Origin of the sequence: Polaribacter pacificus, from assembly GCF_038024035.1 — a bacterium.
Taxonomy (GTDB): domain Bacteria; phylum Bacteroidota; class Bacteroidia; order Flavobacteriales; family Flavobacteriaceae; genus Polaribacter; species Polaribacter pacificus.
The window spans coordinates 1613591-1728933 of sequence record NZ_CP150664.1 but is presented as its reverse complement, the minus strand read 5'-3'; the positions used below and the strand labels follow the sequence as shown (position 1 = coordinate 1728933).

The following is a 115343-nucleotide window of genomic DNA, read 5'->3' as shown; positions in this document are numbered from 1 at the left end:
ACCCTTGGAGTTGTAGGGTGTGCTTGGCAAGTGAGTATAAAACCCTCTTCCAATTCACTATCTGTTAAGATGCTATTTTTACTCATTACAGCTTTCCCTTCCGTTACTTTTGCAATACAACTACTACAAACTCCACCTTGACATGAATAAGGTGCGTCTAGGTTGTTGCGCAAACTTGCAGCCAAAATATCATCGGTCATCTGCATAGTAAACGTTGTGGTTTCATCATCCAACAACACTGTTAGTTCTGTTTTGCCATCAGGAATCGCTATATTGTTTTCTTCTGTACTAGCAGTAAACAACTCAAAGAAGATGTTCTCCTTGTCAATATGAGCAGCCTGTAGCGTTTCAGAAACCAGGTTAATCATTTCTTCTGGACCACATAAAAAAGCGGCATCAAAACGAATATCTTTATAGGTGTTTTTTACAAAATAGTTGGTGTTTCCTTTGTCTATTCTTCCAAAGATTGCGTCGCCACTTAAAGCTTTGCTAAATACATAGTGAAGTTTAAACTGTGGGTGTGCTTCTGCAAGTGCTTCTAATTCATTTTTAAAAATAGTAGACTCTGCAGACTTGTTTCCATACACCAAGGTAAAACTAGCAGTAGGCTGGTTTTCTAAAACCACTTTAACCATAGAAAGAACCGGAGTTATTCCGCTTCCAGCAGCAAAGGCAATATAGTTTTTATTGGCTTCTGGTTTAAGAATAAACTTACCCTCAGGTTCTGCAACTTCTAATTGGTCTCCTTCTTTTAATTTTGTGGTAGCATAGACAGAAAACTGACCTTTCTCAACGGCTTTAACAGCCACTTTAAGCTGCTTGCTATTTGGAGAGCTACATATAGAATAAGCTCTTCGAATCTCTTTTCCGTTGATTGTTTTTTTTATGGTGATGTATTGACCCGCTAAAAAAGTAAAACTTTCTTTTAAAGAATCAGGAACTTCAAATATGATAGAAACCGCATCAGAAGTCTCTTTGATAATTTTTTGTACAGTTAATTTATGAAATGTTGACATGTAGTAATTTTAAAGTGCAAAAATAACAAACAAATTGCGAACCCCTTGTTAGAGATTTGATAAAAAAATACCAAAGATTTTTATGCATAAGAAAATTATGTATATATTTGAATGGTTTAAGTAGCTTATTTTAAAAGAAGAAAGGCTCCTTAATTAGAATAGAAGACTATGGCGAATCAAAAATTATACAAAGGCTCATTGCAAACAATCATTTTAAAATTATTGGATCAAAATGATAAAATGTATGGATATGAGATCACTCAGAAAGTAAAAGAGTTAACAAAGGGCGGCTTAAAAATCACAGAAGGAGCCTTGTACCCTGCCTTGCACAAACTAGAAGCAGATGGCATGTTAACCGTTGAGGTTGCTAAGGTTGGAAACCGTTTGCGTAAATATTATAAACTCACAGAACACGGAACCAAAGAAACCGCAAACAAACTGTTAGAAATGGAAACATTTTTAAAAACCATGCAACAGTTGGTAAACCCTAAAATGAGTTTGGAATAATTGAGCTATGCAGGATAAACATCAAATAACAGAAAAACAATTGGCCTTTTTGGACCGATATCTAAAAAAATACAGTTTCGGATCTGAAGATGATAAAGTTGAATTAAAAGACCATTTAATTTTAGATTTTGAAGCAAATGGTAATGGCAATCTTTCACAATACCTTTCTGATAAGATTGGCTTTATTAAAAAATTTATTGCAAGCAAGTTAAGCGCTATTCATAAAAGTTATCGAAGAAAAACAATTGATGAAGCCATTGGTTTTTTTACGTCAATCCAAAGACTGTCTCTTACAATTATCGTTTTTTTGTGCATGTATACGATGACACATTTTTTAAACGAAACGCTGCTCATTGTGTTGTTTATTAGTAGTGTGCTGGGGCTCTTTGTTTATAGTCAGTTTTTTTTAAAGATCAAAAAAGAGGATAAAAAAAAGTTAGACAGAATTGACTATTTAGGTCAAGAAATGTGGTTGCCTTATTTAATGCTAATGCTGCCTTTACCGTATTACGATGAACTTATCGTGTATAAAACTTTTTTTAGCCTGTATTGGTTTGTTGCAATAGGTTATTCTATAGCCGCAATACTTGTAATGAAAAAAGAGAAGAAATTAATTTATGAAAAGTACAAACATTTGTTAGATTGAAACCATGACATTAACAGAAGAACATATTGATCAGCTATACAAGTTTACACGTAAACACTTTGTTTATCATTACGATGTACAAACAGAGCTAGTAGATCATTTGGCAAATGATATTGAGCAAATTTGGATAGATCAACCTCAATTGTCTTTTGAAGAAGGCAGAGACCTTTCGTTTAAAAAATTCGGTGTTTTTGGATTTATGGACGTGGTAGAGCAAAAACAAAAAGTCATGTACAAACGCTATTGGAAAATTTTATGGCGCTTTGTTAAAGAATGGTTTACACTACCTAAAGCCATTACCACAAGTATGATTTTTATGTTGTATTTTATCCTGCTTCAGCAACTTTATTCATTTTATGTGCTTACTTCTATATTAGCGTGTTGGGCGGTTTATGATCTGATAAAACTTATAAAATACAAGAGAACAGCAAAAAAAAGACAGGTAGAAGAAAAACGTTGGTTATTAAAAGACATGATTGGAGATTCTAGAGGAGGTTTTTCTATAATAACGATTGTCAATCTTTACCAAATTATCAACATTTTTAAAATTGATATTAGTGTTTTATCACTTTATTGGCTTGCACTCATTGCTGCCTTGGCCACACTTTTAACAATTGTTTTTTATGTGAGTTCAATTATTTTGCCCCAAAAAGCGACAGAATTGTTAGCAGAAACCTACCCCGAATACAAAATGCAATAAATAATTTGTAACAAAAAGGGTTTTTTGGATACTTATTAATATCAACTAAACAAATACAACCAAATGATTTCACGTTTTTTACAGTTAGAATGGAAACAGTATTTTCGTTCATCGTATTGGCAAAAAGGATTGGCTATTAAGATTATCATGGGCTTTTTTGCCTTGTATCTTTTGGGTTCTTTTTTGTTATTAGGGCTTAGCGGTTTTTACCTTCTTAAAAAGGTTTATCCAGAATCAGATCCTTTGCAAATAGTCAATTCAGTTTTAATTTTTGCTTTTATTGGCGATATGATTTTTAGATACATGATGCAGAAGCTTCCTGTTATGAATATCAAACCGCTGCTTATTTTACCCATTAAGAAAAACTCGCTAGTTCATTATATTTTAGGAAAATCAGCCTTTTCTGCTTTTAATGTGTTTGGACTCTTTTTTTACATCCCTTTTTCCATTGTTTTGATTAAAGAAGGATATGATATAAGTGGAGTCTTAGGATGGCTTGCCTGTTTGGTATTGCTTATTTTAAGTACCAATTATTTAAACTTTTTGATTAATAAAAATAATATTGCTTTGGGTGCTCTTGCAACAATTTTAGCAGGAAGCCTTGCGCTGCAATATTTTGATATTTTTGATATAAGCGGATTTAGTCAAGCAGTTTTTGACGGAGTTGTTAGCAATTCATTTTATGCACTTATTCCTTTGGGGGCACTTTTGGCATTGTACTATCTTAATTTTAGACAATTAAAAAATCAGGTATATTTAGATGATGCTATCTCTACAGAAGTAAAAGAAGCAAATACAGCTGATTTATCTTGGGCCAACAGATTTGGTGATATGGCGCCATTTATAAAAAACGAAATCAGGTTAATTTGGAGAAATAAAAGAACAAAAACAGTTTTTTTAATGTCATTTGCCTTTGTTTTATACGGTTTAATCTTTTTTACCAATCCTATTTACAAAGAGAAAATGCCTGGCTTCTTAATTTTTGCAGCCATGTTTATTACAGGAGGATTTGCTTTAAACTACGGACAGTTTATTCCGGCCTGGGAAAGCTCGTATTACAAGATGCTAATGACTCAAAACTTATCGTACAGAAAATACATAGAATCTAAATGGTATTTAATGGTCACCATTACTGCTATCCTATTTGTACTAGCAACACCTTACTTGTATTTTGGCCTTGAAATTTATTTAATGATCGCCGCTGGAGCACTCTTTAATATTGGTTTTAACACCCTGGTTTTGCTGTATGCAGGTTCATTTAATAGAAAGCAAATTGACTTAAATAAGAGTGGGTTTGGAAACACACAAGGTACAAGTGCCACACAGTTTTTAATCGTCATTCCAATTATGGGCTTTCCTGTAGCTTTGTTTTATGCGTTTAGTTATCCCTTTGGAGTTAACGCGGGTTTAATTGCAATTGCAGTTACAGGATTATTAGGAATCGTATTTAAAAATTATTTTATCAATTTGATAACAAAAAAATACGTTAAAGATAAGTATGCAGCTATCCATGCATTCAATCAAAAAGCATAAGTACCAACAAATTTAGACACAAAACATCATGATACAATCAACAAATATTTCAAAAAAATACGGACAAGCAGAAGTACTAAACATAGAGTCTTTAGAGATTCCAAAAGGTCAAAGTTTTGGCTTGGTTGGAAATAACGGAGCTGGAAAAACCACTTATTTTAATGTATTGCTAGATTTAATTAGACCAAGCACAGGACAAATAATTAACCATAATGTGGTAGTGAACGAAAGTGAAGACTGGAAAACATTTACAGGTTCTTTTATTGATGAAACTTTTTTAATTGGCTACTTAACTCCTGAAGAATACTTTCAGTTTATCGGTGATTTAAGAGGAATGAATACTGCTGATGTCAATGCTTTTATAAAACAGTTTGAAGAGTTTTTTAATGGGGAAATTCTAGGAAAAAAGAAATACTTAAGAGATTTGAGTAAAGGAAATCAAAAAAAGGCAGGTATCGTAGCCGCTTTAATGGGAAATCCACAGGTTGTTATTTTAGATGAACCTTTTGCTAATTTAGATCCTACTACTCAAATTCGATTGAAAAAAATATTAAAAACGCTTACAGACAGTAAAGAAGTTACTGTGCTTGTTTCAAGCCATGATCTGAGCCATGTAACAGAAGTCTGTGAACGAATCGTTGTTTTAGACAAAGGAAAGGTTGTAAAGGATCTTGAAACATCAGCAGAAACTTTAAAAGAATTGGAAAGTTATTTCTCTGTATAGAAGCGGTTTTTTAATTATTCTTATTTTTACAGCTCTTAGCAACAATATTTTTTTTGAAAAATAGTTGTTACTAAGAGTTTTTCTATGAAAAAAGGTAAAGCAATTTTTGGCGATATGAGTGGATATAAACAACAGGTTTGTTTTTTGGGATTGGCGCTTATGTTGTTTTCATGCAGCCCAAAAAGAGATGGAATCATTAGCCGAACTTATAATGCTGTTACCGCCAAGTACAACATACTTTATAATGGGCACCTTGCCTTTGAAGAGGGCTTGGAAGAGCTCAATGCTTCTTACCAAGATAATTTTTGGGAGTTAATTGAGATAGAGCCCTTGGCTTTTGACACATCAATAAGTGTGCTTTCAGAAATTACAAGCACAAATAACCCTCAAGCGAAATCAGAAAATAAAAATGCAACTTCTTTTGAAAAGGCAGAAGAAAAAGCGGTAAAAGCCATTCAGTTACACTCTATCAATATTGATGGTACAGAACGAAATAGTCAAATGGATGATGCCTATTTGCTTTTGGGTAAGTCTCGCTATTATACCCAAAGATTTGCCCCTGCGATTGATGCGTTTAATTATATTCTTACTACAGATCCAAAGGCCAATTTAAGAGATGAAACCAAGATTTGGAGAGCAAAAGCCAATATCAGGCTAAACAATGAAAGCTTTGCGATAGAAACCTTAAGTCTACTTTTAAGAGACCCGAGTGCTTCGACAGAAATTAAAGAGCAAGCGCATACTGCACTTGCCATAGCCTATCAAAAAAAAGGGAATATACAAGAGACGATTCGGCAGTTAAATTTAGCGACAAGAACCCTTAAAAATGTTCAACAAGGTCAAAGAAACCTGTTTGTTTTAGGACAGCTTTATGCACTGCAAAACCAAAAAGACCTTGCCAAGAAAGTTTTTTTAAAGCTGGTAAATTTTAAAAAAGCATCCTATGGTTTTAAAATTCACGCACAAATAGAAATCGCTAAAAATGAATCAAATAACAAGGCAATTGCTCCGTTATTGTTAAAATTTAAAAAACTCTTAAGCGATGGAACCAATCAGCAATTTGAAGGTGAATTGTATTATCAGATGGCGCTTTTAGAAGCTAGTAGAGACAGCACAGAATTAGCCATCGACTATTTAAAAAAATCGCTACAATCAAAATCAATGACTGCGTATCACAAAACGTATTCTTATGAGAAACTAGGTGATATCGAGTTTAAAAAAGCGAATTATTTAATAGCGGGTAAGTATTATGATAGCATTCTTAAGATCAATAAAAATATCCAAGACCCACGCATAAGAACCATCAACAGAAAGCATAAAGGGCTTGCAAACCTACTTCAGTTGGAGGGTGTTTTGCAAAATAATGATAGTATTTTAAACATCGTTTCAATGCCCAAAACAGCACAGAGAAGCTTTTTTGAAAAACACATCGCTGCATTAAAAGCTGCCGATGAGCAACGAGTTCAACAGGCATTAAACTCCAGCTCTTTTGGAAATTCTTCTGGAGGGGTTAGTGCTGCACAACCCAACTCTAAAGGCAAGTGGTATTTTTATAATACTCAACTAGTGGCTTTTGGAAAAGCTGCTTTTGAAAAACAATGGGGAAATCGACCTTTAGAAGACAATTGGAGAATTTCTGACAAGGCACAGCTAAATACAGACAAAAGCACTAATGTTAAAGAAGAAATCAACAAAGCATCTTACAATCTTTCTACTTATATGTCTCGTATACCAACCAATAGAGCAGTTATAGATTCACTTCGTTTTTACAGAAATGAAGCACTGTATGAGACTGGTATTATCTATAAAGAACAGTTTAAAAACTTGAGTTTAGCAGCCCTCAGATTAGAGCGATTAATAAGTCTTAAGCCTGATAAAGATTTAATTTTACCTAGTTATTATCAGTTGTATCAGGTGTATAAGGAGCTCAATCATCCAAAAGCTGAAACCTATAAAAACGAGATTATTAAAAATTATCCGAGCTCTAGATATGCAGAGATTTTAACGGATAACAAAGGCTTTATTTCAGACAATAAAGACAATGACATTGAGTCGTTGTATAAGGATCTGTATCAATTATTTAAAGAAAATTATCACAGAGAAGTGGTTAGTCAAATAGATCAATTGAGCCCAATGCTTCAAGAATCAAAATTAATTGCTAAATTTGAGTTGTTAAAAGCTTTTGCAATTGGCAAATACCAGACAAAAGAAGCTTATAAAAAAGCCTTAGAATTTGTGTCAAAAAATTATGCTAATCTAGAAGAAGGAATTCGAGCGAAAGAACTTTTAAAACAATTAAAATAAATTTATTCTCATGTTTTCAAACGAAAAAAAATCAAGTAAACCCACGATTATGGAAAGAAATATTTTAGCTAAAAATACAACGATTGTTGGAGAGTTAAGCTCTGACGGTGATTTTAGAATTGACGGAATTTTAGAAGGAACTTTAAAGACTAAAGGTCGAGTGATTATTGGTGTAGAAGGTACTGTTAAAGGGACTGTTGAATGTGAAAATGCAGATATTGAAGGCAAATTTTCTGGGGATTTAAAAGTAAATACCATGCTTACCATCAAAGCAACGGCAAACATTACAGGAGAAGTTGTCATTGGCAAGCTTTCTGTTGAGCCAGGTGCTTCTGTAAACGCTACTTGCAGTATGAAAGGAGCCCTAAAGGATATCAATCAAAAAGATGCAAAAGGAGCCTCAGAAAAAACAGCTTAATAAATTTGTAAGACTTACCGGGATTGGTTTACAAATGGGAATTACCATTTATGTAGCAGCCTATGTTGGTAAGCGCATAGACGCACATTATAATTTTGAAAAGAATTATGTTACACTTGTGCTTATTCTTCTGGCTTTTGTAGGAACACTTGTGAGCCTAATGGCCCAACTAAAAAAAATCAATGAAAAAGATTCATAGGGCAAAAGATTTGGTGCTGCCCTTTATATTGGTGGTAACAATAGCCTTGAGTTTGGTGTTCGTTATTCATTTGTTTGTCCTAAACAAATTAGACCTTCCGCTGTTTTCGTATCAACTTATAGAAGCATATATTGCTAATGGTCTTTTAGCAATAGTCATTTTTACAACCTTATTTCTATTAAGAAAAAAATACCATGAACAACTGGGCTTTTTATTTATGGCGGGTAGTTTGTTAAAATTTGCTGTATTTTTTATTTTCTTTTACGCTGGTTATCAACTAGCGGGTTCAAGCTCTAAGGTAGCTTTTTTTGCTTTTTTTGTTCCCTATATAACTAGTTTACTTACAGAAACTTTGGGCTTGATCAAACTTCTAAACCTTCCAAAAAACGAGTAATATTTAGGTCGTCAGAAAACATCAAAAAAATAAACTTGTAAATAGTTTTTCAATTTAAGAGAAAAACCTACCTTTGCAGCGATTTTTAAGACACTATTATCAGAGTGATATGCGAAGAAAATTTTTATTAAAAAAGATTAGCTTTTTACTGTTTTTAGTTTCGTTTGCATCTGTTGCACAACAACATGATGAAACGACAGCTTCGGCACAGACCCAAGACAAGAGTTTAAAAGTATCCATTAAGGAGTACATTAGTCACCACTTGTTAGATTCGTATGACTTTGGTTTGTACTCGTACACTAGTGATGAAGGAGAAAAAGTACATGTTGGTTTTCCTTTGCCTGTTATCTTATGGGATGGAGGATTAAAAGTATTTTCATCATCTAAATTTCACTATGGGGAAACTGTAGCTGAGGTAGGTGGAGACTACTACAAGGTGTATCACAATAAAATCTACAAAACGGATGCTGCAGGAACGATCAGTTACGATGCAGAACATCATCCAACCAATGTAAAACCCTTAGATTTTTCAATTACTAAAAACGTTGTGTTTATCTTTTTAGTTTCATTGCTAATGTTCTTTATGTTTACAAGAATGGCTAAGAACTATAAAAAGAGTGCACTTCCAACAGGAATGGGGCGTTTGTTAGAGCCAATCATATTGTATATTAGAGATGATATTGCGATTCCTAATATTGGAGAAAAGCACTATAGAAAATACATGAGTTATTTATTAACTGTATTCTTCTTTGTATGGATTGTAAACTTATTAGGTTTAACACCATTAGGAGTAAATGTAACTAATAATATTGCCGTAACTTTTGTGTTAGCACTTATCACATTTGTATTGACAACTGTTACCGCTAATAAAAGTTATTGGGGGCATATTTTTTGGATGCCAGGAGTTCCTAAATTAATGAGAATTGTTTTAGCTCCGATAGAGTTATTAGGAATGGTGATTAAGCCATTTTCATTGATGATTCGTTTGTATGCAAACATTACAGCAGGTCACATTGTACTGATGAGTATTATCGGTTTAATGTTTATCTTTAAGAGCTGGATTGGAAGTCCATTATCATTTGGACTTGCCTTTGCGCTTTCGCTTCTTGAATTATTAGTAGCAGCGTTGCAAGCGTATATTTTCACTATGTTATCTGCCTTGTACTTCGGTTCAGCAGTAGAAGAACATAATGATCACTAAAAATTGAATGTTTAATAATTAAATATATATATAATGGAAGGATTAAATTTTATTGGAGCTGGATTGATCGTAATCGGTGCAGGTTTAGGTATCGGTAAGATTGGTGGTTCAGCAATGGACGCAATCGCACGTCAACCAGAAGCTTCTGGGAAAATCCAAACAGCAATGTTAATTGCTGCTGCCTTAATTGAAGGTATCGGATTTGCTGCATTATTTGCAGCTTAAAAAAGCTAACAAAAGCTATAACGGTTGGTTATAGCTTTTGTTTAACATTAAAGAGAGAGATTAAAATTATATAGGTAAATAATATGGATAAGTTAATAAACGATTTTTCTTTTGGTCTGTTTGTATGGATGGGCGTATTGTTTGTGTTGTTGGTTGTACTGCTAAAGAAATTTGCATGGAAACCAATTTTAGACGCTGTAAACGATAGAGAAGAAGGGATTAAGAATGCATTGGCATCTGCAGAAGAGGCTAAAAAAGAAATGCAAAACTTAACTGCTGACAATGCAAATCTTTTAAAGCAAGCAAGATCAGAAAGAGACGCGATGCTTAAAGAAGCTCGTGAGATCAAAGATCAAATGATTTCTGAAGCTAAAGATGAAGCTAAAGAAGAAGCAAACAGAATGATTGAATTGGCTAAAGAGTCTATCAATCAAGAAAAACAAGCTGCTTTAGCACATTTAAAGAAAGAAGTTGGAGAATTATCAATCGTAATTGCTGAAGCTGTTTTGAGAAAAGAATTAAACTCTCAAGAAGATCAGGTAAAATTGGTAGAGGGAATGCTTCAAGACGTTACCTTAAACTAGTATACTATGAAAGGAGCAAGACCAGCATTACGATATGCTAGAGCTGTATTAAACCTAGCAAAAGAAACAGGAATAGAAGAGGCTGTAAATTTAGACATGCAATTGATTGTAAGTACAATCAATGAAAATGAAGATTTGCAAACAATGCTAAAAAGCCCTGTAATTAAAGCGTCTGCAAAAAGAAAAGTTTTAAATAGTATTTTTACAGATAAAGTCAATGCTATTTCATTAGGCTTATTTCACTTGCTAGAAGATAATAAAAGAATGGTGATGTTGCAAACAATTGCTGCTCATTACTCTATTATCTATGATTATTTAAAAAGCAAAGATATTGCTAAAGTGACTACTGCTTTTCCAATGACTAAAGATCTTGAAGAAAAGATTTTAGAAAAGGTAATGGCACTTACAGGTAATAAAACCAGTATAGAAAACATTATTGATCCTTCTATTTTAGGAGGTTTTATATTACGCGTAGGAGATATGCAATACGATGCAAGTATCTCAAACAATTTTAACGAATTAAGAAAGGAATTTGACAACAGTCAGTACATTCCAAAAATTTAATTATACATCAAATTAGAACAGATGGCAACAATTAAACCGGCTGAAGTATCAGCAATTTTAAAGCAACAATTGACAAATTTCGAAGCAAAAGCTTCGTTAAATGAAGTAGGTACCGTATTACAAGTAGGTGATGGTATTGCTCGTGTGTATGGTTTATCAAACGTACAATACGGTGAGTTGGTAGAATTTGAAGGAGGATTAGAAGGAATCGTTTTGAACTTAGAAGAAGACAACGCAGGTGTTGTATTATTAGGAGCTTCAAACACGGTTAGAGAAGGTTCTATTGTAAAACGTACTGAGCGTATTGCTTCTTTAAGAGCTGGTGAAGGCGTTGTTGGACGTGTTGTTGACACCCTTGGTAACCCAATTGATGGTAAAGGACCTATTGAAGGAACTACTTACGAAATGCCTTTAGAGCGTAAAGCTCCAGGAGTAATTTTCCGTGAGCCAGTTACTGAGCCTTTACAAACAGGGATCAAATCAATTGATGCAATGATTCCAGTAGGTCGTGGTCAACGTGAGTTGATTATTGGTGACCGTCAAACTGGTAAATCTACCGTTGCACTTGATACCATTTTAAATCAAAAAGAATTTTATGATGCTGGTGAGCCAGTTTACTGTATTTATGTTGCTATCGGACAGAAAGCATCTACAGTTGCTGCTATTGCTAGTATGTTAGAAGATAAAGGAGCTTTAGCTTATACGACTATCGTTGCAGCAAATGCTTCTGATCCTGCTTCGATGCAAGTATATGCACCGTTTGCTGGAGCCGCTATTGGTGAGTATTTCCGTGATACAGGAAGACCTGCTTTAATTATCTATGATGATTTATCTAAGCAAGCAGTAGCATACCGTGAAATTTCATTATTATTAAGAAGACCTCCAGGACGTGAGGCATATCCAGGGGATGTATTTTACTTACACTCTAGATTGTTAGAACGTGCTGCAAAGGTGATCAATGATGATGCAATTGCAAAAGACATGAATGATTTACCAGATTCGTTAAAATCGATTGTAAAAGGTGGAGGTTCATTAACAGCATTGCCAATTATTGAAACACAAGCAGGAGATGTTTCTGCCTATATTCCAACCAACGTAATTTCGATTACTGATGGTCAGATTTTCTTAGAATCAGATTTGTTTAACTCTGGTGTACGTCCAGCAATTAACGTGGGTATTTCTGTATCTCGTGTTGGTGGTAACGCTCAGATTAAATCAATGAAGAAAGTATCTGGAACTTTAAAACTGGATCAAGCTGCTTACCGTGAGTTAGAAGCTTTTGCAAAGTTTGGTTCTGATTTGGATGCTGCTACCATGAGTGTAATTTCTAAAGGACAACGTAACGTTGAGATTTTGAAACAAGCACAAAATGATCCGTATGCTGTAGAAGATCAAATTGCTATCATTTATGCAGGTTCTAAAAACTTGTTAAAAGATGTTCCTGTAGAAAAGGTAAAAGAATTCGAAAAAGATTTCCTAGCGTTTTTAAATGCGAAGCATAGAGATGCTTTAGATACTTTAAAAGCTGGAAAATTAACTGACGAAGTAATTGCTACTATAGAGAACGCAGCAAAAGAAATATCAAGCAAATATAAAGCCTAAGTAAGAGCTAGATTATTACTGCATATCAATTAACCTGATATGCAGTACTTAATACCCAATACGAAACAGTATGGCAAACTTAAAAGAAATACGTAACAGAATTACCTCAATTGGTTCTACCATGCAGATTACCAGTGCTATGAAAATGGTATCTGCTGCAAAGTTGAAAAAGGCACAAGATGCAATTACTGCAATGCGTCCTTATTCTTCAAAATTAACAGAATTGTTACAAAGTTTAAGTGCTACTTTAGAAGGTGATGCAGGAGGAGCTTATTCTGAACAAAGAGAGGTTTCAAAAGTATTATTAGTTGTTGTAACATCAAACAGAGGTTTGTGTGGAGGGTTTAACTCTTCTGTAATTAAAGAAACTCTTTTAACAATAGAACAAAAATACAGTAACAGTACTGTAGAATTGTTAACCATTGGAAAAAAAGGAGACGCCATTTTATCGAAAGATTTTAAGGTTATCGATAATAATATTAGCATTTTTGATGAACTTAACTTTGATAATGTAGCAGTAATTGCAGAAAAATTGATGCAGTTGTTTGTTGACGGAAGCTATGATAAAATAGAATTGGTTTACAATCGTTTTAAAAATGCCGCTACTCAAATCCCAACTGTTGAGCAATTTTTACCAATTAAGCCGGTAGAAGGAGAAAATGTAAATACAAATTTAGATTATCTTTTTGAGCCATCTAAAGAAGAGATTGTATTAGAGTTGATTCCAAAATCGTTAAAAACTCAATTGTACAAATCAATTAGAGATAGTTTTGCTGCAGAACACGGAGCTCGTATGACTGCGATGCACAAAGCAACAGACAATGCAAAAGACTTACGTGATGATTTGTTGTTAAAATACAACAAAGCACGTCAGGCTGCTATTACCAATGAAATTTTAGAAATTGTTGGTGGAGCGGAAGCTCTAAATAATTAAGCGAAGAGTAACGGAGCTAAATTATTTAGAGAGCGAGGCACTTAATAATTAGGCGTAGCGTTAGCGAAGTTAAATTTTCAAAAAGGTGCGGAAGCGCTGAATAATTAAGCGAAACTAATTTATTTAGAAAGCGGCAGGCATTGAAGAATTAATAGAAGTCCCTAAATAGTTTTATTTAGCAAAATTTATAAATTAAAGAGCGTATCAAACACTGATACGCTCTTTTTTTGTAGATTGTACTCTCTATTTAAAAGATTTTAAATTTTTGCAAAATGAAAAAAGTACAAATATTCCTCTTAGTTTTAATTGCTTTTAGCCTAAGTCAATGTAAAACGACTCAATTTGAGAAGCAAGCTCCCTTTACAATTCAATCAGCTACCTATAATTACTGGAAAGGTGGCCAGCCCAATGTTGGAGGAACAAAAGTAAGTTTTGCTTATAAGGCAACTAAGCCTGTTGAATTTGATTCAATTTATTTTCAGCAAAAAAGTGTAAAAGTAGAACTACAAGAAATAGCAGGGACTACCTATGTTGTTGGTTTTTTTAACAACAGCAGAAATATACCCGTTGTTGGACAAGTAAAAGCAACTGAAAAAAAACAGTCCACCCCATTTCAACTAGGCCCTAATGAAGCTGTATTAAGCTATTTAAAGGATGGTAAAATAAAGTATTTTAAAGTATCAGATTTAGAAGAAGTTTCTTCGAATATGAATCAATAAATAACAATACTTTTTTGTATTGGTAAGCAAGCTATTTATGGCTTGCTTTTTTTTTGGCACGTATTTTGAAACCTCTATAGTAATGTTCTTAAATACTGAGCCTATGAAATCAATTAAACTAATTTTAGTAGCACTGTTTGCAGGAGTACTGTTTAGCTCGTGTACTCAGTTTGATGATGAGTTCGGAAACCAAATTAGTTTAGACGAATTGGTTTCTGGATACGATTTATGGTATGTAGATTATCATAGAACTACCGGAACAGGAGAAATTCCTTTTGTTTCAAGAGCTTTTACACTTTCATTTTTAAATGGGAGGATGTATGCTAATAATAATATTACTGATATAGGAGTAACGGGCAACGGCCTTGGAATTATAGTAGGGAACTATAATACTCGAAATGGATATTTAGAAACCAATCACAGCATTGATGGAACTGTTGATTTTGATGTGATCCAAATTTCTCCAAATGAGATTAAAATTCGTGACGATTTTAACAATGTCACCTATTATTTGGTAGGCTATCAAAGAAACAATTTTGACTATGATAAATTGTTTTATGAAAACATAGAATATTTTTTACAAGAGTATGTTGCTTGGGAAAAAGTAGCCACTATTGGAGGCGCTCATAATGCGTTTGATTCTGAAAACTATTTGCAGTTTACACCAGAGAATTTAACAACATTTTATAGCTCTAGAGATCCATTTGGCACAACTATTGAGAGTATTCAATGGAACTATGTTGGTAGTTATAGAGTGTTTGATATTGATGGATATAACAATTTAAAGATTTTAACACTTAATTATGATGGAGGCGATACTGAAGAGTTTGAATTAAGCGTTATTAATGATAGAAAGATAGAATTGTATCATATTAATTCTGGAACAGCTTATGAATTTATGGGTAGAGGTTTTGTACAGTATTTAAAAACTGACAATCCAAAACCAGCTGTAAGGAATAACAATAGAAAACGTACTAAAATACAAAGAGATATAAAAATTAGAAGAGATTTAAAATAAAGTTTGGTTAGTTGATTTTTAGTTGGTTGTTAAACCAATCAACTAAAGTAAACCGCTCTAGAGGTAGAGCGGTTTTTTCATGCCTAAAACTTTTTTCTTTTTTAAGAGAATCGACTATCTTTAACCAAAACATTTAAAATGAATCCAACAGCATTTATAACAGGCGCGACTTCTGGTATTGGTAAAGCAACTGCCAGCTTGTTTGCAAAGAACAACATCCGCTTGATTCTTTGTGGGAGAAGATCAGAGCGTTTAGCTGAGTTGCAAAAAGAATTGAGTCAATATACAGAGGTAACAACGCTTACTTTTGATGTAAGAAATCGCGAGGCAGTTATAGAAGCCATTAAACAATTGCCTAAAGAATTCCAGCAAATAGATGTTTTAATTAACAACGCGGGGAATGCTCACGGCTTAAGCAGCATCCAAGATGGAGATTTGGATGATTGGGATGCCATGATAGATATCAATGTAAAAGGCCTGTTGTATGTATCTAAGGCCATCATCCCAAAAATGATTCAACAAAATAGTGGTTTTATCGTTAATATAGGCTCTATAGCGGGAAAAGAAGTATATCCTAACGGAAATGTATACTGTGCCTCTAAGCACGCTGTAAATGCCTTAAACAAGGCCATGCGTATTGATTTAAATGAGTACAATATCAGAGTTTCTGCCATTCATCCTGGAGCAGTAGAAACTGAGTTTTCTGAAGTGCGTTTTAAAGGAGATACAGAAAAGGCTAAAAACGTATATGCCGGTTATCAAGCATTGCAAGCTATAGACATTGCAGAGATTATTCATTTTGTGGTCACCAGACCCGCTCATGTTAATATAGAAGACCTGGTTGTATATCCAACCGCACAAGCAAGCCCAACTTTATTGAAAAAAAACTGAGATGATTAACAAGCGCCTTTTAATTAAAAACTTATTGGCTCATAATGATGAGAACAGTTTTTATGATAAAAAGCAAAAATTATCACTTGATCACAAAGAAGGTAAAGCTAAATTTATTAAACATATTTGCGCATTATCCAACTCAAATCCTGAGAACAACTCTTATATCGTAGTTGGAGTAGATGATCCTGAGAATAATATTATTGGGGTTGATTTTTTTGATGATAGCAAAATCCAAAATTTAGTAAATGCCTATCTAATCAATCCACCAACCATTCAATATGAAAATGTCCCATTTCCAAGATTGCCAAGACATAAAGTAGTTGGCTTGGTGAGTATTGCCCCTAATAAAAAGACCACATCACTGTCTAAAAATAGTTGGAAGTATAAAAAGGGAGCTATCTTTTTTAGAAGAGGAAGCAATTCTATGCAGGCATCATCACCTATAGAAGTTCAAGTTCAAAATAAAGATATTGTCGAGGCAATTGAGAAAATTGCCAGTAACAATATAGAGTTGACTTTAAAAGGGGTTTTTGATTTTTTTAAAAATCACAAAAAAGAATACCATCCACAATACAAGGTGTTTAAAGAGCAATTTGTGCTGTGTTGGGCAGGTAAAAAGACTCAAATAGAAGGGCAAACATTTTTTTCTAGAGTAGATATAGAGCTTGTCAATGAGCAGGTTCGGTTGTTCTTTTCTTCTATGGATGAGGTTCAAATTAAGGTGAATAAAAATTCTTTTATTATCACCGAGTATATTTTATTAGGCATCGATGCAAAAGAAACCCATCATCCTTTAGAAAAAACAATTATTAATTTTAAAGACAACGGTACTTATGATATCGTTAAAGAACTGCTATTTGTCCCGCCACAATACGATGCCGAAATTATAGAACATATTTATGAAAACAATAATGCGATTGTCTATAAAATAGAACATGAACTTCCACTTTCTGTTTTAGAACATGAAGATGTTTACCGTTTGCCAACCAGTTATTTAATTTGTTACCTAAATGGATTTTTAGATGCGCCAGAGCAATTAGAAAAAACCAAAGATTATATCAAAAACATGCAGGACAAAACCACGTATATTAAGTACAAAGAAGCGATGAGGGTTTTGAGAAAGGTAAAGTATAATTAAAAGCCAAAAAAAAACATCCAACTCAATTGAGTTGGATGTTCTAAGTTTTACGATAAAAAGTGATTATTTACCACCTCTGTTGCCTCCTCTATTACCACCTCTTTGGCGTTGAGAATTTTCTTTTTTCCATTTTTCGTACAATGGCCATTGTGCTTCTGTAAAGATTTTTTTCAATTCTTTGTCAGTGTCTTCTTGCATTTTGGTAAAAGCAGCCATCATTTCTTCACGACCTCCTCCGTTTTCTCTAAGCTCTGCAAAAGCTTTAGTTCTTTTGTCATTAGAAGCTAAAATTACCTCATAGGCTTTTTTCTGTTGATCTTCTGTTAATTTAAACGCTTTGGTCCAAGCCTCAACATTGGCTTTTGCTTGTGCTTTAGGATCTGGTCTTTCTCCTCTTTGCGCCTGAATTGATAGTGTACCAATAAAAAATAAGATGGTAATTGCTAAGTGTTTTGCTTTCATTTTATACTTGTTTTTAGATTTTAAAATTTTTGACGACCAGTTTCAATAAATTATTTCAACATGGTAGTTCTACGCTTAGACTATTATTTTTTAATATGGTTTAATCAAGTAACAAATTTTTTTTACAAACCTTCAGGATAAATCTTCTTTAATTCAGTTGCTTTCATTTTAATCATATTTATATCTAGAGAAATATCTGCTAGTGGTTTATTGGTAGCATCACGTTCTATATTTGTAATGGTGTTTACAACATCCATCCCTTTTATGACTTTTCCAAAAATGGTGTATTTTCCATCTAGCCTACTTAAGCCATTTTTATTTTGAACGATATAAAATTGGCATCTAGCCGAAAGCATTTTGGGGTTGTCATCACGACCAGCACCAACAGCACCATAGACATGACGCAACTTTTCATCAAACTCTGGTTCTAATAAAAACTCTGGATCGTTAAAACCTTCTGGTGTATCTGGACAGCCACCTTGAGCAACAAAATTTGGGATTACCCGATTAAAGGTTTGGTCATCCCAATATCCATCATTTGCTAATTGCATAAAACTTGCCTTGTGTTTTGGTGTTTCCTTATGTAGCCAAATTAAAATTTCACCCTTTGGTGTACTAATTTGTCCGACATCGTAAGTCTTTTCTGAATTGCAAGAAATCATGCTAATAAGAATACAGAAGCAAATAATTTTTTTCATGAATCATTTTTTTTGGTTGCTATAAAAATAGACATTATAGTTTAATAAGGCTCTTTAAACAAAAAACCCACTCAATGGAGTGGGCTTTTATTTGATATTATTAAAAACTATAAATCAAATTTTATTCCTTGTGCCAAAGGCAACTCGTCTGAATAATTTACAGTATTTGTTTGTCTTCTCATATATACTTTCCAAGCATCAGATCCAGACTCACGTCCACCACCTGTTTCTTTTTCACCACCAAAAGCGCCTCCAATTTCTGCACCAGAAGTACCGATGTTTACATTGGCAATACCACAATCAGAACCTGCATACGATAAAAACTTTTCTGCCTCTTTCATTTCATTGGTCATGATAGCCGATGACAATCCTTGAGCAACGCCATTTTGTTTTTCGATTGCATTTTCTACCTCTCCTGTATATTTCATTAGATATAAAATTGGTGCGAAAGTTTCGTGTTGTACTATTTCAAAATGATTTTCAGCTTCGATAATGGCAGGCTTAACATAGCAGCCACTTTCATAGCCTTTGCCTTCTAAAACACCACCTTCTACAAGCACATTTCCTCCTTCAGCTTTTGCTTTTTCGATAGCAGCCAAATAGGTATTTACAGCATCTTTGTCAATTAATGGCCCAATATGATTCTTTTCATCTAGTGGATTTCCGATGGTTAGTTGTTTATAAGCACCCACAATAGCATCTCTTACTTTGTCATAAACAGACTCGTGTATGATTAGTCTTCTTGTTGATGTACAACGTTGTCCACAGGTACCAACAGCGCCAAAGACAGCTCCAGGAACCACCACTTTTAAATCGGCAGTTGGTGTAATAATAATTGCATTGTTTCCTCCTAGCTCTAATAAAGATTTTCCAAAACGTTGCGCAACAGTTGCTCCAACGATTCTTCCCATTCTTGTTGATCCAGTTGCAGATACTAAAGGAATTCGAGTATCTGTAGTCATCATCTCACCAACTTTATAATCTCCATTGATGATATTAGAAATACCCTCAGGTAACTTATTTTCTTTTAAAACTCCAGCAATAATATTTTGACATGCGATTGAACACAAAGGCGCTTTTTCTGAAGCTTTCCAAACACAAACATCTCCACAGATCCAGGCCAAAGCCGTATTCCAAGCCCAAACAGCTACTGGAAAATTAAAAGCAGAAATTATTCCAACTACACCAATAGGGTGCCATTGCTCTCTCATTACATGCCCAGGGCGCTCTGAAGGGATAGTTTGACCATTTAATTGTCTAGATAAACCAACGGCAAAGTCACAGATGTCAATCATCTCCTGAACCTCTCCATAACCTTCTTGCAACGATTTTCCCATTTCATAGGAAACCAATTTTCCTAAAGGCTCTTTTAATTCTCTTAATTTATTTCCAAATTGACGAACAATTTCACCTCTTTGTGGTGCAGGCACATCTCTAAATGATAAAAATGCTTTGCTGGCCGTTTTCATTACTTGTTCATAATCTTCTTGGGTAGTGCTTGACACTTTTCCAATAAGAGCTCCATCTGTAGGAGAGTATGAAGAAATAACTTCTCCACTTCCAAAACTGTTAGAACCTGTAGATGTTCCATTGTTTATTTCTTGTATGCCTAATTCTTTTAAGGCTTCTTTGATACCAAAATCCGTCATAAGTAATGTATTTAATTCTTTAAAGAGAATTCAAAGTTACAAATAATTTAAGACATAAAAATTTTAAACAATATGGCCTTTATTTGTTTTATTTTAAACATTTAAAAATTAGTGTCACCATAAGAAATTCTTTAGCAATCAGCTAAGCAGCTGGTAAAATACTCTTATTTTTGTACAGATATGCAAGAACAGATTTTTAACATACAAACAGCTAAAGATTTTCAGACCTGTGCGCTTCAAGTTTTTAAGCATCAATTTGCTCATAACAAAGTGTATCGTTCTTTTTGTGATTTGTTGTACATCCATCCAAGTGATGTTAAAGAGCTAGCACAAATTCCTTTTTTGCCTATTGAATTTTTTAAAAGCAAAAAAGTGCTTTCTTCTTTAGATGAAGTTGAAGAGGTTTTTACCAGTTCTGGAACTACCGGAGCCATAACAAGCAAGCACTACATTACAGATGTCGAGTATTATAAACAAAGTTACCTTCATGGCTTTCACCGTTTTTATAGCGATATCAAAGACTATGCGGTATTGGCTTTGTTGCCAAACTATTTAGAAAGAAAAGGCTCCTCGTTGGTGTATATGGTTCATGATTTGATTTTGAAATCAGAAAATGAGCACAGCGGTTTTTACCTAAACAATTTGGAAGAACTTGCTCAAAAACTGAAAGTATTAGACCAGGCAGGTACTAAAGTTTTGTTGATTGGGGTTTCCTTTGCATTGCTTGATCTGATAGAACAACAGCAGTTTCAGCTAAAGAATACCTTAGTTATGGAGACTGGTGGCATGAAAGGGAGAAGAAAAGAAATGATACGAAAAGAACTGCACCAAGTATTACAAGATGGCTTTGGAGTGAAGACCATACACTCTGAATATGGCATGACTGAGTTGCTTAGCCAAGCCTACTCAAAGGGCAATGGTATTTTTGCCTGTCCACCTTGGATGCATATTTTAATCCGAGATACAGAAGATCCTTTAAGCATTATGCCAACAGGAGTATCAGGAGGGATTAATATCATAGATTTGGCCAATTATAATTCCTGTTCTTTTATTGCCACGCAAGATTTAGGAAAAGTCTTTAAAGATGATACTTTTGAGGTGATAGGTCGTTTTGATAATTCAGATATTCGAGGCTGTAATTTAATGGTCTTGTAATTTCTCTTCATTTTCATCGACTACATTAGAAACCGTATCCGATGAAACACTTACTTCTTTTTTTATGTATTGGACTTTCAACAAGTCTTTTTGCCCAGCACGATTATAACACCAAAAAAGGATTTGTAGCAGAAGGCTATGATGTGGTATCGTATTTTAGTCAAAAGGCAGAAAAGGGAAACAAAAAGTTTAGCACCACCTATGAAGGCGCAAAATTTCAGTTTGTCAATAAAGAAAATTTAGAGAAATTTAAAAAAGCACCTAAAAAGTATGTTCCTCAATACGGTGGATATTGTGCTTATGCGATAGGGAAAAGCGCAGAGAAAGTGTCTATTAACCCTAAAACATTTGAGATTAGAGACGGAAAACTGTACTTGTTTTACAATTCATGGGGAACAAACACCCAAGAACTCTGGATTAAAGAAGGGGCAAAAGCACTTCAAGAAAGCGCAGATAAAAACTGGAAAAAACTAAGCAAAGAAAATTAAATGTCATTCCAATTCTTTTTATCCTGTTTTAAAAGTTCGCAGGATAAGAATTTGAAATGACATTTTTAACTATTAGTTTGCAAGCTGTAAGAAAAAGTAGCTTTTTTTACCACGTTGCAAAAGCACGTATTTTTGTGCGATTAAATCAGAAGTTCTGATCAGGTAATCCTCACCAACCTTTTCTTTATTGACAGAAATTGCATTTTCTTTTAATGCTCTTCTCGCGTCTCCATTTGAGTTTAAAAAGTTTGTTTTTGCAGCCAATGCAGCAATCATATCTAAACCAGAATCAATGTCTTCTTTAGAAATTACAGCTTGAGGAACTCCTTCAAAAACATCTAAAAAGGTTTGTTCATCTAAGCTTTTTAAATCATCAGCAGTGGATTTTCCAAACAAGATATTAGACGCTTTAAGGGCATTTTCATAAGCGTCTTTTCCATGGGTCATAATGGTAACTTCTTCACCAACTTTCTTTTGTAACAAACGAAGATGAGGCTGTTCTTTATGCTCTTCTATAAGGGCTTCAATGCTGTCTTTGTCTAAAAAAGTAAATATTTTAATATACTTTTCTGCATCTTCATCACTAGAGTTTAACCAATATTGGTAAAATTTATATGGAGAAGTTCTTTGAGCATCTAACCAAACATTTCCTCCTTCAGTTTTTCCAAATTTTGTACCATCAGCTTTGGTAACAAGCGGTACTGTAATGGCATAGGCTTTTCCTTGTGCTTTTCTTCTGATAAGTTCTGTACCTGTGGTAATATTTCCCCACTGATCAGAACCACCCATTTGCAATTTGCAATTCTTTTCTTTGTACAAGTGGTAAAAGTCATATCCTTGGAATAACTGATAGGTAAACTCAGTAAAGCTCATCCCTTCTGCATATTCACCATTAAGCCTTTTCTTTACAGAATCTTTAGCCATCATATAATTTACGGTGATATGTTTTCCAGTATCTCTAACAAATTCAATAAGAGAAATTTCTTTCATCCAATCATAATTGTTGACCAATTCTGCTGGGTTATCAATGGTACTTTTGTCAAAATTTAAAAAGCGTTCTAATTGCCCTTTTACACCAGCAATGTTTTTAGCTAGTGTTTCTTCGTTTAACAAGTTTCGCTCTGCAGATTTCCCAGAAGGATCTCCAACCATTCCTGTTGCACCACCTACCAATGCGATAGAATTGTGTCCGCATCGTTGAAAATGCATCAAAATAATAATTTGTACCAAACTACCAATATGTAGAGAATCTGCAGTGGGATCAAAGCCAATATATCCTGTGGTTTGATGTTTTAGCAAATACTCTTCGGTTTCTGGCATGATGTCGTGTAGCAATCCTCGCCAACGTAATTCTTCTACAAAATTTGTCATTCTTTGTTCATTTATGAGAAGGCAAAGATACATTATCCTCTAAAAAAAACTACCTTAGCTCTTAGTAAATTATTTGATAAAAAGCGATACCGAAATGATTTTAGTGACTGGAGGAACAGGATTGGTAGGGTCACACCTTTTGTATGAGTTGGTGACTAAAAATAAAAAAGTTAGAGCCATATACAGAACAAATAAGAGTAAAGAAACGGTCTTAAAAATCTTTTCTTATTATAGCCAGGATGCTTTAAAGTTGATGAATACGATTGATTGGGTAGAAGCAGACATCACAGACATTCCTTCTTTAGAAGCTGCCTTTAAAGAGGTAACGCATGTTTATCATTGTGCTGCTGTAGTTTCATTTGACCCAAAAAAATATCGAACATTGAGACAAGTCAATATAGAGGGAACTGCTAATATTGTCAATTGTTGTATTAAAAAAAATATCACCAAGCTTTGTTATATCAGTTCTATAGCTACTTTAGGAAATATGCCTAACAATCCGGTGCATACCGAAGAAAATGAATGGAATAAAGAAGATTATAATAGTGGATATGCCATTACCAAACACGGAGCCGAAATGGAAGTTTGGCGAGGGAGTCAAGAGGGTATAGATATGGTTATTGTCAATCCGGGTGTTATTTTAGGACCTGGTATTTGGGATGATAATACCGGTGAATTTTTTAGTAAAACAGCCAAAGGATTTAAGTTTTATACCGAAGGAACTACTGGTTTTGTCGGAGTTTATGATGTCGTAAGAGCTATGTGTATACTTATGGATAGTACTGTTATTAATGAGCGATTTGTATTGGTATCAGAAAACAAATCCTATCGAGAAATCGCCAACAGTATAGCAGGGCATTTAAAGGTAAAGCCGCCCAATTTAAAAGCATCAAAATTACTTACGGCAATTTTTTGGAGGCTCAATTACCTCTGGTCTAAACTTACAGGAGCACCACAGGTATTAACTAAAAACACAGCAGCTTCCTTACATAGTAAAACTGCGTATTCTTCAAAAAAAATAGTAGATACAGGACTTTTTAGCTTTACGCCAGTAGAAAAAGATATAGAACGCATTTGCAGCTACTACCAAGCAGATAATGAATAACTGATTGTTTATTTCTGATTTAACTTTTTAAGAGTACTGTTTGTCAGCGAATCTGTTAGGGCTTTTTGTGCCTCTTCAAGTGCTTTTTTTCTTGACATCAAATTGCTATTGACCAACTTAATCATTTCATCATACTCATCAATAATAGACACATAGTACAAGTTACTTGCTTTATAACGAGTGCTATCTATACCATACTTTTGATATAGTAAAGGCATGTAGTTTATGTTTTTTGCTAAGTCTAAATTTTTTTCATAATAGGCTGATGATGCTATATATAAGTCTGTCAGCAAAAGCGCCATGCTGTCTTTTGGAATTAAATCTTTCGGTTTTTTATAGATGGTGTTACTGGTGCAAGAAAGTAAAAAAACCAAACCAAAAAGTAAGAAAATCTTTTTCATATTATCGATTAAACAGGAGCCTTTGACCTTTGATAGATTCATCAAACAAGCCGTGATCAAAGATAAGGTTTCCATTTACAAAGGTGTGGGTAACACTTGATGTAAAGGTATGTCCTTCAAAAGGAGACCAGGCACATTTATACAAAATATTCTTTTTTGAAACGGTGTATGGATGGGTCGGATTGACCAAAACTAGATCGGCATAATAGCCTTTTTTAATAAAGCCTCTTTTTTCGATTTTAAACATCTTAGCTGGGTTGTGACACATTTTTTCAACCACTTTTTCTATGCTTATTACACCTTCTTTAACTTTTTCTAACATGGCGTTTAAAGCATGTTGAACCAAAGGACCACCACTTGGAGCTTTGGTATAAATTGCAGATTTTTCTTGCAAGGTATGAGGCGCATGATCTGTAGCAATCACATCAATTCTATCGTCTAATAAGGCCTTCCACAAACCCTCTCTATCTTTTTCTGTTTTTACAGCAGGATTCCATTTAATCAGTGTTCCTTTTTCATCATAATCGTTATCTGTAAACCACAAATGATGAATGCAGACTTCGGCAGTAATTTGTTTCTCTTCTAAAGGGATATCATTTCTAAACAAGTGTGTTTCCTTTTCTGTAGACAGATGAAAAACATGCAAACGTGCACCTGTTTTTTTTGCCAACTCAATGGCTTTAGAAGAAGAAAGGTAACAGGCTTCTTCACTGCGAATAAGCGGGTGGTATTTTATAGGGATATCTTCACCAAATTCTGCTAGATATTTTTCAGTATTTTTTTTAATCGTTGCTTCATCTTCACAATGCACAGCAATCAATAATTTTGTTGATGAAAAAATAGTTTCAAGAACTTCTTGGTTGTCAACTAACATGTTTCCTGTAGAGGAGCCTAAAAACAATTTTAATCCAGCCACATTTTTTGGGTTGGTTTTTAAAATTTCATCTAAGTTGTCATTGGTCCCACCAAACATAAAAGAGTAATTTGCATACGATGTTTTAGCCGCCGTTTCAAATTTTTCTTCAAGGAGTTCTTGGGTAGTTGCCTGAGGCACCGTATTGGGCATTTCTATAAAAGAAGTGATTCCACCAGCTACAGCCGCTTTACTCTCACTGGCAATAGTTGCTTTATGTGTTAGTCCAGGCTCTCTAAAATGGACCTGATCATCAATCAGCCCAGGCAAAAGAAAGGCTCCGTGAGCATCAATTATCTTTGCATCTTTTGGAGGCTCAATTTGAACCGCAATATCTTTAATAAGGTTATTTTCTATAAGTAAATCACCAAAAAAAATCTTGTTTTCGTTGACAATTTTTGCGTTTTTGATAAGGGTAGAACTCATAAGTTACTTGTTTTTTGGCAATCCGTTAAATCGCATTTTAATAACCCCAAAGAGGGCTTCGTAAACGATATTACCGCTCATTTTAGATTCTCCTAAAGTTCGGTCAGTAAATATGACTGAGACTTCTTTTATTTTAAATAAATGTTTCCAAGCTTTAAACTTCATTTCAATTTGAAAGGCATAACCAACAAATTTTATTTTGTCTAATTGGATGGTTTCTAGTACTTTTCTCTTGTAACAAACAAAACCAGCAGTAGTATCATGTATGGGCATTCTAGTAATAAAACGAACGTATTTAGAGGCAAAGTAAGACAATAAAACACGTTTCATAGGCCAGTTAACAACGTTGACACCTTTTGAGTATCTAGAGCCAATAGACAAATCAGCTCCTTCTATTTTACAGGCGTTGTATAAGCGAATTAAGTCTTCAGGATTGTGAGAAAAATCAGCATCCATCTCAATAATATAGTCGTATTTTTTTTCAATTGCCCATTTAAAACCATGAATATAAGCGGTACCTAATCCATTTTTTCCTTGACGTTCTTCTAAAAATAAACGATCGGCAAATTCACCTTGTAAGTTGCTGACAATTTGACCAGTTCCATCAGGGGAGTTGTCATCAACAACCAAAATATCAAAAGCCTTTTGCTGTTGAAAAACAGCCTTGATAATGGCTTCAATATTTTCTTTTTCGTTATAGGTTGGAATGATTACTAAAACGTCTGACATGCTTTTACTAGAATAAGTATAACAAAGATACGCTATTTTATCACTAATTTTGTGTTAATATTTTATCATAAAACCAAAATATGCAGATAGCAAATAGGGTCGTAGAGTCAAACAATTGGGTGTTATTAACCCTTCTTTTTGGGCTGTTCTTGCTTTTTTTGCTAAAAAAAATAAATGCTGAGCTTTTGTTAAATTACAGCAAGGCATTTTTTATAAAGGGTTTTGTAGAAAAGAAAGCACAAGAGAAAGTAAGTTTTTTCTCGTTAACTAGCCTTTTATTATTTCTATTTTCAGGAGTTGTACTTGCCTTGTTTTCCTGTCTTATTGCAGAAAACTTTATACGAGATCAGCAGGTAGATTTTCAGTTTTTCATCTATATTTTGATTGGAATTCTACTTTATATTCTTGCTAGTTATTTCATAGAATATCTAGTGATACGAATCTTTTCATTGAAAAACACCTTGGGGTATTTTATGATTTCAAAAAGAATTTACCTGTTTACGTTTTCTATTTGGCTTTTCCCTTTTTTGATTCTTAGTTTTTATAGTTTTAGTTCTGGATATGTAGCGCTAGCCGTTGCTGTTTTTATGTTTTTACTGAGCCTGATTTTAATCTTCTCTAACAACAAAAACTTGATTGTAAGCGAGTTGTTTTATTTTATTTTGTACCTTTGCATACTTAAAATAGCGCCATTATTATTTATTTATAAAATAGTGTTTTAATTAAAGGAGTTTGTATGAAAGTGAAAACAATATTGGTCTCTCAACCTGAGCCAAAAACCGATGCATCACCTTACTTTGAGTTATCAGAAAAACAAAAAGTAAAAATTGACTTTAGATCTTTTATTCATGTTGAAGGTGTTGAAGTTAAAGAAGTAAGAGCTCAAAAAATTGATTTAAGCAAGTTTACCGCTATTATCCTTACAAGTAGAAATGCCGTAGATAATTTTTTTAGAATTGCAGATGAAATGCGATTTAAGGTGCCTGATTCAATGAAATATTTTTGTCAATCAGAGGCCGTTGCTTATTATTTACAAAAATATGTTGTCTATAGAAAACGTAAAATCTATGTAGGGAACAGAACCTTCCCAGAATTGGGAAAACTAATAAAAAAACACAAGGATGAAAAGTTTTTACTTCCTTCATCAGATAAATTAAAACCTTTAATTCCAGAAGAGTTAAACAATTTAGGTGTTGACTGGAAACAAGCAATACTTTATAAAACCGTTGTTAGTGACTTGTCTGACTTAGAAGATGTGTTTTATGATATTTTAGTGTTTTTTAGTCCTTCAGGAATTGATTCATTATTTATCAATTTCCCAGATTTTAAACAAAATAACACTCGAATTGCTGCTTTTGGAAACACCACCATTAAAGCGGTTACAGATGCAGGCTTAAAATGTAATATTATGGCCCCTGCTCCAGAATCACCATCCATGACGATGGCCTTAGAAAGGTATATCAAAGAAGTGAACGGAAAAAAATAAGATTTTTTTATAAAGATATAAGCCGAGTAATTTTTTACTCGGTTTTTTTATGCAAATAAGGTCGCAAAAGCCTCTTCAATCTTACCTACTAAAACTAATTTAATATTGTGGTTTTTTGAGCTTATATTGTTGTATTTGGAAGCAACAAGTGTTTTATATCCTAATTTTTCTGCTTCAATAATTCGCTGATCAATTTTTGAGACAGGTCTAATTTCTCCTGCTAAACCTACTTCTGCAGCAAAACAAACATTTGGGTTGATGGCAATGTCTTCATTGGATGATAAAATAGCAGCGACCACAGCCAGATCAATTGCAGGGTCATCTACCTGAATCCCTCCTGTGATGTTTAAAAAGACATCTTTGGCACCTAACTTAAACCCAGCACGTTTTTCTAAAACAGCCAGAATCATGTTAAGCCTTTTAAGATTATAACCCGTTGTAGATCTTTGTGGGGTTCCATAGACAGCAGTACTTACAAGAGCTTGAACCTCGATCATTAATGGTCTAACTCCTTCTAAGGTTGATGCAATTGCCGAGCCGCTTAAATCTGAATCTTTTTTTGAAATTAAGATCTCTGATGGGTTGGAGATTTCTCTTAATCCGTCAGAAAGCATTTCATAAATTCCCAATTCTGACGTAGATCCAAACCTATTTTTTTGAGCTCTTAAAATTCGATAGGTGTGATTGCGATCTCCTTCAAATTGCAATACGACATCTACCATATGTTCCAAAATCTTTGGACCCGCAATATGACCCTCTTTGTTAATGTGCCCGATTAGTAAAACAGGGGTTGCAGTTTCTTTTGCAAATTGAATAAGTTCTGCAGTGGTTTCTCTTATCTGAGAGATACTTCCAGGGGTTGCTTCTACAGTGTTGGTTTGGAGCGTCTGGATAGAATCAATCACTAAAAAATCAGGCTGAATTTCTTCAATATTTTTAAAAATTTCTTGGGTATTTGTAGCCGTTAGAATAAAGCAATTTTCATTTTGATTTTGAATCCTTTCTGCTCTCATTTTGATTTGAGACTGACTTTCTTCACCCGATACATAAAGTACTTTTTGAGTAATTGATAAGGCAATTTGTAAAATAAGCGTGGATTTTCCAATCCCTGGTTCTCCTCCTAATAAAATCACAGATCCTTTAACTAGACCACCCCCTAAAACAGTGTCAAGCTCTTTGTTTTTTGTCTGAATGCGTTCTTCTGGATTGCTCTCAATTTGAGCAATAGTTAAGGGTTTTGAAGTTTTTTTAATGGATGAACTTTGTTTCCAAGACCGCTTTTCTTCTTTTTGTACAACCTCTTCTACAATGGTATTCCACTCTTTACAAGCACTACATTGTCCTACCCATTTAGCATGTTGGGTTCCGCAGTTTTGACAAAAAAAAGTTGTTTTGGTTTTGGCCATTTTAAAATAGTTTCAGAGTTGTAAAGTTACAAAGTTTCAACCTTATTTGAATTGTATAATTGTGCATCTTTTTTTGAGACTTTGTGCTCTTAAATAAAGAAAATACCTCAAAACTTTGCTAAAGGAAATAAACGCTTAGGCCGGTTAGCTTTTGTTCTTGTTGTAAATCGGAAGAAATAAGAAAGACAAGCCACCAAAAAGGATGACCATGGCAGTTTGTGCAGACCACATAATCCATCCAAAGGCAAATGCTTTGTCATTGTCTATATTAAAAAGGGCGAAAGCCAAGGCAACGGCTACTGGATAAGAACCCACACCTGCATTGGTAGCTGCAATTGCTGTTCCACCAGCAATAAAGCCGATTAAAACACCGCCAATAGGCACTTCTAACCCATCAATTGCTGGAATCGTTGCCCAAAACATTAGTACATACATCAACCAAATAAAGAGTGTATGAAATATAAAGGGCCATTTTTTCTTCATTTTAAAAATACTCATCACCCCTTCTACTAGACCTCCAACAAAAGTCTTTATTTTTAAAGCAAAACCTGATTTTGCTTTTTTGATAAATCGAATAAAAATAGCAACGATAAGTATCAAAACAATTCCAAGTAAAATAATTTTACTGGGGTCAAAGTTTTTAAGAAGTAAATCGTAAATAAAATCGAATTGAACAAACAAAGTGATGGCTACCATAAGCAGCATCATGATCAAATCGGCAATTCTTTCTGCAACGATAGTTCCAAAACCTTTTTCAAAAGGAATGCCTTCATAATTGGTCATTACAGCAGCTCTAGATACTTCTCCAGCTCTGGGAATGGTATAATTAACAAGATAAGCTACTAAAACGGCCATAACGCTATTGGCAAATTTTGGCTGATACCCTAAGGGCTCTAGCATAAATTTCCAACGATAGGCTCGAGACAAATGGCTTAAAATACCAAATAACAAACCAAAACAAACCCATAGATAATTTGCTTCTTTAAAATAAACGACAAGTTCATCAATGGAGACTTTAGAGAGCGAATACCAAACCAAGAAAACCCCTAACAATAAAGGGAAACTAACTTTTAGTATTTTTTTTGTAGAAATGCTCAAACTAATTTAAAATATTGGTTGCTTCATTAGGAAACACAAGTGATGGTTTAAAAACTTTTGCTTCTTCAAAATCCATTAAAGCATAGGCAATTAAGATCAAGACGTCACCCACAGCAACTTTTCTTGCAGCCGCACCATTTAGAGTGATTTCTCCACTACCTCTTTGTCCGGGAATTACGTAGGTTTCTAGGCGTTCACCATTGTTGTTATTAACAATTTGAACTTTCTCACCTTCAATAATATTTGCGGCTTCCATTAAATCCAAATCAATGGTAATGCTACCGATATAATTTAAATCAGCTCCTGTTACTTTAACACGGTGGATTTTAGATTTTACAACTTGTACTAACATGCAACAAAAATAAAGCTTTTTAAATTATTTATAGATTTTATTTTGTCTTTTTTAGGACAGCGAAATGTTGTCTATCAGGCGAATATTTCCGGCATGAACCGCTATAAATGCTCTGTTTTTTTTAGATAAATCAATTTCTTTAGGGCTAGCTAAACTGTCTTCTTCTGCGATGGCAAAGTACTCCAAATTTAAGAGTTCATTTGTTTCAAATTCCTTTTCAACTTGACGTGAAATTTCTTCAATCGTGTTTTTTTTTGCCTGTAAAACAACTTTTTTAAGCAATTTATAGATAAATGGTGCTGCTGCTCTTTGTTCTGGATTTAAACGAACATTTCTTGAACTCATAGCCAATCCATCTTTTTCTCTAAAGATAGGACAGCCAATAACATTTAGAGGTAAGTTCTTTTTTTCTGCTAGTTTTTTGACGATTTGTAGCTGTTGAAAATCTTTTTCGCCAAAATAAGCATTGGTTGGTTTTATAAGGTCAAAGAAGGCGTGAACGATGGTAGCAACCCCATCAAAATGACCAGATCGATACTTTCCTTCCATTTGATTCTCTAGCCCATCAAAAGAATAAGTCCCTGACACAATGTTGTCTGAATACATTTCTTTAGCATCAGGTATAAATACGATATCGCAGTTTGCTTTTTCAAGTAATGCCAAGTCTTCTTCTAAGGTTTTTGGATACTTCTCAAGATCTTCTGTATTGTCAAATTGGGTTGGATTAACAAAAATACTAACTACCGTAATATCATTGTTTTTTTTGGAATGGCTAATGAGAGATAGATGTCCCTCATGGAGTGCCCCCATGGTTGGTACAAAACCAACATGATAATTGTTTGCTTTAAATTCAGATAAACAGTCTTTTAAAGCGTTCTTTTTTTTGAAAACTTGCATAAACTCAAATAGTAAAATGTGTGCAAACTTAGTATTTTAACATGAATTTAGCATAAAAATATGTATTTTTGCACTTCTCATAAAAGGGATGATTTCATGAAAGACAAGAGAATTTTATACGTATCGTCTGAGGTAGTACCATATTTACCAGAAACGGAAATGGCCTCAACGGCGTTTAATGCAGCAAGAAAAGCACATTCTAAAGGAGTTCAAACCCGTATTTTTATGCCCAAATTTGGCGTAATAAATGAAAGAAGACACCAATTGCACGAAGTGATTAGGTTGTCCGGAATGAATCTGATTATCAATGATATGGATATGCCACTGATTATTAAAGTTGCTTCTATTCCAAAAGAACGGATGCAGGTTTACTTCATTGATAATGATGAATATTTTAAAAGGAAAGCTATTTTTACAGACGAGGATGACAAACTTTTTGAAGACAATGACGAACGCGCCATTTTCTTTGCCAAAGGGGTTATCGAAACTGTAAAAAAATTAAATTGGGCTCCGGATATTATTCATATCCACGGATGGATGGCCTCGTTATTGCCATTATATTTAAGAGAATATTACAAAGAAGAGGCTCTTTTTTCTCAAAGTAAGATTGTAACATCAATTTACAATAATGATTTTGGAGGGACTTTGAATACAGGTCTTATAGACAAGGTCAAATATGATAAAATTGATGATTCAAAGATAGAAGAACTTCAAACCCCTAGCTATATTAACATTCTTAAAAATGCCATAGCTAATTCTGATGCTCTTATTAAAGGGAGTGAAACGATTTCTGATGAGCTAACACAGTTTATCGAAGAAAAAGAAAAGCCCTTTTTAGACTACCAAACCGAAGAAACATTAACCGAAGCTTATTTAGATTTTTACGCCAATAAAGTATTGGCTCAACAATAGTTATTTATGTATAAAGACATTACAAAGAAAGGTATATATTTTGGAATTGTTATTTTTAGTTTGATTGGGGTTATTTCTTGTGAAAAGGACTTCCAAGACGTAAACTCTTCGGTCATTAACAATACCAAATACACGACTAAAGATACAGTTTTAGAAGTTGTAATTACAAACAAAGCAATACAAAGTGTTCGCGCTGATGGTTTGGAAATTGGAGGAGCATTGGGCCAATATTTATTGGGGATCTATGCAGATTCAAGATATGAAAAATTAGAGGCATCAATCGTTTCTCAACTTCAAATTATTTCAGATGAAGAAATACTTGTTGATAAAACATATGGAGCTGACACAACTGTTGTTACTACTATAGATACCGTATTTTTAAAATTACCTTATCAGGCGACTTTAAAAGATGCTAATTCAGGAACTGCTGATTTTGAGCTTGATTCAATTCTTGGTGATAAAACCAAAGCATTTACCTTAAATATTTATGAATCTGGAACTTATTTATCGCGATTAAATCCACAGAATCCCTCAAAGATTTATAGCTATCAATCTGATTATAATTACCAGAAAATACCAGGTGAGTTAAATGCCACACCTAATTATCAGTTTATACCAAAAGCGACTGACACAGCATTCTTTTTAAACAGACGCTTAAGTGATGGTAGTGTGTATAAAAAAGATACAATTACATTAACACAAAATAATCCTTTTGCTAGAATTCCTTTGTCTAAAACAAAAATCAAACAATTATTCTTAGACAAATTAAATTCTCCAGAGTTTGCTTCTCAAGATGCATTTAATAATTATTTTAAAGGAGTATACTTAGAAGCTACCGGAAATGAAGGAACCATGCTTTCATTAGGGTTTATAAATAGTGATCAAACACTTGTTCCTTCAATTGAGTTGTATTATACCAATACGGTTATAAAAGGAGGTACACAAGTTGTTGATACTATTGAAAGGAATCGATCTTTTCCACTAGCTGGTTTTACAAATAGTGCATATAAAATGGAGCAGAAAGTATATCCAGCAGATAAAAATATAATTATCCAGGGTACTGCGGGTAACATGGCTGAGCTTAAACTTTTTGGTGATGACAACAACAACAATGGAGTTTCTGATCAAATAGAGGACATGAGAGCAAAAAATTATTTGGTTAATGATGCAACTTTAACGTTGTATGTAAATCAAGACATTGTTCAACACGATACAATTACTACACCTTTTAGCATGTTTTTATATAAAGAGAATGGTGCAAAAAGTCCAAGTCAAATTAAGGATGTCTATTCTGAAGGTTTGTTTGTTTTTGGAGGAAACCTAGAGTTAGCCGATGACAAAAGACCAGACAAATATGTGTTTAAAATTACAGATTATGTTTCAGATTTGTTAAATGGAACTATAAACTACAATCCAACTCTTAATCTTAAAGTTTCTAATCCGACAGATTTTCCTGAAACAATTACAGATACGATCGTAAAAGTGTATAGTTGGAACCCGAAAGCTATCACCTTATTAAACCATGACAAAAATGCCAACGGTGATCGTAGAGCTCAATTAAAGATTTCTTATTCAATAAAAAAATAACAAAGTATTGCTATGTGCGGAATAACAGGTTATATAGGTTTCAGAGAAGCTTATCCCATAGTTGTAAAAGGCTTAGAACGTCTAGAATATAGAGGCTATGACAGTGCGGGAATCATGATGTTTGATGGTGAAAATATTCAAATTTCAAAAACCAAAGGAAAAGTAGCTGACCTTAAGAAAATTACAGATAGTGAGGAATCTCGAAAAAAGGGAACTATTGGTATAGGTCATACACGTTGGGCAACTCATGGAGTACCGAATGATATAAATTCACATCCACATTCTTCAATGTCTGGTGATTTGGTTATTGTTCATAATGGGATTATAGAAAATTACGATACGCTTAAAAAAGAGCTTATTACAAGAGGTTATGTTTTTCAGAGTGATACCGATACAGAAGTATTGGTCAACCTGATAGAAGAAGTTAAAAAGCAAGAAGGTTGCAAGTTAGGGAAAGCAGTTCAGATTGCTTTAAATCAAGTGATTGGTGCTTATGCAATTGCAGTTTTTGATAAAACGAAACCTAATGAAATTGTGGTTGCTAGACTTGGAAGCCCTATTGCAATCGGAATAGGTAAAGACAATAAAGAGTTTTTTGTTGCTTCTGATGCATCCCCTTTTATAGAATATACCAAAGAAGCCATTTATTTAGAAGATGAAGAAATGGCGATCATCAAGTTGGATAAAGGAATTCGCGTTCGAAAAATAAAAGATGACTCTTTAGTTGTAACCAACATTCAAAAACTTCAATTAAGTCTTGAACAGATTGAAAAAGGAGGATATGAGCATTTTATGCTTAAAGAAATTCACGAGCAGCCTAAAGCGATTATTGATACCTACAGAGGTAGAATGCTAGCTGATCAAGGCATTATTAAAATGGCCGGAGTTGATGATCATTTAGAAAAGTTTTTGAATGCAGATCGAATCATTATTGTAGCTTGTGGAACCTCATGGCATGCAGGATTGGTTGCAGAATATCTTTTTGAAGACATTGCAAGAATCCCTGTTGAGGTAGAATACGCATCAGAGTTTAGATATAGAAACCCTATTATAACAGATAAAGATATTGTTATAGCAATTTCTCAATCTGGAGAAACTGCAGATACTTTGGCAGCTATTAAATTAGCAAAATCGAAAGGAGCCTTTGTTTTTGGAGTTTGTAACGTTGTTGGATCATCTATCGCAAGAGAAACTCATGCAGGTGCCTATACGCACGCAGGACCAGAAATAGGAGTTGCTTCTACAAAAGCATTTACAACTCAAATTACAGTATTGTCTTTAATTGCATTAAAGCTAGGAAAAGCAAAAGGAAAGATATCTAATAGCTTATTTCATTCCCACCTACAGACTTTGCAATTGATTCCAAAAAAAATCGAAGAATTGTTAGCTATAGATGATCAAGTTAAACACATTGCATCTGTTTATAAAAATGCAACCAATTGTTTGTATTTAGGAAGAGGATTTAATTTTCCTGTGGCTCTGGAAGGTGCATTAAAATTAAAAGAAATTTCTTATATCCATGCAGAAGGATACCCTGCTGCCGAAATGAAACACGGACCGATTGCCTTAATTGATGAAAACATGCCAATTATTGTAATTGCTACGAGCAAAGGACATTATGAAAAGGTGGTGAGTAATATCCAAGAAATTAAATCAAGATCTGGAAAAATTATTGCAATTGTTACCCAAGGAGATACCACTGTAAAAGAGATTGCAGATCATACCATTGAAATACCAGAAACAGAAGAAGCATTTACACCATTATTAACAACCATACCGCTTCAATTGTTGTCTTATCATATTGCAGTTTTCTTAGGAAGAAATGTTGATCAGCCAAGAAATTTAGCAAAATCAGTTACTGTAGAATAATTGAGACAGAACTATATACAATAAAAAACCCAGCCTTTTGGCTGGGTTTTTTTTGTGTTTAAGAGTAATTTATGTATTAAAATAATTCTTTGATATTGGTTGCAAATAATTTAACCGCAATTGCTAATAGAATTACTCCGAATACTTTTCGGATAATATTGATTCCATTTTGACCAATCATACGTTCAATTTTTGCAGAAGTTTTTAAGACAATATAAATGACGATTACGTTTAATAATACACCAAGAATAATGTTTTCTATATAAAACTCTGATCGTAATGAAAGTAAGGTCGTTAAACTTCCTGGTCCAGCAATCAAAGGGAAAGCTAAAGGAAATACAGAAGCTGTTATTGGAGAAGAACTCCCATCGTCTTTGTATAAGGTGATTCCTAAGATCATTTCAAGGGCAATAAAAAAGAGTATAAATGAACCCGCTACTGCAAATGAGTTCACATCAACTCCAATTACATTTAGCAAACTCTTCCCTAAAAATAGAAAGACAATCATTAAGACTCCAGCGATAATAGAGGCTTTTTCCGACTGTATATGGCCTACTTTTTTTCGAAGGTCTATGATGATTGGAATATTTCCAATAATGTCTATAACAGCAAATAAAACCATAAAAGCTGTAATTATTTCTTTAATATCAAAATTCATTTCGTAATCTTTAATTTTTGCTGCAAAATTAAGTAACTTAAGTGAGTTCTAAGGGCATAAATTCTAAAATTACTGTATTTTTGCCAAATGTTTCAGTTAGGAAAAACCATAGTTTCGGAAGAAATCATAGAAAAGGATTTTGTATGCAATCTTTCTGCATGTAAAGGTGCCTGTTGTATTGATGGCGATGCAGGCGCACCATTAGAAAAAGAAGAAACCCAAATCTTAGAGGAGATTTACCCAAAAATTAAATCATTCTTGCGGAAAGAAGGTATTGCTGCTATTGAGGAGCAAGGTACTTGGATTACAAGTGACTTTGGAGAACTTGAAACGCCATTAATTAATGGGGCAGATTGTGCATATGTTATTTTTGATAAAAATAATACGGCACTTTGTGCGATAGAGGAAGCATATAATCAAGGAATTGTTGATTGGAAAAAACCTGTTTCTTGCCATTTATATCCAATACGAGTTAAAGATTATAATGAGTTTTCTGCTGTTAATTATAACAAGTGGGAAATTTGTGATGACGCCTGTTCATTAGGTAAAGAATTGCAAGTTCCTGTATACAAATTTGTCAAACAAGCATTGATTAGAAAGTTTGGTGAAGATTGGTATACAGAATTAGAAAAAGTTGCTGAAGCTAAAAAAAAGTAAGCTAAACAGGTTCAGATTTTTCAGGCTGTTGACTTGCTTCGCTGGCTTTTCGTTCTAACTCTGCTTGAAACTCTTCCATGACTGGTTTAACGGTACTATCTGGAATGTCGGATACTCGAATATACATGAGGCCATCGACAGCATTGTTAAACTTTGGGTCAACATTAAAAGCGACTAGTCGAGCGTTTTGTTTTACGTATTTTTTAATCAAGACAGGGATTCTTAGAGCTCCCGGTTCAATTTCATCAATTATTTTATCAAATTTTTGCATATCAGCCTTAGAGGCATCAAATACAAAATCTTTATCATCGTCCTTTAATTTTACCTTATACTCTTTTTTAGGGAAGATATATTGAGCAATATATGGATCGTAATAATGTGATTTCATAAACTCAATCATCAATGATTTTGAAAAGTCAGAAAATTGATTGCTAATACTTACTCCACCCATTAGATACTTATACTGTGGGTATCGCAAGGTTACATGTACGATTCCTTTCCACAATAAAAAGAGTGGCATCGGTTTTTGTTGGTATTCTTTAATGATAAAAGCACGACCCATTTCTATGGTGTTTTCCATCATTGAATAGAGTTCTGGCTCAAACCTAAATAAGGTGTGTATATAAAAACCAGAAATCCCATATTTTTTATAAATATCTTTACCTAGACCCATTCTATAGGCACCTGCTAAGGCATTTGCTTCGCGATCCCAAAGAAGCAAATGGTGATAGTACTTATCAAACTTATCTAAATCAATAGCCTTGTTTGTCCCTTCACCAACATCTCTAAAGGTAATTTCACGTAAGCGTCCAATTTCTTGTAGTAAATTAGGGATCTCTTTTGCAGAAGCAAAATATACTTCATAGTTTTTACTCTCTAACAAGCGCTTGTCATTGTTCCGTAAACCCTCTATTTCTTTGATAAAAGAATCAACACTTTTTTGAGATATAATTTGTTTTGGAGGCTTAGGGATTTTTAAGTTTTGTGTAGACAAAATATTGTTGGCTTTCTTTTCAAAAGGATTTGCCAGCATGTATGTTTTTTTTCTGATAAACTCATAAAAAGAATTAATGTCTTTTAGTTCATTTTGATCGTTTACAGAAATCGGTTTTCCAATTCGGACTTTAATCACTCTGTTTTTTTGTGAGAGCAATTCTGAAGGCAATTTTGCAGTTCTAAAAATATCACTGATTTTAGACAATATGTAAAACATATTGCTATTCTTTGCGTGAAAATAAATTGGTATGATCGGAACGTTTGCTTTTTTTATTAAACGAACAGCTCCTTCTTCCCAAGGTTTGTCTACCATTAATTTTCCATCTCTATAGGTCGATACTTCACCCGCAGGAAAAATGCCTAATGGATAACCTTCTTTAAGGTGTAAAAGTGCATTTTTTATTCCTGTAACACTAGATTTAGCATCCTTGTGATTTTCAAAAGGATTTACTGGCATTACATAGGGTTTTAGCGGCTCTATTCTATGGAGTAAAAAGTTTGCAATAATCTTAAAATCAGATCGTTGCTCTATTAATAGCTTTAAAAGTAGGATGCCATCAATCCCACCTAAAGGATGGTTTGAGATTGTAATAAAAGGACCGGTTTTAGGAATTCTTTTTAAATCTTCTTCTGGAATCTCAAATTCTATTTGGAATTCTTTTAAAATTCCGTCCAAGAATTCTAGATCTGTTTTGTGTTTATGATTGTTGTAGATTTTATTAATTTTTGAAATTCTTAAAATCCGTACCAACAACCACCCAATAAAGGTTCCAATAAAACCATATTTGGAAACCCCTAAAACATTTGCAACTTCTTTGGATGAAACTAGACTCATTCGATTAAAATAGACATAACTACAAACTTACTCTAAAAATGTTAGTTCTCATAATTTAATTTTTATTTAGATCACCAGTTGAGCGGTCTCTCGGCTAATTTGTTTTAAAAGAACCGTTCCCTTTTGTTCAATACTTTCTAGTGATTTTTGATCAAAATGACGTATAGTGTATAAGCTAACATTGTGATTGTATTTTATTTTAAATTTTGGCTGTAATTCTTTGTGAAAAGCAGTAAAATTATCAAAAGTATCCTCCAAGCAAACAGAAAAGCTAAGTGCTGAATTCTGTATCAGGTTTACCTTTAAACTGTATTTGTGAAAATAATTAAAAAGATCACTAATATTTTCTTCAACCATAAAAGAAAAATCATTGGCAGAAATAGAAACTAGGGTTTGATTGGTTTTTACAATATAACAAGGCGTTTTTGGGAGTATTGACACTCCTTTGCTAACTTTAGTACCTCTGGTTTCTAGTAGTTCAAAAGACCGAACCCACAAAGGAATTTTTTTATTTTCTAAAGGCTTTAAGGTTTTAGGATGAATGACAGAAGCTCCATAAAAGGCCATTTCTATCGCTTCTTGATACGATATCTCTTCTAATAAAATAGGATCTATAAACTGTCTAGGATCTGCATTTAAAACACCAACAACATCCTTCCAAATAGTTACACTTTCTGCGTCCAAACAATAGGCGAGAATCCCTGCTGTAAAATCAGAACCCTCTCTACCGAGTGTTGTGGTGGTGTTGTTTGTTTCATCAGCACTAATAAAACCTTGCGTTATGCAAAGTTGACTTGTGTCAATTTTAGAGCTGCAATTTTGTTTGGTTGCTTCCCAATTGACATTGGCATTCCGATAATCTTGGTCAGTTTTAATAATTGTTCTAATGTCTATCCATTGATTCTCTATACCATTTTTTGCTAAAAAAGCACTAATAATTTTTGTAGCAAGCAATTCTCCATAGCAAACAACCTGATCGTAAATAAAATTGTAATCAGTGCTGTTATTTGTTTCTAAAAAACTTTTTAATTGATCAAATAATCCCTCAATTTCAGAAAAAACAGCAGCTTCTTTTTCAAAAAGTTCTGAAACTATTTTTAGATGATAATCTAGAATAAAGGCATAGGCTGCATCAATTTCTTTTTCTGGTATTGTATAGGTAGCTACTAGTTTTTCGAATGCATTGGTCATTTTACCCATTGCTGAGACTACCACCAATGTGTTTTGTACACCTTCGTGTTTGAGAACACGCAGTGTATTTTGAACCCCTAGGGCATCTTTGACTGAAGCACCACCAAATTTAAAAACCCGCATCTAGTTGTTTTTTGTTAGGAATGCTGATAAATTGTCTTCTGTCATATGGACTACCTGCCAGTCTTCTAAAATATCTGCACCGGTACTTTTATAAAAATCTTTTGCTGGAGAATTCCAACTAAGCACATCCCACGATACCCGCTTTGCTTTGTGATCAAAAGCATGTTGTAAAACGGCCTTGTATAAAGCCATTCCAACACCGGTTCCTCTTTTTTCTTTAGTTACAATAAGATCTTCTAAATGAAATATTCTTCCTTTCCAGGTAGAATAGCGCTCATAGAATAAGGTTGCACCAATAATAGTGTCGTTTTCTACAGCAACAAAAGTTTTGAACTTAGGTTGGTCAGAAAACCCATCTCTAATTAAATCTTCTGCTGTTAATTCAACCTCGTTGGGCAGTTTTTCAAAAACGGCTAATTCGTGAATTAATTTCATAACCGATGGCATGTCGGCTATCTGGCCTTCTCTAATAATAAAACTCATAATATTCTTTCTATAAAACAAATTTAAACGATATTTGTACATCTTTTACAATTTTTTGTTATGAATACCAAACACATGACTCTTGGTGAGTTTATCATTGACAATCAACGTTTTTTTAAATATTCTTCTGGAGAGCTTTCTAGGCTGATTAATTCTATTCGATTGGCGGCAAAAGTGGTCAATCACGAGATTAGAAAGGCAGGTCTTGTTGATATTATTGGTGCTGCTGGCGATATCAATATTCAAGGAGAAGCTCAACAAAAACTAGATGTGTTAGCAAATGATTTGTTTAAACAAACCATTATCAACAGAGAGATTGTTTGTGGAATCGCAAGTGAAGAAGAAGATGATTTTGTTATTGTTGAAGGAAAAGACAAGTCAAATGAGAATAAATATGTTTTATTGATGGATCCCTTAGATGGTTCCTCTAATATCGATGTAAACATATCTGTAGGGACTATATTCTCTGTTTACAGAAGAGTTTCTCCTGAAGGAACACCTGTTACTAAAGAAGATTTTTTACAAAAAGGAAGCGAGCAGGTTGCAGCAGGTTATGTTGCCTATGGTACCTCAACCATGTTGGTTTTTACTACTGGAAACGGTGTTGATGGCTTTACTCTAAACCCAGCCATTGGTACTTTTTATTTATCACACCCTAATATTCAAATTCCTGAAGAAGGAAACATATATTCTGTTAACGAAGGAAATTATGTTCATTTTCCAAAAGGCGTTAAAAACTACATTAAGTACTGTCAAGCAGAAGAAGATAACAGACCCTATACCTCACGATATATCGGTTCTTTGGTTACAGATTTCCATAGAAATATGATTAAAGGTGGGATATATATCTATCCAACAAGTTCAATCGGTCCAAAAGGAAAGTTGCGTTTACTGTATGAGTGTAACCCAATGGCCTTTATTGCAGAACAAGCTGGAGGTAAAGCCTCTGATGGATACAAACGTATTTTAGATTTACAACCTACTGAGCTGCACCAAAGGGTGCCATTTTTCTGTGGAAGTACCAAAATGGTAGAAAAAGCAGAAGAATTTATGGCAGATCATCCTGCTGATGCAGATTATTAGCATATAAACTTTCTCAATAGCTATATAAATAATCACTAGGTCTTTAAGTTGTTTTACAAAAAGAAATCTAGTAAATTTGTTAGCATACAATAGTAATTAATTTAAAAAATAAATATTATGGCTTTTCAATTACCAGAATTAGGCTATGCTTATGATGCCTTAGAACCAAATATAGATGCTAGAACTATGGAGATTCACCATGGGAAACACCATCAAGGATATACCAATAATTTAAATGCTGCGATTTCAGGTACAGCATTAGACAATCAATCGATTGAAGAAATTTTGGGGAATTTAGACATGGACAACAAAGCGGTTAGAAATAACGGTGGAGGTTTTTATAACCATTCGTTGTTTTGGTCAGTTATGAACCCAGAAGGCAAAGGATACTTAAGCGGAGAGCTAAGAGATGCTATCGAAGCTGAGTTTGGCTCTGTTGATGCGTTTAAAGACGTATTTTCTAAAGCTGCAGCGACTCAATTTGGCTCAGGATGGGCATGGTTATGTGTTCACAAAGGAGGAAAAGTATCTGTGTGTTCTACACCAAACCAAGACAATCCATTAATGCCAGGTGTAGGTTGTGATGGAACACCAATTTTAGGATTGGATGTTTGGGAGCATGCCTATTATTTAAATTACCAGAACAGAAGACCAGATTATATCAATGCATTTTTTAATGTGATTAACTGGAACGAAGTTGAAAGACGCTACGCAGCTGCAAAATAATTGCAAGTTTGATAAAAAAAAAGCATCCCTAGTGGATGCTTTTTTTATATGAAAATACTTTTTTAATAAGCTCTCTTATCGTTTCCTTCATAAAAATTTATAAAGGCTTCATTAACTACACGATGCCCTCCGTCAGTTGGGTAATCTCCAGTAAAATACCAATCCCCTAAGTTGTCTGGACAAGCTTTATGAAGTCCTTCAACTGATTGAAAAATAACCTCTACATCAGCTACAATTTCTGAAGTTCTTAACATACTAGCGATTTTTTCTGAGACCTCTTCTGTACTAAAAGGGGCATAGATTTCTTTTACATGGTTGATAATTTCAGAATCAGGTTTTTCTCGTTGTGCGATGGCTTTTTGATATACCTGATCTACAATACTATATTGATCAGTATCCTTTAGCAATTCAATAGCTGCTTTAAAAGCAATAAAGTCATTGATTCTAGCCATGTCAATCCCGTAACAATCAGGGTATCTAATTTGTGGGGCCGAAGAAACCACTACAATTTTTTTAGGTTGTAAGCGATCTAATATTTTAATAATACTTTTCTTTAAGGTTGTTCCTCTAACAATACTATCGTCAATAATTACTAAATTATCCGTTGGTTTTACAACTCCATAAGTAATATCATAGACGTGCTCAACTAAATCATCCCTACTACTGTCGTCAGCAATAAAGGTTCTAAGTTTTGCATCTTTAATTGCGATTTTTTCAAAACGAGGACGTTCTGATAAAATTTCGGTAACTCTTTGAGCAGATAATTTTCCGCCACCGGCTAATATTTGTGCTGTTTTTTGTTGGTTTAAAACATCTTCAGCAGCTTCAGTCATCCCGTAAAATGAGGTTTCTGCAGTATTAGGGATATAAGAAAAAACAGTGTTAGAAATATCGTTGTCTATAGATTCTAAAACCTTTGGAAAAACAAATTTTCCAAGATTTTTACGTTCTTCATAGATGGCAGCATCACTTCCTCTAGAAAAGTAAATGCGCTCAAAAGAACAAGATTTTTTAGGTTTTTGATCCAATACAGGAACCACAGCAGTATCTCCACTTTTTTTGACAATTAAAGCATGGCCTCTTTCTAGTTCTTGAACCTTATCAAAATCAACATTAAACACGGTTTGAATTACAGGGCGCTCAGATGCAACCACCACTACTTCATCATCTTGATAAAAATAGGTTGGTCTAATCCCTGAAGGATCTCTTAAAACAAAGGCATCACCGTGACCTAACAAACCAGCCATGGCATAACCTCCATCCCAGTTTTTAGCAGAACGATACAAAACCTTTTGTAAATCTATATGTTCTTCAATAAATGGTGAAGCGTCTTTTTTGCTAAAGCCTTTTTCTTTAGCCCTCAAGTACAAATCTGCAACTTCAGCTTCTAAAAAATGACCGATTTTTTCCATTACAGTTACTGTATCTGTAAACTCTTTAGGATGCTGACCTAGTTCAATCAATTCTTCTAACAATTGATTTGAGTTGGTCATATTAAAGTTTCCAGCAACAATCAAGTTTTGATGTTTCCAATTACTTTGACGTAAAAAAGGGTGAACACTCTCGATGCTGTTTTTTCCGAAGGTACCATAACGAACATGACCTAAAAACAAATTGCCAACATAAGGCATGTTTTCTTCTTGCCAAGCAACATTGTCTTTTTGAGTAGGATTGTTTTCCAGAACACCATTTAAGCGTTCATTAATCTGAGCAAAAACATCTTGAATAGGCTGTGATTTGTTAGATCGGATTCTACTTATGTATCTTGTTCCAGGTTCAACGTTAAATTTTACACTTGCAAAACCTGCACCATCTTGACCTCTGTTGTGCTGTTTTTCCATTAACAAATACATTTTGTTAATTCCATAAAAAGCAGAACCGTATTTGTCTTTATAATATTGTAATGGTTTTAAAAGTCGAACCATTGCAATTCCACATTCATGTTTTAAAGCATCACTCATTTAGTATCAGTTATTTAGTGTCTATGTATGAATAAAAAAATCCGCAGCAAAAAGCGCGGATTTATATTAGTTGATTTCTATATCAAATTGAGTTAATTGTTTAAACGCATGCAAGCGTTTTTGAACTTCCTCTTTTGTGAGTTTTTCCATTCGTTCTGTTCCAAATTTTTCTACACAGAAGGAGGCTAAATTTGAGCCGTAGATAACAGCGTTTTTCATGTTTTCAAAAGAAATGTCTTCTGTCATTGCTAAGAACCCACAAAAACCACCTGCAAAAGTGTCTCCTGCTCCAGTTGGATCAAATACTTCTGCTAAAGGTAATGCTGGTGCAAAAAATATTTTTTCTTCATGAAATAACAAGGCTCCGTGTTCTCCTTTTTTGATTACGACGTATTTTGGACCCATTTCGTGAATTTTTTTAGCAGCATTCACTAAAGAATACTCGCCACTTAATTGTCGAGCTTCTTCATCGTTAATGGTAATAACATCGATTCTTTTTATGACATCGTGTAAATCATTTAAAGCGATGTCCATCCAAAATCCCATGGTATCTAAAACGACTAGCTTTGGTTTCTCAGTCATTTGATCTAAGACAGAAGCTTGGGTTAAAGGATGTAAATTACCTAGCATCACAACTGAGGCATCTTTAAAATCTTCAGGAACAACTGGTTTAAAGTGTTCTAGGACATTAAGCTCAGTGATTAAAGTGTCACGAGAGTTCATGTCGTTATGGTACTTACCACTCCAGAAAAAAGTTTTACCTTCTTTTATTATTTCTACTCCTTGGGTGTCAATCCCCTTAGCGTTCATCATATCTAAATAGGCTTGAGGAAAATCTCCTCCAACCACAGAAACAACACCTGTTTTTATTCCAAATTGTGAAGCGGCTAGGCTAACAAAAGTGCCTGAACCACCTAAAATTTTATCTGTTTTCCCAAAAGGGGTTTCGATGGCATCAAATGCTACTGTACCAACTGCTAATAATTTACTCATTTTAATTTATTTACTGTAATTTTGCACTTTACAAAATCAGTCTTTTAGACTGCAAAAATAAGTTTAAAAAATGACTATCAAAGAAATACAAGAAGAAATTATCGACGAGTTTTCAATGTTTGATGACTGGATGGGGCGATACGAGTATATAATCGACCTTGGAAAATCTTTGCCACTTATTGATTCGGCCTATAAACTGGATGAGAATCTGATAAAAGGCTGTCAATCAAAAGTTTGGTTGCATTCAGAAATGCAAGATGACCAATTAGTCTTTACTGCAGATAGTGATGCAATCTTAACAAAAGGAATTGTGGCCCTATTATTGCGGGTGTTTTCCAATCAAAAAGCTGCTGATATTTTAGCTGCTGATACAGCATTTATCGATGAAATTGGACTTAAAGAACATTTGTCTCCAACAAGAGCAAATGGCTTGGTTTCTATGGTGAAGCAAATAAAAATGTACGCCATCGCTTTTCAAGCAAAAAATCAGTAAAATTTAATTAGTATAATTAAGAAAAAATGACAGACGAAGAAATTCAAGAAATAGGAGATCAAATAGTTCGAGTAGTAAAAACCATTTACGATCCAGAAATTCCTGTTGATATTTATGAGTTAGGGTTGATTTATGACGTGTTTGTAAACGACGAGAAAGAGGCAAAAATATTGATGACATTAACCTCTCCAAATTGTCCAGTTGCAGAATCTTTGCCAAGAGAAGTAGAAGATAAAGTAAAATCATTGCCCAATATTATTGATTGTGAAGTAGAAATTACCTTTGATCCTACGTGGACTCAAGAAATGATGAGTGAAGAAGCCAAGTTAGAATTGGGAATGCTTTAGCTAATTAAACAGGGTTTTAAAAAGTAAATAATGTCAGAAGAAATAATCAATAGAGTAGCCAACAGTAAACTAGTAACTTTAGATCTAGAAGATTTTTATCCTTCTGGAGAGCGCGTTGTTTTTGATATCAAAAAATGGTTATTTGAAGATTTGATTTTAAAAGAATCAGAATTTAGGGACTACATCAATCAGCACGATTGGAAGCAGTATGATCAAAAATATCTTGCTTTAACCTGCAGCTCTGATGCGATTATTCCTTCTTGGGCATATTTGCTAATTAGTACAAAATTGGCAGGGATAGCAAAAAAAACAGTTGTTGGGGATTTAGAGATGTTAGAAACTGTAATTTTTCAAGAAATAATACTTTCTATGGATGTGAATACATTTGCCGGAAAGCCAGTTATTTTAAAGGGTTGCTCAGACAAACCAATCCCTTCTAGTGCATACACATTATTGATAGAGAGGCTGGTACCTGTAGTGGGTAGTTTGCTTTTTGGGGAAGCCTGTTCAACAGTTCCTTTATATAAATTTAAAAAATAAATTTTTTTTTCCTCTAAATCACGTTATTTTTGGGGTTTCATAATTATCACTTTGATGAGAATAATCTTTTTTATTGTATTTTTTTCGATTTGTACTTTAACTTTTTCTCAAGAGAAAAAAGACAGTATTAAAGCTCCGGTTCCAAGCCCATGGAAAGTGACAGGTGTTTTTACTTTTCTATTCAATCAGTCTTCTTTTACAAACTGGTCTTCTGGGGGTGATAATACCATTGCAGGAACCTTTCTTATTAATTATGATTTTAATTATAAAAAGGGAAGCTGGAACTGGGATAACAGGTTGATTACTTCGTATGGATTGAGTAATGTACAAGGGCAAGGAAATAGAAAAACAGGAGATCGATTTGAATACAACTCTTTGTTGGGTAAAAAATCTAATAATAATTGGTTTTTCTCATTTTTCATGAACTTTAAAACACAGTATAGTAGAGGTTTTGATTATAAAAAGACTCCAAAATTACCTATTTCTGATTTTATGGCACCTGGATACTTATCTTTTGGACCCGGGATGTTGTGGAAAAAATCAGATAAAATGACTATCAACATCGCTCCCGCTACTTCAAAATTTACCTTTGTTTCTGATGAGTTTTCTGGAAAATACGGTGTTGAAGAAGGAGAAAACACCAATGTTGGTTTGGGTTTTAACTTATCAGGATATTTTAAATTTTTATTGATTGAAAATGTAACCATGGAAAACATTTTATCCATGTATTCTGATTATTTAAACAAGCCAGGAAATGTTGATATTGATTACCAAATGAATTATTTAATCAATGTGAATAAATACATGAACATGCGAGTAGCGCTTCATATGCTAATAGATGACAATGCATCAAGTAAAGTCCAAATTAAAGAAATTTTTGGTTTGGGTGTTACCTATACCTTCCACAAAAAATAAACCGCAAACTCGGTTTACTATTTATTAATCAACAAAAAAGTTAAAAATGAGAAATACTATTTTAGCAGTACTATGTTTTGTAAGTATTGCAGTAACAGCACAAGAAACAAAGGATGACAATAAGGGGCCTTGGGAAAAATCAGGAACCTTTACCTTTTTACTAAGTCAATCTTCTTTTTCTAACTGGGTAGCCGGAGGAAATAATACAGTCTCTGGAAACGTAGGTTTGAATTATGATTTTAATTACCAAAAAAACGGCATTACTTGGGATAATAAATTAATGATGCAGTACGGAATCAACAGTGTCAAAGGAGAAGAATCTAAAAAAACGGATGATATGATCCAGTTTAATTCTTTGGTTGGGAAAAAAGCCAAAGGTTACTGGTCTTACTCATTCTTCTTAAATATCAAGACTCAATTTACTGATGGATTTGATTATTCTAAAACACCTAAATTAAAAACTTCAGGATTTTTTGCACCTGCATATTTTAGTTTTGGACCAGGTATGTTGTGGAAAAAATCAAACAATTTTAATTTCAACTTAGCTCCATTAACTTCTAAAATTACTGTTGTTTCTGATGAGTTTTCAGGACAATACGGTACTGATTTAGGAAGTACTACTCGTTATGAATTAGGTTTTAATGCTTCGTTGTTTCACAAAACAGCATTGATGGAAAATGTGGTTATGCAAAATATTGTAAATGTGTATTCAAACTATTTAGACAAGCCGGGTAATATTGACATACAATATCAATTAATGTTTGATATGCAAATTAATAAGTATTTGTCTACCAATTTAAACTTTCATACCATAGTTGATGATAATGCATCAAGTAAGGTTCAGTTTAAAGAAGTATTTGGCTTAGGAGTTAATTACAAGTTTTAAGACAAACAAAATTCAAATAAAAAAGGCAGCATTCGCTGTCTTTTTTATTTTTATTGATGGTTCCTAAATTTTAAAAGAATCTTTTTTTTTTGTACTTTAATCAACTAAATATTAGACATGACTCTTTTAATAGTATTTGCATTACTTTCTATTTTAATTTCCTTTTTTTGCTCAATTTTAGAAGCAGTTTTACTGAGTGTTACTCCGACATTTGTTCGAGTTAAAAAATCAGAAAACAAACCATTTGCTCACAAATTAGAGCGGTTAAAAAACGATGTCGACAAGCCGCTTATTGCAATCCTAACCTTAAATACTATTGCGCATACTGTAGGTGCAATTTTGGTTGGTGTTCAGGCAGAAAAACTACCTTATAAGTTTGAATTATTAGGATTCAATATAGTTGGAATCGTGTCTGCAATCATGACAGTGTTAATTTTGATTCTTTCAGAAATCATTCCCAAAACAATTGGTGCTACACATTGGAAAAAATTATCAAGTTTTAGCACCAATGTATTAGAGGCACTGCTATTTGTTTTTAAATGGACAGGAGTTTTGTGGTTTTTACAACTGTTTACAAAGCTTTTTGGCAAACCAGCGCATACATCTGTTTTAAGTAGAGAAACTTTTTCTGCAATGACAGATATAGCAGAGCAAGAAGGTGTTTTTGTAGCATCAGAAAGTAAGGTTATTAAAAACTTACTCAATTTTAAGGAGGTTTTGGTGAAGGATATTATGACACCGAGAACTGTTTTAAAATCAACAGATGAAACCCAAACCATTCAAGACTTTTTTGATAACAATCCCAATTTGCGCTTTTCAAGAGTTCCTTTGTATGAAGGCAACGCTGATCATATAACAGGCTATTTCTTAAAGAATCAATTGTTAGAATCAATTATAAATGGTAACGGTGACAAACAGTTAAAAGAAATAAGGAGAACCATTTTAGTGACCCAGCGAGATTTGCCTATTCCAGACCTCTTTGGACAACTGATAGAGCAAAGAGAGCACATTGCTTTGGTAGTTGATGAATATGGTTCTGTAAGTGGTTTGGTTACACAAGAAGATATGATTGAAACCTTACTTGGCTTAGAAATTATGGATGAAAGCGATACTATTGAAGACCTACAAGTACTTGCAAGAAAAAGCTGGGAAAGAAGAGCCAAGCGTTTGGGTATTATCGATGATTTTGATATAAAAAGCTAGTACCAAAAAGACTATTTAACCACAAGGGTCAAGCAGTTACTTAATAAGCTTGGTATTTTAGTTTTTTGTCAAGTACAATTGTAAATACCTTATTCTTCGGTGTACTCGTCGTACAAGAAATTATTATAAGGAAAGCGCTCGATGTGAATTTTGCGAACTTCCTCGTAAGTGATTTCTTTTAAAGTGTCTAAATTTTCTTTACTCAGTGCTGAGATAAAGACACTGATCACCTCTAGCTTTTTCATCCAAGTTTTTTCCCAATCCTCAAGTGTATAGTGTTCTTTGGTCTTTTCTGCAATCAAGTCATCCTCATCAATCCTTTTGTGAGTATAGCTGTCAATTTTATTAAAAACCATGATAGTAGGCTTGTCTGCACTGTCTATTTCATCTAAAATAGTATTTACAGAGGCAATATGATCTTCAAAATTTGGATGTGAAATATCTACAACGTGCAACAATAAATCAGCTTCTCTAACTTCATCTAGGGTTGATTTAAAAGATTCTACCAACTGAGTTGGAAGTTTTCTGATAAATCCTACGGTATCAGAGAGTAAAAAAGGAATGTTTTTTACCACCACTTTCCGAACAGTAGTATCTAAGGTTGCAAACAATTTGTTTTCTGCAAAAACATCACTTTTACTAATGGCATTCATTAAGGTAGATTTTCCAACATTGGTATATCCAACAAGCGCCACACGAACCATTTTCCCTCTGTTTTTTCGTTGAATAGCCATCTGTTTATCTATGGTAGTCAACTTCTTTTTTAGGATGTTTATTTTATCTCTAACAATTCTACGGTCTGTTTCTATTTCTGTTTCTCCAGGTCCACGCATCCCAATACCCCCTTTTTGCTTATCTAAGTGAGTCCAAAGTCTTGTTAAACGAGGTAATAAATATTCACATTGGGCTAACTCTACCTGAGTCTTTGCCGAACTTGTTTGTGCTCTTTGCGCAAAAATATCTAAGATTAAGTTGGTTCTATCTAAAATCTTACAATCCAATACCTTTTCTATATTACGCATCTGTGCAGGAGACAACTCATCATCAAAGATAGCAGTACCAATATCATGACTTTCAATATAAGCCTTAACTTCTTCTAATTTACCCGTTCCCAAAAATGTCTTTGGATGTGGTTTTTCTAATTTTTGAACAAAACGCTTTACAGGAACCCCTCCTGCAGTTTCGGTTAAAAATTGCAATTCATCCAAATATTCTTTGGATTGAATCTCATCTTGATATTGAGAAATGATTCCGATTAATACGGCTTTCTCAGAAGTAACTTTTTGTTCGTCGATCATAGACTGCAAAGATACGAAGATTTAAAAATTTTTGGCACAAAAAAAACTCCAATCCCCTTGGGTTGAAGTTTTAACTGCTAATTTTAAGAAAGCAATAAGACCTTTGGCTTACAACTTAGTTTTTTACAATTTTTAAAGGCATCTTAAATGTCTTCATGATACTCAATTCTTTGATACTTAATTTCTTGTAGTTTAATTGTTTTTTGATAAAACCAACGACAGTTTGGTTTTCTGAGTCTACAGATAAAATAACCAATTCACCTTGTCTATTGATTAAAAATGAAATTTCTGCTTTTACAAAGCTTTCAGAAATTTTTAATTGGTGTTGGCCCAGTAATTTTACAATTTCAGATCTCAACTGTTCTTTACCAGTTAGATTTGGTTGTTCATTGTTTGCAAATACGGTTGTTACGCTTAGTGTTAATACCAATACTACTGCAATTACTTTTTTCATTTTTTTACGAATTTAAAAACTGTTAATAGTTGTTTTATTATACAGTGTAAAAATAGTCTTCAACTCTACATCTTTTGGTAATTTATAGATTAACAAAACGTATTTTATGGGTTACAATACTCCTAAATCTAGAGAAATTAACAAGTAGTTCATATTGATGAATTATCAATAAACTGTAGTTTTTGTAGATTATTATTTAATAAAAAAGATAAGTAGATAGCATGTACTGAAAGAATCCCAATTTAATAAGCGATTTTTTTAGATTGCCGTGTTAAGATAAGGTATATACAGGGATAAAATTTAAAGAAGAATGTTAGTGTTTTGCAATAAAAAATTACTCTTTCCAGGCTTTTATTTTTTCATCATCCAATATGTATTTTTTATATTTTCCATCTTTATATCGATGATAAATAAAAACAGGCATTACTATAAAGGACAAATACAAGACACCCAATCCCATAACAATTTCTGCTTTTGGGTGTTCTGTTTTAATCAGGTAGGCGCCGGTAGACATCCATACAACAAAAACGATAAACATTATTTTTAACAGTAATTTCATGCGAATTAACTTTTGGGTAAAAAACAAAATTACAAAAAGTTAAGCCTTTTAATTGCTTAATTTTGAAAGAATGAAGTATGGAATTTTATCCCTATTTTTATAGGGGTCTGTTAGCCTTTAGAAACCTATGAAAAACAAACTTGTCATTGCCCACAGAGGCGCTTCGGGATATTTGCCAGAACACACGTTAGAAAGTAAAAAAATGGCTTTTAGCATGAATGCTGATTTTATTGAACAAGACATTGTGTTAAGCAAAGATGATGTTCCGGTAGTAATCCATGACATTTATTTAGATGATGTCACAGACGTAGCCCAAAAGTTTCCAGAAAGACAGCGAAAAGACGGTCGGTTTTATGTGATTGATTTTACTATGAAAGAACTAGAAACTCTTCAGGTTTCAGAGCGGTTTAATCCGAAAACGCATCAGCAGGTATATCCTGGGCGCTATCCAATGAGGCAAGGAAAGTTTAAACTGCATTCTTTGGATAAAGAAATAGCCTTGATCCAACAACTCAATAAAGAAACAGGAAAAAATATTGGCATCTATCCAGAAATTAAAGAGCCTGCATTTCATCAGAAAGAAGGAAAAGACTTAACCGCAATTGTATTAAAGGTTTTAAGTAATTATGGATATACTCAAAAATCAGATCGCTGTATTTTACAGTGCTTTGATGCCAAGGAGTTGCAACGTATAAAAACAGAACTTCATTCTAATTTATATTTGGTACAATTAATAGAACATCCAGAAGAGGCAAAACAGTTGGCCCATTTTGCCAGCTATGCTGATGCAATTGGACCTTGGTACAAACAAATTGTCACCGGAAAAAAAGACGGAAAATGGATTTTTAGCAACTTGGTTACAGAGGCACATGGCTTGGGACTTCAAGTACATGCATATACATTTAGAGCAGATGATTTAGGTGAGTTTTCTACTTTTAATGAAATGCTCCAAACTGTATTAATAGATGCAGATATTGATGGCGCTTTTACTGATTTTCCAGATAAAGTAGTGCAATTTTTAGAAGAAAGATCAAAAGAATCTTAACCAGTCACTTCTATTAACTTGTTGCGATAAGCTGTTAAAAGTTTAGATTTTGAAATAAATCCATAGTATTCCCCATCTTTAATGACTGGCAAATTCCAAGCTCCACTCTCTTGAAATTTTTTCATAATAGAGGTCATTTTATCCTTGCCAATTTCTATAATAGCTGGTGGTTTATGCATGACTTCTTTTGCTAAGACTGATTCGTATAGACTTTGATCAAACATGATGGAACGAATATCATCTAATAAAATGATACCCAATAGTTTTCCTTCATCTTTACTGACTACCGGAAAAATATTCCGATTTGATTTGACCACAGCATCTCGTACCAGCTCACCCAAATTCATTTCAGGATACACTTTTACAAAACGATCCTCTATAACCTTGTCAATATCCATTAAGGTTAATACAGCATGATCTTTATTATGTGTAATCAGTTCACCTTTTCTACCCAATTCCATTGCATAAACAGAATGAGGGTGCGCATATTTGGTAATAGAATATGAGATGGCTGCCGTAATCATTAGCGGAATAAACAATTCATAACCTCCGGTAACCTCAGCAATTAAAAAGATGGCTGTAAGTGGGGCGTGCAATACACCTGCCATTAAGCCTGCCATTCCTACAAGGGTAAAATTGCTTTCAGATACAGAATTTTGAAAGAGGCCAACATTGTTGATTATCTTGGCAATACAGTTTCCCATGAGGCTTCCCATAAAAAGCGTAGGTGCAAAAATTCCTCCAACACCACCAGCACCAAAAGTAAGTGCGCTGGCGATGATTTTAAAGAAAACCAAGCCCGCTAAGAGTGCAATTACAATCCAAACATTGCTTAAGTCTAAATTTAAAAAGTTGTTCTGCAAACTGGTTTCTGGATTACCAGCGATTAAATTATTAATGGTATCAAAACCCTCACCGTATAAAGGTGGAATAAAATACACCAAGATTCCTAAGCCAATCCCTCCAATTAACAATCGTTTTACTGGAGATTTAAATCGGTCAAAAAATTTCTGAACCCGATCATAAACTTCTGTAAAATAAATAGAGGTTAAACCAGCAACAACTCCTAGAACTATATAAAAAGGGACATCTTTAATACTAAAAACATCTTCTATTTTAAAAGGCAGTAACACGTCAGATCCAAAGAAAAAATACGAGGTAATAATTGCCGATAATGAGGCTAATAAAAGAGGAAGCATAGAAGCGATGGTTAGATCAAGACTAAATACTTCAATGGCAAAAATAATGGCAGCAATAGGCGCTTTAAAGATAGATGATAAGGCACCGGCAGCCGCACAACCAATCAAGAGCGTTCTTGTGGCTTGGTTTAAATGAAAAAACCGCGCTACATTAGAGCTGATTGCAGACCCTGTGGCAACCGTAGGTCCTTCTAATCCAACAGACCCTCCAAAACCGATGGTTATCGGAGCCGTTAAAATAGACCCAATCATTTGATAACGTTTCATAATTCCCTTGCGCTTGGAGATGGCGTATAGGGTAGATGGGATTCCATGACTGACCTTGTCTCTAATCACATATTTGATAATCAAATAGACAATCGCAAGCCCAATAATTGGAAAAACAAAATAAAAGGCTTGATGATAATACTGTACTAGTTTTCCCTCTAGTAGATGTTGAAAAAAATGAGTTAAATTCTTTAAAATAACTGCAGCAACACCAGATAAAAAACCAACAAGAATGCTCAATAAGTAAACAAACTGACGATCAGAAATATGCTTATATCTCCAAATATGTATTTTAGTAAGTATGTCTTTTGTTTTTGACATTAATTAGCTGCTTTCAAAATATCAGTACCCAAATGTTTCTCCTCTTTATTTGTAAACCAAGCTCTGTTTTTGGGTAATTTTAATCCGTTAATAGTTTCTTCTTTGCTGAGCAAAATATACTCTCCGTCATTTTTAGTCTCATCATGAAAAAACTGGTAGATTTCCATGGCAAAGGTTTTTGGGTCGAAATAAAAATACCAAGTATCTTTTCCAACCTCTTTTGTATAGGTCACTTTTAAGACTACATACTCTTTTCCTTTAAAGGTCTTCTTTATTGTTTTTTGATGAATAATTGTCCCCTTATCTTTGAGCTTCATTGGCAAGCCGTATAGATAGGTGTAGTAGTTTTTGTACATTTTTGCACGATCTTCACTCAGTCCGTATTTTTTTGAAATCTCTTCGGATGGATTTTTTTCACCGTTAAAAACAATGTCTATTCGGTCTTTTTTAAGGATGTATTCTGAGGTGTTTTTACCACTTTTTGCTTTTACCGAAAAAAATTGATCGGGCAAGTCAATATGTATTTCACTTTCTCTTTTTTGACTGTTTGGCGTTTCCATGGTTACCAATAAAGTACCTTTAAAGGTACTCCAACTTCCATTAGGGTCGTGATACTGGATTGCTTTCTCTAGTAATTGATTTCCAGTGAGTTCTTGAGAAAAAGAGCTTATTGTAAAAAAGAATGCCGCTAAAATTAGTAGATTTTTCATAATATTAAAAGTACTAAAAAATCCCGCAATTGCGGGATTTGATTTTTATGCTTTCATATCTAATTTGATATTCAATTCTTTTAATTGATCATCATCTATAAAGGATGGAGCATCAATCATAACATCTCTACCTGCATTGTTCTTAGGAAAGGCAATAAAATCTCTAATGGTTTCTTGACCACCTAGAATAGCAACCAATCTATCCAATCCAAAAGCCAATCCTCCATGTGGAGGTGCTCCGTATTCAAAAGCATCCATTAAAAAGCCAAATTGAGCCTTGGCATCTTCTTCAGAAAAACCAAGATGCTTTAACATGGTTGCTTGCATTTTTTTATCGTGAATTCTAATAGAACCTCCACCAATTTCATTTCCGTTTAAAACCAAATCATAGGCATTGGCTTTCACTGCTCCAGGGTCTGTATCTAACAATTCTAATTGTCCAGGTTTTGGAGAGGTAAACGGGTGGTGCATGGCGTGATAATGACCAGTTTCTTCATCCAACTCTAATAATGGAAAATCAATAACCCATAAAGGTGCAAATACTTTTGGATCTCTTAAGCCAAGACGCTCTGCCAGCTCCATACGTAGGGCAGACAATTGAGCTCTAACTTTAGAGGTATCACCTGATAAAATACAGATTAAATCACCAGGTTTTGCTCCTGTCGCTGCTGCCCATTTTGCCAAGTCTTCTTGGTCGTAAAACTTATCTACTGATGATTTGTAAGATCCATCTTCGTTTACACGGCAATAGACCATCCCCAAAGCACCTACTTGAGGTCTTCTTACCCAATCAATAAGTTTGTCAATTTCTTTTCTGGTGTATGAGTTCCCTCCTGGAACGGCAATTCCTACCACCAATTCAGCATCGTTAAATACCTTAAATTCTTTGTGTTGTGCAATTGCATTTAACTCACCAAACTCCATCCCAAAACGAATATCTGGTTTGTCGTTTCCATACAAACGCATGGCATCATCATACAGCATTCTAGGAAATTCTGCTACCTCAACACCGTTAATTTCTTTTAGCAAATGACGGGTTAAGCCTTCAAAAATATTTAAAATATCTTCTTGCTCTACAAAGGCCATTTCACAGTCAATCTGTGTAAATTCTGGCTGTCTGTCTGCACGTAAATCTTCATCTCTAAAACACTTTACAATCTGAAAGTATTTATCCATACCGCCAACCATTAACAACTGTTTAAAGGTTTGTGGCGATTGTGGCAACGCATAAAACTGTCCTTCATTCATTCGAGAAGGAACCACAAAATCTCTTGCGCCTTCTGGCGTAGACTTAATTAAATACGGAGTTTCTACCTCTATAAACTCTTGATCAGATAAGTATTTTCTAACTTCCATAGAAACCTTATGACGAAAGATCAAACTGTTTTTTACTGGATTTCTACGGATGTCTAAATAGCGATACTTCATTCTGATATCCTCGCCACCATCTGTGGTATCCTCTATAGTAAAAGGCGGAGTTACTGCTTCATTTAGTATCGTTAATTTAGAAACCAACACTTCAACATCTCCAGTTTTCATTTTAGGATTTTTAGAACTTCTTTCAATTACAGTTCCTGTAACTTGAATTACAAACTCTCTTCCTAAAGTTTTTGCTTTTTCTATAATCTCTTTTGGCGTACGATCTTCATCAAAAATCAATTGAGTAATCCCATAACGGTCACGTAAATCTACCCAAATCATAAATCCTTTATCACGCGATTTTTGTACCCAACCAGCTAAGGTTACTTCTGTATTGATGTGCGATGCTCTTAACTCACCACAAGAATGACTTCTATACATGTTGTTTCTTTAAATATCCTGCAAAATTAAACAATTTAAGCAGAATAACTACTTTTTCTGATTCGAGAATACTCCGATAAAATCTTTGTAAGTTTGTATTTATGAGTGTAATTAATATTCAAGAAAAACTAAAGCTGTTTTCTGAGCATTGGTCTCCTAAAAAAGTAGGAGAGCTCAACGGACAACAAATTTTATTAGCAAAACTAAAAGGTGAGTTTGTTTTTCACAAACACGATGATGAAGATGAGTTGTTTATGGTGATCAAAGGCTCTCTGGATATTGTTTTGCGAGACAAAACGATTCAATTAAACGAAGGTGAATTTTATATAGTACCGAAAGGAGTTGAGCATAAACCCATAGCCAAAGAAGAGGTTCATATATTGTTGTTTGAGCCTTTAAATATTAAGCATACAGGTAATGTGATTGCTGATATTACCCTAGAAACATATGAATCTATTTAACTTCTTGATACACAACTGAAAATTAAAAAATGAGTAAACTATATTTAGTTCCAACCCCAATAGGCAATCTAGAAGATATGACTTTTAGAGCCATCCGTGTTTTAAAGGAAGTTGATTTTATTTTGGCTGAGGACACTAGGACTAGCGGAAAACTATTAAAGCACTTTGAGATTGCTACACCCATGTACAGTCATCATATGCACAATGAGCACAAAGCCATTGAAGGGGTGCTAAATCGATTAAAAAATGGTGAAACCTGCGCTTTGATTTCTGATGCGGGTACACCAGCCATTTCTGATCCTGGTTTTTTGCTAACCAGAGCCTGTGTAGAAAATAAGATAGAAGTAGATTGCTTGCCAGGAGCCACTGCCTTTGTACCAGCCTTGGTCAACTCTGGATTGCCCAATGATAAATTTGTTTTTGAAGGGTTTTTACCTGTAAAAAAAGGAAGACAAACGCGCTTGTTAGTATTGGCAGAAGAAACAAGAACCATGATTTTTTATGAATCACCACACAAATTGGTAAAAACCTTAGGACATTTTGTAGCATATTTTGGAGCAGATAGACAGGTTTCTGTTTCTAGAGAATTGACTAAGATGTTTGAAGAAACCGTTAGAGGAACTGCAACCGAAGTGTTGGCGCATTATACCAACAAAGCTCCGAAAGGAGAAATTGTTGTTGTGGTTGAGGGAAAGAAATAACATAATTTAGAATTAATGTCATTTCGAAATGAGCTTTTTAGCGATTGAGAAATCTGTAAATTATTAGTTTCAGCTTATCTATTTTATGAAATTCCACCTCAATTGCTTCGCTAGATACTTTCAATCAATATATTTCAGTAGTGTTCGGAATGACAATTAATAGTATTTAATGCTTTACAAAGAACCCTTGGTTTGAAAAGGAGGTATTGCCTTACTTTAAAAAGACCGTTGCCAGCATTATTTCTTAAATTTTTGTACTATTACACTTTAAAATAATAATCAAACCACAGATCATGTTTAAAAAAGCACTTTTTTTTACCCTTGTAGCGGCTATAACATTCGCCTCTTGTAGCAAACAATTAAAAACCTCAGAATACTCAGCAGAAATTAACCGAGAATTTACGGGAGATTTGGCTTATGAAACCACTTCATTTGTAGAAAAATATTGGCGTGTGGTTGGAAACACTGGTTTTGATAAAAGCGTTTATTTTATCGCAGAGCACTTAGAAAAAGCCGGTTATGTGCTAGAAGAAAATGCTACCGATACAGATGTGCTAACCTATCGAATAGAAAAAAGACCTCTTAAAAGACCTACTTGGGAGTCTGTAGATGCCAAAGTAATGATACTTGGTGACGATAAACCCTTATTACAACACAGCAGTAATAGAAATATGATTGCCATGTATTCTTACAGCACACCTAAAGAAGGAGTTACAGCAGAGGTTGTTTATATTAAAGATCTTAAAAAACTTGCAAGTACCAATGTGAAAGGGAAAATCGTTTTTGCAGAAACGAGCCCAGGGCGTATTTATAGAACTGCTGTTCAGAATGGTGGTGCAGTTGGTGTCATGACCTATAACAATCCAGGGTATTTACAGCCAGAAAAAAACACCACCTCTATTCAGTTTAGATCTATCTCATTAGATACTGTAAATAAGGCTTGGGGTATTGCCATGTCTTATGCCGCAAAAGAGCGATTAAAATCAAAATTGAGTCAAGGAAAAGTTACGCTTACTGTAAATGTTGCTACCAAAATTTACAATTCTGAAGAGTTGACCATAGTTGCCGATATAAAAGGGCAAGAAAACCCAAAAGAGCGTTTGGTTTTTAGTTCTCACATTCAAGAACCAGGAGCCAATGATAATGCAACAGGTGTGGGGGTAGCTTTAGAGATGGCAAGCTTAACAGCAAAATTTATTCAAGAAGGCAAACTTGCTCCAAAGAGAACACTTAGCTTTTTATGGGGAGATGAAATTGTATCAACAGGAAGATATGTAAAAGAAGACAGCATTAGAGCCAAAGATATTAAGTGGGGTATTTCTTTAGACATGGTTGGAGAGGATACAGAAAAAACAGGAGGTACTTTTTTAATTGAAAAAATGCCAGACCCAAGTGCAATTTGGACACGTGGAAATGACAAGCATACAGAATGGGGTGGTAGTAAAATGAAGTTAGATCAGATGAAGCCTCATTATTTAAATGACTTTCTTATCAACAGATTTAAAGCTCAAGGAAAACTTGCCAATTGGGTAGTTGCTACCAATCCTTATGAAGGTGGTAGTGATCACGTACCGTTTTTAAGAGGGAACATTCCAAGTGTGTTATTTTGGCATTTTACAGATCAATTTTACCATACAGACAATGATCGTATAGACAAGGTTTCTCAAACCACACTTAAAAATGTAGGAACCACGGCATTGATAGCAGCATATACCTTGATAAATTCTGACAAAGGAACTGCTCAAGAGATCATCAAAGAAATTACGACAGCCGCAACAGAGCGTTTGCAAGAAGAATTAAAACAAGGAAAATTAGCCATGCAAAAAGGCGAAACCTTAGATCTGCAAATTACCATTATCAATACTTGGAAAGATTGGTATGTAAGTGCCATTAACAGTACTTCTGATATGGTATCAGATTCAAGTGTACTTAGTGCAGTACAGACTGCCGCAGTTGATCAACTACAAAAAACAGCAGAAGAAATGATTCGTGCTTTAAAGGAATAAAGTAAGCACTATATTAAATTGTATAAAAAAACCTCACTAGTTGGTGAGGTTTTTTTATCATGTTATTTTACAAGTGTTATCAATCTTGTTGGATTGGTATTTTGATCTTGAACTTTCCAACGAGATTGCCCGTTTTCCCAAAACTCCAATAAGCTAACGGGTGAATTCTTGTAAACTCGATACCTTGCTTCTAGGGTGTCATTATTTGCATTATTCCATTCTATAATGGTTGTGTTTTTAGGTTGCTGATTGGTAACCGTAGGATTTAAAAAAACACGCAATCTATACTTGTAAGAGTCATTTGCTTGCTTAACTCGATACTTATAAAATCCATTAGGATTATCTGACCCTGTATTTGCTGCTGTTTTAACACCGTCTATCAAATAATAAACACGTAAGGTCGTCAAATCAATTGCATTGGGGTTGCTTGAATCTAATAAATCTTCATTATTGGCATTTACTACAGCAAATGAAACAACGTTATCCATGTTTATTGCACTGAACTCTTCTTCTTGGTTTTTTGTACAACTTGCTAAAACAATTGCAAGGCATACATAAAGTAGTTTTTTCATAATTCTCATTTTTTGTTTCACTAAAGGCTAAGGTATTTTTTTTTTTTTGAAAAACAAGGTTTAAGATGTTTATAGTCAAAACTTTAAGAAAATTATTTAAAGAGTAGATAAAAAGAAATCTTTATAAAAGCAAAAAACCTCACCAGTTGGTGAGGTTTTTATTTTCTATAAAAATAAGATTAGTCTAAACCACCTTTTCTTTGTGGAGAACGTGGTGTTGGCCATACTCCAGGTTTCCCTGTTCTTGGGCTAACCGGTAATTGAATTTTTACCTTAGAAGCTCTTTCTGGATCTTCAGAAGCCATATAAGCTAAGATCGCAGTTAAGATTACATTGTTTTGTACATCATCAAAAACAACCTTATCATAGGTGTCTCTGTTTGTGTGCCATGTATAGTTCCAGTAAGACCAGTTTAATGCACTTAAGTTAAAAGTAGGAACTCCTGCTGCTAAGAAAGAAGCATTGTCAGATCCACCTCCACTTGGGCTACCAGGGAAAGAAGTTTTGATGTGTTTTCTTACGTCTCTAGGAACTGGAGCTAACCAGCTGTTTAAGTAGTCATAAGAATGTAAAAATCCAGAACCAGTAATAGAAACAACTCTACCAGTACCGTTATCTTGGTTAAATGCAGCTTGAATGTTTTTAACGATTTCAGGATTGTCCTCAACAAAGGCTCTTGATCCGTTTAATCCCTGCTCTTCTGATCCCCAGTGACCTACGATAATAGTTCTTTTTGGGTTAGGATACATTTTTTTAAGAACACGCATAGTTTCTAACATCACCAAAGTTCCGGTTCCGTTATCTGTTGCACCAGTTCCACCATCCCAAGAATCTAAATGTGCAGAAAGCAATACATACTCATCTGGTTTTTCAGTTCCTTTGATTTCACCTATCGTGTTAAAAACTGGAACTTTTCCTAATTCTTTAGATTGTGCATTTACATGAATTTCTGGTTTTGAACCGCTTTTTGCCAAACGGTATAACATTCCGTAGTCTTCTAATTCTAAATCAATAGTAGGAATCTTTTTTAAGCTAGAGCTAAAGATTTTTTGAACTCCAAATCCGTTAGACCAACGAGACTCAATCATACCAACAGCTCCTGCATTTTCAATTGCTGTTTTAAAATCACGAGAGTTGTATCCTGTTCTACCAATGTTTTTTCTAAACTCGCTAGCAATTGCAGAACGCTCTTTTCTCATTTTTTCAAATGATTCTGGCGTAGCAAATTCTTGCCAGTTGTAGTCTGGTCTTCCAGTTGGTTGGTACTCAGAACCTAATACAAATTTCCCTTTGATGGTTTTTAACCATTTTTCAAAATCTGCTTTTGAATTAAAAGTAGGCATCATTACTACCTCTCCTTTTACTCCACCTTTCTTTGTACTAGCACTCCAAGCTAATTGAGTTCCTTTTAAAGATTGTACTCTTGGAGAAAGCATGTCAATATGGGTAATTCCACGTTCCCATCCACGCCATTCACCCCATTTTTGGTTTCTGGCTTCGATACCCCAACTTTTATACATTTTAATTACCCAATCATTGGCTTTTTGCATGTTTGGAGTTCCTACCAAACGAGGACCAACAACATCAAACAATTCATGTGCTAAGTTTTTTAGCTGTGAATTGTTGGTTTCTTCTTTGATAATGTTTTCGATAACCGCGTCTCTGTTTTGCGCGACCAGTGCACTACTTGTTAGAACAAATAATACGAAGATTCTAAATAAGTTTTTCATTGTAATTAGTTAATAATTGTTTGTAAATTATTTTAAGTTTTTAAAACTTGTTTCCAAATATAGCAAATTTATTGATGTTTTCCTTTTTCCCATCCGTGTTTGCCCAAATACTGCTCTCCACTTTCAACAGCACCGTCTTCTATAGAGGTTCCCATAGAATCATTCCATCGATTTAAGTAACCAAATAAAGAAATTACACCAAGCATTTCTACGATTTCTCCCTCATCCCAATACTTGTACAACTCAGTCTTAATGGTATCGTCAACGGCATTTGGCACCATAGAGGCCGCAAGTGAAAAATCTAAGGCTGCACGTTCTGCATCAGAAAAAGCTGCATGGGTTTTATACTCCCAAATATTGTCTAATTGCTCTTGTTCTGCACCATAGCGCTCTGCTGCTCTAATGGCATGTGCTTGGCAATATCTACATCCAGTAGCATTACTTGAAACCCAAGCGATCATTCTTTTTAAAGCAGAGCTAACCCTGCCATCATTGGCCATTACAGCCTTATTTAAATTGATAAAAGCTTTTGAAATTGCAGGTCTTCTTTGCATGGTTAAAACAGAATTTGGACAAAATCCTAAAGTTTCGTTAAAAAATTCTGCCAACTCTTGAGTTTCTATATCGTGCTCTGCTGATAATGGGCTTACTAATGGCATAATGTAGTTTTTTATGTTAAATTTGTGTATTAATTAGCACACAAGAAACAAAAAAAAATCAAGATTATGACGACAAATACCATTACAACTGTTTGGAAAGAAAAAATGCAATTTGAATCAGACAATCCAAGCGGTCATAAATTAACACTCTATGATGCTTCTGCAGATAATGGTGATTTACAAGGCTATGGACCCAAAGCTCTGATGTTGTCGTCATTAGCTGGTTGTACTGGGCTTGATGTAGTTTCATTGTTAACAAAGATGAGAGCTGAGGTAGAAGATTTTAAAATGGTGGTGACTGGCGAGCTTACAGATGAGCATCCAAAGTTTTATCACAAAGTACATTTGGTATATCAATTTTATGGGTCAGACCTACAAGAAGACAAAATAAAAAAAGCCGTTAACTTATCTGTAGAACGCTATTGTGGTGTGATGGAGATGTTTCGTCAATTTGCAGAAGTAACGACAGAAATACAGATGCATGAAAATGAATAAATAGAATTATAAAAAAAACTGCTATGCGTTGGACCTTAAAATTGCTCCCTGAAAAAGAAAAAATTACCAGCTTAGCGAATGAATTATCAATTAGCCCAATTCTAGCACAGCTACTCATCCAAAGAGGTATTGAAAGCTATGACGAGGCAAAAAAATTCTTTCGCCCAACTTTAAAAGACATTCATGATCCCTTTTTAATGAAAGACATGGATGTGGCTGTACAACGCATCGAAAAGGCCATTGCACAAGAAGAAAATATTTTAATTTATGGCGATTATGATGTAGATGGCACCACGGCAGTTTCTTTAGTCTCATCCTATCTTAAAAGCTATTACCCACAGATTGCTACCTATATTCCTGATCGTTATCAAGAGGGGTACGGAATTTCATATCAAGGGATTGATTTTGCAGAAGACAATAATTTTTCACTAATCATTGCTTTAGATTGTGGAATCAAAGCTATAGATAAGGTTGCCTATGCCAGTAAAAAAGGAATAGACTTTATTATTTGTGATCACCACAAGCCAGGGCCAGAAATTCCAAAAGCGGTCGCTGTTTTAAATCCAAAAAGAGAGGACTGTACCTATCCGTTTGATGAGTTATGTGGTTGCGGGGTTGGCTTTAAATTAGTTCAGGCCTTAGGAGCTAGACGTCAGCAAAGCATTGAAGAACTTATTCCGTATTTAGATTTGGTAGCCATTGCCATTGCTGCTGACATTGTTCCGATGAATGGAGAAAATCGAGTGCTGGCTTCTTTGGGATTGAAGGTTTTAAATGAGCAACCCCGAACAGGAGTAAAGGCGCTAATACAAAATTTTAAAAAAAAGACCTTATCGATTACTGATGTGGTTTTTGTCATTGCCCCAAGAATCAATGCAGCAGGACGGATCAAACACGGTAATTACGCTGTAGAATTATTAACAGAGATGGATCTAGAAACGGCAGAGGTTTTGGCTGCTGCCATTGAAAAAAACAATACGGAACGCAAAGAGCTGGATCAAAAAATCACCCAAGAAGCACTTGCTCAACTTGTAGAAAACAAAGAAGAAGACAACTATACCTCTGTAGTGTATCAAGAAGATTGGCACAAAGGGGTAATCGGGATTGTCGCTTCTCGATTGATTGAAAAGTATTATAGACCAACCTTAGTCTTTACAAAAAGCGGAGATTATTTAGCCGCCTCAGCAAGATCAGTCAGTGGCTTTGATGTATATGAAGCCTTGGACAAATGTTCTCAATGGATAGAACAATTTGGTGGACACAAGTACGCTGCTGGTCTTACCTTACTTCCTGAGAATTACCAAGCTTTTAAGAAGGCATTTGAAACAGTAGTAAAAGAAACAATCACAGAAAAATCCCGCAGCCCAGAAATCCGTATTGATGCGGCATTAGACCTCTGTGATATTAGCCCAAAATTATACCGAATTATAGATCAGATGGCTCCATTTGGACCAATGAATCACAAGCCTGTTTTTTGTACAACCAGTGTTCGAGACAATGGTTATGGCAAACAGGTTGGAGCTGATAAAAGCCATTTAAAGCTCAATTTGATAGACGGATCAGACCCTAAAACCTACAACGCAATTGGCTTTGGTTTGGGGTCTAAAGTGTCATTGATTGAAAATTCTTTTGATATTGCTTATACCTTAGAACCCAATGAATGGAACGGTGTAACCTCTATACAATTGGTTTTAAAAGATCTTAAAAAGGAAGAAATTTAAAGAGGTGGATTATAATAAATTTAATCGCTTCATTAACTCAGACTTATTAGAACGACTTACCGGGATCACGTCTTTTTTAATAAGAACGCTATTGTCTTCAATATCAATTATTTTTTTAATATTTATCACAAAAGAACGATGCACTTTTAAAAACAATTGATCCGGTAATTTTTCTTCAATTTTTTTTAAAGTAGAGTGGACAGTATAGTTTTTGTCTTCTGTTTTGATGAGTATATAATCACCCTTTGCTTCAATTAGGTAGATGCTAGGAATATCTATTTTTATTAACCTCCTATCAATATTGACATATAAATCATGAACGGATGAAGCTTCTGTATTTTCTGAAGACGTAATTATCGTTTCTTGATTTAGAATTTTAGAATTTGCTTTTTGAACAGCTTTCAGAAAACGCTCTGCTGTTACGGGCTTTACTAAATAATCTACAATGCAGTCATATTCAAAAGCTTGAATGGCAAAGTTAGGGTCTGAGGTTGTTAAGATTATTTTTGGTAAACTTTTTAGAGTTTCAATAAAATCGAAGCCTGTAAAACCAGGCATATGTATGTCTAGAAAAATAAGATCGACAGGGTTTTGATTTAAATATTTAATAGCCTCAATCGCATTCGAAAATTCTGCTACCATATTTAGACTAGGTTCTTTTGAGCATAACTGTCCCATAATAGCCCTTGCCGTTGTTTCATCATCAATTATAATACAATCCATAAGCCTATTTTCAATTTGTATTTTCTAGATAATTAGTTATGAGATCTAAAATAGATTCAAATTCATCTTGAAGACTCGTATCTCCTTTTAATAAATTATTTTCGAATTCTACTGAAGTCTCAGAGCCCTTTAAAAGGCCTAAAATACTAATTTTATGTTTTAGTTTATGAACATTCGATGCTGCTAAATTGTAATTATTGTTACAAATATTGTCCAAATATTCTTTTCTCTCAATTGGAAACTCATGTTTAATTATATTTAGGAGCTTTTGTTCAAAATCAGTATCACCATCAGACAGATTCTTTATGTACAATAAATTAGGTGCTTCCATTTAATTTTTTTTGCGTGTAATATACAATGATGTACATTGTTTTAATTTCTCAAGGTAACAATATTTTATCTCTTTTTTTCTCTTATTAAGAAAACATATACCGGATAGTGATCACTATAGCCTCCAGTGTACCCACCATTAGAAAAACTCCGAAAAGGATAGCCTTTGTATTTGCCCTTTTGGCTTGTTAAAAAAGACTTGTTAAAAATAGTAGCTCTGTATAAAAAATAGTTTTTATGATCTTCTTTTTGCTGCGCGATTAAAGAAGCAGACAGAATAATTTGATCAAATAAATTAATTTGATCTCGATATCCCAAGGTGCTGTATCCTTTTTTAAAAAGTGCTTCGTAGGGGTTATAAAGAGCTTCATCAGCCAGGTTATTTTTTGAGGCTTGTGTATTTAAGACAGATTTAAAACTACTGTTAATAGGATCGTCGTTAAAATCACCCATGACAATAATTTTAGCCTCGGGCTCTTGCTCTTGTATGGGGCTTATGATGGTTTTGGTTAGATAGGCTGCTTTTTCACGCAGGTACCTGCTTTTGGCTTCTCCACCTCTTCTCGATGGCCAATGATTTACAACAAAATGCATTAATTCATCGTCTAAATACCCTGTTACCAGCAATTGATCTCTGGTATAAACTCGTTTGTTTTGATCAAAGAGCAACAGCGTAAAAGGCTTGTGATCAATGGGGTTAAAATGTTTTTTTTGATACAAGAAAGCCACATCAATCCCACGCGAATCTGGAGAATCATAATGGATGCTTTCATAGCCATACCTCTGTAAATAGTTACTCTGAATAAGGTCTGTTAAAACTTCTTGGTTTTCAACCTCTGCAAGTCCAATACAGCTGGGTGCAGTATTGGCTTTATCGGCCCCAATTTGAGCAATCACACTGGCTAGTTTGTTTATTTTGTCCCAGTATACTTTTGATTTATTTGCCTTTAAAGATAAGATAGGACTAGACTCATCATAGGTGTTGGGATCATTAATGGTATCAAATAAATTTTCTAAATTGTAGAAGGCCACAGTTCTAATACTGTAGTCTTTAGATCTGTCTTGGGCAGTTCCTTGAACAACAAGGAAGAGCCAGCAACTTGCTAGCAAAATCTTTTTCATAATAAATAGCTTTTCTTACAAATTTACAAAATATCATCGAAGTTTCAACAGTCGTTTTTAGGTAACTACCTGATAGTCATTCATATATTTTTTATATCTTTAAAACAAAAATTGCTATTTTATGAAAAGAAACATCGCAACGATGTTCTTTGCTGCGCTTTGCCTTACGCAAATTTCAGCTCAGAACATCGTTAGAGGCATTGTGGTTGACAATCAAACCAGCAAGCCCCTCCAAGGGGTAATGGTTAGCCTCCAGAATCAAACAACCAAAACAGACCCAAAAGGAGTCTTTATACTCCAAGAACTACCAACAGGAAATCAAGTACTGTATCTTCAGTACGATGGCTACCAAGCTCAGCAGTTTTCACTTCTTTTTACTGGATCGCCCATAGATCTTGGTACATTGAGACTGCAAAAAAAAATGGAAGAACAAACAAACTCAAACATCATTAGTTTGACTGATGATGAATTGGATGAAGATATTGGTTCTGCAGACAATATTGTGGGCTTATTACAGGCGTCCAAAGACCTTTTTTTACGGACAGCGGCTTTTGAGTTTAGCTCTTCTTTTTTTAGAATACGTGGGCTCGATTCAGAATATGGAACCGTTTTAATAAACGGGGTCCCCATGAACAAGGTTTCGCACGGAAGACCCGAGTGGAGCAATTGGGGAGGCCTAAATGAGGTTTTGAGAAATCAAGAGTTTTCTGCTGGCTTAAGTGCTTCAAATTCGGGTTTTGGCGGTTTTTTAGGCAGTACACAAATTAATGTTAGAGCCTCAGCACTAAGACCAGGAGGTGCTGTCTCTTATGCTTTGTCTAATAGAAGTTATGTACATAGAACAATGGCCACCTATGTTACAGGGCTTATTAAAAAGGGTTGGGCGTTTGCCTTTTCTGCTAGTAAGCGAATTGCAAAAGAAGGCTATTCAGATGGTACCATGTATGATGCCAATGCTGTTTTTATAGGTATAGAAAAACAAATCAATCCAAAACACAGCATCAATATAACAGGCATTTTTACACCTGTAAAAAGAGGAAAATCATCTCCAAATACAGAGGAGGTTTTTAATCTAAAAGGATTAAAATACAACGCCTACTGGGGGTTTCAAAAAGGGAAAATCAGAAATTCTCGTATCAAAGAAATTGCAGAACCCATTGTGATGCTTAATCATTATTGGAATTTATCGAGCAGCAGTACTTTACAAACAAATCTTAGCTATCAATTTGGAAAACAAACCAATAGTCGAATTGATTTTTCAGGGAGCCAGATAGAAGGTTCCTATCTTGTTAGTTTAGGAGGTTCAAATCCAGACCCAAGCTATTATCAAAAATTGCCAAGCTATGCTTTAAGACAAGGGCTCCCCAATGTTTATGACATTGAAAAAACATTTATAAAAGATGGTCAATTGGATTGGAGTCGACTGTATCTTGCCAATGCGAAGCCACAAAATAAAGGTCTTGCAGCCTATCTGTTGTATGATGATCGCAGCGATACCAATCAATGGACTTATAATAGCATCTATGAACTCGCATTAAATCCAAAAAGTAGCGTACAAGCAAACGTATTGTACACAAAAAGTACATCAGCGTATTATGCAAAGGTGCTTGATCTATTTGGAGCTACTGGTTTTTTAGATGTTGATTCATACGCAGCATACCCACTTCAGCAAAACAACCTTTTGGAACCTAACAGAATCGTAAGCGAAGGAGATGATTTTAAATATAAGTATCAGTTAAATACAAGCATATTAAGTGCTTTTGCCCAGTTTAAATACCATACTTTAAAAACAGATTTTTTTGCCACAAGTCAGTTTGGTCAAACCCAATATCAGCGAATAGGGCAGTATCAAAACGCTAAATTTCCAGACAGTTCTTTTGGTCCATCAAAGATCTCAAGTTTTAGTAGTTATGGTTTTAAGTTTGGAGCCTTACACAAACTTACTGGGAGACATCTTTTACAACTGAATTTTGGACATATGGGCAGAGCTCCAAAGCTAAATACGGTGTTTACAAATCCGAGGGTTCATCAAGAACTTGTGCCCAATCTTAGTTTAGAGACTATTACAAGTGCTGATCTGAGTTATAAGCTTAGGAATCCTAGAATTCAGGCTAGTATTACAGGTTTTTTTACTGCCATCAGAAATGCAACCGAAGTCTCCTTTTATTATGCCGATGGGATTTCTGGCTCTGGTCGTGGAGATGCTGCCTTTGTACAAGAACAGCTTACGGAAATTGATAAAAACCATAGCGGATTAGAGTTTGCTTTAGAAACACAATTAACATCCTCTTTAAGTCTTAAAGCTGTTGCCAGTCTTGCGCAATATATTTACAACAACAATCCAACACTGAGCTTGAAATCAGAAGATGCTGCGTTTGAGTTTAGCTCACGACCCGCTTTTTTAAAAAACTACCGATTGGCCTCAGGGCCTCAGCAAGCCTATTCTCTCGGATTTTCTTATAATGACCCAGCTTATTGGTGGATAGGAGCAACAGTCAATTATTTTGATAAGATTTTTATTGATGTTGCTCCGCTAACTCGAACGAATAATTTTGCAAATGATTCTGGGATACCTTTTAATGATTATGATCCAGAACTGGCTAAAATACTTCTAAACCAAGAGCAATTTGACCCATATCTAACTGTCAACTTAATTGGTGGAGCCTCATGGAAGTTAAAAAACAAGTACCTAAGCCTTTTTGTTTCTGTAAACAATCTTTTTAATACGATTTACAAAACAGGTGGTTTTGAACAGTCAAGATCGGCAAACTTTAGAAGTCTTCGCGATGACAAAGCACTCGATATACCTGTATTTGGTGCCAAATATTGGTATGGGAGAGGAGCCTCTTATTTTATCAATCTCAATTTTCGATTTTAATTTTAAACACATATTGCTATGAAAACATATATCCAATTTTTACGAACTTTTCTTATTTTAAACTTGATTTTATCTTGTTCACCATTTCATAAATTTGACCTTCCTGATTTGCTCATAGAAGAACCCAATATTGAGGCAAATACCAATATTAGTATGATAAAAAATGCCTTGAATCAGGCTTATGCATCTAATCAAGATCTTTTGTATACTTTTCCCATTTACGAGAGTCCACTTTATGCAGAAGCTTATGTGGTATCAACAGATGCAACAGGAAATTTTTATAAAAAATTAATTGTTCAAGACAAGGCTGCAAATCCAGAGGCAGGAATTGCTATTTTATTAAATGACCCATCGCTAAATGAGTTGTTTGAAATTGGGCGTAAGCTCTATATAAAACTAGACGGTCTATCTGTTTCTTATGATGATGGAGAAACCAGTCCAGATCCATCAAATTCATCTCCAGGTATTTATACCTTGGGTTTTGTAGAGCGATCAGACTTAGTAGCTATTCCGTCTAGCCTTATCAAAGAGCATTTGATTAAATCTACAGAGTGGCAGTCTTTAGAACCACAAATAGTAGATGTAAAAGCCATTACAGAAGCACAGCTCAACACCTTTGTTCGTTTTGAACAGCAACAATTTGAAAAAAATCAATTAGAAAAAAGTTTTGCAGGAGAGATCAATGATGAGTTTGATGGTTTTCGACTCCTTAGGGATTGTAAAACGGGTACCAATATCCGTCTGAAAACCAGTACGTTTGCAAGTTTTAAATCTGTGATGTTACCACAAGGAAGAGGTTCTGTTGATGGTATTTTAAGCAAGGATTATACAGGTAAATTTTTGGTGATGATACTCAACAGTCCAGAGGCACTTTCTTTTACTGATGCTGATCGTTGTGACCCTAATTATTTAGCTTGTGAAAAAGCAGAGGTAAATCGATCTACTATTTTACTGTACCAAGATTTTGAAAACATCAGCAATAATGAAAGCTTGTTAGCTGCTGGTTGGAGCAATATAAACAGCAATAAAGCCAGTACTGTTTTTAAGCCAAAAACCACTAATGGCAATCGATTTATGGAGCTGTCTGCTTATGATTCTGGAGAAAACCCTTTAGAGGTTTGGCTAATTTCACCACCAGTTTCTTTAGCAGCCAATAACCAAGCACTGCTAAGTTTTGAAACCAATACTGGCTATGATAACGGGACAGCCTTACGAGTTTTTGTGTCTACAGATTTTACTGGAGATCCAGCCAAGGCGCAATGGACTCCCTTAGATGCTTTCTTATCAGAAGGACCAAGCGCTGGATACAGTGCCAAATTTACCAAGTCTGGAGAAATTTCTTTGTCCTGTTTAACAGGAGATTTTTACCTTGGGTTTCAATATTTAGGTGCAGACGGCATTGTAAGCACCACCGTTCAAATTGATAAAGTTAAAATAATAGACAAATAAAAAGCTTGCTAAAAGTGTGTCTTTAGAGGCACACTTTTTAATTTAAATTGCGCTTTTCAATAAAAAAACGCTTTAATAAGGTGGCGCATTCTTCGGCTAAAATGCCTTTAACCACTTTGGTTTTAGGGTGTAGTTTGGTTTGTAGTTTTACAAAACCGCGTTCTGGCTCTGAAGCACCATAGACAAGTTTTCCAATTTGAGTCCAATAACTAGCTCCTGCGCACATCTGACAAGGTTCTAAGGTTACGTACAGGGTGCAGTCTTTTAGATATTTTCCACCTAAAAAATCAGCAGCGGCAGTAAATGCTTGCATTTCTGCATGGGCAGTTACATCATTTAATGTTTCTGTTAAGTTGTGTGCTCTGGCAATTATCTGATCTTTAAAAGTGATAATAGCACCCACAGGAACCTCTCCCTGGTCAAAAGCCAATTGAGCTTCTTGCAAGGCCTTGTTCATAAAATATGCGTCATCAAAGGCTTGGATCATTTTTTCAAAATATTTTCAATATTACGAAAAGCAAATCATTTATAAAACTCGTACTTTTGTTTTATGTCAAAAAGCTTATTAGAACATATAAATTGTCCAGAAGACTTGCGTAAGTTAAAGCCTTCAGAATTGCCCATTTTGGCAAAAGAACTTCGGAGGTTTATTATTGATATCGTAGCGACAAAAGAAGGGCATTTAGGAGCAAGTCTTGGCGTTGTAGAACTGACCATTGCTTTGCATTATCTGTTTAAAACCCCAGAAGATTTGTTGGTCTGGGATGTGGGGCATCAGGCCTACGGACATAAAATTTTAACGCAAAGAAAAGACTTGTTTCACACCAATCGTCAGTTGGGTGGGCTCTCTGGTTTTCCAAAACGCAGCGAGAGCGAGTATGACACTTTTGGCGTAGGGCATTCTTCAACTTCGATTTCTGCAGCCTTAGGAATGGCCTTGGCTTCTCAACTTAAAGGTGATCAGCAAAAGCAACATATTGCTGTTATTGGCGATGCATCTATTGCTAGCGGAATGGCCTTTGAGGCATTAAACCATGCAGGAGTTACAGATGCCAATCTATTGGTTATTTTAAATGACAATGCCATCGGAATAGACCCATCAGTTGGGGCTCTAAAAGCTTATCTAACCAAGGTAAAAGGAGATAAAAAATTAGCAGCACAAAACAACATCATCAAAGCCTTAAATTTTAATTATTCTGGCCCAATTGATGGACATAATTTTGATGAATTACTCACAGAATTAGAACGGTTAAAATCAGTAAAAGGACCTAAGTTTTTACACGTAATTACTACCAAAGGCAAGGGTTTAAAACAAGCCGAAGAAAATCAAGTACAGTATCATGCTCCAGGCAAGTTTGACAAGGTTTCTGGCGATGTACTTTCTGTAAACACAGATCATTTGCCACTTAAATATCAAGATGTGTTTGGAAAAACACTGGTAAGCTTGGCGAAAGAGAATAAAAAAATTGTAGGAATCACTCCTGCCATGTTAACGGGGAGTTCTTTAAAATTGCTTTTTGAAACCTATCCAGACAGAGCCTTTGATGTGGGAATCGCAGAACAGCATGCTGTTACTTTGGCGGCTGGTATGGCTACCCAAGGATTGATTCCTTTTTGTACCATTTACTCTACTTTTTTACAACGCGCCTATGATCAGGTTATCCACGATGTTGCCTTGCAAGATTTGCCTGTTGTTTTTTGTATTGATCGCGCAGGTTTGGTTGGAGAAGACGGGGCAACACATCATGGGGTTTTTGATATTGCTTATCTGCGATGCATTCCTAATTTAATTGTGTGTGCGCCAAGAAATGAATTAGAATTGCGCAACCTCATGTATACAGCTCAATTAGGGCTCAAGCATCCCATAGCGATTCGATATCCAAGAGGTAGAGGTGTTTTAAGTGCTTGGGAGCAAGATTTTGAGCCGATTGCCATAGGTACAGGTGTTCAGCTAGAAAAAGGAACTAAAGTGGCTGTTTTGTCGCTAGGAGCCATTGCTGTGAATTGTACAAAGGCCATCGAACAACTAAAGCCGAATCATTTAGTAGGGCATTATGATCTGCGATTTGTAAAGCCTTTAGATGAAAATTTATTGCATGATATTTTTAAAGATTATACGCATATTATCACGGTAGAAGATGGCGCTGTTAAGGGTGGTTTTGGGACAGCAATACTCGAGTTTGCTAACCAACATGCTTATGCAAATACTATTAAAATTTTGGGAGTTCCTGATCGTTTTATCAATCACGGCACTGTGCAACAACTGCAAGAGCAGGTTGGAATTTCTGCTGATGAAATCTTAAAAAGCATTCAAAAATTCTTATAAAAAAAAGCGATTCGTTATGAATCGCTTTTTTATCAAGATAAAAATCCTATTTATTTGATGATTAACTTTCCTGATGATTTTTTGTTATTTTCATCAAGTAGGTTTACAATATATACACCAGAACTCAACTGAACAGAAATGGCCTGTCTGCTGTTTTGATTAAAGTCTACCTTTTTTGTATATACTTGTTTTCCTGCCATATCAAAGATGTTCATGGTTGCTTTTCCTAAGGTATTTTTAGCAAAAAGGGTAAAATTACCATCAGAAACTGTAGGATATAGGGTAAACACTTTGGTGTCTGCAAGTACATCATCTACAGAGGCAGCAGGAGCACTAAATTGTCCCGTAAACATTCCGCGACCATAGGTGGTTGCTAGGACTGTATTGTCTGCTGTTCGCAAATCAAAAGAGGTTACTTTTACATTAGACATCCCATTATAAGCATGTGACCAACTTGGTGAAGCATCTTTAAAATTACCTGTTCTCCAAACACCTAGTTGGGTACCAATAATAACTTCATTGTTGTTAAGTGGATTCATAATAATTGCTTTTACCGGAATGTCAGGGAAATTACCTTCTTTTTCTTGCCAAGTGATACCTCCATCATCTGTATACCAAATATTTTTAGCTTCGTAATTGTGAAAGGTAACTAGAATTTCATTTTCATTGGCTCCAAAAGCAATATCAGAAATACTACCCACAAAAGAGGCGCCTGTTATATTTGTCCAACTAGGACTAATAGCATTGGCATTTTTTACACGGAGTAGTTTACCCGTATCGGTTCCAACAAATAAGGTAGTAGAAGTTGTGGTAAATGGAGATACTTTTAGAGCGGTACTGTTACCATCTAAGAGTGCGTTTCCAATATTCTTTTTTACCAAATTTTGACCATTTTTAATGCCGGTATAACGGATAATACTATCATATACTTTAGTACCAGCATCATTGGTTTTTGATCCATTAGAGTATAAAATATCTAAATTATCATCCAACTCTTGTACGTTGATAAAGCTTCCTGTTGTTTGGTCATTTTCTAAGGTAGTTCCTGCACCTGTATATGGTAAATTTAAACGAGCTTTTACATTGTAAACATAAGACACTATGATATATTCTCCATCCTTGTCTATAAATGAATAGGCTCCATCTCCTCCGTATACTCTTGTAGATGAATTGATCCCTGCTGTGGCACCATTTAAAAATTGGGTACCGTTGTCTTGAGCTCCAGCAACTAACAACTCATTGGCCGCAGATTGCCCTATTTCTCCATGATAAAACTGGGTAATATTATAACCACTATTTTTAGCTTCAATAGCAGTGGTTGTGCTTTCTGCACCAGATAAAGAACTTGCGTAATAAACACCTCCATCATTTCCAATCAAAGCTATGTTTGGATTGGTTGGATGGAAAGCCCAGCTGTGTTGATCGGCATGAACCGTTGGTACATTTAGCGCAGCAAGATTGTTGTTGTTAGACCATTTTGAGATCTGCTTCCAATTGGCTCCTAAATCGGTACTTCTAAACAAATCAATCCCTCCAACATATACTTTATTATCATCTACTGGATCTACTTCTAATACTAAATCATACCAATATTGTCCCCTGGTAAAATCAGCAGCAGTGATGTCTGTATCAGCATCACTAGGTTGTCCCATTAAGGTAACAGAACTAAAGCTATTGGTGGTGTAAAAACCTTGTACTTTATTGGCAGAGTTTGGTGTGGTTGCTAAAACGTACAGTTTGTCTTTATTGGTTTTAGAAGTTGCAATTAGAGTTCTTCTAGCATTTGGAACAGCATAAGCCAAGCTAAAACTTGTACCATCTGTAGACTTTAAAATACTTCCACCACCATGACCATAGGCGTTTCTTTCTGTTCCTATCCATAAGGTGTTGTCTGCTCCTGTTTCAAAATCATTGGGCTCATAAATACTTGTTTCTCCTGGAATTGCAGGCAGCGTAATTTTTGAAAAACTAGTACCGCCATTGATAGATTTGTACAAACCTGTTGGCTCATAGCCAATCCATGCATTACCTTCTCCATAATAAGCTCCCGCAACCCCGATAAACACTTCTGTTTGGTTAGAACCAGGATTGTTCCAAGCGATAATATCATTAATATAGAAAAAACGACTCTCTTTTGTGCCAGAGGTTATGCTAGGTGCAAACACGTGTGTCCAAGTACTTCCTCCATCGATAGACTTCCACACACCGTTTCCTACGGCATCATCTCCTGTTTGAGACTCTCCAGTACCCACATACATAATTTGACTATTGTTAGGATCAACTGTCATACAGCTTACAGAAAGATTTTCATCAATCCCCACTCGTGTCCAAGTAGCATTAGCTGCAGTAATATCATTAGTTACCCACAAACCACCACTAACTCCTCCTGCAAACACACGTTTGTGGTTGGCGTCGTTCGGATCAAACAGTATTACACGAGTACGACCACCTACATTGTTAGGTCCTCTTTCTACCCATGCATTCCCTTGATCACCAGGGACTTTTAGGCTAGGTCTACTTTTTTGTAAAGCGGCTTGAACCTCTATATAGTTTAAAGGATATGTTTTTCCAGTACTTGGGCTCATCTCTAACAAATATTCTTGTTCAAAATATTTGTTCGGAGGGATTGCGTTTGCTTTTCTTTCTTTTTTAGTTAAAGCAAGTGTTTTATTGTAAGGGTGATTTTTTAAGAATTCTGCATGTTTTTTACGCAAAATTTCTATTTCAGATTCATTGTTGCTTAGGGTAAAAATAGCTCCTGCTGCAACAATAACAAGGATGGCCAATAGTAATTTTTTTTTCATGTGTGTCTATTTTAAATTCTAGAACTGCTCAAATATAGCAATAATCTTAGCCGATTATATACTGTTTCCTTCAATTTTTTTATACAAACGGATAGCGTAACTGTCTGACATTCTTGATACATAGCTACAAACCATTAGTATGCGGTTATAATTATTCTCTACGGGAGTTTGGTATTCTTTTGGAAGCATTTGCAAGATCAAACGGTCGTAATTAGAGGCTTTTCCTTCATGTTTGTTGTAGACGGCGCTTAAAAAAACATCGAGTAGTTTTCCTAAAACACGATAGCCCGCAATCTCTTTTTCTACCACTTCTTTACTCTTGTAAATTTTATCGATGCTTAGATTGATAATGTCATTAATCTGTGCTTCGTAAGCGCATTTATCAAGCAATGATTTATCAAAATCACCCTGCATTATTTGTGTTTCGTTGGCTAAAAATAGATCAACAGCTTCATTAATTAAGACACCTATTGCCAATGCACGCAAATAACTTACCCGATCTGTTTTGTGCTGTAAAGAATGGTATTTTTTAATGTCGATGGTGTTTTTTACCAATTTTATTAAGTATTCTAAAGCAAATTCTTCATCAATTAAGCCTAAGTTAATCCCATCTTCAAAGTCAATAATGGTATAACAAATGTCATCTGCAGCCTCTACCAAATAGGCTAAAGGATGTCTGTAATACGATAGGTCTGTGGTTGATTTTTGTTTAAGCCCTAAATCATTTGCCAAATCAAGAAAGGCATCTTTTTCTGACTGAAAAACTCCGTATTTTTTATCTGCAATGTGTGAAGTCGGTTTTTTAGGTAACGATTCTTTAGGGTATTTAATAAAAGTCCCTAAGGTTGCATACGATAATCGAATGCCTCCTAAAACACCTTCTCTGCTTTCTGTTAAAATTTTAAAGCCATTGGCATTTCCTTCAAAATCTATAAGATCTTGGTATTCTTTTGCGGTTAACTGATCTTTAAAGCGTTGACCTTGGCCAGAAGCAAAATATTCTCCGATGGCTTTTTCTCCAGAATGTCCAAATGGTGGGTTTCCGATATCATGTGCAACGGATGCAGCTGCTACTATAGCGCCAAAATCATTAAAGGTATATCCTAGGTCAGCTAAGTGAGGGTGTCGCTCTAAGAGCACTTTTCCTACGCGCCTCCCTAAGGTTCTTCCTACAACTGATACTTCTAAACTGTGGGTAAGTCTTGTGTGTACAAAATCAGTTTCAGAAAGAGGAATCACCTGTGTTTTGTCTTGCAGGCTTCTAAAAGCAGATGAAAATATAATTCGGTCAAAATCAACTTCAAAACCCAATCGAGTTTCATCTTGTTTCGCTCTGTGGCGTTTTTCTGTATCTCCAAAACGTTTTAACGAAAGGAGTTGTTCCCATTGCATCATATAAATTTTTGTTTTGCCGAACGGCAAATTATTTACCGATGACTCTAGGTAGTAAATTTACAAAATTGATTTTTGGCTGCAGCTAAAAGTTAAAAAAAAAGAGAAGCCTCTCGGCTTCTCTTTATCGAACAACTTTTAATTTAATTTAGTTGTGTACTGCCTGAGCGGTACACGAGGTTTGGGTTTTGATTAAGAACCACACATCAAACAATCATCTGGGCCTGCATTTTTAGAGGCCTCAACCATCGCTTTGAATTCTTCTGGAGACATTGGTTTTTCAACTTCTTCAATATCTTCAGTCTTTTTTTCTTTAGACAGGGTAAACTGTGTTGCGTTTACTGCTGATTTTGTTCTTAGATAGTACATTCCTGTTTTTAATCCAGATTTCCATCCATAAAAGTGCATAGAAGTCAATTTTGCAAAATCAGGATCTTTCATAAACAAGTTTAACGATTGAGATTGATCGATAAAATATCCTCTATGGCGAGCCATATCAATAATATCTTTCATACTCATCTCCCAAACAGTTTTGTACAATTCTCTTAATTCTGCTGGAATTTTTTCTATATGTTGGATAGATCCATTGGCACGCATGATGTCTTCTTTCATGTTGTTATCCCAAAGGCCTAGCTCTACCAAGTCTTCTAAAAGGTGTTTGTTAACTACAATAAACTCCCCAGAAAGTACTCTTCTTGTATAAATATTAGAGGTATAAGGTTCAAAAGCTTCATTGTTTCCTAAAATTTGCGAAGTAGAAGCTGTAGGCATAGGCGCTACTAATAAAGAGTTTCTAACTCCGTGCTTCATAACATTTTTACGCAATTTAGCCCAATCCCAATTACCGCTTAGTTCTTCATCTTTAATTCCCCACATGTTAAACTGAAACTCTCCTTCAGACATTGGTGATCCTTTAAAGGTAGAGTACGGCTCTTTTGCTTTTGCAATTTCCATCGATGAGGTAACTGCAGCAAAATACATGGTTTCAAAGATATCTTGATTCAGTTTTTTTGCTTCTTCTGATGTAAATGGCAAACGCAGGCTGATAAAAGTATCTGCCAAACCTTGGATTCCTAAACCAACAGGTCTGTGACGGAAGTTAGAGTTTTCTGCCTCCTTTACCGGATAGTAATTCATATCAATAACCGTATCCAAATTACGTGTAACTTTTTTGGTTACATCAAATAATTTCTTGTGGTTAAAGAATTTTTCTCCGTTTTCTTTTTCGGTAACAAACATAGGAAGTGCAATAGATGCTAAGTTACACACGGCAACTTCATCATTTGCTGTATACTCCATAATTTCTGTACACAAGTTAGAAGAACGAATAGTTCCTAAATTTTTGTGGTTTGTTTTACGGTTTACGGCATCTTTATATAGCATGTAAGGAGTTCCGGTCTCAATTTGAGATTCTAAGATCTTTTCCCACAATTCTCTTGCTTTGATAGTTTTTCTTCCTTTGTCTGCAGCTTCGTATCCTTCATACAAACGCTCAAATTCATCGCCGTAAGAATCAAAAAGGTGCGGACATTCATTAGGACACATTAAGGTCCACATTCCGTCTTCTTGTACTCGTTTCATAAACAAATCTGGAACCCACATTGCGTAAAACAAGTCTCTTGCACGCATTTCTTCTTTTCCGTGATTTTTCTTTAGATCTAAGAAATCAAAAATATCAGCATGCCAAGGCTCTAAGTACATAGCAAAAGATCCTTTTCTTTTTCCTCCACCTTGATCTACATAACGCGCTGTGTCATTAAACACTTTTAGCATTGGGACAATTCCGTTAGAAGTTCCGTTGGTTCCTCTAATATAAGAACCAGTTGCACGTACATTGTGTAGAGACAAACCAATACCACCTGCTGATTGAGAGATCTTAGCAGTTTGTTTTAAGGTATCGTAGATTCCATCAATACTGTCATCTTGCATCTGTAATAAGAAACATGAAGACATTTGTGGTTTTGGAGTTCCTGCATTAAATAAAGTTGGTGTAGCATGGGTAAAATATTTTTTACTCATCAACTCATAAGTTTCGATAGCCTCGTCAATATCATTTTTATGAATTCCGATAGCCACACGCATTAGCATGTGTTGTGGACGCTCTACTATGTTTCCGTTTAATTTTAATAGATACGAACGCTCTAAGGTTTTAAAACCAAAATAGTCGTAATTAAAATCGCGGTTATAAATAATAGTTGAATCTAATTTTTCTGCATTATCCTTGATGATTTTATACACATCATCGGCCAACAAAGGTGCTTTTTTATCTGTACGTGGATTTACATAATAATACAAATCGTCCATGGTTTCTGAAAAGGACTTTTTGGTGTTTTTATGCAAGTTAGAAACGGCAATTCTAGCAGCTAACTTAGCGTAATCTGGATGTGCAGTAGTCATGGTTGCAGCAGTTTCTGCAGCCAAGTTGTCTAACTCTGGAGTGGTTACACCATCGTACAAACCTTCAATAACTCGCATTGCAACTTTTACGGGATCAACTATAGGGTTTAATCCATAGCACATTTTTTTTACTCTGGCAGTGATTTTGTCGAACATCACCGGCTCTTTTTTTCCGTCTCTTTTTAGTACATACATAGTTATTCTTTTTTGTTGGTTTGTTGATTACTTGGGTCGCCAAAACATCCACTTTTTGGCAATTATATTATAGCGTAAGATTTTATAAATCTTCTGTTTTTTGAATTCTTTTAAAAAAGCTTATTGCTTTTAAAAATCAGCATCAAAACTGATGCTTCCGGTACCTCCAGATTTTACCCCAGCTTTTTGGTATTCTGAAACTCTTTTTTCAAAGAAATTTGTTTTTCCTTCTAAAGAAATCATCTCCATAAAATCAAAAGGGTTTTTAGAGTCATAGACTTTTTCACATTCAAACTCTAACAATAGTCTGTCTGCTACAAATTCTAAGTATTCAGTCATCAATTTTGCGTTCATCCCAATCAAGCTTACTGGCAATGATTCTGTAATGAATTCTCTTTCGATGTTTAGGGCATCTACAATAATTTCTTTGATACGTTCTTTTGGAACCTTATTTACAATGTGATTGTTGTGCAAGTGCACAGCAAAATCACAATGCATCCCTTCATCACGAGAAATTAACTCATTAGAAAAGGTAAGACCTGGTAAAAGTCCTCTTTTCTTTAGCCAGAAAATAGAACAAAATGCACCAGAAAAGAAAATTCCTTCTACGGCTGCAAATGCAATTAAACGCTCAGCAAAAGAGTCAGATTCTATCCATTTTAATGCCCATTCAGCTTTCTTTTTGATAGCAGGAAAGTTTTCGATAGCATTAAACAATTTGTCTTTTTCCACTTCGTCCTTTACATAGGTGTCTATTAGTAAAGAGTAGGTTTCTGAATGGATGTTCTCCATCATAATCTGAAAACCATAGAAAAATTTTGCCTCAGAGTATTGTACCTCATTTACAAAATTTTCTGCTAAGTTTTCATTAACAATCCCATCAGAAGCAGCAAAAAAGGCCAAGATATGCTTGATAAAATAACGCTCTTCATCTGTTAGCTTAGTATTCCAATCAACAATGTCAGAGTGCAAATCAATTTCTTCAGCAGTCCAAAAACAGGCTTGCTGTTTTTTATACCAATCCCATAAATCTGTATGTTGAATTGGAAAAATAACAAATCTATTGTCGTTGTGTTGTAAAATTGGTTCTTTTGCAGACATCTGTTGAGTGAATATTTAAGTGTTCTTAGTGTTTGTATGTGTCATGGAAAACACGTTAACAAAGATTGGAAAAATTGAATGAAATAGAAAGCCATACTTATTCACAAAAGCTCGAAGTTTTTAACAAAATGAAGTTTTTTTGATTGAAAACCGCATAAAAAACAGAAACACAAAACATTGATTAACAGTGTTTTGTGTTTTATTTTTTTTAAAACCCCTTGATTTCATTGGGTTTAAAATTAAAATCATTTTTTTGAGTTTTAAAAAAAGTGAACTCAGATACACACTTCTTAAAGCTGCTTTTTTTAGAGCTAAAAAAAAGGTCTAAAAAGAGAGTTCTTTTTGGACCTTTTGGTTTTATTTATTTGAAAAAAGTGTAGAGAATAGTTCTGTGCTTAAAACCAACCTTTTTTATTGGTTTGATAAGTATAAACAAAATCTTCATCTGATTTTGTAAGATATAGGATGCCTTCTATCAATCCAAACAAGCCCATTAGCCATGCGCCAATACCGCAGGTCAGAACAGATATCAACAGCATAACAACACCTTCTGTAGTGTAACCTAAAACAAATTTATGTATCCCAAGAGAACCAAGTAGGATGCCTAAAATACCAGCAATAATTCGTTTGCTTTCTTGTTGATAGATCTCATTTCCGTTTTCGTCAAGTACTTGCATGTATTCCTTTTTTTAGTGTGATTATGTATAAAATTACAAAAAAGCCGCGTCTTTTGGCTCCCATAATTCAATTTTATTTCCATCCAAATCTAAAATCCATCCAAACTTACCGTAGTCGTATTCTTCTATTTTATCAATAACAGTCACGCCGTTTTCTTTAAGCTCGTCTAGTAATTCTACTAAATTTTCAACGCGATAATTAAACATAAAATCTTTTTTTGAAGGTTCAAAATACGTACTATCTTTTGCAAAAGGGCTCCATTGGGTAGAAGCAGCTTTGCCTTCTTTGTCTTTCCACCAAAAAGTGCATCCCCAATCATCTACAGGGAGTCCTAAATGTTTTTTATACCAATCTTTAGTCTTGTTTGGGTCTTCAGTTTTAAAAAAAACTCCACCGATTCCGGTTACTTTTCCTTTTTTCATCTTAGTTCTTTTTTAAGCTAGCCTCATACAATTGTATCCAGGCAGTTGGGGTTAATTTTTGAGCTAATTGACCAATAAGATCATAGGGTATATCATCCATTTTTTTAAAACGGATACAACTTTTACCCATGTCTAACTTGGTTTTTGCATATTTTGGATATTCAGTAACAAACCAATCATAAAGCGATGGGTCTGCATAGATACCAGAGTGGTACAGGGCAATAAAGTTTTTTTGTGATGCAAGGTTTATAAAAGGTAGAGGCAATTTTGGGTCACAATGATAGCCGTTAGGGTAGATTTTATGCGGAATCACATAGCCAATCATACCATAACTCATTTGTTCATCATAGCCTTGAGCTAAATTTTTTTTAATGATTTTCCGTAATTTTTGGATAGCAGTTTGCCGTTCTTCAGGTAACTGAGCGATGTATTCATCAAGTGTATTTGCACTGTATTTCATAAGCAGATTCTTATTGACCTACAAGTTAACAAAATTTTTCTTTGATTTTGTCTACGATAGTTTGCGCAAGCTTAATCTTGCTTTCTATCGTCCATCCTGCTACATGAGGACTAAGAACCACATTATCGGCGGCAACGAGGTAAGAAAATTCTTCTGGAATTTCTGTGGCGCTAAAGAGCTGCTCAAAAGAGCTTTTTTCATACTCTAAGACATCCAAACCAGCTCCTAAAACTTGACCAGATCTCAAAGCTTTAACCAAATCTTTGGTAACCACAGCAGATCCTCTGGCGGTATTGATCAACCAAAAAGGATGGGCAAACTTATTGATAAAGGCGGTGTTTATCATTTGTTTACTTGTTTCATTTTGCGGGGTATGAAGGCTCAGTATTTGAGCACGTGCTTGTAATTCTTCTAAAGAAACTTGTTGGCAGTTTTCATCACCTAGGTTTTCTTTAAGGTCATAGCAGATAACCTCTACATCAAACCCACGTAATTTTTTTGCAAAGGCTTTACCCATGTTTCCATAACCGATAAGGCCAATGGTTTTTCCATCTACCTCTGATCCGCGATTTTCTTCGCGAAGCCAAACACCTTTTTTAACCTCATGATCCGCTTTGACAATTTTGTTAAACAAAGCCAAAAGCAAAGCCAAGCTGTGCTCGCCAACAGCATTTCTATTCCCTTCAGGTGCTGCAATTAAAACAATGCCCTTTTTTTCTGCATATGCACAGTCAATATTTTCTAAACCTGCTCCTACACGACCTATAAATTTTAGGTTGCTAGCTCTGTCCAAAAATTCTTTGTCTATGCTAAAGCGACTTCGAAGGATAATACCATCGTAGTCTGATATCTTCTGGATAATTTGCTCTTTGCTAGATTTATAGTCTTCATCGTTTACAAAACCTGCCAAACCAAGTTGTTCTATAAGTAAGGGATGGTTGCTGTCTAAGTGAAGGATGCGCATAGGTTTGCTCGTTTCAATAGTTGTTAATACTGCTCTTCTGCGTTCGGGAAATCTCCACTTTTTACATCAGCACTGTAATTTTCAAAGGCAGTGGTCATGCTTGTGTATAAATCATTATATCTACGTAGAAAACGAGGGTTAAATTCATGGGTCATTCCCAACATATCATGGGTTACCAAAACTTGACCATCAACACCACCTCCAGCACCAATTCCGATAACAGGAATGCTTAGGCTTTTTGCTACTTTTTCTGCAAGTGCAGCGGGAACTTTTTCTAATACCAAGGCAAAACAGCCTAAACGTTCTAATAATAGAGCGTCTTCTAGAAGTTTATCAGCTTCTTCCTCTTCTTTGGCTCTTACCGTATAGGTCCCAAATTTGTATATCGATTGTGGAGTTAGCCCTAAATGGCCCATTACCGGGATTCCAGCGTTTAAAATTCTTTTGATGGATTCTTTAATCTCTTTTCCTCCTTCTAATTTTATAGAATGACCACCGCTCTCTTTCATGATTCTAATGGCAGAACGCAAGGCTTCTTTTGGATCTGATTGGTAGCTACCAAATGGCAAATCTACCACCACTAAACAACGCTCGATACCTCTTACCACAGAACTGGCATGGTAGATCATTTGATCTAGTGTAATTGGCAAAGTAGTTTCATGACCCGCCATTACATTTGAGGCAGAATCACCTACTAAGATGACGTCAATTCCGGCACCGTCAACAATTTTTGCCATGGTGTAATCATAAGCCGTAAGCATAGATATTTTTTGACCATTGGCCTTCATATCAACTAAACTTTTGGTTGTGACGCGCTTGTATTCTTTTTTTGCTACAGACATTTTTTGTATTTTTAATGCGATAAAAGTACGGATTTATTCTGTTTCAGTATTCTTTTTTAGTAGAGTTAATCGTGTATTCTACTTCATAGAATCTTTTTTGAAACTTTATTAGTTGAAAAGTTTTTATCTATTAAATCGATATAATTATGAGAAATAGCATTGCTTTCGTCATTTTACTAGTCTTTACAATCAGTGTAAATGCTCAAAAAAATGATTCTAAAAAAGCCGTTCAGACTAGCATAGAAAATTTTTTTAAGGGTTTCCACAAAGGAGATGTGGCCCTGTTAAAAACGACCATCCACAAAGATTTAAAAGCTCAGACCACCAGCACCAACCCTCAAGGAGAAAAATTGCTTACAACTACGCCAAATGCCTTTGACGTATTGGTAAATTTTGCCACAAAAGTTAAACCTACAGATGATTATTTTGAGAAAATACTTTCTTACACTATTAAAATTGATGGAAATTTAGCCTCTGTCTGGACACCTTATGAGTTTTATAACAAAGGAAAGTTTAGCCATTGTGGAGTAAACTCTTTTCAGCTTTTTAACAACAACGGAAACTGGCAAATTATCTACTTAATTGATACCCGAAGAACCGAGGGTTGTAAACCTACAGAGAAATAGCTTACAAGGAAGGGGTCTTGTTTTTCATTTAAAAAGAATACCTTTGTTTTTTGCAAAAACCTATGACAAAAAGCCTAAGCAATCCGTTATTATCTCCCAATCTTTGGATAGATCGGTATGCAGATTATTTGTATAATTATGCGATTACTCGTGTAAATAACAGTGATCTGGCAAAAGATTTGGTGCAAGAAACTTTTTTTGCTGGATTAAAATCAGCTAAAAATTTTGAAGGAAAATCTACAGAGCGCACCTGGCTAATTGCTATTTTGAAAAGAAAAATAATTGATCATTATAGAAAAATCAATTCAAACAAAGGCAAGGCAGAGGTTCGAATGAGCTTTTATGAAGAGGGAGAAAAAGAAGGAAGCTGGATAGAAGAAAGAGCACCACAAACCTGGGATAACGAGGCAGATAAACTCATAGAGTCTGAAGAGTTAAAATCAACCATCGATAGCTGTATAGATAATTTACCTGAAAAATATGCCATGGTTTTTAGAATGAAAACCATTCAAGGTTTTGAAACTGAAGACATTTGTAAGGAGTTAGATATTTCTGCGTCAAATCTTTGGGTAATAATCCATAGAGCAAGAACTCAATTGAGAAAATGTATGGAAGAAAATTGGTTTAATAATTAAGTCATGTTAAAGAAACTACAGATTAACTGTGACAAGGCAACTACCATCTGCGACAAGAGTCAGTATGGAGAGGCTACACTTTTTGAGAAGATCCAATTAAGCTGGCATTTATTGGTTTGCAAGTTGTGTTCTAGTTATGTAAAGCAAAATAAGTCACTTACAAAAGTCTTTAAAATAAAGGCTGCAGATTGCAAAGAGCAAAAATGCATGTCTCAAAAAGACAAGGAGGCTCTTAAAAAAGAATTAGAAAAGGTTAAGTCCTAAGCATACCACAAAGCCCTAAAGAATGCACTTTTTACCAGAAAAAATAGACAATTATGTTGTAGAACATTCACAACATGAACCTCAATTATTAAAAGAATTAACCAAAGAAACTTGGCAAAAAGTATTAAATCCACGCATGCTAAGCGGTGCTTTTCAAGGGCGACTTTTAGCCATGCTTTCTAAATTAATCCAACCTAAAAATATTTTAGAAATAGGGACTTATACAGGGTATTCAGCTCTGTGTTTGGCAGAGGGAATGCCTGTTGATGGAACACTTTATACCATTGATAAAAATGAAGAATTGGAAAGTCTTCAACAAAAATATTTTAAGAAGTCGGGTTATCAAGATCAAATAAAATCCTTGGTAGGGAACGCCTTAGAGCTTATTCCTACAATCAATCAAAAATTTGATTTGGTGTTTATAGATGCAGATAAATCAAACTATATCAACTATTTTCATTTGATAATAGACAAGATGAACCCAGGCGGAATTATCTTATCTGACAATGTACTTTGGAGTGGAAAAGTAGTAGAAGCCTTAGACCCAAAAGATCTAGACACTAAAATTTTATTGGAATACAATGCGCTCTTAAACGCTGATAAAAGAGTAGAATCTGTATTGTTGCCTATTAGAGATGGGTTGACAATTAGTCGCGTGAAGTAAAAAGCCTTAAAGTTTATTTATTCCTTTTAATAGGCCCTGTAATCTCATCCTTTACCTTATTGATTTCTGAAGTGATGTCTTTAGTAACATCCATATCAATCCCTTCAGTATTGGCAGTGTCATTAATTTCTCTTTTAATTTCATTGGTAGCATCTTTTAGCTGACGCATTCCCTTCCCTAAACCACGGGCGATTTCAGGAATTTTGTCGGCTCCAAAAAGCATAACTACTAACAGCCCAATGACAACAATTTCTGGTCCGCCAATAAATAAAAAGTGTGTACTCATAGTGATGACAAAGATAAGAGTTATTTTCATTTGTCCTTGGTAAGATTTTCTTATTTTTTTATCAGCATCCGCTTAATCTCATTCAGCTTCATCAAAGCCTCAATTGGCGTTAAAGTATCTATGTTGGTTGATAAAATTTCTTCTTTGATGTTTTCTAGTAAAGGATCGTCTAATTGAAAAAAGCTCAATTGCATTTCTTGTTCTTGGACTCCTTTTAAACGGTCTTTTACTTCTTGTTGCGAATGTGATTCTTCTAGTTTTTCTAGAATTTTATTGGCTCGATGTATAACCTGTGAGGGCATTCCGGCTAGTTTGGCAACATGAATACCAAAACTGTGATTGCTCCCTCCAGCTACCAGTTTTCTTAAAAAGATAATGGTATCAGAGAGTTCTTTAACAGACACATTAAAGTTTTTGATGCGTTCAAAAGTCTCTGTCATATCATTTAACTCATGATAATGCGTTGCAAAAAGTGTTTTGGCTTTGGCTGGATGCTCGTGCAAAAATTCTGCAATGGCCCAAGCAATAGAAATACCGTCATAAGTAGAAGTTCCTCTTCCAATCTCGTCTAACAAGACCAAACTACGCTCAGAAAGATTGTTAAGAATAGAAGCGGTTTCATTCATCTCTACCATAAAGGTACTTTCACCCATCGAAATATTATCACTGGCACCAACTCTTGTAAAAATCTTATCTACAAGGCCAATTCGAGCGTTTTGTGCAGGGACATAACTTCCCATTTGCGCTAAAACCACAATGAGTGCTGTTTGACGTAAAATAGCTGATTTACCAGACATATTCGGTCCAGTAATCATTGTAATTTGTTGCTGATTTCTATTTAAGACTACGTCATTGGCGATGTATTCTTCGCCAAGAGCTAATTGTTTTTCGATGACAGGATGACGACCGTTTTTAATTTCTAGATCAGTACTATCATCCAAGACAGGACGTACATAATTATTGTCAATGGCTGTTTTTGCAAAGGAGAGCAAACAATCAATTTTTGCAATCAACTGTGCATTTTGCTGTACAGGCTCCACAAAATTAAGAACAAAGCCTATAAGCTTGTTAAAGATTTCATTTTCTAAGGTTTGAATCTTTTCTTCGGCACCTAAAATTTTGCTTTCGTATTCTTTAAGTTCTTCAGTAATATAGCGTTCTGCATTGACCAAGGTCTGTTTGCGTATCCACTCTTCTGGAACCTTGTCTTTATGGGTATTTCTAACTTCTATATAGTAGCCAAACACATTGTTAAAGGCGATTTTTAAACTGCTAATACCCGTACGTGCAGTCTCTCTTTCTAGCATGCCGTCTAAATACTCTTTCCCAGTGGTAGCAATAGCGCGCAAATCATCTAATTCTGTTGAGACTCCACTTGCTATGGCATTTCCTTTATTGATGTTTACAGGTGCATTGTCTTTTACAACTTCGGCTATTTTAGCAATGAGTTCTTTGCAGTCTGAGAGCGCATTGCCAATTTCTTGTACGGCTTTGTGCTTGCTTTTTTCTGCTGCGGTTTTGATAGGTAAAATGGCCTGTAAAGAGTCTTTAAGCAAAACCAATTCTCTTGGAGAGACTTTCCCAGTTGCTACCTTAGAGATTAAGCGTTCTATATCGCTTATTTGCGCTAGCTGATAGCTAACGGTTTTATAAAAATCATCAGAATCAATTAAAAACTTTACGATTTCTTGTCTTTTTTGAATTTGCTCCAGCTTTTTTAAAGGTAAGGCCAACCAACGTTTAAGCAAGCGACCTCCCATAGAAGAGATGGTGGCATCAATACAGTCTAAAAGCGTTACTGAATTTACAGAGGTTCCGTGATACAATTCTAAGTTTCTAACCGTAAAGCGGTCCATCCAAACATAGTTCTCTTCTGCAATACGACTTATTTGCTGTAAATGTGATAATTGCTTGTGTTGGGTTTCGGATAAATAATACAATACAGCTCCTGCAGCAACAATTCCTGCAGTCAATTCTTGTATCCCAAAACCTTTTAGATTTTGTACTTTAAAATGATTTTGCAAGGTTTCTGTTGCATAGTCACTCTGAAAAACCCAATCGTCTAAATAAAAAGTATAGTAGCGATTGTCAAATAAGTTGGCAAAGGCTTGTTTGTTTTTCTTTTCGACTAATATTTCACTTGGGTTAAAATTCTGAAGTAATTTATCAATGTATTCTTCATTCCCTTGTGATACTAAAAATTCTCCAGTTGATACATCTAAAAAAGAAACACCCAATTGTGTTTTACTGCCTTTTCTGCCAGAAGTGTCAAAATGAACAGCGGCTAAAAAGTTGTTATTCTTGCTTTGTAAAACTTCATCATTTAAAGAAACTCCCGGGGTTACCAATTCTGTAACCCCTCTTTTTACGATGGTTTTGGTCATTTTTGGATCTTCTAATTGATCGCAAATGGCCACACGCAATCCGGCTTTTACCAGTTTGGGTAAATAGGTGTTTAAGGAGTGATGTGGAAAACCGGCTAAGGCAGTTTCCGTTTCACTACCAGCGCCTCTTTTGGTGAGAATAATTCCTAAAATCCCTGCTGCTTTTTTAGCATCTTCTCCAAAGGTTTCATAAAAATCACCCACGCGAAATAACAAAATGGCATCAGGATATTTAATCTTGATTGCGTTGTATTGTTTCATCAAGGGTGTTACCTTTTTTGTAGGAGCTTTTGCCAAGTCTTTCAGAATTTTAAATTAGTTTTGCGAAGATAGAAAAAGTTTTAGTGATTCATCTTTTGTTTTGATTGAACATCATCAAACAATCCCACATCCTATGAGAAAATTAAAAAATAGCGAACTCAACAGATTGTCCGTTTCTGATTTTAAAGAGGTTTCAAAAACACCTTTGATTGTGGTTTTAGACAATATTAGAAGTTTAAACAATATCGGCTCTGTGTTTAGAACTAGTGATGCTTTTTTAATCGAAAAAATTTACCTCTGCGGAATCACAGCCACACCACCTAACAAAGACATTCATAAAACAGCTCTTGGAGCTACAGAATCTGTAGATTGGGAGTATGTATCAGATACCTTAAGCTTGGTCAATAAATTAAAGGCAGATGGTGTTCAGGTCTTGGCTATAGAACAAGCAGAAAACAGCACCATGCTCAATGATTTTGTGCCTCAAGAAAATCAAAAATATGCTGTGGTAATGGGCAATGAGGTAAAAGGGGTTCAACAAGAAGTGGTTTCTGCTGCAGATTTGTGTATAGAAATCCCTCAATTGGGGACTAAACACTCATTAAACATCTCTGTAAGTTGTGGAATCGTACTTTGGGATCTCTTTCAAAAACGTTTTTAACGATTAAAAACCCAGGATTATTTTGGCAATCATAAAGTAAATTAAGATTCCAAAAATATCATTGCTGGTGGTAATAAAAGGACCAGTGGCAAGCGCTGGATCAACACCTCTTTTGTCTAAAATAATAGGGACAAATGTTCCTACAATAGAAGCAATCATAATTACAGAGATTAATGAAATAGCAACGGTAACTCCGATTTCTACTTTAAATCCTAAGAAAAGCATTCCTGCAGACATTAGCAAAGCAGCTAAGACAAAACCATTGATTAAACTTTGTAAAACTTCTTTAAATAAGCGTCTCCACAAGGAGCCTTTTAAACTGTCATTTGCCAAACCCTGAACAATAATTGCAGAAGATTGAACCCCAACATTTCCTGCCATTGCAGCAATCAAAGGGGTAAAGAAAAACAGAGCAGGATAGGTATCCATGGCTGTTTCAAAACCTCCTAAAATAGAGACCGAGATAAAGCCTCCAAATAGCGCTAAGATTAACCAAGGCAATCGAGCTTTGGTAAGCTCCCAAATGGTGTCATTGGCCTCAACATCTTGCGATATCCCTGCTGCCATTTGGTAATCTTTGTCTGCCTCCTCTTTTAATACATCGACAATATCATCAATGGTAATTCTACCCAATAAGACATTGTTGTCATCTATAACCGGGATTGCTTCTAAATCGTATTTAGCCATGATTTTAGCAACCTTTTCATCATCTTCATTCACATTTACAGCATCAACCTTTGCCTTTGAAATTTCAGCAATTTTTTGATCAGATTTAGCGATAATTAAATCTTTTAAAGACAGTCTACCGACCAATTTATCTTCTTTATCAACAACATAAATAGAATGTACTCTCGTTACTTCTTTGGCCTGTCCTCTAATTCTGCGCATACAGCCAGCTACGGTCCAAGTTTCATAGACTTTAACCAATTCTTTTGCCATCAATGCACCTGCAGTATTGTCTTGATAAGACAGTAACTCTTTAATGTCTGCCGCTAATTCATCATCTTCTAAAGCGTTAATTACGCGCTCTTGACGTTCTTCTGAAAGCTCTCCAATAATATCTGCTGCATCATCAGAGTCCATTTCACCAACTTCATCTGCAATTTCTTTGGCTGATAGATTTTCTAGAATTTTTTCACGTGTATCCTCGTCTAGCTCGGTAAGAATTTCTGATGTTTTTTCACTATCTAAAAGCTTTATAATATAAATAGCTTCATCAAAACTAACTTCGTCTAAAACTTCTGCAACATCTGCAAAATGGACTTCTTTAAAAAGTTTCTTTATTTCAAGATCATTGTTTTCATAGATCAATCCAACCAGGTTTTCTAGAAACTCATCAGTAATTTCAAATGCCATTTTCTATTAATTTTTGGGTGAGTGAAATAAATTCTTGAACAGACAATTGTTCTGGGCGTTTCGCAAAGATAGGGTCTTCCTTTAAGCTTTCCGAAAGATTGAAAGAGTTTAGACTTTTCCGAAGCATTTTTCTTCGTTGATTAAAGGCCATCTTTACCACTCTAAAAAACAATTTTTCATCTACAGGCAAGGTAAAATTTTCTTTTCTGGTCATTCTAATGACTCCAGAATCTACTTTTGGCGGCGGATTAAAAACCGTTGGAGGTACTGTAAATAAATATTCAACCTCGTAAAATGCTTGGGTTAGTACGGAGAGAATTCCATAGACTTTGCTTCCTGCTTTTTCTGCAATTCTTTGAGCGACTTCTTTTTGAAACATTCCAGAAAACTCAGGTACATAAGCTCTGTTTTCTAGTGCTTTAAAAACAATTTGAGTAGAAATATTATACGGAAAATTACCGATGATAGCGACCTGTTGCTTTTGAAATAACTCACTGAGATCATGCTTTAAAAAATCACCTTCAAGGATGTTAAAATTTTCTTTGGTAGTGTTTAATTGTAAGTGCTCTAAAGGAAAGGTATCTTTGAGATAGGCCACTGATTCTCTATCGAGTTCCATTACAGTTACTTTGGGCTTGTTTTGCAATAAATACTTTGTGAGCACACCCATTCCAGGACCAATTTCTAAGACGTGATCATAGTTGGTTCCTTCTAATGAATTTGCAATTTTTTTAGCGATGTCTTCATCCGTTAAAAAATGCTGCCCTAAGTGTTTTTTTGCCTTTACGCTCATTGTGTATTGGTGGTTATTTTGGATAAAATTCGTTTACTATTTTCAATTCAGTTCTGAATGAGACTATCTTATCTGCAAATTTTTGAAGCGCATCACCGCGCAATGAATCAGCATGATCCTTGTAATAACTATCTAAATCTTCACGTGATTTTGCTTGGTATTGTACCGCATAAGTTATGCCGCCCATCTCTTCTTCAACCAAAACTTGAGTAAGCTTGGCATTTACAAATTTGCCTGTCGCCAGTACCTCTGGAATGTGTTGATGAATCCAAGTAAGCCAAGTATCGTGAATACTTTCGTCAATATTGATGGTTACATTATAGATATACATATAGGTTTTTATTAAAAAGGTGGATATATTTTTAATGGTTTTAATGAGCTCGTTTTATTGAACTGCATCTCCTCTTAATTTCCTGAATTTTTTTCTAGCATCAACCAAATAAATACTAGAAGGATGTTCAAAAATAATCTTTTGATAGTATTCTGAAGCCTTTTCTGTGTTATTTAATTTTGTAGAATAGAGTTCGGCTAGTTGATAATAGGCATCATCTACCAAAATTCCTTCTTTGTTTATAGCGATTAGTTGAAGGTAGTTTTTAATGGCGCTCTCTAATTGATTTGTTTTTACAAATAATCCGGCTTGTTTGTAGAGCGCTTCGTCTTCTATCGGATAGCCCTTATACTCATTAAGTAAACTTTGTAAGCCCAATATGGCTGCTTCATTTTTTTCCTGAAAGGCCAACAAATCCGTTTTTGCATATTTATTTAAACTCAGGTCTGTAGAATCTTTTGGTTGGTTGTTAGAAATAATCAAAAACAATTCTAAAGCATCATTGGCGATTAGCTGTGTTGTAGAAGCTTTTAACACCTTGAGTTGTGCCTTGGCCCAATCAAAATCATTTTTAAAGTAGGATGTTTGCGCTACTTTAAATCGCGCTTCTTGTGAGATAGGATGGTCTTTAATACTGGTTTGTACTTTAGAGAATTCAATCAAGGCTTTGTTAAACTTTCCAAGATATACGTAAATATCACCCAATTGAAGCTTTACTTTTGCATGGTTAAATTTAGAGGTGGTATGCTTCATGGCCTCGTTTAAAACCAAGATGGCTTTATCTGTTTGATCTTTTTGAAAGGTTAGGTAGTTTGCATAGAGCAATTGTGCCTGAAAGGTGCTGCTGTTTTGCCCAAATTCATCAAAAAAAGCACTAAAGAGCTTGTCAATATCTGGTTGTTTTACTTCTATGGCAATCTGAAGCACATAGCTAGCTGCAATTCGTTTATAATCCCCCAAAGGACTTTTTTCTTTGACAAAGTCAAAGCATTCTTGTGCAATTTTATAATCCTCTGCCTTATAGGCTAGCACCCCTAAATTGATGATGTTATTAATAAACTCCGGATTTCTTTGAAACAAGGCCTTTTCTTGGATAAAGGCTTTGTCGTATTCTTTTTGCTGAGTAAAAACCCAACTCAACAATTGATTCCATACATTTTTTGGATTGCTGATTGATTTTTTGATGACTACTTTTTTAAACAGTATATTGTTTTTATCCTCTGGATCATCTGTAATATAAGGGCTTGTAAATCGCTGAACCGTTGGCAAGTAGGCGTCATTGGTGTTTAGCAAATTTATATAGGCTGTAAACATTTTTTCAAAGGAACCTTGCTCTCCATAAATTTGAGCAATCTGAAAATTGTAGTTTAAATCAGGGTTCAGTTGCATGGTCTTTTGATAGGCTTCGATAGCAAAATCCAAGAGAGAATTTTCTTTAAACAGCCGAGCAATATATCCACCAAACTCTGGGTATTTATCTATTGATTCTAAAGCTTTTTTGTACTGAGTAGTTGCCTGTTCTTTTAGTTGTTGTCGATCATAATTATAACCCAATTCTACATATAAATACGTTTCATTAGGTCTTTTTGTTAACTGTTTTTGAAGCAGTTCTTCTGCGGCAGTAAATTTTGCTGTTTCCTGAAAACAAGAAATCAATCGTTTAAGATAGGTTGTGTTTTGTGGGTTCTTATCAAATAACAACTGATACAGTTGTTCTGCTTTTTCATACTCGCCTTTGCGAAAGTAATTTTCAGCCAAAAGAAGTTCACTTTGAGCAAAAATCACTTGACTGATTAATAGTAAAAAAAGGATGAATAGCTTTTTCATGTATTCCAAAGATAATCAACAAAAACGTTAAAATATTCCTAAAGCAGCATGATTTTTTAGTATTTGATGTAACATTTTGGCACAAAAGTTGTCTACTTAATATAATCACTAACTATTGAAGATCATGAAAGAACTAAAAAAACAATACGAAAGCGCAAAAAAAGATTCTATACAGTTTATGAAAAACGGCCAAATAGCTGCTTATTTAAATGCATTGATAGCCATGAATAACTATAAGAGAATGATGTTGGCAGTTGTTGCTAACTAAAAAGTGCGCTTGATATCAAACGCACTTTTTAAAAGATTAATTAATTGTGTCAAAGCCACAATATGGAACTAATACATCTGGTATTTTTATTCCATCGGCTGTTTGGTAATTTTCTAAAATCCCAGCCAATACTCTAGGCAATGCTAGAGAGCTTCCGTTTAAGGTGTGTACCAATTGGCTTTTTCCTTCTTTATTTTTATAGCGTAACTTTAATCTATTGGCCTGAAAGGTTTCAAAATTAGAAGCTGAGCTAATTTCTAGCCAACGATCTTGCGCGGTAGAAAACAATTCAAAATCAAAGGTCAATGCCGATGTAAAACCGGTATCACTTCCACACAAACGCAATATTCTATAAGGCAATTTTAATTCTCTTAGGATCTCTTTAATATGCTCTACCATACCATTTAAAGCCTGATATGAATTATCGGGGTGCTCTATCCTTACAATTTCTACCTTGTCAAATTGATGCAACCTATTTAAGCCTCTAACATGAGCTCCGTAGCTTCCAGCTTCTCTTCTAAAACAAGGAGTGTATCCAGTACAAAGTATTGGAAAATCATCTTCAGAAATTAAATTACCGCGAAACATGTTGGTAATAGGCACTTCGGCTGTTGGAATTAAGTATAAATCATCAACACCCACATGATACATCTGACCTTCCTTGTCTGGTAATTGACCCGTGCCAATTCCAGAAGCCTCATTGATTAAATGAGGTACCTGATATTCTTTGTAACCTGCTGCAATGTTTTTATCTAAAAAATAATTGATTAGCGCGCGTTGTAAACGAGCACCTTTTCCTTTATAAACAGGGAAGCCAGCTCCGGTTATTTTTGTTCCTAATTCAAAATCAATGATGTCGTATTTTTTTGCCAGCTCCCAATGAGGAAGCGCATCTTCACCAAGATTTGGAATGATGCCTTCGCTAAAAATTATTTCATTGTCTTCTTCTGATGTACCCGCAACCACAGATGCATGAGGTACGTTTGGAATCTGAAAAAGTAAGTTTTGTAACTCGTCAGAAACTTTATTAAGGGCCTCAGTCAGCTCTTTAGATTGTTCTTTTAACTGAACTGTTTTTTCTTTTAAAAGATTGGCTTTTTGACGTTCACCCGATTTAAAAAAATGTCCAATTTCTTTGGAAAGCTTATTAGATTCTTCTAATACTGTATCAAGGGATACTTGTGTCGCTCTACGTTGTTCATCTGCAGCAAGTACAGCATCAATCATGGTTTCGGCATTGGCAAAATTTCTTTTTGCTAACCCGTTTAAAACAATTTCTTTGTTTTCTCTAATAAATTGAACTTGTAACATTCTTTTTGAGTTTTAAGAACCGCAAAGATACAGGAACTGCTACAATTTACCAATGTAGAATTAGAGATTGTTATGAAGGTAGTCTAAGGCTTCTTTTTTGTCTTTTTGAAGTTGTAAAATTAACATCTCTACAGAGTCAAATTTAATTTCATCTCTTAAAAAATAACGCAATTCTATTTGAAGTTTTTGACCATAGAGATTTTCATCAAAATCAAAGAAATGTACTTCTATGGTTTGATGGTCTCCATCTACAGTAGGTCTAAAGCCAATGTTCATCATTCCATAAACCCGTTTGTTGTTTATTTTTGATTGCACTACATAAACCCCTGTTTTAGGGATCAGTTTATAGTCTTCTGCAACAGAAATATTGGCTGTTGGGTATCCAATTTTGCCTCCTAACTTTTTGCCGTTCACCACGGTTCCGTTCAGTGTAAAATTGTATCCTAAATAACGATTGGCCGTTTCAATATGTTTGTTGGCCAAAGCCTTTCTTATTTTTGTAGAGCTCACAGAGACATCGTCAATATCTTGAGCGGGGATTTCTGCAACTTCAAACCCATATACATGACTGTATTCTGTTAGTTGCTCTAAATTCCCTTCTCGGTTTTTTCCAAAGTGATGATCGTAGCCAATAATAAGTTTTGAAGTGTGTAGTTGATTAACCAATACATCTCTTACAAACTCTAGGGCGGTCATTCGAGAAAACTCTTTGCTAAAAGGATGAATGATTAGGCAATCAAGCCCTGTTTTTTCTAAAAGAACAGCTCTTTCATCAATGGTATTAATCAATTCAATTTTAGCTTCCTTCTGTAAGACCATCCGCGGATGTGGAAAAAAAGTGAGTAGCACCGATTTTTTATTGAGCTTTTTGGCATTTTGCACCAACTGCTCAATAATCTTTTGATGTCCTATATGGACACCGTCAAAGGTACCTATAGTAACAATTGTTTCTTGGGAGCTTTTGTAATTTGAAAGCGAATGAATTAGTTCCAAAAAAGTAAATTTTTAGCAAAGTTACAATTTTGCGATTTGAAACGGTTCTAAATTTTATAGAAAAGTACAATTGTTATTTTTGAATTTTAAAGGTAAATAATTGCTATAAACATAATTTTTATAAGTCTTCATTAGCAAATTCAAAAAAAATTGTATTTTGCAGTACAGTTAACAAATATTTTACATTATGAAAAAATTATTACTAGTTGCATTTGCAATTTTAACTAGTGTCTCTATGTTTGCTCAAACAAAGATCACGGGTACAATTACTGATGCTGTTACTGGCGAGACTTTGCCAGGAGCAAATATTAAAATTGAAAGAAAGTTAGTCGGGACTAACACGGATTTTGATGGAACTTTTACTTTAATAGTATCAGACACACCACCGTTTAATTTAGAGATATCAATGCTCGGTTATAAAACGGAAAAAGTTGCAATCACAAAAAACAATCAGGTTGTAAAAATTAGTTTAACAGAAAATGCTACGGCATTGGATGAGGTTGTCGTTTCGGCCTCAAGAACTCCTGAAAGGATTATGGAGTCACCAGTTACCGTAGAAAGAATGGACGTCCGAGCCATAAGGAACACTTCTTCTCCTTCGTTTTACGATGGATTGGAAAACCTAAAAGGAGTAGATATCAACACCAACAGTTTAACCTTTAAGTCTGTAAATACTAGAGGGTTTGCAACCTTTGCTAATACGCGTTTTATGCAATTGGTAGATGGTATGGACAACTCTTCTCCAGCACTTAACTTTGCTTTAGGGAACTTATTAGGGATGTCTGAGTTGGATGTAAAAACAGTAGAGCTTTTACCAGGAGCTTCTTCTGCATTGTACGGAGCCAACGCATTTAATGGGATTATGTTTATGACCAGTAAAAGCCCTTTTGATGATCAAGGAATTAGTTATGTATTAAAATCAGGAATGACTAGTCAAAAAGCAGCTGGAGACAATATGTTTTACGATACAAGTATTCGATTGGCACATGCTTTTTCTGACAAGTTTGCAGCCAAAGCAACCGTATCTTATTTAAAAGGTACAGAGTGGTATGCAACTGATTACAGAAATACAGTTGATGGAAAATTTGCAGCTGGAGATAGAAGTTCAGATAGAAACTATAATGGATTGAATGTTTATGGAGATGAGGTTTCTACAAACATAAAAGGAGTGGCTCAAACCTTAGTTGGTTTAGGTATTTTACCAAATGGAGCTGATGCCCTAGTGCCAAGTGAAAATATTAGTAGAACAGGGTATAATGAAGAAGATTTAATGTCTTATGATGCTAAGAGTATGAAATTAGGAGTTTCATTACACTATCGTCCTCTAGGAAATGACCGTGTAGAGGTTATTTGGAATTCTAAATACGGTCAAGGAAATACTATTTATCAAGGAACCAACCGTTACAACATCAAAGATTTTATGATGCAACAACACAAGTTAGAGGTTCGTGGAAAGAATTTCTTTGTTAGAGGTTACCTAACTTCTGAAGATGCAGGGAATTCATACGATACTCGTTTTGCTGCTATCAACATTAACAGAGCTTGGAAAGATGATAATACTTGGTTTGGACAATATGTAGGAGCTTATGTTCAAGGAACACTTGGAGGGATGAATTCTGCTCAAGCACATGCATTGGCTAGACAAACTGCAGAAACAGGACGTTTTGTTCCTGGAACACCAGAGTTTAAAGCTGCTTTTGATAAAGTAACCGCAGACCCTAGTTTAACAACTGGAGCTAAATTTCAAGACAATACTAAATTGTATCACGCTGATGCAAACTTAAACTTAAGAGATTATATAGAGTGGGCAGAATTTCAAGTAGGAGGTTCTTATAGAATGTACTCTTTAAACTCTAAGGGTAGTATTTTTACAGATTATAACGGAGCTATTGATTATGGTGAGTATGGAATGTATACACAAATGCAAAAGAAATTTATGGAAGATCGTTTAAAGTTTACAGCTTCTATTCGTTATGATAAAGCTCAAAACTTTAACGGAAGTGTTTCTCCACGTCTTTCATTTGCCTATGCAGGAGGTGAGGATAAAAACCACAACTTTAGAGCGTCTTTCCAAACTGGATTTAGAAACCCTACTACTCAAGATCAATATATTGGTTTGGATGCAGGTTCTGGAATCTTAGTAGGTTCTGCTCCTGATAACTTAGATCGTTATGTATCTTCTCCATTAAGTGTGAGTGGTTCAGGTCAAGCATTTACAGGTTCATCAACCATTACTTTATCTGGTAGAAGAGCTTATGATAATTCTTTTTCTGCAGCATCTATTGCAAACGGAACCTATCAAAAAGCACAAATTGAATTGGTTAAGCCAGAAAAAGTTACTGCTTATGAAGTAGGGTATAGAGGTTTGGCTGATGTTTCTGATAACAAAATCAGTATAGATTTAAGTATGTATTACAATAGTTACCAAGACTTTATTTCATCTAAAAATGTAGCAGTTCCTTTTTACGGAACAGCTGGAGATAATGGTTTGTCATTATTGGCTTTACAAAATGGAGATTATAAAGGTTTTGCAGTATATACAAACTCTGCAGCAGACATTAACTCTTATGGTGCTTCTATCGGTTTAAATACCAAGATTTTTGATGGATTTAATATTGGATTAAGTTATACACTTGCAAAGTTTGATTTTGACCAATCTACAGATCCAGATTTTGAAGCAGGATTTAATACTCCAGAGCACAAAGTAAAACTTCAGTTTGGTAAAACAGAAGTATTTAAAAACGTTGGTTTTAATGTAAATGTAAGATGGCAAGATGCTTATTACTGGGAGTCTACTTTCCACGATACCGCTATCGACGCTAGAACTGTCCTAGATGCTCAAGTGAACTACAGCATTCCAAAATGGAAATCTGTGATCAAATTAGGAGGAGCAAATTTAATCGGGAAAGAATACTTTAGTGCACCTGGTGTTGGAGCAATAGGGTCTCAATATTTCCTTTCTTGGACAATTAATAATTAATCATACAAAACAGCTTATCATGAAAAATAAATTAATTTGGTTATTTGGACTTACAGTAGTTTTTGCTTCTTGTGATGTAAATAACGACATAGAAACCATTCCAGAAGTAGTAGTGCCAACTGTAGCGTTGGAAGCTGGTTCTGCAGATTTCACATCGTATGTTGCTGTAGGAGCTTCTTTTACCGCCGGATATACAGACGGAGCCTTGTTTAAAGCAAGTCAAGAGAATTCTTTTCCAAACATACTTGCAACTAAATTCGCCATGGTTGGTGGAGGAGACTTTAAGCAACCATTGATGAATGATAATATTGGTGGTTTATTGTTACAAGGAAACCTTGCAGCGTCACCAAGACTTTATTTTAATGGTTCTGGACCAGCAGTATTGCCAGGTACACCAACCACAGAAATTACATCTGGAGTTACGGGTCCTTTTAACAATATGGGAATTCCAGGAGCTAAAAGTTTTCATATCGTAGCCAATGGTTACGGAAACAAAGCAGGAGTTTCATTTGGTTTAGCCAATCCATATTATGCAAGAATGGCTTCTAGCGATGCTACTAATGTTTTGGCAGACGCCATGCGTGCGAACCCAACATTTTTTACCGTTTCTGAATTAGGAGGTAATGATGTTTTAGCTTATGCTATTTCTGGAGGAGCAGGAGTTGATCAAACGGGTAATACGAACCCAGCAACTTATGGGTCTAATGATATTACTGATCCGAACGTATTTGCTAGTGCTTTTAATGCAGTTGTGACTACTTTAATGTCAACGGGAGCTAAAGGAGTGGTTGCAACCCTTCCTAATATTACTTCATTGGCTCATTTTACAACTGTACCTTATAACCCAGTACCTTTAGATGCTGCAACTGCAGCTGCAGTGAACTCAGGTTATGCACCTTATAACACTGGAATCCAAGGAGCTTTTACAGCTTTAGTAGGGATGAAGTTAATGACACAAGCTCAAGCAGATGCAGAAATTGCTAAAAGAACAATTCAGTTTTCTGCAGGTAAAAATGCAGTTGTGATCATTGATGAAGATTTAACTGATTTAGAAGCTTTAAATCCTGCTTTTGCTGGATTAAAACAATACAGACAAGCCACTGCTACAGATTTATTAGTATTGCCTAGTTCTGCATTTATTGGAACCACTGTGGGTGGAAACGCACAATTAATCAATGGTGTTTCTGTGCCTTTAGCAGATAAATGGGTATTAACTCCACAAGAGCAACTTAGTATTAAAACAGCTACTGATGCTTATAATGCAACCATTAAGGCTGTAGCGACTGCTAAAGGGTTGGCTATGGTTGATTTTGAAGCAATTTTAGTAGAAGCATCTACCACTGGAATCAAGTTTGACGAGTACACCATGACTACCAATTTGGTAATGGGTGGATTGATTAGCTTAGACGGGATTCACTTAACAGCAAGAGGCTATGCTTTAATGGCAAATAAGTTTTTAGCTGCTATTGATGCAACCTATGGTTCTAATTTCTTAAAAGCAACAAGTGGTCTGGCTAAGGCTGGAGACTATCCAACAAATTATTCACCTACTTTGCAATAACAAGCAAAGAAGGCTCAATAAAAAAGGGATTGTGATTTAAATCACAATCCCTTTTTTATTATATAATAAATAATATTTAGAAGCTAGCTTTTAAATATTCTCTATTCATACGAGCAATATTCTCTAAAGAAATTCCTTTAGGACATTCAATTTCACAAGCACCAGTATTGGTACAGTTTCCAAATCCTTCAGCATCCATTTGAGCAACCATGTTTAAAACACGATCTGTGGCCTCTATTTTTCCTTGAGGTAATAATGCGTATTGAGACACTTTAGCGCCCACAAATAGCATCGCAGATGAGTTCTTACAGCTAGCAACACAAGCTCCACAACCAATACAAGCTGCAGCATCCATTGCTTCGTCAGCATCGTGCTTAGAAATCGGTATGGCATTTGCATCCTGTGTGTTACCAGAGGTATTTACAGAGATAAATGCACCAGCTTGTTGTATGCGCTCAAAAGAAGTTCTATCAACAACCAAATCTTTGATTACCGGAAAAGCTTTCGCTCTAAAAGGCTCAATATAAATGGTGTCACCATCGTTAAACATACGCATGTGTAATTGACAAGTAGTTACGCCTCTATCTGGTCCGTGCGCTTCTCCATTGATATACATAGAGCACATTCCGCAGATTCCTTCTCTACAATCATGGTCAAAAGCTACAGGTTCTTCACCAGTATTTATTAACTGTTCATTTAAAACATCCATCATTTCTAAAAAAGACATGTGCTCTGAAATATCAGTTACTTTATAATCCACCATTTGACCCTTTGATTTTGAGTCTTTTTGTCTCCAAATTTTAAGTGTTAAATTCATAATGTCTTTTTTATTTATAAGAACGTTGTTTTAGTTCAATATCTTTAAATTCTAATTCTTCTTTGTGTAACACTGCATCTGCAGGCTCTCCTTTGTATTCCCAAGCAGCTACAAACGCAAAATCTTTATCATTACGTTTTGCTTCTCCTTTTTGTAATCCATCTAGCTCTGTAGATTCTTCTCTAAAGTGACCACCACAAGATTCTTCTCTCATTAATGCATCTTTAGCAAACAATTCTCCTAATTCTAAGAAATCTGCAACTCTACCTGCTTTTTCTAACTCAGGATTCATTTCGTTTAATGCTCCGGTAACTTTTACGTTTTTCCAGAAATCTTCACGCAAGGCTTTAATTTCGGCCATTGCTTCAGTCAATCCTTTTGCATTACGAGCCATCCCAACTTTATCCCACATAATTTTTCCTAATTTTTTGTGGTAATAATCTACAGAATGCTTTCCTTTATTATTGATAAAGAAATCCAAGCGATCTTTTACTTCTTTTTCTACTTCATCAAATTCTTTTGTATCCGTTGGTATTTTTCCAGTTCTAATATCATTGGCTAAATAATCTCCGATGGTATATGGCAATACAAAATACCCATCGGCTAAACCTTGCATTAAAGCAGAGGCACCAAGTCTATTTGCTCCGTGATCAGAGAAATTTGCTTCACCAATACAGTACAAGCCATCGACGGTTGTCATTAAGTTATAATCAACCCAAACACCACCCATGGTATAGTGTGTTGCTGGATAAATCATCATTGGTGTTTCGTATGGATTTTCATCAACGATCTTCTCATACATTTGGAATAAGTTTCCATATTTAGCTTCAACAATTCCTTTTCCTAAATCGTAAACTTCTTTTTCCGATGGATTAGAAATATGATGCAATTTAGCCTGTTCTCTTCCGTAACGTTCTATTGCCGATTTAAAATCTAAGTATACAGCTTCTCCAGTAGCATTTACTCCGTAACCAGCATCACAACGCTCTTTTGCAGCTCTAGAAGCCACATCACGTGGTACTAAGTTACCAAAAGCAGGATAACGTCTTTCTAAGTAATAATCTCTTTCATCTTCAGACAAATCAGTAGGTTTTTTACGACCTTCTCTAATTGCCATTACATCTTCCATCTTTTTTGGAACCCAAATACGTCCATCATTTCTAAGAGATTCTGACATCAAGGTTAACTTTGATTGATAATCTCCAGAACGAGGAATACAAGTTGGGTGAATTTGTGTATAACAAGGATTTGCAAAGAAGGCTCCTTTTTTATGAATCTTCCATGCTGCAGTTGCATTAGAACCCATTGCATTGGTTGATAAGAAATAAACATTCCCGTATCCACCAGTTGCAATTACTACTGCGTGAGCAGAATGACGTTCAAGCTCTCCAGTAATTAAATTTCGAGCAATAATTCCTCTTGCTTTTCCATCAACTTTTACCACATCTAACATTTCATGACGATTGAACATTTCAATCTTTCCACGAGCAATTTGACGGTTCATTGCAGAATAAGCTCCTAATAATAATTGTTGTCCTGTTTGCCCTTTGGCGTAAAAAGTTCTAGAAACTAAAACACCACCAAAAGAACGATTGTCTAACAATCCACCATAATCACGTGCAAAAGGAACTCCTTGTGCCACACATTGATCAATGATGTTTGCAGATACTTCAGCCAAACGGTAAACGTTTGCTTCTCTTGAACGATAATCTCCTCCTTTTACAGTATCGTAAAACAATCTGTAAAAAGAATCGCCATCTCCTTGATAGTTTTTGGCTGCATTGATTCCTCCTTGTGCAGCAATTGAATGCGCTCTACGCGGTGAATCTTGGTATGCAAATGCTTTTACGTTATACCCTAACTCAGCTAAGGTTGCCGAAGCAGAACCACCAGCTAAACCAGTACCAACGACAATAATATCAATATTACGTTTGTTGGCTGGGTTTACTAAATTTATTGTGTCTTTATAAGTTGTCCATTTATCTTTTAATGGACCTTTTGGAATTTTTGAGTCTAATGTTGCCATACGTACTTTGAATTAATGATTGAGGTGATGAAATAATGCAATAATCACAAACCCTAATGGGATTAAGATTGCATAGAGTTTTCCAAAAGTTTTCAATCCTTTCGTATATTTATTATTTGCTCCAACTGATTGGAAAGCAGAATTAAAGCCATGCAATAAATGCAATGCTAAGAATACAAAAGCGACTACATAAGCACCAACTCTTAGCGGGCTTACAAATTTTTCTTGTAATTCATGAAAGTAACGGAACGAGCCATCGTGCATCCCAGACATATCGCCTTGAATGTATTTAGTGTTGATTTCTGGAATCCAAAAATCAATAAAGTGCAAGACCATAAAAGCTAAAATGGCCAAGCCACTCCAAACCATGTTCCTGCTCATCCAGGTAGAATTTGCTCCACCGTTATTTTTCGCATACTTTACAACACGCGCTTTGTTGTTTTTAATTTCTAAGATAAATCCCATTACAAAATGAAAAACCACACCAAAAATCAAAACAGGCTGCATGACATACTGAATGAGTGCGTTGGTACCCATAAAATGAGATAATTCGTTGAAGGTTTTTCCATTGTTTGGAAATATAGATGTGATGTTTATTACAAAGTGTTGTAATAAGAAAAACATCAAAAAGAAAGCCGAAAGTGCCATTGCAAACTTTCTAGCTATTGAAGAATTTAAGATTCCGCTCATTTTTTGTTAGTTAAATATTAGCACAAATTTAGGGCTAAACTGTAGTTTTAACAAGAAACTTTATTTAATTTTAAATTATTTAGAACCTATTTAAATAAATAGGTGTTTTTTTTCAATAAAAATGTTAAAGTAGTGCAAATGATTGCACTTTCCTGAATCTTAAGTGCATATTTCATGATTGAGGATATCACTGAGCTTGCAAGGTTGTTCTAAAGGAATCATATGCCCAGCGTGATCAATACAAATAAGTTTGGCATTAGGTAATTTGCTTGCCATTGCTTCTAGTTTTTTGTAAGAGACCAGAGCATCATTTTGGGATCCAACTAAAGTAATTGGGGCTGTTAAATGGATCAGAGACTTGCTAATGTCTATTCGCTCTGAGGTAGCTTTCAACTGTCTAATTAAAACGTCCTTACCGAGTTCTTGATCCATCCTTTTTATCAGCCTGATAATTTCTGTGTTTGTCTGATTATCGGGGTGTAAAAATTGATTGATTCTGGTTTTTGAGATTCCTTTGTAAGGATAGTCTTGCAGAAGCTGGATGGTATTTTTACGCAATTTAATTTCTGCATCTGATAAGGGTTGATCGCTAGCTGCAATAAGAATTAATTTTGAAATTTTTTGTGGATTCAATCTTGCAAAATTAAGTGCAGCGAAACCTCCCATAGAAAAACCGACCAATACTGCTGATGTATCTATGGCTTGAAAAATGAGATCATTTATTTCATCAAAAGAACTTGCAGAGGTGATGTCGATATAAACGGGAATGTATTCTTTTTTTAGCGCAAAAATTTTCTTCCATAAATCTTCATTACACATGGTTCCTGAAAGAAAATAAATACGTTTCATCTATTCCTTTTTATAATTAGAATCCACTAAACATTTGTTGTTTACCCAGGTCTTTTCTAATAACTCTTTATCTAAGTTTTCTCCTTCACAGTTTACATACGAGCCACTTGCATCTTTTTTTAGAACCTTGTGTTTACCTGCTAAGATGGCATTGGCGATGCGGTAGATTAACCCGTCTTTTGGATAGGGCTTTCCTTTTTCTGTATAGCTGAGCCCCATATTGTTGTTAAACAGGTCCATTTCAGAAGATATTTTATCCGGAATTGCTCCATCTTCTAATTGTAGTTTTTTAAACTGTCTGTAATTGTCTCTTTCGTGTGCTTTTCCTAACGATTTTGCAGCTCCTTTTCCAATTTCTTGATTCAAACGGGCCATCCAAAATGCATGTCTAAAGGCGTCAACTTGTCCACCAGAAGCATCCCCGTCTAATAAGGGTGTCTTGGCGATAGAATCACTAATTTTATTAGCTTCTAAAGAAACTAAATAGGCTTTTTTGGCTTTAAAAGGATGTAAAAGCACCCATGTTCTTTGACCAGGTAAGAGCTCTTTAAAACGTTGCCAATTAGATTGTGAATAGCTCTGAAAACTAAGGAAGATTGCAAAAAAAAACAGTACTTTTTTCATGTGATAAAAGTACTGTTTTTATTTTTTTAAACGTAAAAGCGTTAAAAAAAAGCTTATTTAATTTCCAAAGGAAGTGTAACTCCTTTTAATTGGATGCTATAAGTTCCTTTAGGTAAATAATAGTGACCGTTGTCTGCTTTTTTAATCGTTGTCTTGTTTGCTTTTTCAAAATCTTTTTTTCCTCTACTAGAAAACTGAAGATCATAGTTGATTGCATTTAACCCGCTCTCAATATTCGTGTTCATTGAAGCGACAAGAACTTTACCTGAATATACTTTTACAGTAGTCTTTGCAGATGATTTTGAAAGATAAGAAATAGCAGCGCTTGGTGCTGGTGAAAATCTACCAAAACGAGCTCTTCCCCAGTTAGCATTATACTTAACAGGTGCTATATCAAATGCATGAAACTCTTTTGCGCTGATTTCTTTGGTTACTTTTTGCAACAAAGATACATCAGCAGTATAAAGGCTTCTTCCGTGAGTTCCTACAACTAAATGTTTTGCTTCTGGTTGAATTACCAAATCATGTACAGCAACATTTGGAAGATTATTAGAAAAAGGATGCCAGTTGTCTCCTCTATTAAAGCTAACATACAAACCATTGTCTGTTCCTAAGTAAAGAATTTCTGAATTTTCAGGATCTTCACGTATTACATTTACAGGTGATGTTGGAATCGTTTTTCCGATGTTTTTCCAAGTTTTTCCGTAGTTTTCAGATACATAAACATAGGTTGCGAAATCATCCCAACGATAACCGTTTAAAGTTGCGTAAACACGCTCTTGTTTGTGTTGCGATGCGATAACTCTAGAAACCCATAGGTTTTTTGGCAATGATCCAGAAAGGTTTTCCCAAGTGGTACCACCATCTTTACTAAGATTGATATGACCATCATCCGATCCAACATATAGCATTCCAAATTTAAAAGGGCTTTCACTAATAGTTGTTAAGGTACCGTAAGCAACATTTCCTTTCTTTTCTCCTGATGTTAAATCACCAGAAATTGTTTCCCAATCATTTCCTTGATTTAAAGAACGGTGAAGCTTGTTGCTTCCAAAATATACGATGTCTTGATTGTGTGGAGATAATAAGATAGGTGTCTGCCAGTTAAATCTAAAAGTTTCACCTTTTACCTTACTTCTTGGAGTAATGTATGTACGTTTTCCATTGGCTAAATTCAATCTAAAATAACTCCCAAACTGAGAACCTGTATACACAATATTGTGATCTCTGCTGTCTACTTGAACCTGCATACCGTCACCTCCCATAATTGATTTGAATGGGTTTTGTCCAGAACCATGCCATGATTTGTTAATTCTTGCATTGTGAGGGCCGTACCAAACACCGTTATCTTGCAAACCACCATATACGTTATAAGGCTTTTGATTGTCAGCAAAAACTGAGTAAAATTGACCTACAGGAGCATAGTTTAATTTGTTCCAGCTTTCTCCATCGTCATAACTCATGTTAAGACCACCATCGTTTCCGTTGATTAGGTGTCCTTTTTTTGTTGGGCTGATCCACATTGCTTGGTGATCTGAATGCACATTTTCTTTTCCGATAGAAGTGTAAGTTTCTCCACCATCTTTAGATTTCATTAAGCCAATACCTAAAATATAGATGGCATTTTTATCTTGTGGATGTACTCTGATTTCTCCAAAATAATACCCATATGAAGAGTATAAGCTTAGTTTTTCTTTGTTCTTTTTCTTCCAAGATTTTCCACCATTGCTAGTAAAAAATACTTCGGCACCAGTTACCTCTAGGGCCGCATTTGTAAGTTGACTATCTTCTAAAAACTGAGGAACCTCACCAGGAGTTAAAGCCCTAGAAGCAACAAAATTCTTAATATTTGCAGCTCTGTATTTATCGTGGTATCCGTGAGCTTTTAAAAAGGTGTCAATATCTTTGTTATCAAGAGTGACAAAGTCTTCTGCACTCATACTTTTAAAAGTGTCAGAGTTTAAGGCTAAAGCTTCTGGAGCTCTTCTAGCATTCGTTTTCTTTGCTACATAGTCAAATTGACTGTCGTGTAATGCATACACATTGTTCTCATCATATACAGCAAGACCTATTCTACCTACACCAGATCCTGTTGGAAAACCATTCCCAGAAATGTTCTTCCAAGTTTCTCCACCATCAGTACTTTTGTAAATACCAGAATTGTTTCCGCTTCCAACAAAATTCCATGCTTTACGATCACGCTCCCAAGAAGCAGCGTACATCGTGTTAAAATTATTTGGAGCAAAAGCGATGTCAATAACACCTGTGTTTTGATCTATATATAAGGTTTTCTTCCAGGTTTTTCCACCATCTGTAGTTTTAAAGACTCCGCGTTCTGCATTTGGAGAATACAAGTGACCGATAACAGCAACCAATACTTCATTTGAATTGTTTGGGTTGATGATAATTCTGCTCACATGGTGAGAATCTGGCAAGCCCATGTTTTGCCATGTCTTACCTTGGTCGGTAGATTTTAAAACTCCAATCCCTGCATACGAAGAACGAGATGAATTTTTTTCACCAGTTCCTACCCACAGTGTTCTTGTTTTCCAATCTACTGCAATATCACCAATGTTTTGAGTCTGTGAATTGTCCATCACAGGAGTAAAAGTAACTCCATTATTTGTAGTGTGCCACAAACCTCCTGAAGCATACCCTGCATAAAATTCGGTTGGATCATTCGGGTTGACTGCGATATCGGCAATACGACCACTCATTACTGTAGGGCCAATATTGGTAAAAGGTATATTCTTAACAATTGAATTACGAGTAAGTTGCTCTTTTTGGGTCAGAGACTCCTGTACTTGAGAGGCGCTTGTTGCTTTTTGAGCAATCAGACTTGTACTGGTTGCACTTAATAAAAAGAGCGCCAGAGTTTTTAAAGTTGTTTTCATACTTTTGGTTAGTTGTTTTAGGGCCAAAATTTACCACAATCGTACTGAATGACAAAAAAATTAACAAAACTTTACAGTCTTCTTTTGTGAAATTTAATGATTATGGCCTTAGATTTTAGGTTCAAAAGTCATAGATAGGAGCTTCTCCAAGAAATAACTGTACCTTTGCGGCGATATAAAATGACGGATCCGTTGTTTTTATAAAAAATACACTATAATATATGTCATTTAAATCATTAGGATTAAACCCAGCTTTGTTAAAGGCTGTAGAAAAGCAAGGATATACACAACCATCACCTATACAAATAAAAGCAATTCCTCATATTTTAGAAGGAAGAGATGTTTTGGCTTCGGCACAAACTGGAACAGGAAAAACCGCAGGGTTTACCTTGCCAATGTTGCAAATTTTAGATGCAACTAGAAGCGATAAATTTAGACCAATCAGAGCATTGATCTTAACACCAACAAGAGAATTAGCGGCTCAAGTTTATGATAATGTTAAAGATTATGGAGCTTATTTAAATATGAAATCTACCGTTGTTTTTGGAGGTGTAAAAGCAGCTTCTCAGATAGCAACAATTAGACAAGGAGTTGATGTTTTGGTTGCAACCCCAGGAAGATTATTAGATTTAGAAAATCAGAAAGCCTTATCGTTAAAACGCGTTGAGATTTTGGTTTTGGATGAAGCTGATAGAATGTTAGACATGGGTTTTTTAAGAGACATTAAAAGAATTATGAGTTTGATGCCAGCAAAGCGTCAAAATTTAATGTTTTCTGCAACATTTTCTAAGGATATAAAACAATTAGCTGAAGGGATTTTAACAAACCCAATTTTGGTAGAGGCTACACCAGAAAATACAACTGCAGAAAAGGTTAGTCAAAAAATCTATCGTGTAGACAAACAAGAAAAAACAGCCTTGGTTAGCAAGCTAATTTCTGATGGAAATTGGAAGCAGGTACTTATTTTTACTCGTACCAAGCACGGAGCTAATAAGTTGACAGAGAAACTTGTAAAAAGTAAAATTTCGGCAGCAGCCATTCATGGTAATAAAAGTCAAGGTGCAAGAACTAAAGCATTGGCAGGGTTTAAAAATAATGATGTACGAGTTCTCGTTGCTACTGATATTGCAGCAAGAGGTTTGGATATTCCTTTACTTCCCCATGTAATCAATTTTGAGTTGCCTAATATTCCTGAGGATTATGTACATAGAATCGGAAGAACTGGTAGAGCTGGAGCCAAAGGAGAAGCACTTTCTCTGGTTTGTGCTGATGAGTTAGAGTATGTTCGCGAAATTGAAAAACTCTTAGGTCAAAAATTTAAGATGGAGACCATAGAAGGTTTTGAACCAACTGTTTTAGAACCAACTCAACAACCAAAAAAACCTGCGGGCAAAAAAAATCAAAATTCTTTTCGTAAAAAACCTAAGAACTCGTCTGGTGCTAAAAAACAAGACTCAAGAGGTGGTCGTAGAGACAGTAACTCTAGAAGAACTAGATAATTTTGCTATTCTTTTAACTTCTCTTTTTGTCTAATCTATAATGATCAGCGGCTTACTTTTTGGCCTGTCTATAGTATTTTTTTCGCAACCAAAATGAGATGCGAACTAGTAAAATTAATGCTGGAACTTCAACCAAAGGTCCAATAACACCGGCAAAAGCCTGACCAGAATTTAACCCGAATACGGCAATTGCAACAGCAATTGCCAATTCAAAATTGTTTCCTGCAGCCGTAAAGGCCACAGAAGCTGTTTTGTCATAGGGTGCACCCATCGCTTTGGTAACAAAAAATCCAATAATAAACATCAATGTAAAGTAAATCAGCAATGGAACTGCAATGATTAGCACATCCATAGGGATTTCTACAATCAGTTCGCCTTTTAAAGAAAACATGATGATGATGGTAAATAACAAGGCTATTAAGGTTAATGGAGAAATGGCCGGAATAAATTTGGTTGTATACCAATCTTCCCCTTTAATTTTTACCAATAATACTCTACTTAAGATTCCCAGTACAAATGGAATTCCTAGATAGATAGCAACACTCTCGGCAATTGTTCCGATTGAAATATCGACAATCGCGCCGTCAAAACCAAAATATGGAGGTAAAACGGTTATAAAAATCCAAGCGTAAAAGCTATAGGCAAAAACTTGGAAAATACTATTTAATGCTACTAGCCCAGCTCCGTATTCGCTGTTACCATCTGCAAGATCATTCCAAACCAGTACCATTGCAATACAACGAGCTAATCCAATTAAGATAAGCCCCACCATGTATTCTGGGTAATCGTGTAAAAAAACAATTGCCAAAACAAACATTAAAACGGGTCCAATAACCCAGTTTAAAATAAGAGAGACTGACAAGATTTTGGTGTCTTTAAACACTTTAGGTAAAAGCGCAAAATTTACTTTTGCAAGTGGAGGGTACATCATTATTATTAAGCCAATGGCTATCGGAATGTTTGTTGCTCCAGTACTCATGGAGTTTATGATAGATGGAAAACTCGGGATAAAATATCCAAGTCCAACACCAATTGCCATTGCGACAAAGATCCAAAGTGTTAGATTTCTGTCTAGGAAGCTTAGTTTTTTTGTAGCCATTTTTAAGAGTTTATTTGAGAGAAAACATAGTATAATTCAGTTGCAATTTGCAGACTTCTTTCACTGTATTTTTTTGCCTGTTCTGGAGTGTTATCAAATGCTTTTGGGTCTTCGTAGGTAATAGGGATTCGCTTTTCTGCTCCTGCAATAAAAGGGCATCCGCCATCTGCCTGAGAACAAGTCATGATAGCAGCAAACGCTGATTTTGGATTAAAAGCATCCTCTAGCTTTTTAGAAAATCCTATAATAGGATGTTCATTCTCTGAGAATTTAATGCTGTAAACAGGGTTAGTGCCATCTGAGATTGCTGTGATTTTAAAACCTGTGTTTTTTAAAGTATCTACAACCACAGGGAAAAGTGCTGTTGCCTCAGTTCCGCCAGAATAACAATACAAGTTTTTAATAGTAAAGTAACTGGCTAAGGTTTGTGCCCAAATTTGAGTTAAATGGCTTCTTCTTGAATTGTGTGTGCAGATAAAATTGATTCGAATCTCCTTTTGATTTGTTGTTTTTGATTGAATAAAATCGATGAGCGGTTGCAAAATTATTTTGCGTTCATCACTTATTGTATCTGTGTTTAAGGAGCTAATAAGTGTTTCTATTTTTGGAAATAGGGATGATGTTGTTTTCATGATCTAGATTTCTTTTTAAAAGCTAATTTAAGAGTTGGTTATTTTTACTGAACCTAGCAGCAATCTTGCTTTTGGCTAAGGTCTTGATTGAGAAATTCATTCATTACTTTTTTCATAGCAGCCCAGTTTTTTTTATCGATACAATAACAAACACTTGTGCCCTCTACACTTCCTTTTATCAATCCCAAATGTTTGAGCTCTTTTAAATGTTGAGAAATGGTTGGTTGTGCCAATCCAATTTCAAGTACTAAGTCTCCGCAGACACAAGAATTGATTTTAAACAAATGCTGTAAAATTGAAACTCTGGCTGGATGACCAAAGACTTTTGCTATCAAAGCAATCTCATTCTGTTGATCTGAAAACATTTCTGTTTTTGCTAAACCCATTTTTTTATTTATTAATTTATTGCAATATTACGATTAATATAGGCGCACTCAAAATAATTTTTAAAAGTTAACATTAAATTAATGGGATAGCCCTAAAAAGAAAACACCCGTCAATTAATGACGGGTGTTTT

At 34.9% G+C, this 115343-nt stretch carries 111 protein-coding genes (1 of these 111 cut by a window edge); 54 read left to right on the top strand and 57 right to left on the bottom strand.

The genetic code is table 11. From position 1 onward, the window contains the following. On the bottom strand, positions 1 to 1016 hold the 5' portion of the coding sequence (locus WHC90_RS07850; protein WP_188597926.1) for a 2Fe-2S iron-sulfur cluster-binding protein. 25 nt of this gene lie to the left of the window's left edge; only the first 1016 of its 1041 coding nucleotides appear in the window; the start codon lies at positions 1014 to 1016; its stop codon lies off the left edge, out of view. Between the two features lie 168 nt (positions 1017 to 1184). On the opposite strand from WHC90_RS07850, the gene WHC90_RS07845 reads away from it, so the two are divergent. From WHC90_RS07845 to WHC90_RS07755, 19 genes are all read left to right on the top strand, one after another. Next, complete coding sequence (locus tag WHC90_RS07845) at positions 1185 to 1523, top strand: PadR family transcriptional regulator (protein ID WP_188597925.1); 339 nt, start codon at positions 1185 to 1187, stop codon at positions 1521 to 1523. 7 nt (positions 1524 to 1530) lie between these two features. Beyond that, on the top strand, positions 1531 to 2169 hold the full coding sequence (locus WHC90_RS07840) for a hypothetical protein (protein WP_188597924.1): 639 nt from the start codon (positions 1531 to 1533) through the stop codon (positions 2167 to 2169). Positions 2170 to 2173: 4 nt separating this feature from the next. Next, the gene (locus tag WHC90_RS07835) at positions 2174 to 2869 is read left to right on the top strand and encodes a hypothetical protein (RefSeq protein WP_188597923.1); all 696 of its coding nucleotides are present in this window, start codon (positions 2174 to 2176) and stop codon (positions 2867 to 2869) included. Positions 2870 to 2932: 63 nt separating this feature from the next. Then, positions 2933 to 4402, top strand: a complete 1470-nt coding sequence (locus WHC90_RS07830; protein WP_188597922.1) for a DUF5687 family protein — start codon at positions 2933 to 2935, stop codon at positions 4400 to 4402. 28 nt (positions 4403 to 4430) lie between these two features. Further along, positions 4431 to 5126: an ABC transporter ATP-binding protein gene (locus tag WHC90_RS07825; protein ID WP_188597921.1), complete on the top strand. Its 696-nt coding sequence runs from the start codon at positions 4431 to 4433 to the stop codon at positions 5124 to 5126. Between the two features lie 84 nt (positions 5127 to 5210). Beyond that, positions 5211 to 7430: a tetratricopeptide repeat protein gene (locus tag WHC90_RS07820; protein ID WP_229664889.1), complete on the top strand. Its 2220-nt coding sequence runs from the start codon at positions 5211 to 5213 to the stop codon at positions 7428 to 7430. Positions 7431 to 7479: 49 nt separating this feature from the next. After that, positions 7480 to 7848 carry a bactofilin family protein gene (locus WHC90_RS07815; RefSeq protein WP_229664888.1) on the top strand — a complete coding sequence of 123 codons (369 nt, stop codon included), beginning with the start codon at positions 7480 to 7482 and terminating at the stop codon, positions 7846 to 7848. After that, positions 7817 to 8047: an AtpZ/AtpI family protein gene (locus WHC90_RS07810; protein WP_188597919.1), complete on the top strand. Its 231-nt coding sequence runs from the start codon at positions 7817 to 7819 to the stop codon at positions 8045 to 8047. The genes WHC90_RS07815 and WHC90_RS07810 overlap by 32 nt, the downstream gene beginning before the upstream one ends. Beyond that, the gene (locus WHC90_RS07805) at positions 8031 to 8441 is read left to right on the top strand and encodes a DUF6168 family protein (protein WP_188597918.1); all 411 of its coding nucleotides are present in this window, start codon (positions 8031 to 8033) and stop codon (positions 8439 to 8441) included. Before WHC90_RS07810 ends, WHC90_RS07805 begins: the two co-directional genes overlap by 17 nt. A 109-nt stretch (positions 8442 to 8550) precedes the next feature. Next, a complete protein-coding gene (gene atpB / locus WHC90_RS07800; protein ID WP_188597917.1) occupies positions 8551 to 9642 on the top strand; it encodes a F0F1 ATP synthase subunit A in 1092 nt (363 codons plus the stop codon). 33 nt (positions 9643 to 9675) lie between these two features. Beyond that, positions 9676 to 9867 carry an ATP synthase F0 subunit C gene (gene atpE, locus WHC90_RS07795; RefSeq protein ID WP_188597916.1) on the top strand — a complete coding sequence of 64 codons (192 nt, stop codon included), beginning with the start codon at positions 9676 to 9678 and terminating at the stop codon, positions 9865 to 9867. Between the two features lie 83 nt (positions 9868 to 9950). Next, positions 9951 to 10451: a F0F1 ATP synthase subunit B gene (locus tag WHC90_RS07790; RefSeq protein WP_188597915.1), complete on the top strand. Its 501-nt coding sequence runs from the start codon at positions 9951 to 9953 to the stop codon at positions 10449 to 10451. A gap of 6 nt (positions 10452 to 10457) precedes the next feature. Continuing rightward, positions 10458 to 11015 carry an ATP synthase F1 subunit delta gene (atpH, locus tag WHC90_RS07785; RefSeq protein WP_188597914.1) on the top strand — a complete coding sequence of 186 codons (558 nt, stop codon included), beginning with the start codon at positions 10458 to 10460 and terminating at the stop codon, positions 11013 to 11015. A gap of 21 nt (positions 11016 to 11036) precedes the next feature. Then, positions 11037 to 12617 carry a F0F1 ATP synthase subunit alpha gene (gene atpA, locus WHC90_RS07780; RefSeq protein ID WP_188597913.1) on the top strand — a complete coding sequence of 527 codons (1581 nt, stop codon included), beginning with the start codon at positions 11037 to 11039 and terminating at the stop codon, positions 12615 to 12617. Positions 12618 to 12687: 70 nt separating this feature from the next. Continuing rightward, positions 12688 to 13551 carry an ATP synthase F1 subunit gamma gene (atpG, locus tag WHC90_RS07775; protein WP_188597912.1) on the top strand — a complete coding sequence of 288 codons (864 nt, stop codon included), beginning with the start codon at positions 12688 to 12690 and terminating at the stop codon, positions 13549 to 13551. Between the two features lie 272 nt (positions 13552 to 13823). Continuing rightward, on the top strand, positions 13824 to 14270 hold the full coding sequence (locus WHC90_RS07770) for a hypothetical protein (protein WP_188597911.1): 447 nt from the start codon (positions 13824 to 13826) through the stop codon (positions 14268 to 14270). Between the two features lie 103 nt (positions 14271 to 14373). Next, the gene (locus WHC90_RS07765) at positions 14374 to 15288 is read left to right on the top strand and encodes a hypothetical protein (RefSeq protein ID WP_188597910.1); all 915 of its coding nucleotides are present in this window, start codon (positions 14374 to 14376) and stop codon (positions 15286 to 15288) included. Between the two features lie 138 nt (positions 15289 to 15426). Beyond that, positions 15427 to 16179 (top strand): SDR family NAD(P)-dependent oxidoreductase, encoded by a 753-nt coding sequence (locus tag WHC90_RS07760; RefSeq protein WP_188597909.1) that lies wholly within the window; start codon positions 15427 to 15429, stop codon positions 16177 to 16179. A gap of 1 nt (position 16180) precedes the next feature. Next, positions 16181 to 17320, top strand: coding sequence for an ATP-binding protein (locus WHC90_RS07755; RefSeq protein WP_188597908.1), 1140 nt, complete (start codon positions 16181 to 16183; stop codon positions 17318 to 17320). Positions 17321 to 17383: 63 nt separating this feature from the next. Here the strand turns inward: WHC90_RS07755 and WHC90_RS07750 are convergent, their stop codons facing one another. The 3 genes from WHC90_RS07750 to WHC90_RS07740 all read right to left on the bottom strand — a co-directional run bounded on the left by WHC90_RS07750 (position 17384) and on the right by WHC90_RS07740 (position 20129). Further along, complete coding sequence (locus WHC90_RS07750; protein ID WP_188597907.1) at positions 17384 to 17782, bottom strand: hypothetical protein; 399 nt, start codon at positions 17780 to 17782, stop codon at positions 17384 to 17386. Between the two features lie 122 nt (positions 17783 to 17904). Continuing rightward, entirely contained in the window at positions 17905 to 18480 is a 576-nt protein-coding gene (locus tag WHC90_RS07745; RefSeq protein WP_188597906.1) for a peptidylprolyl isomerase, read from the bottom strand. Positions 18481 to 18587: 107 nt separating this feature from the next. Next, a complete protein-coding gene (locus tag WHC90_RS07740; RefSeq protein ID WP_188597905.1) occupies positions 18588 to 20129 on the bottom strand; it encodes an aldehyde dehydrogenase family protein in 1542 nt (513 codons plus the stop codon). Between the two features lie 180 nt (positions 20130 to 20309). Here WHC90_RS07740 and WHC90_RS07735 point away from each other — a divergent pair, with 180 nt between their 5' ends. Beyond that, positions 20310 to 21284: an acyl transferase gene (locus WHC90_RS07735; RefSeq protein WP_188597904.1), complete on the top strand. Its 975-nt coding sequence runs from the start codon at positions 20310 to 20312 to the stop codon at positions 21282 to 21284. A 41-nt stretch (positions 21285 to 21325) separates the two neighbouring features. Continuing rightward, entirely contained in the window at positions 21326 to 21772 is a 447-nt protein-coding gene (locus tag WHC90_RS07730) for a YHS domain-containing (seleno)protein (protein ID WP_188597903.1), read from the top strand. Between the two features lie 72 nt (positions 21773 to 21844). Here the strand turns inward: WHC90_RS07730 and tyrS are convergent, their stop codons facing one another. Continuing rightward, positions 21845 to 23143, bottom strand: a complete 1299-nt coding sequence (tyrS, locus tag WHC90_RS07725) for a tyrosine--tRNA ligase (RefSeq protein ID WP_188597902.1) — start codon at positions 23141 to 23143, stop codon at positions 21845 to 21847. Positions 23144 to 23237: 94 nt separating this feature from the next. Here tyrS and WHC90_RS07720 point away from each other — a divergent pair, with 94 nt between their 5' ends. Next, positions 23238 to 24248, top strand: a complete 1011-nt coding sequence (locus tag WHC90_RS07720) for an NAD-dependent epimerase/dehydratase family protein (RefSeq protein ID WP_188597901.1) — start codon at positions 23238 to 23240, stop codon at positions 24246 to 24248. 8 nt (positions 24249 to 24256) lie between these two features. Here WHC90_RS07720 and WHC90_RS07715 read toward each other — a convergent pair whose 3' ends face one another. From WHC90_RS07715 to WHC90_RS07705, 3 genes are read right to left on the bottom strand one after another with little or no spacing between them, the layout of a single operon-like run. Further along, entirely contained in the window at positions 24257 to 24649 is a 393-nt protein-coding gene (locus tag WHC90_RS07715) for a DUF4296 domain-containing protein (RefSeq protein ID WP_188597900.1), read from the bottom strand. A 1-nt stretch (position 24650) separates the two neighbouring features. Beyond that, positions 24651 to 25988 (bottom strand): dihydroorotase, encoded by a 1338-nt coding sequence (locus WHC90_RS07710; RefSeq protein ID WP_188597899.1) that lies wholly within the window; start codon positions 25986 to 25988, stop codon positions 24651 to 24653. A gap of 3 nt (positions 25989 to 25991) precedes the next feature. Next, positions 25992 to 26717: a polyprenol monophosphomannose synthase gene (locus WHC90_RS07705; RefSeq protein ID WP_188597898.1), complete on the bottom strand. Its 726-nt coding sequence runs from the start codon at positions 26715 to 26717 to the stop codon at positions 25992 to 25994. 80 nt (positions 26718 to 26797) lie between these two features. Between WHC90_RS07705 and WHC90_RS12385 the strand changes: the two genes are divergently transcribed. Both WHC90_RS12385 and WHC90_RS07700 read left to right on the top strand, forming a co-directional pair. Beyond that, positions 26798 to 27439 (top strand): DUF4271 domain-containing protein, encoded by a 642-nt coding sequence (locus WHC90_RS12385; RefSeq protein ID WP_188597897.1) that lies wholly within the window; start codon positions 26798 to 26800, stop codon positions 27437 to 27439. 14 nt (positions 27440 to 27453) lie between these two features. Next, positions 27454 to 28203, top strand: a complete 750-nt coding sequence (locus tag WHC90_RS07700; protein WP_188597896.1) for a uroporphyrinogen-III synthase — start codon at positions 27454 to 27456, stop codon at positions 28201 to 28203. A gap of 47 nt (positions 28204 to 28250) precedes the next feature. Here WHC90_RS07700 and radA read toward each other — a convergent pair whose 3' ends face one another. From radA to panC, 4 genes are all read right to left on the bottom strand, one after another. Continuing rightward, the gene (gene radA / locus WHC90_RS07695) at positions 28251 to 29609 is read right to left on the bottom strand and encodes a DNA repair protein RadA (RefSeq protein WP_188597895.1); all 1359 of its coding nucleotides are present in this window, start codon (positions 29607 to 29609) and stop codon (positions 28251 to 28253) included. A gap of 144 nt (positions 29610 to 29753) precedes the next feature. Continuing rightward, on the bottom strand, positions 29754 to 30707 hold the full coding sequence (locus WHC90_RS07690; RefSeq protein ID WP_229664887.1) for a lysylphosphatidylglycerol synthase transmembrane domain-containing protein: 954 nt from the start codon (positions 30705 to 30707) through the stop codon (positions 29754 to 29756). 1 nt (position 30708) lies between these two features. Further along, positions 30709 to 31059 carry an aspartate 1-decarboxylase gene (gene panD / locus WHC90_RS07685; RefSeq protein WP_188597894.1) on the bottom strand — a complete coding sequence of 117 codons (351 nt, stop codon included), beginning with the start codon at positions 31057 to 31059 and terminating at the stop codon, positions 30709 to 30711. A gap of 51 nt (positions 31060 to 31110) precedes the next feature. Continuing rightward, complete coding sequence (gene panC, locus WHC90_RS07680; RefSeq protein WP_188597893.1) at positions 31111 to 31956, bottom strand: pantoate--beta-alanine ligase; 846 nt, start codon at positions 31954 to 31956, stop codon at positions 31111 to 31113. A 96-nt stretch (positions 31957 to 32052) separates the two neighbouring features. On the opposite strand from panC, the gene WHC90_RS07675 reads away from it, so the two are divergent. From WHC90_RS07675 to glmS, 3 genes are read left to right on the top strand one after another with little or no spacing between them, the layout of a single operon-like run. Further along, positions 32053 to 32868 carry a glycogen/starch synthase gene (locus WHC90_RS07675; protein ID WP_188597892.1) on the top strand — a complete coding sequence of 272 codons (816 nt, stop codon included), beginning with the start codon at positions 32053 to 32055 and terminating at the stop codon, positions 32866 to 32868. 6 nt (positions 32869 to 32874) lie between these two features. Further along, complete coding sequence (locus WHC90_RS07670) at positions 32875 to 34455, top strand: DUF4270 family protein (RefSeq protein WP_188597891.1); 1581 nt, start codon at positions 32875 to 32877, stop codon at positions 34453 to 34455. A 12-nt stretch (positions 34456 to 34467) separates the two neighbouring features. Further along, on the top strand, positions 34468 to 36324 hold the full coding sequence (gene glmS, locus WHC90_RS07665) for a glutamine--fructose-6-phosphate transaminase (isomerizing) (protein ID WP_188597890.1): 1857 nt from the start codon (positions 34468 to 34470) through the stop codon (positions 36322 to 36324). Between the two features lie 76 nt (positions 36325 to 36400). On the opposite strand, the gene WHC90_RS07660 is transcribed toward glmS, so the two are convergent. Beyond that, positions 36401 to 36982, bottom strand: coding sequence for a MarC family protein (locus WHC90_RS07660; RefSeq protein ID WP_188597889.1), 582 nt, complete (start codon positions 36980 to 36982; stop codon positions 36401 to 36403). Between the two features lie 87 nt (positions 36983 to 37069). Here WHC90_RS07660 and WHC90_RS07655 point away from each other — a divergent pair, with 87 nt between their 5' ends. Then, complete coding sequence (locus tag WHC90_RS07655) at positions 37070 to 37639, top strand: DUF3109 family protein (protein ID WP_188597888.1); 570 nt, start codon at positions 37070 to 37072, stop codon at positions 37637 to 37639. Position 37640: 1 nt separating this feature from the next. Here WHC90_RS07655 and WHC90_RS07650 read toward each other — a convergent pair whose 3' ends face one another. From WHC90_RS07650 to WHC90_RS07640, 3 genes are all read right to left on the bottom strand, one after another. After that, on the bottom strand, positions 37641 to 39470 hold the full coding sequence (locus WHC90_RS07650) for a GNAT family N-acyltransferase (protein WP_188597887.1): 1830 nt from the start codon (positions 39468 to 39470) through the stop codon (positions 37641 to 37643). A gap of 66 nt (positions 39471 to 39536) precedes the next feature. Then, positions 39537 to 40784, bottom strand: coding sequence for an aspartate kinase (locus WHC90_RS07645; protein ID WP_188597886.1), 1248 nt, complete (start codon positions 40782 to 40784; stop codon positions 39537 to 39539). Beyond that, on the bottom strand, positions 40785 to 41267 hold the full coding sequence (locus WHC90_RS07640; RefSeq protein WP_188597885.1) for a GNAT family N-acetyltransferase: 483 nt from the start codon (positions 41265 to 41267) through the stop codon (positions 40785 to 40787). 60 nt (positions 41268 to 41327) lie between these two features. Here WHC90_RS07640 and fbp point away from each other — a divergent pair, with 60 nt between their 5' ends. Next, positions 41328 to 42350, top strand: coding sequence for a class 1 fructose-bisphosphatase (gene fbp / locus WHC90_RS07635; protein WP_188597884.1), 1023 nt, complete (start codon positions 41328 to 41330; stop codon positions 42348 to 42350). 117 nt (positions 42351 to 42467) lie between these two features. Further along, positions 42468 to 43076 carry a superoxide dismutase gene (locus tag WHC90_RS07630; RefSeq protein WP_229664886.1) on the top strand — a complete coding sequence of 203 codons (609 nt, stop codon included), beginning with the start codon at positions 42468 to 42470 and terminating at the stop codon, positions 43074 to 43076. 62 nt (positions 43077 to 43138) lie between these two features. Here WHC90_RS07630 and WHC90_RS07625 read toward each other — a convergent pair whose 3' ends face one another. Beyond that, positions 43139 to 45037, bottom strand: a complete 1899-nt coding sequence (locus WHC90_RS07625) for an amidophosphoribosyltransferase (RefSeq protein ID WP_188597883.1) — start codon at positions 45035 to 45037, stop codon at positions 43139 to 43141. Positions 45038 to 45103: 66 nt separating this feature from the next. Next, the gene (locus tag WHC90_RS07620) at positions 45104 to 46030 is read right to left on the bottom strand and encodes a PfkB family carbohydrate kinase (protein ID WP_188597882.1); all 927 of its coding nucleotides are present in this window, start codon (positions 46028 to 46030) and stop codon (positions 45104 to 45106) included. Between the two features lie 70 nt (positions 46031 to 46100). On the opposite strand from WHC90_RS07620, the gene WHC90_RS07615 reads away from it, so the two are divergent. The 6 genes from WHC90_RS07615 to WHC90_RS07590 all read left to right on the top strand — a co-directional run bounded on the left by WHC90_RS07615 (position 46101) and on the right by WHC90_RS07590 (position 50414). Beyond that, positions 46101 to 46523, top strand: coding sequence for a SufE family protein (locus WHC90_RS07615; protein WP_188597881.1), 423 nt, complete (start codon positions 46101 to 46103; stop codon positions 46521 to 46523). Positions 46524 to 46549: 26 nt separating this feature from the next. After that, positions 46550 to 46870, top strand: a complete 321-nt coding sequence (locus WHC90_RS07610; protein ID WP_188597880.1) for a DUF59 domain-containing protein — start codon at positions 46550 to 46552, stop codon at positions 46868 to 46870. A 30-nt stretch (positions 46871 to 46900) separates the two neighbouring features. Then, positions 46901 to 47410, top strand: a complete 510-nt coding sequence (locus WHC90_RS07605; RefSeq protein WP_188597879.1) for a DUF2480 family protein — start codon at positions 46901 to 46903, stop codon at positions 47408 to 47410. A gap of 54 nt (positions 47411 to 47464) precedes the next feature. Continuing rightward, positions 47465 to 48325, top strand: coding sequence for a DUF3078 domain-containing protein (locus WHC90_RS07600; RefSeq protein WP_188597878.1), 861 nt, complete (start codon positions 47465 to 47467; stop codon positions 48323 to 48325). 46 nt (positions 48326 to 48371) lie between these two features. Then, the gene (locus WHC90_RS07595) at positions 48372 to 49211 is read left to right on the top strand and encodes a DUF3078 domain-containing protein (protein WP_188597877.1); all 840 of its coding nucleotides are present in this window, start codon (positions 48372 to 48374) and stop codon (positions 49209 to 49211) included. Positions 49212 to 49328: 117 nt separating this feature from the next. Beyond that, complete coding sequence (locus WHC90_RS07590; protein WP_188597876.1) at positions 49329 to 50414, top strand: CNNM domain-containing protein; 1086 nt, start codon at positions 49329 to 49331, stop codon at positions 50412 to 50414. A gap of 89 nt (positions 50415 to 50503) precedes the next feature. On the opposite strand, the gene hflX is transcribed toward WHC90_RS07590, so the two are convergent. From hflX to WHC90_RS07575, 3 genes are all read right to left on the bottom strand, one after another. Further along, the gene (hflX, locus tag WHC90_RS07585) at positions 50504 to 51712 is read right to left on the bottom strand and encodes a GTPase HflX (protein WP_188597875.1); all 1209 of its coding nucleotides are present in this window, start codon (positions 51710 to 51712) and stop codon (positions 50504 to 50506) included. A 115-nt stretch (positions 51713 to 51827) separates the two neighbouring features. Then, on the bottom strand, positions 51828 to 52166 hold the full coding sequence (locus WHC90_RS07580) for a hypothetical protein (protein ID WP_188597874.1): 339 nt from the start codon (positions 52164 to 52166) through the stop codon (positions 51828 to 51830). A 334-nt stretch (positions 52167 to 52500) separates the two neighbouring features. Next, positions 52501 to 52725: a hypothetical protein gene (locus WHC90_RS07575; RefSeq protein ID WP_188597873.1), complete on the bottom strand. Its 225-nt coding sequence runs from the start codon at positions 52723 to 52725 to the stop codon at positions 52501 to 52503. Positions 52726 to 52852: 127 nt separating this feature from the next. On the opposite strand from WHC90_RS07575, the gene glpQ reads away from it, so the two are divergent. Beyond that, on the top strand, positions 52853 to 53770 hold the full coding sequence (gene glpQ / locus WHC90_RS07570) for a glycerophosphodiester phosphodiesterase (protein ID WP_188597872.1): 918 nt from the start codon (positions 52853 to 52855) through the stop codon (positions 53768 to 53770). Here glpQ and WHC90_RS07565 read toward each other — a convergent pair. From WHC90_RS07565 to aspS, 3 genes are read right to left on the bottom strand one after another with little or no spacing between them, the layout of a single operon-like run. After that, entirely contained in the window at positions 53767 to 55557 is a 1791-nt protein-coding gene (locus WHC90_RS07565) for a chloride channel protein (RefSeq protein WP_188597871.1), read from the bottom strand. The two genes, glpQ and WHC90_RS07565, sit on opposite strands and share 4 nt — an antisense overlap. Then, positions 55557 to 56267: a DUF6503 family protein gene (locus WHC90_RS07560; RefSeq protein WP_188597870.1), complete on the bottom strand. Its 711-nt coding sequence runs from the start codon at positions 56265 to 56267 to the stop codon at positions 55557 to 55559. The genes WHC90_RS07565 and WHC90_RS07560 overlap by 1 nt, the downstream gene beginning before the upstream one ends. Before the next feature lie 45 nt (positions 56268 to 56312). After that, complete coding sequence (gene aspS / locus WHC90_RS07555) at positions 56313 to 58067, bottom strand: aspartate--tRNA ligase (RefSeq protein WP_188597869.1); 1755 nt, start codon at positions 58065 to 58067, stop codon at positions 56313 to 56315. A 101-nt stretch (positions 58068 to 58168) separates the two neighbouring features. Between aspS and WHC90_RS07550 the strand changes: the two genes are divergently transcribed. The 3 genes from WHC90_RS07550 to WHC90_RS07540 all read left to right on the top strand — a co-directional run bounded on the left by WHC90_RS07550 (position 58169) and on the right by WHC90_RS07540 (position 61235). Further along, the gene (locus tag WHC90_RS07550) at positions 58169 to 58528 is read left to right on the top strand and encodes a cupin domain-containing protein (RefSeq protein ID WP_188597868.1); all 360 of its coding nucleotides are present in this window, start codon (positions 58169 to 58171) and stop codon (positions 58526 to 58528) included. A 29-nt stretch (positions 58529 to 58557) separates the two neighbouring features. Beyond that, on the top strand, positions 58558 to 59229 hold the full coding sequence (gene rsmI, locus WHC90_RS07545; RefSeq protein ID WP_188597867.1) for a 16S rRNA (cytidine(1402)-2'-O)-methyltransferase: 672 nt from the start codon (positions 58558 to 58560) through the stop codon (positions 59227 to 59229). A gap of 293 nt (positions 59230 to 59522) precedes the next feature. Beyond that, entirely contained in the window at positions 59523 to 61235 is a 1713-nt protein-coding gene (locus WHC90_RS07540) for a M28 family peptidase (protein WP_188597866.1), read from the top strand. A 62-nt stretch (positions 61236 to 61297) separates the two neighbouring features. Here WHC90_RS07540 and WHC90_RS07535 read toward each other — a convergent pair whose 3' ends face one another. From WHC90_RS07535 to WHC90_RS07525, 3 genes are all read right to left on the bottom strand, one after another. Further along, a complete protein-coding gene (locus WHC90_RS07535) occupies positions 61298 to 61807 on the bottom strand; it encodes a hypothetical protein (RefSeq protein WP_188597865.1) in 510 nt (169 codons plus the stop codon). A gap of 179 nt (positions 61808 to 61986) precedes the next feature. Next, on the bottom strand, positions 61987 to 63537 hold the full coding sequence (locus WHC90_RS07530; protein WP_188597864.1) for a M20/M25/M40 family metallo-hydrolase: 1551 nt from the start codon (positions 63535 to 63537) through the stop codon (positions 61987 to 61989). Between the two features lie 68 nt (positions 63538 to 63605). Continuing rightward, positions 63606 to 64196: a carboxymuconolactone decarboxylase family protein gene (locus tag WHC90_RS07525; RefSeq protein WP_188597863.1), complete on the bottom strand. Its 591-nt coding sequence runs from the start codon at positions 64194 to 64196 to the stop codon at positions 63606 to 63608. A 66-nt stretch (positions 64197 to 64262) separates the two neighbouring features. On the opposite strand from WHC90_RS07525, the gene WHC90_RS07520 reads away from it, so the two are divergent. Next, the gene (locus WHC90_RS07520) at positions 64263 to 64691 is read left to right on the top strand and encodes an OsmC family protein (protein WP_188597862.1); all 429 of its coding nucleotides are present in this window, start codon (positions 64263 to 64265) and stop codon (positions 64689 to 64691) included. A gap of 23 nt (positions 64692 to 64714) precedes the next feature. Then, complete coding sequence (gene recJ / locus WHC90_RS07515; RefSeq protein WP_188597861.1) at positions 64715 to 66412, top strand: single-stranded-DNA-specific exonuclease RecJ; 1698 nt, start codon at positions 64715 to 64717, stop codon at positions 66410 to 66412. A 9-nt stretch (positions 66413 to 66421) separates the two neighbouring features. On the opposite strand, the gene WHC90_RS07510 is transcribed toward recJ, so the two are convergent. From WHC90_RS07510 to WHC90_RS07500, 3 genes are all read right to left on the bottom strand, one after another. Further along, a complete protein-coding gene (locus tag WHC90_RS07510) occupies positions 66422 to 67135 on the bottom strand; it encodes a LytR/AlgR family response regulator transcription factor (protein ID WP_188597860.1) in 714 nt (237 codons plus the stop codon). 10 nt (positions 67136 to 67145) lie between these two features. Continuing rightward, positions 67146 to 67466, bottom strand: a complete 321-nt coding sequence (locus WHC90_RS07505) for an Hpt domain-containing protein (RefSeq protein WP_188597859.1) — start codon at positions 67464 to 67466, stop codon at positions 67146 to 67148. 65 nt (positions 67467 to 67531) lie between these two features. Further along, positions 67532 to 68587, bottom strand: coding sequence for an endonuclease/exonuclease/phosphatase family protein (locus tag WHC90_RS07500; protein ID WP_188597858.1), 1056 nt, complete (start codon positions 68585 to 68587; stop codon positions 67532 to 67534). Positions 68588 to 68708: 121 nt separating this feature from the next. On the opposite strand from WHC90_RS07500, the gene WHC90_RS07495 reads away from it, so the two are divergent. Both WHC90_RS07495 and WHC90_RS07490 read left to right on the top strand, forming a co-directional pair. Continuing rightward, positions 68709 to 71465, top strand: a complete 2757-nt coding sequence (locus WHC90_RS07495) for a carboxypeptidase regulatory-like domain-containing protein (RefSeq protein ID WP_188597857.1) — start codon at positions 68709 to 68711, stop codon at positions 71463 to 71465. Positions 71466 to 71483: 18 nt separating this feature from the next. Next, positions 71484 to 72914: a DUF5689 domain-containing protein gene (locus WHC90_RS07490; protein WP_188597856.1), complete on the top strand. Its 1431-nt coding sequence runs from the start codon at positions 71484 to 71486 to the stop codon at positions 72912 to 72914. Positions 72915 to 72951: 37 nt separating this feature from the next. On the opposite strand, the gene WHC90_RS07485 is transcribed toward WHC90_RS07490, so the two are convergent. Next, the gene (locus WHC90_RS07485) at positions 72952 to 73401 is read right to left on the bottom strand and encodes a nucleoside deaminase (protein WP_188597855.1); all 450 of its coding nucleotides are present in this window, start codon (positions 73399 to 73401) and stop codon (positions 72952 to 72954) included. Positions 73402 to 73464: 63 nt separating this feature from the next. Between WHC90_RS07485 and dxs the strand changes: the two genes are divergently transcribed. Beyond that, positions 73465 to 75240 (top strand): 1-deoxy-D-xylulose-5-phosphate synthase, encoded by a 1776-nt coding sequence (dxs, locus tag WHC90_RS07480; protein WP_188597854.1) that lies wholly within the window; start codon positions 73465 to 73467, stop codon positions 75238 to 75240. Positions 75241 to 75290: 50 nt separating this feature from the next. Here the strand turns inward: dxs and WHC90_RS07475 are convergent, their stop codons facing one another. From WHC90_RS07475 to panB, 9 genes are all read right to left on the bottom strand, one after another. Continuing rightward, complete coding sequence (locus tag WHC90_RS07475; protein ID WP_188597853.1) at positions 75291 to 78044, bottom strand: T9SS type A sorting domain-containing protein; 2754 nt, start codon at positions 78042 to 78044, stop codon at positions 75291 to 75293. Between the two features lie 54 nt (positions 78045 to 78098). After that, a complete protein-coding gene (locus WHC90_RS07470) occupies positions 78099 to 79436 on the bottom strand; it encodes a deoxyguanosinetriphosphate triphosphohydrolase (protein ID WP_188598585.1) in 1338 nt (445 codons plus the stop codon). Between the two features lie 192 nt (positions 79437 to 79628). Then, on the bottom strand, positions 79629 to 82028 hold the full coding sequence (locus WHC90_RS07465; protein ID WP_188597852.1) for a ribonucleoside-diphosphate reductase subunit alpha: 2400 nt from the start codon (positions 82026 to 82028) through the stop codon (positions 79629 to 79631). A gap of 129 nt (positions 82029 to 82157) precedes the next feature. Then, positions 82158 to 83129, bottom strand: a complete 972-nt coding sequence (locus tag WHC90_RS07460; protein ID WP_188597851.1) for a ribonucleotide-diphosphate reductase subunit beta — start codon at positions 83127 to 83129, stop codon at positions 82158 to 82160. A 395-nt stretch (positions 83130 to 83524) separates the two neighbouring features. Then, positions 83525 to 83806 (bottom strand): TM2 domain-containing protein, encoded by a 282-nt coding sequence (locus tag WHC90_RS07455; protein WP_188597850.1) that lies wholly within the window; start codon positions 83804 to 83806, stop codon positions 83525 to 83527. 33 nt (positions 83807 to 83839) lie between these two features. After that, complete coding sequence (locus WHC90_RS07450; RefSeq protein ID WP_188597849.1) at positions 83840 to 84229, bottom strand: VOC family protein; 390 nt, start codon at positions 84227 to 84229, stop codon at positions 83840 to 83842. Position 84230: 1 nt separating this feature from the next. Continuing rightward, on the bottom strand, positions 84231 to 84689 hold the full coding sequence (locus WHC90_RS07445; protein ID WP_188597848.1) for a DUF1801 domain-containing protein: 459 nt from the start codon (positions 84687 to 84689) through the stop codon (positions 84231 to 84233). A 25-nt stretch (positions 84690 to 84714) separates the two neighbouring features. Continuing rightward, entirely contained in the window at positions 84715 to 85653 is a 939-nt protein-coding gene (locus tag WHC90_RS07440) for a 2-hydroxyacid dehydrogenase (protein ID WP_188597847.1), read from the bottom strand. 23 nt (positions 85654 to 85676) lie between these two features. Next, positions 85677 to 86495, bottom strand: coding sequence for a 3-methyl-2-oxobutanoate hydroxymethyltransferase (panB, locus tag WHC90_RS07435; RefSeq protein ID WP_188597846.1), 819 nt, complete (start codon positions 86493 to 86495; stop codon positions 85677 to 85679). A 146-nt stretch (positions 86496 to 86641) separates the two neighbouring features. On the opposite strand from panB, the gene WHC90_RS07430 reads away from it, so the two are divergent. From WHC90_RS07430 to WHC90_RS07415, 4 genes are all read left to right on the top strand, one after another. Beyond that, on the top strand, positions 86642 to 87121 hold the full coding sequence (locus WHC90_RS07430) for a nuclear transport factor 2 family protein (protein WP_188597845.1): 480 nt from the start codon (positions 86642 to 86644) through the stop codon (positions 87119 to 87121). 62 nt (positions 87122 to 87183) lie between these two features. Beyond that, positions 87184 to 87756, top strand: a complete 573-nt coding sequence (locus tag WHC90_RS07425) for a sigma-70 family RNA polymerase sigma factor (protein ID WP_188597844.1) — start codon at positions 87184 to 87186, stop codon at positions 87754 to 87756. A 3-nt stretch (positions 87757 to 87759) separates the two neighbouring features. Then, positions 87760 to 88020, top strand: coding sequence for a hypothetical protein (locus WHC90_RS07420; protein ID WP_188597843.1), 261 nt, complete (start codon positions 87760 to 87762; stop codon positions 88018 to 88020). A gap of 22 nt (positions 88021 to 88042) precedes the next feature. Continuing rightward, positions 88043 to 88684, top strand: a complete 642-nt coding sequence (locus WHC90_RS07415; RefSeq protein WP_188597842.1) for an O-methyltransferase — start codon at positions 88043 to 88045, stop codon at positions 88682 to 88684. Between the two features lie 13 nt (positions 88685 to 88697). Here the strand turns inward: WHC90_RS07415 and tatA are convergent, their stop codons facing one another. Both tatA and mutS read right to left on the bottom strand, forming a co-directional pair. After that, positions 88698 to 89000, bottom strand: a complete 303-nt coding sequence (tatA, locus tag WHC90_RS07410; protein ID WP_229664885.1) for a twin-arginine translocase TatA/TatE family subunit — start codon at positions 88998 to 89000, stop codon at positions 88698 to 88700. 20 nt (positions 89001 to 89020) lie between these two features. After that, entirely contained in the window at positions 89021 to 91651 is a 2631-nt protein-coding gene (mutS, locus tag WHC90_RS07405; protein WP_188597841.1) for a DNA mismatch repair protein MutS, read from the bottom strand. Between the two features lie 97 nt (positions 91652 to 91748). On the opposite strand from mutS, the gene WHC90_RS07400 reads away from it, so the two are divergent. Beyond that, on the top strand, positions 91749 to 92276 hold the full coding sequence (locus tag WHC90_RS07400) for an RNA methyltransferase (protein ID WP_188597840.1): 528 nt from the start codon (positions 91749 to 91751) through the stop codon (positions 92274 to 92276). A 3-nt stretch (positions 92277 to 92279) separates the two neighbouring features. Here WHC90_RS07400 and mgtE read toward each other — a convergent pair whose 3' ends face one another. The 4 genes from mgtE to WHC90_RS07380 are packed head-to-tail and all read right to left on the bottom strand — an operon-like array spanning position 92280 to position 96583. After that, positions 92280 to 93632 (bottom strand): magnesium transporter, encoded by a 1353-nt coding sequence (gene mgtE, locus WHC90_RS07395; RefSeq protein WP_188597839.1) that lies wholly within the window; start codon positions 93630 to 93632, stop codon positions 92280 to 92282. Further along, the gene (gene rsmA, locus WHC90_RS07390; RefSeq protein ID WP_188597838.1) at positions 93622 to 94425 is read right to left on the bottom strand and encodes a 16S rRNA (adenine(1518)-N(6)/adenine(1519)-N(6))-dimethyltransferase RsmA; all 804 of its coding nucleotides are present in this window, start codon (positions 94423 to 94425) and stop codon (positions 93622 to 93624) included. Before rsmA ends, mgtE begins: the two co-directional genes overlap by 11 nt. 13 nt (positions 94426 to 94438) lie before the next feature. After that, positions 94439 to 94756, bottom strand: a complete 318-nt coding sequence (locus WHC90_RS07385) for a DUF4286 family protein (protein ID WP_188597837.1) — start codon at positions 94754 to 94756, stop codon at positions 94439 to 94441. A 54-nt stretch (positions 94757 to 94810) separates the two neighbouring features. Beyond that, positions 94811 to 96583 (bottom strand): tetratricopeptide repeat protein, encoded by a 1773-nt coding sequence (locus tag WHC90_RS07380; RefSeq protein WP_188597836.1) that lies wholly within the window; start codon positions 96581 to 96583, stop codon positions 94811 to 94813. Positions 96584 to 96707: 124 nt separating this feature from the next. Between WHC90_RS07380 and WHC90_RS07375 the strand changes: the two genes are divergently transcribed. Beyond that, positions 96708 to 96851: a hypothetical protein gene (locus tag WHC90_RS07375; RefSeq protein WP_188597835.1), complete on the top strand. Its 144-nt coding sequence runs from the start codon at positions 96708 to 96710 to the stop codon at positions 96849 to 96851. A 36-nt stretch (positions 96852 to 96887) separates the two neighbouring features. On the opposite strand, the gene serS is transcribed toward WHC90_RS07375, so the two are convergent. Continuing rightward, a complete protein-coding gene (serS, locus tag WHC90_RS07370; RefSeq protein ID WP_188597834.1) occupies positions 96888 to 98162 on the bottom strand; it encodes a serine--tRNA ligase in 1275 nt (424 codons plus the stop codon). A 60-nt stretch (positions 98163 to 98222) separates the two neighbouring features. After that, positions 98223 to 99155: a bifunctional riboflavin kinase/FAD synthetase gene (locus WHC90_RS07365; RefSeq protein WP_188597833.1), complete on the bottom strand. Its 933-nt coding sequence runs from the start codon at positions 99153 to 99155 to the stop codon at positions 98223 to 98225. Positions 99156 to 99342: 187 nt separating this feature from the next. Between WHC90_RS07365 and WHC90_RS07360 the strand changes: the two genes are divergently transcribed. Both WHC90_RS07360 and WHC90_RS07355 read left to right on the top strand, forming a co-directional pair. Beyond that, positions 99343 to 102135 carry a TonB-dependent receptor gene (locus tag WHC90_RS07360; RefSeq protein WP_188597832.1) on the top strand — a complete coding sequence of 931 codons (2793 nt, stop codon included), beginning with the start codon at positions 99343 to 99345 and terminating at the stop codon, positions 102133 to 102135. Positions 102136 to 102154: 19 nt separating this feature from the next. Then, entirely contained in the window at positions 102155 to 103696 is a 1542-nt protein-coding gene (locus WHC90_RS07355; RefSeq protein WP_188597831.1) for an SGNH/GDSL hydrolase family protein, read from the top strand. A gap of 76 nt (positions 103697 to 103772) precedes the next feature. On the opposite strand, the gene WHC90_RS07350 is transcribed toward WHC90_RS07355, so the two are convergent. From WHC90_RS07350 to WHC90_RS07325, 6 genes are all read right to left on the bottom strand, one after another. After that, positions 103773 to 104513: a succinate dehydrogenase/fumarate reductase iron-sulfur subunit gene (locus tag WHC90_RS07350; protein ID WP_188597830.1), complete on the bottom strand. Its 741-nt coding sequence runs from the start codon at positions 104511 to 104513 to the stop codon at positions 103773 to 103775. Positions 104514 to 104523: 10 nt separating this feature from the next. Then, entirely contained in the window at positions 104524 to 106539 is a 2016-nt protein-coding gene (locus tag WHC90_RS07345; protein WP_188597829.1) for a fumarate reductase/succinate dehydrogenase flavoprotein subunit, read from the bottom strand. Positions 106540 to 106551: 12 nt separating this feature from the next. Continuing rightward, positions 106552 to 107229: a succinate dehydrogenase cytochrome b subunit gene (locus WHC90_RS07340; protein ID WP_188597828.1), complete on the bottom strand. Its 678-nt coding sequence runs from the start codon at positions 107227 to 107229 to the stop codon at positions 106552 to 106554. A gap of 159 nt (positions 107230 to 107388) precedes the next feature. Beyond that, a complete protein-coding gene (locus WHC90_RS07335) occupies positions 107389 to 108078 on the bottom strand; it encodes an alpha/beta fold hydrolase (protein ID WP_188597827.1) in 690 nt (229 codons plus the stop codon). Then, positions 108079 to 108702: a DUF6973 domain-containing protein gene (locus tag WHC90_RS07330; protein WP_188597826.1), complete on the bottom strand. Its 624-nt coding sequence runs from the start codon at positions 108700 to 108702 to the stop codon at positions 108079 to 108081. Positions 108703 to 108755: 53 nt separating this feature from the next. Next, entirely contained in the window at positions 108756 to 111596 is a 2841-nt protein-coding gene (locus WHC90_RS07325; RefSeq protein ID WP_188597825.1) for a VPS10 domain-containing protein, read from the bottom strand. Positions 111597 to 111817: 221 nt separating this feature from the next. On the opposite strand from WHC90_RS07325, the gene WHC90_RS07320 reads away from it, so the two are divergent. Continuing rightward, on the top strand, positions 111818 to 113095 hold the full coding sequence (locus tag WHC90_RS07320) for a DEAD/DEAH box helicase (RefSeq protein ID WP_188597824.1): 1278 nt from the start codon (positions 111818 to 111820) through the stop codon (positions 113093 to 113095). 52 nt (positions 113096 to 113147) lie between these two features. On the opposite strand, the gene arsB is transcribed toward WHC90_RS07320, so the two are convergent. Genes arsB through WHC90_RS07305 form a run of 3 tightly spaced genes read right to left on the bottom strand, consistent with a single transcriptional unit; the run spans position 113148 to position 115212 of the window. After that, positions 113148 to 114194 carry an ACR3 family arsenite efflux transporter gene (gene arsB / locus WHC90_RS07315; protein WP_188597823.1) on the bottom strand — a complete coding sequence of 349 codons (1047 nt, stop codon included), beginning with the start codon at positions 114192 to 114194 and terminating at the stop codon, positions 113148 to 113150. Positions 114195 to 114196: 2 nt separating this feature from the next. Beyond that, the gene (locus WHC90_RS07310) at positions 114197 to 114826 is read right to left on the bottom strand and encodes a low molecular weight phosphatase family protein (RefSeq protein ID WP_188597822.1); all 630 of its coding nucleotides are present in this window, start codon (positions 114824 to 114826) and stop codon (positions 114197 to 114199) included. Positions 114827 to 114879: 53 nt separating this feature from the next. Beyond that, a complete protein-coding gene (locus tag WHC90_RS07305) occupies positions 114880 to 115212 on the bottom strand; it encodes an ArsR/SmtB family transcription factor (RefSeq protein ID WP_188597821.1) in 333 nt (110 codons plus the stop codon). Positions 115213 to 115343 lie beyond the last annotated feature (131 nt).

Excerpts from the sequence above, each read along its gene's own strand:
- panC (WP_188597893.1), bottom strand. The coding sequence starts at position 31,956 with ATGCAAGTTTTCAAAAAAAAGAACGCTTTAAAAGACTGTTTATCTGAA.
- WHC90_RS07615 (WP_188597881.1), top strand. The coding sequence starts at position 46,101 with ATGACTATCAAAGAAATACAAGAAGAAATTATCGACGAGTTTTCAATG.
- WHC90_RS07715 (WP_188597900.1), bottom strand. The coding sequence starts at position 24,649 with ATGAAAAAGATTTTCTTACTTTTTGGTTTGGTTTTTTTACTTTCTTGC.
- WHC90_RS07840 (WP_188597924.1), top strand. The coding sequence starts at position 1,531 with ATGCAGGATAAACATCAAATAACAGAAAAACAATTGGCCTTTTTGGAC.
- WHC90_RS07655 (WP_188597888.1), top strand. The coding sequence starts at position 37,070 with ATGTTTCAGTTAGGAAAAACCATAGTTTCGGAAGAAATCATAGAAAAG.
- WHC90_RS07740 (WP_188597905.1), bottom strand. The coding sequence starts at position 20,129 with ATGACGGATTTTGGTATCAAAGAAGCCTTAAAAGAATTAGGCATACAA.
- WHC90_RS07825 (WP_188597921.1), top strand. The coding sequence starts at position 4,431 with ATGATACAATCAACAAATATTTCAAAAAAATACGGACAAGCAGAAGTA.
- WHC90_RS07670 (WP_188597891.1), top strand. The coding sequence starts at position 32,875 with ATGTATAAAGACATTACAAAGAAAGGTATATATTTTGGAATTGTTATT.
- atpB (WP_188597917.1), top strand. The coding sequence starts at position 8,551 with ATGCGAAGAAAATTTTTATTAAAAAAGATTAGCTTTTTACTGTTTTTA.
- fbp (WP_188597884.1), top strand. The coding sequence starts at position 41,328 with ATGAATACCAAACACATGACTCTTGGTGAGTTTATCATTGACAATCAA.
- WHC90_RS07415 (WP_188597842.1), top strand. The coding sequence starts at position 88,043 with ATGCACTTTTTACCAGAAAAAATAGACAATTATGTTGTAGAACATTCA.
- atpH (WP_188597914.1), top strand. The coding sequence starts at position 10,458 with ATGAAAGGAGCAAGACCAGCATTACGATATGCTAGAGCTGTATTAAAC.
- WHC90_RS07590 (WP_188597876.1), top strand. The coding sequence starts at position 49,329 with ATGACTCTTTTAATAGTATTTGCATTACTTTCTATTTTAATTTCCTTT.
- WHC90_RS07345 (WP_188597829.1), bottom strand. The coding sequence starts at position 106,539 with ATGGCAACATTAGACTCAAAAATTCCAAAAGGTCCATTAAAAGATAAA.
- tatA (WP_229664885.1), bottom strand. The coding sequence starts at position 89,000 with ATGAAAATAACTCTTATCTTTGTCATCACTATGAGTACACACTTTTTA.
- WHC90_RS07445 (WP_188597848.1), bottom strand. The coding sequence starts at position 84,689 with ATGAAATACAGTGCAAATACACTTGATGAATACATCGCTCAGTTACCT.
- atpA (WP_188597913.1), top strand. The coding sequence starts at position 11,037 with ATGGCAACAATTAAACCGGCTGAAGTATCAGCAATTTTAAAGCAACAA.
- WHC90_RS07325 (WP_188597825.1), bottom strand. The coding sequence starts at position 111,596 with ATGAAAACAACTTTAAAAACTCTGGCGCTCTTTTTATTAAGTGCAACC.
- panD (WP_188597894.1), bottom strand. The coding sequence starts at position 31,059 with ATGTTAGTACAAGTTGTAAAATCTAAAATCCACCGTGTTAAAGTAACA.
- WHC90_RS07450 (WP_188597849.1), bottom strand. The coding sequence starts at position 84,229 with ATGAAAAAAGGAAAAGTAACCGGAATCGGTGGAGTTTTTTTTAAAACT.
- WHC90_RS07805 (WP_188597918.1), top strand. The coding sequence starts at position 8,031 with ATGAAAAAGATTCATAGGGCAAAAGATTTGGTGCTGCCCTTTATATTG.
- WHC90_RS07385 (WP_188597837.1), bottom strand. The coding sequence starts at position 94,756 with ATGTATATCTATAATGTAACCATCAATATTGACGAAAGTATTCACGAT.
- WHC90_RS07730 (WP_188597903.1), top strand. The coding sequence starts at position 21,326 with ATGAAACACTTACTTCTTTTTTTATGTATTGGACTTTCAACAAGTCTT.
- WHC90_RS07810 (WP_188597919.1), top strand. The coding sequence starts at position 7,817 with ATGCAAAAGGAGCCTCAGAAAAAACAGCTTAATAAATTTGTAAGACTT.
- WHC90_RS07820 (WP_229664889.1), top strand. The coding sequence starts at position 5,211 with ATGAAAAAAGGTAAAGCAATTTTTGGCGATATGAGTGGATATAAACAA.
- WHC90_RS07505 (WP_188597859.1), bottom strand. The coding sequence starts at position 67,466 with ATGGAAGCACCTAATTTATTGTACATAAAGAATCTGTCTGATGGTGAT.
- mgtE (WP_188597839.1), bottom strand. The coding sequence starts at position 93,632 with ATGGCATTTGAAATTACTGATGAGTTTCTAGAAAACCTGGTTGGATTG.
- WHC90_RS07525 (WP_188597863.1), bottom strand. The coding sequence starts at position 64,196 with ATGCCATTAGTAAGCCCATTATCAGCAGAGCACGATATAGAAACTCAA.
- WHC90_RS07710 (WP_188597899.1), bottom strand. The coding sequence starts at position 25,988 with ATGAGTTCTACCCTTATCAAAAACGCAAAAATTGTCAACGAAAACAAG.
- WHC90_RS07755 (WP_188597908.1), top strand. The coding sequence starts at position 16,181 with ATGATTAACAAGCGCCTTTTAATTAAAAACTTATTGGCTCATAATGAT.
- WHC90_RS07675 (WP_188597892.1), top strand. The coding sequence starts at position 32,053 with ATGAAAGACAAGAGAATTTTATACGTATCGTCTGAGGTAGTACCATAT.
- WHC90_RS07335 (WP_188597827.1), bottom strand. The coding sequence starts at position 108,078 with ATGAAACGTATTTATTTTCTTTCAGGAACCATGTGTAATGAAGATTTA.
- WHC90_RS07495 (WP_188597857.1), top strand. The coding sequence starts at position 68,709 with ATGAAAAGAAACATCGCAACGATGTTCTTTGCTGCGCTTTGCCTTACG.
- WHC90_RS07660 (WP_188597889.1), bottom strand. The coding sequence starts at position 36,982 with ATGAATTTTGATATTAAAGAAATAATTACAGCTTTTATGGTTTTATTT.
- WHC90_RS07705 (WP_188597898.1), bottom strand. The coding sequence starts at position 26,717 with ATGTCAGACGTTTTAGTAATCATTCCAACCTATAACGAAAAAGAAAAT.
- panB (WP_188597846.1), bottom strand. The coding sequence starts at position 86,495 with ATGTCTGTAGCAAAAAAAGAATACAAGCGCGTCACAACCAAAAGTTTA.
- WHC90_RS07845 (WP_188597925.1), top strand. The coding sequence starts at position 1,185 with ATGGCGAATCAAAAATTATACAAAGGCTCATTGCAAACAATCATTTTA.
- WHC90_RS07355 (WP_188597831.1), top strand. The coding sequence starts at position 102,155 with ATGAAAAATAAATTAATTTGGTTATTTGGACTTACAGTAGTTTTTGCT.
- WHC90_RS07610 (WP_188597880.1), top strand. The coding sequence starts at position 46,550 with ATGACAGACGAAGAAATTCAAGAAATAGGAGATCAAATAGTTCGAGTA.
- arsB (WP_188597823.1), bottom strand. The coding sequence starts at position 114,194 with ATGGCTACAAAAAAACTAAGCTTCCTAGACAGAAATCTAACACTTTGG.
- WHC90_RS07750 (WP_188597907.1), bottom strand. The coding sequence starts at position 17,782 with ATGAAAGCAAAACACTTAGCAATTACCATCTTATTTTTTATTGGTACA.
- WHC90_RS07350 (WP_188597830.1), bottom strand. The coding sequence starts at position 104,513 with ATGAATTTAACACTTAAAATTTGGAGACAAAAAGACTCAAAATCAAAG.
- tyrS (WP_188597902.1), bottom strand. The coding sequence starts at position 23,143 with ATGACAAATTTTGTAGAAGAATTACGTTGGCGAGGATTGCTACACGAC.
- glpQ (WP_188597872.1), top strand. The coding sequence starts at position 52,853 with ATGAAAAACAAACTTGTCATTGCCCACAGAGGCGCTTCGGGATATTTG.
- WHC90_RS07835 (WP_188597923.1), top strand. The coding sequence starts at position 2,174 with ATGACATTAACAGAAGAACATATTGATCAGCTATACAAGTTTACACGT.
- WHC90_RS07425 (WP_188597844.1), top strand. The coding sequence starts at position 87,184 with ATGACAAAAAGCCTAAGCAATCCGTTATTATCTCCCAATCTTTGGATA.
- WHC90_RS07490 (WP_188597856.1), top strand. The coding sequence starts at position 71,484 with ATGAAAACATATATCCAATTTTTACGAACTTTTCTTATTTTAAACTTG.
- WHC90_RS07565 (WP_188597871.1), bottom strand. The coding sequence starts at position 55,557 with ATGTCAAAAACAAAAGACATACTTACTAAAATACATATTTGGAGATAT.
- WHC90_RS07645 (WP_188597886.1), bottom strand. The coding sequence starts at position 40,784 with ATGCGGGTTTTTAAATTTGGTGGTGCTTCAGTCAAAGATGCCCTAGGG.
- glmS (WP_188597890.1), top strand. The coding sequence starts at position 34,468 with ATGTGCGGAATAACAGGTTATATAGGTTTCAGAGAAGCTTATCCCATA.
- radA (WP_188597895.1), bottom strand. The coding sequence starts at position 29,609 with ATGGCCAAAACCAAAACAACTTTTTTTTGTCAAAACTGCGGAACCCAA.
- WHC90_RS07595 (WP_188597877.1), top strand. The coding sequence starts at position 48,372 with ATGAGAAATACTATTTTAGCAGTACTATGTTTTGTAAGTATTGCAGTA.
- WHC90_RS07560 (WP_188597870.1), bottom strand. The coding sequence starts at position 56,267 with ATGAAAAATCTACTAATTTTAGCGGCATTCTTTTTTACAATAAGCTCT.
- WHC90_RS07650 (WP_188597887.1), bottom strand. The coding sequence starts at position 39,470 with ATGAGTCTAGTTTCATCCAAAGAAGTTGCAAATGTTTTAGGGGTTTCC.
- WHC90_RS07640 (WP_188597885.1), bottom strand. The coding sequence starts at position 41,267 with ATGAGTTTTATTATTAGAGAAGGCCAGATAGCCGACATGCCATCGGTT.
- dxs (WP_188597854.1), top strand. The coding sequence starts at position 73,465 with ATGTCAAAAAGCTTATTAGAACATATAAATTGTCCAGAAGACTTGCGT.
- WHC90_RS07605 (WP_188597879.1), top strand. The coding sequence starts at position 46,901 with ATGTCAGAAGAAATAATCAATAGAGTAGCCAACAGTAAACTAGTAACT.
- rsmA (WP_188597838.1), bottom strand. The coding sequence starts at position 94,425 with ATGAGCGTAAAGGCAAAAAAACACTTAGGGCAGCATTTTTTAACGGAT.
- WHC90_RS07430 (WP_188597845.1), top strand. The coding sequence starts at position 86,642 with ATGAGAAATAGCATTGCTTTCGTCATTTTACTAGTCTTTACAATCAGT.
- WHC90_RS07625 (WP_188597883.1), bottom strand. The coding sequence starts at position 45,037 with ATGAGTGATGCTTTAAAACATGAATGTGGAATTGCAATGGTTCGACTT.
- WHC90_RS07600 (WP_188597878.1), top strand. The coding sequence starts at position 47,465 with ATGAGAATAATCTTTTTTATTGTATTTTTTTCGATTTGTACTTTAACT.
- WHC90_RS07520 (WP_188597862.1), top strand. The coding sequence starts at position 64,263 with ATGACGACAAATACCATTACAACTGTTTGGAAAGAAAAAATGCAATTT.
- WHC90_RS07310 (WP_188597822.1), bottom strand. The coding sequence starts at position 114,826 with ATGAAAACAACATCATCCCTATTTCCAAAAATAGAAACACTTATTAGC.
- WHC90_RS07465 (WP_188597852.1), bottom strand. The coding sequence starts at position 82,028 with ATGTATGTACTAAAAAGAGACGGAAAAAAAGAGCCGGTGATGTTCGAC.
- atpG (WP_188597912.1), top strand. The coding sequence starts at position 12,688 with ATGGCAAACTTAAAAGAAATACGTAACAGAATTACCTCAATTGGTTCT.
- WHC90_RS07455 (WP_188597850.1), bottom strand. The coding sequence starts at position 83,806 with ATGCAAGTACTTGACGAAAACGGAAATGAGATCTATCAACAAGAAAGC.
- WHC90_RS07830 (WP_188597922.1), top strand. The coding sequence starts at position 2,933 with ATGATTTCACGTTTTTTACAGTTAGAATGGAAACAGTATTTTCGTTCA.
- WHC90_RS07770 (WP_188597911.1), top strand. The coding sequence starts at position 13,824 with ATGAAAAAAGTACAAATATTCCTCTTAGTTTTAATTGCTTTTAGCCTA.
- WHC90_RS07470 (WP_188598585.1), bottom strand. The coding sequence starts at position 79,436 with ATGCAATGGGAACAACTCCTTTCGTTAAAACGTTTTGGAGATACAGAA.
- WHC90_RS07530 (WP_188597864.1), bottom strand. The coding sequence starts at position 63,537 with ATGAAAAACTTATTTAGAATCTTCGTATTATTTGTTCTAACAAGTAGT.
- WHC90_RS07475 (WP_188597853.1), bottom strand. The coding sequence starts at position 78,044 with ATGAAAAAAAAATTACTATTGGCCATCCTTGTTATTGTTGCAGCAGGA.
- WHC90_RS07735 (WP_188597904.1), top strand. The coding sequence starts at position 20,310 with ATGCAAGAACAGATTTTTAACATACAAACAGCTAAAGATTTTCAGACC.
- rsmI (WP_188597867.1), top strand. The coding sequence starts at position 58,558 with ATGAGTAAACTATATTTAGTTCCAACCCCAATAGGCAATCTAGAAGAT.
- WHC90_RS07340 (WP_188597828.1), bottom strand. The coding sequence starts at position 107,229 with ATGAGCGGAATCTTAAATTCTTCAATAGCTAGAAAGTTTGCAATGGCA.
- WHC90_RS07630 (WP_229664886.1), top strand. The coding sequence starts at position 42,468 with ATGGCTTTTCAATTACCAGAATTAGGCTATGCTTATGATGCCTTAGAA.
- WHC90_RS07790 (WP_188597915.1), top strand. The coding sequence starts at position 9,951 with ATGGATAAGTTAATAAACGATTTTTCTTTTGGTCTGTTTGTATGGATG.
- hflX (WP_188597875.1), bottom strand. The coding sequence starts at position 51,712 with ATGATCGACGAACAAAAAGTTACTTCTGAGAAAGCCGTATTAATCGGA.
- WHC90_RS12385 (WP_188597897.1), top strand. The coding sequence starts at position 26,798 with ATGCAGATAGCAAATAGGGTCGTAGAGTCAAACAATTGGGTGTTATTA.
- WHC90_RS07745 (WP_188597906.1), bottom strand. The coding sequence starts at position 18,480 with ATGAAAAAAATTATTTGCTTCTGTATTCTTATTAGCATGATTTCTTGC.
- WHC90_RS07765 (WP_188597910.1), top strand. The coding sequence starts at position 14,374 with ATGAAATCAATTAAACTAATTTTAGTAGCACTGTTTGCAGGAGTACTG.
- WHC90_RS07420 (WP_188597843.1), top strand. The coding sequence starts at position 87,760 with ATGTTAAAGAAACTACAGATTAACTGTGACAAGGCAACTACCATCTGC.
- WHC90_RS07580 (WP_188597874.1), bottom strand. The coding sequence starts at position 52,166 with ATGAAAAAAGTAATTGCAGTAGTATTGGTATTAACACTAAGCGTAACA.
- WHC90_RS07815 (WP_229664888.1), top strand. The coding sequence starts at position 7,480 with ATGGAAAGAAATATTTTAGCTAAAAATACAACGATTGTTGGAGAGTTA.
- WHC90_RS07305 (WP_188597821.1), bottom strand. The coding sequence starts at position 115,212 with ATGGGTTTAGCAAAAACAGAAATGTTTTCAGATCAACAGAATGAGATT.
- WHC90_RS07500 (WP_188597858.1), bottom strand. The coding sequence starts at position 68,587 with ATGAAAAAGATTTTGCTAGCAAGTTGCTGGCTCTTCCTTGTTGTTCAA.
- WHC90_RS07485 (WP_188597855.1), bottom strand. The coding sequence starts at position 73,401 with ATGATCCAAGCCTTTGATGACGCATATTTTATGAACAAGGCCTTGCAA.
- WHC90_RS07535 (WP_188597865.1), bottom strand. The coding sequence starts at position 61,807 with ATGAAAAAACTACTTTATGTATGCCTTGCAATTGTTTTAGCAAGTTGT.
- WHC90_RS07760 (WP_188597909.1), top strand. The coding sequence starts at position 15,427 with ATGAATCCAACAGCATTTATAACAGGCGCGACTTCTGGTATTGGTAAA.
- WHC90_RS07510 (WP_188597860.1), bottom strand. The coding sequence starts at position 67,135 with ATGGATTGTATTATAATTGATGATGAAACAACGGCAAGGGCTATTATG.
- WHC90_RS07550 (WP_188597868.1), top strand. The coding sequence starts at position 58,169 with ATGAGTGTAATTAATATTCAAGAAAAACTAAAGCTGTTTTCTGAGCAT.
- WHC90_RS07540 (WP_188597866.1), top strand. The coding sequence starts at position 59,523 with ATGTTTAAAAAAGCACTTTTTTTTACCCTTGTAGCGGCTATAACATTC.
- WHC90_RS07375 (WP_188597835.1), top strand. The coding sequence starts at position 96,708 with ATGAAAGAACTAAAAAAACAATACGAAAGCGCAAAAAAAGATTCTATA.
- WHC90_RS07400 (WP_188597840.1), top strand. The coding sequence starts at position 91,749 with ATGAGAAAATTAAAAAATAGCGAACTCAACAGATTGTCCGTTTCTGAT.
- WHC90_RS07720 (WP_188597901.1), top strand. The coding sequence starts at position 23,238 with ATGATTTTAGTGACTGGAGGAACAGGATTGGTAGGGTCACACCTTTTG.
- WHC90_RS07380 (WP_188597836.1), bottom strand. The coding sequence starts at position 96,583 with ATGAAAAAGCTATTCATCCTTTTTTTACTATTAATCAGTCAAGTGATT.
- WHC90_RS07460 (WP_188597851.1), bottom strand. The coding sequence starts at position 83,129 with ATGTCTGCAAAAGAACCAATTTTACAACACAACGACAATAGATTTGTT.
- WHC90_RS07575 (WP_188597873.1), bottom strand. The coding sequence starts at position 52,725 with ATGAAATTACTGTTAAAAATAATGTTTATCGTTTTTGTTGTATGGATG.
- atpE (WP_188597916.1), top strand. The coding sequence starts at position 9,676 with ATGGAAGGATTAAATTTTATTGGAGCTGGATTGATCGTAATCGGTGCA.
- WHC90_RS07440 (WP_188597847.1), bottom strand. The coding sequence starts at position 85,653 with ATGCGCATCCTTCACTTAGACAGCAACCATCCCTTACTTATAGAACAA.
- aspS (WP_188597869.1), bottom strand. The coding sequence starts at position 58,067 with ATGTATAGAAGTCATTCTTGTGGTGAGTTAAGAGCATCGCACATCAAT.
- WHC90_RS07700 (WP_188597896.1), top strand. The coding sequence starts at position 27,454 with ATGAAAGTGAAAACAATATTGGTCTCTCAACCTGAGCCAAAAACCGAT.
- WHC90_RS07360 (WP_188597832.1), top strand. The coding sequence starts at position 99,343 with ATGAAAAAATTATTACTAGTTGCATTTGCAATTTTAACTAGTGTCTCT.
- serS (WP_188597834.1), bottom strand. The coding sequence starts at position 98,162 with ATGTTACAAGTTCAATTTATTAGAGAAAACAAAGAAATTGTTTTAAAC.
- recJ (WP_188597861.1), top strand. The coding sequence starts at position 64,715 with ATGCGTTGGACCTTAAAATTGCTCCCTGAAAAAGAAAAAATTACCAGC.
- WHC90_RS07330 (WP_188597826.1), bottom strand. The coding sequence starts at position 108,702 with ATGAAAAAAGTACTGTTTTTTTTTGCAATCTTCCTTAGTTTTCAGAGC.
- WHC90_RS07320 (WP_188597824.1), top strand. The coding sequence starts at position 111,818 with ATGTCATTTAAATCATTAGGATTAAACCCAGCTTTGTTAAAGGCTGTA.
- WHC90_RS07620 (WP_188597882.1), bottom strand. The coding sequence starts at position 46,030 with ATGAGTAAATTATTAGCAGTTGGTACAGTAGCATTTGATGCCATCGAA.